We start from the raw sequence: 113,735 nt of genomic DNA on the forward strand, positions 1-113,735 counted from the left end.
TCATCATCGACGGCAATAAGTACCCGCTCTCCACCGTCCAGCGCGTGGAGTACACCCCCTATTCCCCCGCCGAGCTTCCGCCCGCGGCCTGAACTTAACCACCAACCCAACATCCCACCATGGCACTCATCGGCACCCTCACATCCGGCGTCAGCGCCCTTCGCACCTTCGGCAAGGGCCTCGAGGTGATCGGCAACAACATCGCCAACATCAACACCACCGGCTACAAGAGCTCCCAGGCGAGCTTCTCCGACAGCTTCAGCAACACGCTGCGCAATTCCTCGCCGTCCAGCGGCACCGCCTCCAGCCAGTCCGCCCTGCAGATCGGCACCGGCGTGCAGCTCTCGGGCATCACGACCAATTTCACTCAGGGCGCCCTCAACAGCACCGGCAACGTCACCGACCTCGGCATCTCCGGCAAGGGCTTCTTCATCGTGCGCGATGCCACCAGCGGCACGCAGTATGCCACCCGCGACGGCCAGTTCCGCGTGGATGACAATGGGTACCTCGTCACCGGCGGCGGCCAGCGCGTGCAGGGCCTCGTCGGCGGCACCGTCGACGACCTCCAGATCGGCGCGGCGCTGCCCGTCGGCGCCCAGCTCCAGGCCATCAGCTTCGACAGCCAGGGCAACCTCGTGGAGTCCTACTCCGATGGCACCTCCGCCGTGACCGGCCAGCTCCAGCTCCAGAACTTCAGCGACCTCTCCGCCCTCATGCGCGAGGGCAACAACCTCTTCACCGGCCTCTCCGCGGCCGGCCCGGTCGGCGGCGGCATCCTCGCCGGCGCCAACGACCCCGGCTCCGACGGCCTCGGCACCATCCAGGCCGGCGTGCTCGAGTCCTCCAACGTCGACCTCACCGACCAGTTCTCCCAGCTCATCACCACCCAGCGCAGCTTCCAGGCCGGCTCCCGCCTCATCACCGTGTCCGACACCGTGCTCGAGGATATCGTCAACCTGAAGCGCAGCTAAGCCCTAACCGCCCCGACCCATGGCCGCCAAAACCGATGCCAAGGAAGCGCCCGCCGCGCCGGAGAAATCCGGCACGGCGCCCGCCGAGTCCCCCAAGCCCGCCTCCGGTGGCGCCCTCAAGACCTGGCTCCCCGTCCTGCTCGCCGTGGTCGTGGCGCCCGCCGCTTGCTGGGCGGTCGCCGAGTTCGTCCTGCTCCCGCGCCTGCAGCAAAAGCTCACCGCCGTTGTCGCCCTGGGGCCCGAGGCCGCCGCCCACGCCCTGCCGGCGGAGGCCCACGGCGAGGCGAAGAAATCCGGGCATGGCGGCGGCAAGGAAGAGGCCGGCGGCGCCGGTGACACCTACGAGTTCACCAACGTCGTCGTGAACCTCTCGGGCACGATGGGCACGCGCTACCTCAAGACCAGCTTCGTCGTCACCGGCACCAAGCCCGGCACCGTCAAGGAAGCGTTCGAATCCAACAAGGCCCGGCTCACCGATGTCACCCTCGGCGTGCTTTCGTCCCTCAGCCTGGCCGACCTCGAGGAACCCGGCGCCAAGAACGTCCTCCGCGAGAAGCTCATCACCGCCTACAACCAGGCCCTCGGCGGCGCCGTGGCGGACCAGGTCTACTTCTCCGACTTCGTCATTCAATAACCCACCCCGCGACCCACCATGGCCGAGGATCCCAATAAAGCCGCCACCGACTTTCTCGACCAGTCCGAGATCGACAAGCTGCTTGCCCAGGGTGGCGCGGGCGATTCCGCGCTGGCGAAGCGCACGCTCATCCGGGCCGACGGCCGCCGCACCACCGGCACCGATGTCATCAAGGTCGAGCCCTACGACTTCCGCAACCCGGCCTTCCTCTCCGAGGTCGAGCTGCGCCGCCTGCGCCTCGTGCACGAGGACTTCATCCGCTACCTCAGCGCCCGGCTCTCGCTTTTTCTCCGCATGGAGTTCGGCCTCAAGATGGCCAAGCTCACCACGGTCAACTACGCCAAGTTCACCGAGTCGCTGCCCAGCCCGACCCATATCTGCCTCTTCAAGGCCGAACCGCTCACCGGCGTCAGCGTCCTCGACATCAACCCGCGCCTGGCCCTCACCATCGCCGACCGCCTCCTCGGCGGCCGCGGCCACTCCGTCAAGACCGAGCGCTACCTCACCGAGATCGAGGTCGCCCTGTTGGACGACGTCGTGCACATGATTCTCGAGGAGTGGTGCCACCAGTGGAAGAACGAGCAGGAACTCACCGCCCTGATCGTCGGCCATGAGAACAGCGGCCGCTTCCTCCAGACTTCCCCCAAGGACGCCGTCGTCCTCGCCATGACCCTCGAGGCCAGCTTCGGCGACTGTTCCGAGCAGATCCAGATCGGCGTGCCTTACTACACCATCGAGCCACTCGTCCGCAAGATGCAGGCCCGCCGCCAGAAGGACGCCAACATCACCACCACCGTCGCCAAGAAGGCCTCGTGGCAGGAGGCCTACTCCAGCATCCGCATGCCGGTCCGCGCGGAATGGGACACCTTCTCCGTCTCCCTCCGCGAGATCACCGACATGCGCGTCGGCGACGTCATCGAGATGCCCGCCGAGCAGATCCGCCAGACCAACATCCTCCTCAACGGCGTGCCCAAGTTTGTCGGCACCGCCGGCCTCGACGCCGAACGCGTCGTCGTCCAGCTCAACGCCAAGATCAGCCCCGACGGCACCACCGCCGTCTCCCCCCTTGCTCCCTCCTCCCATGGAAGAAAAAACCCTTGATATCGTCCTCGACGTGAAGGTCAAAGTGACCGTCCAGCTCGGCTCCTGCCTGCTGCCCATGCGTGACGTCCTCGAACTCACGCCCGGTTCCGTTGTGCAACTGACCCAGCAGGCCAGCGACCCCGTCGGGCTCTACGTCAACGACAAGCTTGTCGCCTACGGGGAGGTCGTCGTGGTCGAGGACCACTTCGGCATCAAGATCACCGAGCTCGTCGGTAGCGAAAGCCAGTCATGAGCCGGCGGTTCCCCGGCCTGCTCCTGGTGGTCCTCGCGCTCTCCGCCCCGGCGGTCCTCGCGCAGGAAGCCATCATCCACCCGCGTGGCACGACCTCCGTGGGTGCTCCGGCCCCGGCCCCCGCCGGTGGCCTTAATTCCCTTTTCCTCCTCGGTTCCGCCGCCGCGGCGGCCGGCGCCGGTTGGTGGCTCTGGCAGAAACGTCGCACCGGGGCCGCCGGTGGCGCGCCCGCCCGCCTCGCCATCGTCGAAAGCCGTCCCCTCGGCTCCCGGCAGTACCTCGTGGTCGCGGAGTACGAGGGCAAGAAATTCCTCCTCGGCGTCTGCCCCGGCAGCATCGAGATGCTCACCCCGCTGGACAGCCAGCCCCCGACCAAGTCGTGAGCACGCAACCTTCTCTTTTCACCGCGCTCAGACTGCTGGCCTTAGGGGTGGGGCTGGCCGTTTTCGGCCTGGGCGCGCTCCCCGCCACCGCCCAGGAAATCACGCCGACCCTGGCTGCGCCGGCCCTTCCGGTCGCCGCCCCCACGGCCCCGACCGCCGCCGACTCCCCCCTGCGCCTCAACATCAATTTGGAGGGCACGGACCGTCCGGCCGACCTCAGCGTCTCTGTCCAGCTGGTGCTGCTGATGACGCTCCTCTCGGTCGGGCCCTCGCTGGTGCTCCTGATGACCAGCTTCACCCGCATCGTGATCGTGCTCGGCTTCGTGCGCACCGCGCTCGGCGTCCCCAGCGCGCCATCAAACCAGATCATCATCGGTCTCTCGCTCTTCATGACCTTCTTCATCATGGGTCCGACTTTCGACCGGATGAACTCCGAGGCGCTGAAGCCTTTCCTCGCCAAGGAAATTACCAGCACCGAGGCCTTTGACCGCGGTTCGGCTCCGCTCCGCGATTTCATGCTCAAGCAGACTCGCACCGGCAACCTCGAGTACTTCCTCCAGCTCGGTGGCTACGGCCCCACCGCGGTGAAGGACCTGCCGATGCGCGTGGTGATTCCCTCCTTCGTGCTCAGCGAACTGCAATCCGCCTTCCAGATGGGCTTCCTGATCTTCCTGCCGTTTCTGGTCATCGATTTTCTGGTGGCCGCCGTGCTCATGTCCCTGGGCATGATGATGATGCCGCCCAACGTCGTTTCGCTGCCCTTCAAGCTGCTGCTTTTCGTCCTCGTCGACGGCTGGCGCCTCATCGTCCAGTCGCTCGTCCAGAGCTTTGCCTGACGTGGCCCCCCCCCGTCTGCGCTCCCAGCCAATCATTCACCTCCCGTTTCTTTCATGAATCCCGAAATCGCCATCGACCTGTTCAAGACCACCGTGATGTTCGCGCTCTACATCGTGGCGCCGTTCCTGATCACGGTGATGGTGGTGGGCCTGCTTTCGAGTCTCCTGCAGTCCGTGACGTCCCTGCAGGAACCGACCCTCACCTTTGCGCCCAAGCTGATCGCCCTGGCGGGCCTCGCCCTCGTGCTCACGCCGTGGCTGCTGCGCTCGATCTCCGAGTTCACGATCACCATCATCAACCGGATGCCCGGCCTGGCCCATTGAACCCCGCTGCGGGAGCCGCCGCGGAAAATCCGCCGTCACATGAAGGCAGTCGCGCCTTTCGCCTCAGCTAGGACCGTCCGTCCGTTGATCGTCCCTTCACCATCGGCATGACCACCGCCTACCTGTTCACCTTCCTGATGGTGTTCCTCCGCGGGCTGGGACTCGTTTTCCTGCTGCCCTCGCTGGGCAACGACCGGAGCATCCCGCCGATGATCAAGGTCGCCCTGGCGCTCTGCCTCACGATCCTCCTCGGCGGCCTCGTCCCCGAGGGGCGGCTGCCGGCTGATATCTGGGCGCTTGTGTTGGCCGGGGCGGGGGAGCTGGTCCTCGGCCTCGCCATGGGTTTCATGGTCCGCACGACCTTTGCCGCGGTCGAGATGGCCGCCCGCCTGATGTCCTCGGAAATCGGCCTCGCCGCCACCCCCGGCTTCGGGGCGCCGGAGCTGGCCTCCGAGCCCCTCGCCGCGTTCGTCATGGCGCTGTCGGTCCTCCTGTTCTTTTTGTTTGGCGCCCACCTCACTGTCCTGACCGCCTTTGCCCGCAGTTTTGATTTTGCGCCGCCCGGTCTGCCGATCATCGGCGCCGGGGCGGGGGAGCAGGTCATCGTCGCCACCGGTCGGGTGATCGAACTCGGCCTGCGCATCGCCGCCCCCTTCATCGCGCTGAACTTCCTGATCACCCTGGCGTTCTCCGTCCTGGGTCGCGCCGTGCAGCGCATGAACGTCTTTATCCTCAGCCTTTCCGTGAAGGTTTTCCTCGGCCTCGGCCTGCTCGCCACGTCCGGCTCGCTCATCGCCCGTTACCTCTACCTCGAGTTCGGCGAGATCCCCAGCCAGATGCTGCTGTTGGTGACGAAGTAGGCCTCCCCTTGCTGCTCCCGCCAGGTCACCGAGGCTCGCCCCTGGCTTCCTTGGAACGCGGACGACCCCGCCCAGGGCCCGGCGGCGCACGCTGGCACTCTCCCTCTGCCGCCGTCCTCTTCCCGGCAAATATTGCCGGAAAAAATCAGCGTTTTTTTGCTCAAGTTTGCCTGCAACCGGTCGCCGGATACTAAAAATTCTAAGTGTTGGAGCACAAGGGTTAGCGAGTGGTACGGATTCCTTGGCATCTGCGTTGCTATTTATCGGATCACACCGATGTCCGATACCGACCAAGACCAAAAAACCGAGCAGCCCACCGGCAAGCGCCTCAGCGAAGCCGCGGACAAGGGGCAGTTTGCGAAGAGTCAGGAACTGTCGGTGCTGTTCAGCCTGGCCGCGGCGCTGGGGGTGCTGGGTTTCACCACCAACACCACCGCCAGCAGCGTCGCCGAGTACACCGTCGGCGTGTTTTCCAGTTTCGCCCGGAGCCCCGTCGAGCTTACCACGGTGCCGGGCTACCTGCGTGACCTCATGCTCGTCGCGGGTGGCGGCCTCCTGCCGGTCCTCCTGGCCTGCGCCACCGCCGCCGCCCTCGTTGGCGGCATCCAAAGCGGTTTCCAGATGTCCCCGAAGGCCGTCGGCTTCAAGCCCGAGAGCCTCAACCCCGTCGCCGGTTTCCAGCGCATCTTCTCGAAGACCACGATGGTCCGGGCCGGGCTCGATCTGCTCAAGCTTATCGCCATCGGTTTCACCCTCTTCCTCGGCGCCCGCACCCTGCTGGGTGATCCGCTGTTCAGCGCGCCGGTCGAGGCCGCGTATCTCGGCACCTTCCTCAACAACGCCGCGCTCACCTTCTTCAGCCGCCTCCTGCTCTCTCTCGGCGTCATCGCCGCCCTCAGCTACGCCTGGGAGAAGTACAAGACCAACCAGGACCTCATGATGACCAAGCAGGAGGTCAAGGATGAGCACAAGAACCAGGAGGGCGACGCGCACGTCAAGGGCGCCATGCGCCGCATGGCCCGCCGCCTCATGCAGAAGCAGATGCTCGACTCCGTCGCCACCGCCGACGTCGTCGTCACCAACCCGACCCACTTCGCCGTCGTCCTCAAGTACGAGCGCGGCAAGGATAAGGCCCCCGTCGTCCTCGCCAAGGGCGAGAATCGCTTCGCCCAGCGCCTCAAGGCCCTCGCCGCCGAGCACGGCGTGCCGATGGTCGAGAACAAGCCCGTCGCCCGCCTGCTCTACGCCATGGGCGAGGTGGGGGAGGGCATCCCGCCCGATCTCTACCAGGCCGTGGCCGAGATCCTCGCGGTCGTCTACCGCACCCACCGTTACTACTTCCACCAGCTCAAGACCCGCCGGCTCGAGACCGCCGCCTGAGCCAACCAAGTAAGAATTAAGAAGTAAGAAGGAATAAATCCGAACCACCACCCAAGCCTCCGCTCCGCCACTGCTTAATTCTTCCTTCTTACTTCTTCCTTTCCCTCCCGTGCCCGTTTCCAGTTCCAACTCCATCACCCGCCTGCTGCAGCGCGCCGACCTGCTCTTCGCCTTCGGCCTGTTCGGGACGGTGCTGCTCCTGGTGCTGCCGGTGCCGCCGTTCATCATCGACGTGCTGCTGGCCCTCAACATCGGCATGTCGCTGCTCGTGCTGTTGGCCATCGTCTACGTGAAGGATCCGCCCGAGTTCTCCGGCTTCCCCGTGATGCTCCTCGGCCTCACGCTCTTCCGCCTCGCGCTTAACATCAGCTCCACCCGCCAGATCCTCGCCACCGGCTACGCGGGCGAGATCATCGAGTCCTTCGGTCACTTCGTCATCCAGGGCAACTACGTCGTCGGTGCGGTGGTGTTCATCATCCTGGTTTTGATCAACTTCGTCGTCATCACCAAGGGTGCCGGCCGCATCGCCGAGGTGAGCGCGCGTTTCACCCTCGATGCCCTCCCCGGCAAACAGATGGCCATCGATGCCGAGCTCAACGCCGGCATCATCGACGAGGTCACGGCCACCGCCCGCCGCCTCAAGGTGCAGAAAGAAGCCGACTTCTACGGCGCGATGGACGGCGCCTCCAAGTTCGTGCGCGGCGATGCCGTCGCCGGCATCCTGATCACCCTCGTCAACGTCCTCGGTGGCTTCGCCATCGGCGTGCTTCAGATGGGCCTGTCCCTCGGCGAGTCGCTCCAGAAGTTCACCCTCCTCTCGATCGGTGACGGTCTCGTCTCGCAGATCCCGGCCCTCATCATCTCCATCGGCGCCGGCCTCCTCGTCACCCGCGCCTCCGACAACAACAACATCGGTGCCCAGATCGCCGGCCAGATCGTCCGCTACCCGCGCGCCCTGAAGCTCGCCGCCGGGTGCATGGCCGTCTTCGGCCTCATGCCCGGCATGCCGCTCATCCCCTTCATGGGCCTCGCCGGCCTGGCCATGTTCGCCGCCCGCTCCTTCAAGGATACCGAGGGTGGGGAAGCAGAGCTGGCCCCCGTGGCCGCCAAGCCCGGTGCCAAGGGCACCGCCACCCCCGCCGGCAAGCCGGGTGAGGCGGGGACCACCGCGACCGCCGCCCCCGCCACCGAGGACGTCCGCAAGCTCACCGAGGTCGACACCTTCTCCATCGAGATCGGCTACGGCCTGCTCCCGCTCGCCGAGGTCCGCAACGGCGGCGACCTGCTCGCCCGCGTCACCGGCGTCCGCAAGACCCTCGCTCGCGAGAAGGGCATTGTCGTCCCGCCGGTCTCCGTGCGCGACAACCTCGAGCTTGAGGCCAATGACTACCGCTTCCTGCTCCGCGGCAAGCCGCTCGCCCGCGGAACCATCCTGCCCGGCCGCCTCCTCGCCATGAATGTCGCCGGCAGCACCATCAAGCTCCGCGGCCAGCCCACCCGCGAGCCCGTCTTCAACCTCGAGGCCACCTGGATCGACGAGGGCGAACGCAAGACCGCCGAGCTGAACAATTTCACCGTGGTGGATCCGTCGTCCGTCCTGATCACGCACCTTTCCGAGACCCTCAAGGCCAACTCCCACCTGCTGCTGGGCCGCCAGGATGTCTCCTCGCTCATCGACCACCTCAAGGGCTCGCATGCCGCGCTCGTCGCCGAGCTGCTGCCCGATCTCGTCAACCTCGGCATCATCCAGCGCGTCCTCCAGAACCTCCTGCGCGAGGGCATCGCGATCATCAACCTGCCCATCATCCTCGAGGGCATCGCCGACTTCGCCTCGCTCTCGAAGAATCCCGATGACCTCAGCGAACTCGTCCGCCGCCGCCTCGGCATCTACTTCGTCCCCGAGCTGGAATCCCGCCCCGGCGCGCTCCGCGCCATCACGCTGGATCCGCGCTTTGAGCAGGTGCTCGGCACCAAGGTCCACCGTTCCCCGACCGATGTCGGCCTCTCCCTCGACCCGGCGACCGGCCGTCACCTCATCGACCAGCTCAACCGCCACATCGCGACCCTCACCACCGCCGGCGCCGCCGCCGTCCTGGTCGTCTCCACCGAGAATCGCCTGCCCGTGAAACGCTTCCTCGAGCCGTCCTTCCCGCGTCTCACCGTGCTGGCCTACCAGGAGCTGCCGGCCTCCACCGAGATTGAGAACGCCGGCATCATCCCGCTCCCGCTCCACCTCCAGCGCCAGGAACCCGTGAAGGCCGCCGCCTAACGAACCCAAGTAAGAATTAAGAAGGAAGAAGGACGAAACTAAGCCACCCGAACCGGAAACCGACCCTTTCTTAATTCTTCCTTCTTACTTCTTCCTTTCTCCCCTCATGTCTTCCGCCACCCTCAACGCCGCCCCCGGAACTTGCTACAAGTTCACCGTGAACAACGCCCACGAGGCCGCCGCGGTCATCCGTGAGCGCCTCGGCGAGCACGCCCGCGTGCTTTCCGTGCGGCAGGTTGAACCCTCCGGCCTTCGGGGGCTCTGGGCCAACCCGAAGCTCGAGGTCATCGCTTCGCTCGATCAACCCGAGCCGGCCCCGGCAGCTTCGCCCGCCCGGCACCTGCTCGCGACCTCCGACGAGGCGGCCACCCCGGTCGCGGTCGCCAGCACCCCGACCGTGCTCCGCGCCGCCCCGCGCGCTTCCCGCATCGAACTCGCGCCCCTGCTGCGCCGTTCCGGTTTCTCCGAGGCCATCCTCGCTCGGCTCGAAAGCTCCCCGGCCTGGCCCTCCCTGCAGGAAATGCCCCTGCACCGCGCCCTCGTCGAAACCGGCCGCTACCTGCGCCGCGTCGCCGGCGCCCGCCGCGCCGTCGCGCCGCTCACTCGCGCCGCCTTCTTCGGTCCCGCCGGCACCGGGCGCACCACCGCCCTCTGCAAGTGGCTCGCCACCGAGGTCTCCCGCCGCGCCCGCACCGGCCACGTCGTGACCGCGGAGTTCGACCAGCCCGTCTCCCGCGGCGCCCTGCCGGTCCTCTGCGAGGCGCTCGGCATCCCGCTCGCGCACTTCCCGGCCTCCACCCGGCCCGCCACTCCCGGCGGCTTTGTCTACTTCGACCTGCCCGCGCTCTCCCTCCGCGATCCCGCCGCCAACGTCGCCCTCGCCGATTTTCTCTCTCGCGAGCAGATCACCGAGCGCGTCCTCGTGCTCAACGCCGCCTACGGCCACGCCGCCCTCCGCGCCGGTTATGCCCGCGGCCGCGAACTCGGCGCCACCCACGTCATCTTCACCCATCTCGACGAGCTCGCCCAGTGGGGTGGCCTCTGGGACTACCTCATCGACGGCGGCCTCGAGCCGCTCTTCCTCTCCACCGGCCCCGCCCTCACCGGCGACGGCGAGGACGACGTCTTCGACGCTCTCACCCGCCGCACCCTGCCCATCGTCGCCGACCCCGAGCCCGCGCCGGACGCCGACGACTCCACGGAGGACGCCGCATGAAATTCGTCTTCCTTTGCGGCGGGGCCCTCGGGTTCGGCGTCGGCCTGGTCACCAGCTGGCTCCTCGACCACGCGCCCGACCGCGTGCTCCTGGACGCCGCCGTCGGCTGCCTCGCCGGCGCCATGCTCTTCCGCTGGTTCTGGACCATCGTGCTCGCGGGTCTCCGCGACACCGTTCTCGCCCGCTATCACGCCTCTCTCGCCACCCCGGCTCCCGCCCCGACGGCTCCCGCCGCCAAGGCCAAGTAATCCCTTCCTCAACCCACACCTGAATCATGAAAACCGCTGCTGCTCTAAAAACCCAAGACGGCGGCATGGATGCCACCAAGCCCGCGACCGCCGCCTGGCGTGTCTATCAGGGCGTAACCACCGGCGCAATCGATGAAAAGGATTTGATCGTGCGCTTCCTCCCGCTAGTCCGCAATGTTGTGGACCGCATCAAGCTGACGCTGCCGCCGCACATCGATGCCGACGACCTCTACAGCGTGGGCGTCACCGGCCTGCTCGCCGCCGTCCGCAAATACAATCCCGAGCAGGGCAACACCTTCGCCGGCTACGCCGCCACCCGCATCCGGGGCGCCGTGCTCGACGAGCTCCGCCGCCTGGACTGGTGCCCGCGCCGCGCCCGGGCCCGGGCCCGCAAGCTCAAGGAATCCATCAACGACCTTGAGCAACGCCTCGGCCGCACCGCCACCGAGGACGAGATCTGCGAGGAAATGGGCGTCAGCCAGGCCGAATACCGCAAGTGGCTCGACGAATCCCGTCCCCTGACCTTCGTCGCCCTCGATTCCCACGCCGCCGGCGAGGAGTCGGAAGGCGCTTCCCTGCACGAGTTTCTGGCCGACGACAACGACGTCACCGGTCGCGAGACCCTCGAGAAGGAGGAGCTCCTCAAACTTCTCACTCAAAGGATGGCCGATCTGCCCGATATACCACGGAAGATACTTGCCATGTATTACTTCGAAAAAATGCGGCTCGCCGAAATCGCCGAGGTCTTCGGTCTCACCGAGTCCCGCATCTGCCAAATCCATTCCCAGACCATCCTGGGCCTGCGGTCCTACCTCGGTCGCGCCCGCAACAAATAGAGAAACCGTTTTTGCACCCTCCGTTCCCACTATCGCCTGACCACGACCGGGCGGGATCCCTGTATCCCGCCTCCGGGCGTTCCCGCAGCGGTTCCCGGCCGGCTTTTTTCACTCCCCTCCCACCATGCTGATCCTCATCGGGGTATTCATCGTCTTTGCCGCCACCATCGGCGGTTTCATGATGGCCGGGGGCCACCCGGGCGTACTGCTGCATTTGTCGGAATTCGTCGTGATTCTCGGCATCGCCCTGGGCGTGCTGGTCATCGCCACCCCGATGCACGTCATGATGGAGATCATCCACAAGACGAAGGACGCCCTGGCCGGCAAGACGCCGGTCAAAAAGGATTTCTTCGAGCTGCTCAAACTGCTCTACGAGCTGTTCATGACCGGCCGCCGCAACGGCCTCATCGCCCTCGAGGAACATGTGATGGACCCGTCCAAGAGCGCCCTCTTCCAACGATACCCGTCCGTCCTCGCCCACCACGAGCGCCTCCACTTCCTCATTAACGGCCTGAAACCCGTCATCGACGGCAAGATCAAGCCCGACCAGCTCGAGGACCTCATGGCCGCCGAGCTCAAGGCCAAGGAGCTGGAGATGGACCACCCGGTCCACGCCATGCAGATGATCGGCGACTCGCTGCCCGCCATCGGCATCGTCGCCGCCGTGCTCGGCATCATCAACACCATGTCCGCCATCGCCGAGGGCCCCGAGGTGGTCGGCGAGAAGGTCGCCGCCGCCCTCACCGGCACCCTGCTCGGCATCTTCGTCGCCTACGGCTTCGTCAATCCCCTCGCCGGCCGCATCCGCTCCAACAACGCGTCTGACATGCTTTGCTTCAATTGCATCATGCACGCCGTCGCCGGCTTCGCCAAGGGCCTCGCCCCGCTGACCGCCATCGAGGTCGCCCGCCGCTCGCTCGACGGCTCCGTCCAGCCCGGCGCCGACGAACTCGAGGCCGCCGTCAAGGGCCTGGGCACCGGCAAGTAACCCAAGAACCATGATGAAGTATCAAGTAACAAGGATCAGGACTGCTGTCTGCGCCTCCCGCGTCGGGATGGCTGCTGGGCTTTCCTGTCACTTCTCCTGACCATGGCCGGAGGAGGTGGAGCATGGAAAGTGGCTTTCGCGGACTTCATGACCGCGCTGATGGCGCTTTTCCTGGTGCTGTGGATCTCCGCCCAGGACAAAAAGATTCTCATCGCCACCTCCAAGTATTTCCAGAGCCCCTTCAGCTCCCCGATGGACGACCACTCGGGCATCATGCCCTTCAACAAGCAGAGCGACAGCAACAGCAGCCCCAAGGAATCCGAGGACTCCGCCGGCGAGGAAAAGCCCTCCAGCAAGGACAAGCAGATCGAGCTCAGCTTCCTCAACTCCGTCGCCGCCGATTTCTACCGCCTGCTCCACCTCGACCAGACGCTCGACCAGAAACCCATCGACGTCCAGGTCACCTCCGATGGTCTCCGCCTCACGCTCTTCGACCGGCCCAACCAGCCGCTGTTCAAAAACGACGGCGTGGAGTTCACGGAGTGGGGCATCCATCTGTTGCAGTCCATGGCCTGGCTGATCGACCGGCACCGCTTCCGGGTCACGATCGATGGTCACACCCGGGCGGGCCTCGTGCTGCCCCGGGAGGAATATACCGCGTGGGAACTCTCGTCCGATCGGGCCAACGCCGCCCGCCGTCTGCTCGTGTATTATGCGGTCGAGGCCGAACTGATCGAACGGGTCACCGGCTACGCTGCAACCGTGCCCCTCCCCAACGAGGACCCGGCTGCGGAGGCCAACCAGCGCATCACTCTCAGCCTCGCCCTCGGCCAGAAGGCCCGCGAGAAACTCAAGACCGCCGGCGCCACGACCCTTCCGGCGGCCCCGCCCGCCGGGCCGGCCCTCAAACCCGTGGCCGCCCTCGCTCACTGACCCGCCCCGCGGCCCTTTTTTCCATGAAGCCCTTTCTCTCCGGCAAGCGGACCCACGAAACCGCCCCGCTCCGTTCCCTGCATCTCCATGCCGCCAGCACACCCGTGCGTCCGGCCAACCCCGCGCCCGAGGGCCCGGTCGTCGAGGTCATCAAGGAGGGCGACAAGGTTGTCCGCATCCTCGTCACCTGCGCTTGCGGGGAGAAAATCGAGGTCGACTGCCTCTATCCCGTCGGCAGCTGAGCGCATAAAGCGTTGTCAGTATTCGGGCTGAGGTTGGTCCAGCGAACCGGGGGAAGCGCCCCCCTGGTGTGCGCTTGATGGATTAATTGGCTCACGCCCCGCCTCGTGTCCTTTTCCCGCCCTAGCGTTCTCCGTGCCCCTTTGCGCGAGGCAGGATGTCGGGCAGGCGAATCCTCGCTCAGGCAAGAATTGCCGGCCGAGGTCTGGCCCAGCCCCCAAGTGAAACGGGCCCGGATTTAGATATTTTTAAGTCATTATCCGTAAGAGGGTAGGGTGGGTGGCAAAGTCCTTGGCACCGACAGTGCTAAAGTCGGGTTCACATGAACATCGGGCTATACCAGAGTGCCGCCTCCCTTGCCGCTTTAGAGCGGTGGCAGGAGAATGTTTCCCAAAACATCACCTCGGCCCAGACCTCCGGTTACCGCAAGCGCACGATCCAGTTCAGTACGGAGAACGCGGGTGAGATCCGCCCCGACAACAACAGCAAGACCGGCGTCGATGCCGGCGTGCCCGCCATCTTCCCCCGGACTTCCGCCGGCATCAACTTCCTGTCCGGTGAGACGATGCCCACCCGCCGCGAACTCGACATCGCCATCCAAGGCGACGGCTTCTTCGAGGTCCAGATGCCCGACGGCGAGAAAGCCTACACCCGCAGCGGCGAGTTTCGCCTGCGCCCCGACCGCACCCTGGTCACCTCGGCCGGTCTGGAGGTCTTGAGCAACTCCGGCGACCCCTTTGTCCTCCTCCCCGGTGGCGGCCCCGTGGTCGTCAACCAGGACGGCACCCTCTTCCAGGGCAACACCGCCCTCGGCAAACTCTCGATCCAGCGTTTTGGCAACACCGCCGCCCTGATGCCGACTTCCGGCGGCATGTTCAAGGCCGGCCCCGGCGCCGCGATGGAAGAGGTGGAGGAACCCGACCTCATGCAGGGCTACCTCGAGCAGAGCAATGTCCAGCCCCTCCGCGAGATGGTCGACCTCGTCCTCATCTCCCGCGCCTACGAGGCCAACCAGAAGATGATCACCGCCATCGACCAGCAGATGGAGAAGGCCCTCCAGGCCCTCGGTTGAGCCGCCCCCCTTCCATGAATTCCCCATACAGACAGCCGCAATCACGACTGCATGGCCGCGCCCGGTATGGGGCCGGGCCGGCCCCAATTTCCCCGTCAGCGTTCCGCTCCTCCCTCCTATGAACCTCTCGCTCTACTCCGCGGCCACGGGCATGGAGGCCCAGCAGCTCAACCTCAACACGATCGCCAACAACCTGGCGAACGTGAACACCCCCGGCTTCAAGCGCAGCAAGATCGAGTTCCAGGATCTGCTCTACCAGAAGCCCCGCGCCTCGGGCTCCGACTCCGGCGGCGGCAACATCGTCCCCACCGGCATCGAGGTCGGCAACGGCGCGCGCGTCGCCGCCACCTCCAAGGTTTTCACCCAGGGCCAGCTCACCAACACCGGTGAGAACCTCGACGTCGCCCTCCAAGGCGACGGCTTCTTCGAGATCCAGCGCCCCGACGGCACGCTCGCTTACACCCGCGACGGCTCCTTCAAGATGAATGCCCAAGGCGCGGTCGTCACCATCGACGGTCTCCCCGTCCTCAGCGGCTTCCAGCCCATCCCCGCCGGCACCACCTCCATCTCTCTCTCCGAGGACGGCAACGTCACCCTCCAGTCCGCCGGCGGCAGCCAGACCTTCCGCCTCACGCTCACCCGCTTCTCCAATCCCGCCGGCCTGCGCTCGCTCGGCGGCAACATGTACGAGGAGACCGCCGCCTCCGGCACCCCCGAGACCGGCAATCCCGGCGAGGCCGGCTTCGCCCGCACCATCCAGGGCTACATCGAGGCCTCCAACGTTAACATCGTCGAGGAGATGGTGAACCTCATCGTCGCCCAGCGCGCCTACGAGGTGAATTCCAAGTCCATCCAAGCCTCCGACGAGATGCTCCAGAACGTCGCCAATCTCAAACGCTGACCGCCATGCGTCGCCTCCTTTTCCTGCTCACCCTCCTCCTGGCCGCCTCCGCCCGCGCGGACGCGCCGGTTTCGCCCGGCCCGCTTACCCAGGACGCCTTCGTCGGCGCGATCACCCGCGAGCTGGTTTCCCATTTCAACCTCGAGGGCGATCTCCAGCTTGAGCTGCTCCGCCCCTGGGCATCGCCGGCGTCATTGGCCCGCGACTGGCAGGTCGTCATCACCGAGTATCCTTCCGTCGCCACCGCGGCCATGCTCCTGCGCTGCCGCGTGCTGGCTGACGGCGAACCCTCGTCCGATCTCACCATCACCCTCCGCGCCGCGCTCTGGCGCGATGCCTGGTCCGCCCGCCAGCCGCTGGCCCACCAAGCCACCTTCGATCCCTCCCTGCTCGAGGTCCGCCGCGTCGACCTCTTCCGCGACCGCGACGCCCTCCCGGCCGCCGTCGGCGACGCCTCCTACTTGTTTGTCCGCGCCGTGCAGGCCGGCCGCATCGTCACCTGGCGCGACATCGCCCGCCGCCCCCTTGTCAAGAAGGGCGACATGGTCGAAGTCAGCGCCGCCGAGGGCAGCCTGGTCATCTCCATGAAAGCCCTCGCCCTCCAGAGCGGCGCCCAGGGCGAGGCCGTCACCCTCCGCAATCTCGAATCCCGCAAGGATTTTACCGCCTTTGTCATCGATGAAAACCGTGTCCAAGTCCGCTTCTAAGCACGCGGCTTGCGCCGCGCTCCTCCTCACCGCCGCGGTCACCGCGTCGGCCAGCTCGCTCTGGCCGGCCCAGAACACCCGCGGCATGCTCGCCGACCGCCGCGCCTCCCGCGTGGGCGACATCATCACCGTCGTCGTCTCTGAGATCGCCACCGCTTCCAGCAACCAGTCCAAGTCATCCAACCGCGACTCCAGCCTCGAGGACGCCATCGGCCAGTTCGTCTTCAGCCAGGCCGCCTCCGGCCTGCTCACCCACAAGGGCGAACTGCCCGCCACCAGCGCCACCGGCACGGCCAACTACAGCGGCGGCGGCCAGGTCAACAATTCCCAGACCCTGATCGCCCGCGCCGCCGTCCTCGTCACCGACGTCCTGCCCAACGGCAACCTCGTCATCGAGGGCGCCCGCCAGGTCTCCTTCTCCGGCGAGACCCAGTATGTCGTCCTCCACGGCCTCGTGCGCCCGGACGATGTCACCGCCGCCAACACCGTCCTTTCCAGCAACGTCGCCGACGCCCGCGTCGAGTTCCTCAGCGAGGGCAACCTCACCGATGCGCAGAAGCGCGGCTGGCTCGCCAAGGTCTACGAAAAGCTCCGCCCCTTTTAAATCCCTCCAGCTGTCATGACACGGATGTTGCCCAGACTGCTCTCCCTCGCCCTCGCGCTGCTCACCACCGGCGCGCTGCAGGCTTCGCGCGTGAAGGACCTGACCCTCATCGAGGGCGGGCGCGACAATCAGCTGGTCGGCTACGGCATCGTGGTCGGCCTCGCCGGTGACGGCGACAGCAACGCGGTCTCCACCCTCCGCGCCGTCTCCAACATCCTCTCCCGTCACGGCCTCAACGTCGACTCCACCGAAATCAAGGCCAAGAACGTCGCCGCCGTCATGCTCACGGCCGACATCGCCGCCTTCCTCAAGCCCGGCGCGCGCATCGATGTCACCGTTGCGGCCATGGGCGACGCCAAGTCCCTCCAGGGCGGCGTGCTCCTCCAGACCCCGCTCATCGGTGCCGACGGCCGCGTCTACGCCGTCGCCCAGGGCCCCGTCGCCATCGGCGGCTTCCTCGGCGGTGCCGGCGGTGCCGGCGGCGCCACCGTCCAGAAGAACCACCCGACCGTCGGCAGCATCAGCAACGGCGCCATCGTCGAGCGCGAGATCGCCGCCGAGTTCGTGACCGACAACACCCTCCGCCTTCTCCTGCACAACCCCGATTTCACCTCCGCCGCTCGCATGGCCGACGCTATCAACGACCGCTACCCGGGCTCCGCCCATGCCGTCGACGCCGCCACCATCAAGGTCGGCCTCCCCGCCGAATACGCGGGCCGCGACGTCGCCTTCCTCGCCGACCTCGGCACCGTCCAGGTCGAACCCGATACCCTCGCCCGCATCGTGATCAACGAGCGCACCGGCACCATCGTCGCCACCTCCACCGTCCGCCTCTCCCAGGTCGCCATCGCCCACGGCTCGCTGACGATCACCGTCACGTCGAACGTCGGCGTCAGCCAGCCCAATTCCTTCAGCCCGAACGGCCAGACCGTCGCCGTCCCCACCACCCAGACGGCCGTCAGCGAGGGCAAGGGCGGGTTCACCGTCCTCAACGAGTCCCCGAGCATCGAGCGCCTCGCCGCCGCCCTCAACTCCCTCGGCGTCTCCACCCGCGACATGATGGCCATCTTCCAGTCCCTCAAACGCTCCGGCGCCCTCCAGGCCGAACTGGTCATCAATTAAGAAGTAAGAAGGAAGAATTAATAAGTACCGAACCACCGAACCGAACCACCGCCTCCAAGAATTTCTTCCTTCTTACTTCATCCTTTCCTCCCATGTCCGCCGTCGCACCCATCAGCCCGAACACCGCCGCCGCCGCCGCCCTCGCGGGCAGCGGCAAGCCCGCCGCCCTCCGCGCCCTGCCGAAGAGCGAGCAGGTTCGCGCTGCGGCCGGGCAGTTCGAGGCGATCATCCTGCGCCAGCTGCTCTCCGACAGCGTCGGCAAGATCATGGGCGATGGTCCCGCCGGCAACATGTACGGTTTCATGCTCACCGACGTCATCGCCAGCAAGCTGAGCGAGGGTGGGGGGCTCGGTCTGTCCGGCATGCTCACGCAACAACTCTCGCCCCGCGCCTCCCTCGCCGAGGCCGACCCGACGGAGGATTCCAAATGAACGAAGCCTGGCCCATTATCGCGGAGTCCCTCCGCACCGAGATCGCCGGCTTCGGCGGCCTCCTCAACCTCTTCGAGCGGCAGCAGCAAAGCCTCTTCGCCCGCGACACCGAGGCCGTCCTCCACCTCAGCGGCGAGATCGAAGCCCATACCCGCGTCATGGCTGAGCACCGGGCCAACCGCGAGCAGATCGTCGGCGCATTTGCCCTGGCCCACCAGCAGCCCGCCACCGCCACCCTCCGCTCCCTGCTCTCCTTCATCCCCGCCGACGCGCGCCCGCTCCTCGAGGCCCTCATCGACGAGGTCAACGTGCTCATCCATCGCGTCCGCCGCCTCACCCGCCAGAACCACAGCCTCCTCGCCCGCACGGTCGAGACGCACCAGGAACTCCTCCGCACCCTCCGGCCCGACGCCTTCCTGCACACCTATTCCCCCTCCGGTCGCAAGAGCCTCACATCCAACGCCCGCACCGCCGGCACGTTGCAGGCCGCTGGCTGAACCAACCAAGTAAGAATTAAAAAGTAAGACGGATGAAAATCCGACCCACCGAACGAAACCCTTCCCCTCAGATTTCTTAATTCTTCCTTCCTCCTTCTTAATTTTCCTCCCATGTCCGGCCTATTCTCCACCCTCAATTCCAGCTCGATGGCGCTCGATGCGCACAGTCGTGCCATTGAGACCAGCGGCAAGAACCTGGCCAACGTCAACAACCCCAACTACGCCCGCCAGCGCGTGGTCTACGGCGACCGCGGCACGGTCGAGACCCCCGACGGCGTGCAGAGCCTCGGCCTCGAGGTGCTGGCCGTCCGCCAGCTCCGCGACATCCTCCTCGACCGCCAGCTCATGCGCGAGATCGGCCTCGGTGGCTCCCTCGACGCCGAGCAGCAGGCTCTCCAGCGCGCCCAGGCCGGCCTCGGCCAGAACATCGACGGCAGCTCCGCCCTCACCGGTTCCTCCACTGGCGGCCTCGCTGCCGGTCTCGATAATTTCTTCAACGCCTTCCAGAGCCTCGCCGCCCGGCCCACCGACATGGGCACGCGTCAGACGCTCCTCCAAAAGGCCGCCATCCTCACCGACTCCCTGCAGGAGGCCGACACCCGCCTGAGCCAGGTGCAGAGCGACATCGACGCCGGCATCGGCGCCGAGGTCAGCGAGGTGAACACCCTCCTCGACACCCTGGCGGGCCTCAACGCGCAGATCGCCCGCTTCGAGGTTTCCCGCCCTGGCATCGCCGTCGACCTCCGCGACCAGCGCCAGGCCCGCCTCGAGGAACTCGCGGCCATCCTGCCCGTCGAGGTGCGCGACATGGGCGACGGCCAGGTGCGCCTCGTCGCCAAGGACGCGGGCAACACCGACATCATCCTGCTCGAGGGGCCGACCGTGAACGGCACGATCGCCTTCAACGGGACCGCTATCACCGGCGGTTCCCCCGCCACGACCATCGCCCTCGGCTCCGGCTCCATCCACGGGGCGCTCGCCGCCCGCGACGGCGCGGTCCAGACCCTCCGCGACAACCTCGACCTGCTCGCCGAGCAACTCGTCACCTCGGTCAACGCCGCCTACAATCCCTCCGCCACCCCGGGCGCGGACTTCTTCGCCCCGGCCGGCACCACCGCCGCCACCATCGCGGTGCGCAGCGGCCTCACCGCCTCCAGCCTCGTCACCGGCACTGGCGCCGCGGGCGATAACACAATCGCGATCGCCGTGGCGGGCCTCGCGAACCAGACTTTCTCCACCGGCTCCGGCGATCTCATCGACGGCACCCTCGGCCAGTTCTATTCCCGCTCCGTCAGCGACCTCGGCCAGGCCCTCGCCACCGCCACCGCCCGCGCCGCCGACCAGGACAAGATCCAGCAGCTCGTCCGCAACCAGCGCGACACCGTCAGCGGCGTCTCCCTCGACGAGGAAATGGCCGACCTCGTGCGCTTCCAGCGCGCCTTCCAGGCCTCCTCCCGCGTCTTCTCCGTCGTCGACGAGCTTCTCGACACCATCGTCAACCGGCTCGGCTAACGCCCCCCATGAGAATCGCCTCCAACACCATCCAGGATAACATCGTCCGCCAGATCCAGTCGCTGGGCGTGCAGACGGCGAAGCTGCAGAACCAGGTGGCGTCCGGCCAGCGCATCACGCAGGCCGATGAGGATCCCGCGGCCGCCGGTCGCGTGCTCAACCAGCAGAGCGAACTCCGCCGTGTCGACCAGTTTGACCGCAACGCCACCCGTGCCCTCGAGATCAGCCAGGCCACGTTTGCCGGGCTCGGCGACGTGAAGGAGATCTCCACCCGCGCCGGCGAACTCGCCACCCTCGGCCGCTCCACCGCCGGCCCGGACGCCCTTCAGGCCTACTCCGCCGAGGTCAACCAACTCATCGAACAGCTGCTGCAGGTCGGCAACACCCGCCTCGGCAGCGATTACCTCTTCGCCGGGACCGCCGTCGACACCCCGCCGTTCTCCGTCACCCGCGACGGCGCCGGCAATGTCACCGCCGCCACCTACGACGGCGACAACGCGACCGCCAACATTCCCCTCTCCGAGGTCGCCAGCGTTTCCCCCTTCAGCAGCGGCGCGACCAACCAGTCCGTGCGCGACTTGCTCAACCAGCTGGTCGGCCTGCGCGACGCCTTCAACGCCAACGACAGCGCCGGCATCGCCACCGCCCAGGCCGCCCTCATCAACGGCGAGGACGACCTCGTCTCCGCCCTCGCCAACACCGGCGCCGTCCAGATGCGCATCGAGGTCAACCGCACCCAGCAGCAGGCTCGCGGCGACAGCCTCGTGAGCCTCGTCGCCGGCGAGACCAGCGCCGACCTGCCCGATACCATCGTGCGCTTGAACCAATCGCAGGTCGCCTACCAGGCCGCCCTCCAGTCCGCCGCCAGCATCATGAAAATTTCCCTCCTCGATTACATCCGCTGAGCTGCTGCTCCCTCTGCTTAACCTCCCACCCTGATACCCTTCCACCACCCGCCATGAAAGTCCTGCCTGACCTCCCGACCACCGCCGTGATGACCCCGCCGCCCGCCGCCAACAGCTTCGAGCTGCCCCAGGGCATCATCGGCTTCAAGGAATACACCCGCGCCGAGATCCTCTACGTCCCGGACCACCTCCCGTTCCTCTGGCTCAAGCTCCACCGCGCCGCCGATGCCGTGCACTTCATCGTCATCGAGCCCGCCGGACTCGTCCCCGGCTACGTGCCCGAGCTCTTCGATTCCGACGCCGAGGCCCTCGACCTGCGCAGCGCCTCCGAGGCCATGCTGCTCAATATCGTCACCCTCAAGAACCAGAACCCCCTCGACGCCGTCGTGAACCTGGTCGGCCCCATCGTGGTCAACCGCCGCACGCGGATCGCCCGCCAGCTCGTCATCTCCAACTACTCGCAATACAGCGCCCACTGGCCGCTGGTCGACGCCGCCACCACCCGCGCCACCGCCTGAGTCGCTCCGCCACACCCGGACCGACCTGCCACCCACCACCTAACCTTCTACGATCAGATTACTGGACCCAAGCCCGACGGATCCCAGCCCTGATCTTACTCAAATGCTCGTCTTATCCCGCAAGGCCAATGAGGCCATCATCATCGGTGATGGCATCGAGATCCGCATCAACCGCATCGAAGGCGACGTGGTCAAGATCGGCATCATCGCCCCCCGTGACGTGCCGATCTTCCGCAAGGAAGTGCACAGCGCCATCGTTGCCAGCAACCAGGCCGCCGCCCTGCCGCACTCCGCGCAGACCCTGCCCGCCCTGCCCAAAATTTCCCGGCCCAAGGATTTAGGACCGGTCTCACCCCCCATGGATGGCGTCAAACCTGCCGGTCGCCGCAATGGCGCGGCGGCATAAAACCACAGAACCCACGCCACCACCATGAGCGTCATCAATACCAACATCCAGGCCATCGCGGCTGCCCGCAACCTCAACGCCTCTCAGGAAATGCTCGGCCGCTCGCTGTCGCGCCTTTCCTCCGGCTCCAAGATCGTCAACCCGTCCGACGACGCCGCCGGCCTCGCCGTGTCCGAGAAATTGGACGCCCAAGGCCGCCGCGTCAAAGCGGCCATCACCAACGTCCAGAACGCCGTCTCCTATGTGCAGACGGCCGACGGCTTCATGTCCGGCATGACCAAGATCCTCTCGCGCATGAGCGAGCTCGCGATCCTGGCCAAGGACGTCACCAAGAACTCCACCGACATCGACCTCTACTCGCAGGAGTTCACCGCCCTGCAGGACCAGCTCCGCGCCACCATCGGCGGTTCCTCCGCCGACATCGGCGGTACGGCTGACATCTCCGCCCCGCTCGGTGCCTTCAACGGCATCTCGCTCTTCGGCTCGACCACCGGCGGCGGCCTCACCGTCACCATCGGCCAGGCCGTCGGCCAGGAGATGACCATCGGCGCCTCCGACCTGCGCACCGGCGACATGCTCGCCATCATTGACCAGGACGGCACCGGCGCCTACTCGCTCGGCCTGTCCGACACCAACGCCATTGAGGCCATCACCGACGCCATCCAGCACGTCGCCACCGAGCGCGCCTCCCTCGGCGCCTCGCAGTCCCGCCTCGAACTCGCCGCCACCACGCTGCAGGTCGAATTTGAGAACCTCAGCTCCGCCATCTCACGCATCCGCGACGTGGACGTGGCCGAGGAATCCACCCAGTTCGCGAAGTACAACATCCTCGTGCAGTCCGGCACCGCCATGCTCTCGCAGGCCAACCAGACCCCGCGCAGCGTGTTGCAGCTCCTCCAGCAGGGTTAATCCCTGACCTTTGATTCCCCGGCCGGACCTTCCCCCTAACCGGGCGGGTCCGGCCTTTTTTTGCCCGCTCCGCTCTCACCCTGGAGCGTGGGCGACCCCGCCCGCGATTACGTCCACCCACCCACCGCCCGCCCGACCCCACGGCGGGGTCGCTGTGACTCCATAACTGCCCACCGGCCCCATCTGACTCGGATGCCCGGGTGGAAACTCACCTCAGGGCTGGTTGGCCCGCCGCCCTCCTTAACCCGGCGCCGCCGACCCCGACACGCTCCGGTGCACCGCGTGCGCCAGTTCCTCGTTGGTGAACGGCTTGGATATCAGCGAGACGTAGCCCATCTGCTGCAGCATCTCGGGCGCGATGCGGGAATAGTAGCCGGACATAATGATCACGGGCAGGGAGGGCGCGAGGTTGCGGATCTCGGTCACCAGCTCCATGCCGTTCATGCCGGGCATGGTCTGGTCCGTCAGCAGCACGGCAAAATCCCCGATGCGGCCGCGGATCTCCTCCAGGCAGGCCGACGCCCGGTCGAAGGCAACCACCCGGTAGCCCGCGCGCTCAAGCGAGATCTGGGCAAAGCTGCGCACCAGATCCTCGTCATCCACGATCGCCACCAGTTCCCCGCGGCCCCGCGGCATGTCCGCGCTGGCGTTGCGCACCGGTGTTTCCTGCGCCTCCGCGACCGGCAGGAAAAAGGTGAAGGTCGTGCCCTGGCCGATCACGCTCTCGACGCTGATCGCTCCCTGGTGCGCCTGGATGATCCCGTGGACCATCGACAGCCCGAGTCCGGTGCCCTGGCCGACTTCCTTGGTCGTGAAGAAGGGATCGAAGATGCGCTTGCACGTCGTCTCGTCCATCCCATGCCCGCTGTCGCTGAAATCCAGCCGCACATACTGGCCGGGCGCGAGCTGGTTGAAGGATGAACTCTCCGCCACGGTCGCCGGCGAGAGCGTGATGCGCATCAGCCCGCCGGTCTGGTGCATGGCGTGCGCGGCATTGGAGCCGAGGTTCAGCAGCACCTGGTGGATCTGGCTGGCATCGGCCAGGACCGGTGCGCAATCGTCCGCCGCGCTGACCTCGATCCGGATGGTCGCCGGCACCGTCGCGCGCAGGAAGCGCCGGGCGTCCTCGACGATGGCTTTCAGCTCCACGGTCACCTTCTTGGCGCCGCTCTGCCGGCTGAAGGTGAGGATCTGGTCCACCAGTTCGCGGGCGCGCAGGCTGGCCTCGCGCGAGGCCTCGAGGTAGGGCCGCGATTCGTGATCCTCCGCCAGCCCGTCGAAGGCCAGGTCCTGGTAGCCGAGGATGCCCGTGAGGAGGTTGTTGAAGTCGTGGGCGATGCCGCCGGCCAGCGTGCCGAGTGTCTCCATCTTCTGGGCCTGGAACAGCTGGCTCTCCAGCTGGCGGCGCATCTCCTCCGCGTCGCGCCGGGCGGTGATGTCCTGGAAACCGCCGAAGAGACGCGTGACCCGGCCCAGCTGCGTCTCCGCCTGCCCGAGGATGCGGATCCACAGCGGGCGGCCGCGGGCGGTGGTGAAGGGGAGTTCCAGGTCGAAGGGCGTGCCATCCTCCCGCGCGCGCGCGAACGCCTCGTCCAGGACCGTGGCCGCCTCCGGGGAGAAGAAGGCCCGGATCGTTTCCGCCGTGGGCGTGAAGCCCAGGTCCACCTCATGGATGCGGTAGACTTCCGGCGCCCAGGTGAGCCGGCCGCTGGCCGTGTCCTCTTCCCACGCACCGATCTGCGCCAGCCGGTTGAGCTGCAGCGACAGCTGCTCGTTGTGCCGCAGCTTTTCCTCCAGCACCTTGCGGGTGGTGATGTCGGTCTGCGTGCCGACCAGGCGGAGCGGCTGGCCGTGGTCGTCCCGCGCCACCACCTTGCCGCGGTCGAGCATCCAGATCCAGTGACCGTCGCGGTGGCGCATCCGCAGCTCGCACTGGTAGTAGGGGCTCCGGCCCTCGAGGTGCTGCTGCATTGCGGCGTGGGCCACGGGCAGGTCCTCGGGGTGGACACGCGCGCTCCACTCCTCCGGCTGGGCGGCCAGCTGGGTGGGGTCCAGGCCCACCATCTCGGCGTACCGCTGGTCGCGGTACACCCGCTGGCGCTGCAGGTCCCAGTCCCACACGGCGTCGTTGTTGCTGGTCACGATCAGGCGCCAGCGCTCCTCGGAAATCCGCAGCTGCTCGCGCAGCTCGCGCGCGGCCGTCACATCCCGGTTCAACCCCACCAGCCGCCCCGGGGTGCCGTCGGGCTGCCGGATCAGGTAGCTGCGCATCTGCATGTACCGGGCGCTCCCGCCGGGCAGGATGATCCGGTACTCGGGCTCAAACTGGTCGCGCCGACCCGCGATGACTTCGTTCAGGTGATGCTGCACCTCGGGCCAGTCCTCCGGATGTACGCGCTGCCGCCAGGCCTCGATGCCGCCGGAGACATCGCTGCGCTCCAGGCCGTGCAGCTTGAGCAGGTGCTCGTCCCAGTACAGGCGGTCGGCCTTGAAATCGTATTCCCACACGCCGTAGCCCGCGGCGGTGATGACGAACTGCAGCCGCTCCGTCAGGCTGTCCATCTCCACCTCGCGTTCCTTCTCGCGCGTCTGGTCGCGGGCGAGGCCGACGACCCGGAGCAGCCGGCCCTCGGGGGAGAACTGGGGCTGCCCCTGGGCGCGCAGCTGCCGCACGTTGCCGTCGGGGCGCACGATGCGGTATTCGAAGATGAGGTTCTCCTCGGGCTCGAGCGCGTTCCAGTCGATCTGCCGGATGCGGGGCTGGTCGTCGGGGTGGATGCGGTTGAGCCAGTCCTCGTGCTTGCCGCTGAAGCCGGCCCCCTGCAGCCCGAAGATGGCCAGCATCGTGCCGTCCCACACCTGCTCCCCGGCGATCACGTCCCAGTCCCACACCCCGTAGCTGGAGCTGCGGAGGGCCAGCCGGTGGCGGTCGTTGAGCAGCTTGAGCTCGCGGGTGCGCATGGAGACTTCCTGCTGCAGCGAGGCGGCCTGGTGCTGCACCCGGTGGAGCAGGCGGTCGCGTTCCTGCTCCGTGCGGGTCTTGTCCTGGTCCAGCCGCTCGAGGCGGCGCAGCGAGAGCACGAGCACGGCCAGCAGCACAAAGGTGAAGGCCACGGTCGTGAACGCCAGCTGCTCGAGCCCGTCGGTCGGCGTGGCCGTCTCGACGCGGAGTTGCAGCAGGTAAAGCGCCGGCGGCAGGATGCCGGCCAGGATCAGCAGGCGGCGGCCGACCAGGCCGGTGGCGTTGTCGGCCTTGAGCGCCAGCACAAAGCCCGAGTTGAAATGGATCGTGACCAGCGCCAGGCCGAGGCACACGGCGCCCAGCGCGCCCAGTCCGGAGATGCCCGGGGCCGCGTCGGGGCTCACTGCCAGCCGGGTCATCAGGCTGAACAGGGCCAGGGCCAGGAGGATCGCCCCGAACAAGGCCGATGGGCTGAGCCAGATCCGCCGGGTGCGCTCTATCTGCAGGAGGCCCAGGCCGGCGAGGATCAGCATGGCGTTGTTGGTGACCCCCGGCTGGTGGACCACGCCCTGCGCCGCGCCGCCGGTCAACAGGCTGGCCGCGCCGCCCTGCCAGGCGGCCCCCAGGCCGAGGTACTCGCAAAAAAAGCCGCTCAGGCCGCCGAGCAGGATGAGCCCGCCCATGACATTGCTGGCGAGGGCGTGACCGGGTCGCTGCGTCCACTGCAGCAACAGCGCCGTGGCGGCCAGCACCAGGCCCAGCGCGTTGGCCGGCAGGAGCGGGGGCCAGTCGGCCCGCAACCGGGTCAGGCCCGCCAGGCCGGTCCACCAGCCGGCCAGCGCCAGCATCCCCGCCCCGAGGGCGAGCAGCGTGGCCGCCTGGCTGATGCGCCGCAGGATGTTTTCCGTGCGGTCGAGGGGCGGAAGGGAGGTGGTGGGCACCGGCATCGGTCGAAGCATCCATATCGGCACAACGCCTGGGAAAGTTAAACCCTATTTGTGGACCCGGACCGGCCAAGAAATGCGCTTAATTGCCGCGTGATTGTGACGAATCCAAGGCACGCAGCATGAAAACCAGAACCATCCTCATCCTCCTCTTCGTCACCCTCGGTCTCTGTCAGCTTCCCCTTCGTGCCGCCGATGGCATGGAGCCCCCGGTACCCGTGCGTACCGTGCCCCCCGTGTTTCCCGACGAACTGCGCCGCGCCGGCACCTCCGGCGTCGTGACCGTCAGCATCCTCATCGATGAAAAGGGCAACGTGCAGGAACCCAAGGTCATCAAGACCACCCACGAGGCCTTCTCCCAGCCGGCGATGGACGCGCTGTCCAAATGGAAGTTCAAGCCCGCCAAGCAGGCAGGCGAGGCCGTGGCGATGCGCGTGAACATCCCGATCCAGTTCAACAACAAGAGTTAATTCGGCTCCTGCTTTCCCGACCCCACCCCATGCAATTCAGCTCCCTCACCATCGGCCGGCGCATCGGTCTCGGCTTCTGTCTGATCCTGACCCTGCTTGCCGCCGTGGCCACGACGGCGTGGCTGGCCCTCGGCACCTCCGGGAAACGCCTCAACCAGTACGCGGGCAGCACTGAGGAGACCAACAAAGTCGCCGGGGTCGAGGCCGCGATGCTGGCGGTCAAACTCAGCGTCAACGAGTTCCTCGCCACCGGCTCGGAAACGAGCGCCGCCGCCTACCAGCAGGCCAAGACCGGCCTCGACGCCGCCATGGGCCACGCCCTCGAGTCGATCGCCGACCCGACCCGCACCGCCGCCCTCCGCGAGGCCGCCGCCTTGATCGCCAAGTATGACGCGTCGTTCCAGCGTGTCATCGCCACCACCAACCAGATGGCCACCGTGGTGCAGGACCGCCTGATCCCGCAGGGCCAGGGCATCGCCAAGGGCCTCGAGGAAATCCTCGCTGCCGCCCGCAACAACGGCGACATGAACGGTGCGTTCCAGGTCTCCACCGCCCTCAAGAGCTATTTCGAATCCAGCAGCAACGCGAACTCCTACCTCCTGACCTCACGGGCCGCCTACGCCGAGGCCGCCCAGGGCCAGATCAAGGCCGTCGCCGCCGCCGTCACCACCCTGCAAAACGACCAGGCCGAGCTCGTGAAGCTCGACGAAACCCTCAAGGACCCGGCCAAGGACGCGCTCCTCGTCGCCGCCGCCGCGGCCAGCGCCGGCTACGGCAAAAGCCTGGAGGAGATCATCGCCCTCAAGCAGCAGCGGACCACCATCCTCAAGGACGAACTCGACGTGATCGCGCCGCAGTTCACCGCCGCCCTTGGCCGCCTCCGCGAGGCCGTCACCCAGTTCCAGTCCCAGCTCGGCCAGTCCGGCCGCTCGGAGCAGACCCGCAGCGAGACCATCGTGCTCGGCTGCACCATCGGCGCCGGCCTCCTCGGCCTCGTCGTGGCCTGGTTCATCATCCGCGGCATCACCGTCCCCATCCTCAAGATCGCCAAGCAGCTCGCCCTCGAGTCGAGCCAGACCCACGCCGCCGCGCTGCAGGTTTCCTCCGCCAGCTCCTCCATGGCCGACGGCGCCAGCCGCCAGGCGGCTGCGCTCGAGGAGAGCAGCGCCTCCCTGCACGAGATGGCCAGCATGACCGCCCGCAATTCCGAGAGCGCCCAGTCCGCCAAGGGCCTCGCCGCCGAGGCCCGCACCGCCGCCGACGACGGCGCCCGCGACATGACCGCCATGCGCGACGCCATGACCGCGATCAAGTCGTCCAGCTCCGAGATTTCCAAGATCATCAAGACGATCGACGAGATCGCCTTCCAGACCAACATCCTCGCCCTCAATGCCGCCGTCGAGGCCGCCCGTGCCGGTGAGGCCGGCGCCGGTTTCGCGGTCGTCGCCGAGGAGGTTCGCAACCTCGCCCAGCGCAGCGCGCAGGCCGCCAAGGAGACCGCCGTCAAGATCGAGGACGCCTCCGCCAAGAGCGAGCAGGGCGCCACCATCAGCGGCCAGGTCGCCGGCAGCCTCGACCGGATCGTCGAGCGTATCCGCCAGCTCGACGAGATGGTCGGCGGCATCGCCCAGGCTTCCAGCGAGCAGAGCGAGGGCATTGGCCAGCTCAACCAGGCCGTCGCGGGTATGGACAAGATCACCCAATCCAATGCGGCCCTCGCGGAACAGTCCGCCAGCTCGGCCGACGAGATGAAGGCCCAGTCCGCGCAGGTGAAGAACGCCGTCGACGACCTGCTCCACATGGTCCAGGGCTTCGCCGACCAGCCGGCCACCGGGGCGATCGTCTCGCCCGCCCGGCCCGTCCGTCAGGAGCACGCTGCCGCCCCGGCCCCGGCCAAGACCAAGACTTCCGCCATCAAGACCCCCGTGCTCCCGTCCGCGCGTTCCTCCGCGCAGCCGGCGACCATGGAGTGGAACGACTGAGCCGCACCCTATAGCGGTGGTCCCGCCCGCGTTTGATCACGCTCTTGCCTTTGCGGACGTCTCCCGGCACTCGTGCCCCCCTGTGGCTGACTACCTGCCGGAATTCTTCACCCTCGCGCTCGCGCACGCCCTCGCCGTGGCCAGCCCGGGGCCAGACTTCGCCATTGTGCTCCGGCAAAGCCTCCACCACGGGCGCCGCACCGCGCTCTGGACCAGCGTCGGCATCGGCTGCGGGCTCTCGATCCACATCACCTATTGTCTGCTCGGGCTCGGCCTGTTTCTGAAAAACTCCCCGGCGGCGCTGCTCACGGTTCAGGCGCTCGGCGCCGCCTACCTCGCGTGGATCGGCCTGCAGGCACTGCAGGCCCGGCCGCGGTCCGGCGACATCGACCTGGCCGGCGGCCCCGCCGAACCCTCCGCCCGCGCTGCGTGGACCACCGGCTTCCTGGTGAACCTCCTCAACCCGAAGGCCGCGCTCTTCTTCATCGCGCTGTTCCCGCTCGCGGTGAGCGCCACCACGCCCCGGCTCGTGCAGGTTGGCTACGGTGTCTGGATGACGGTCACGACCGTGGCCTGGTTCAGCTTTGTATCGGTCGTGTTCGCCCGCGAAAGCGTGCGCCGCGCCTTCCTGCGCCACGGCCACTGGATCGACCGCGCCCTGGGCGTGGTCTTCCTGGGTTTCGCCGTGAGCCTCGCCCTGGCATCGCTGGGGTAGGGGGCGATGTAGAGCGGGATTTCCGAATCCCGCCTTGCTCGCCGGCGGCACTGCCTCGCCATCTACGCCAAGCCTTCGTCGGCGATGCCGCCCTACACCCCGATCACAAATGCCGGCTCGGGGGCGTGAAGAAATACCGGTCGCCCTTTCGGTACGGCATGTTGCCGTCGAAGCGTCCGGGCGCCTCCTCATAGACGAGCACCTGCGCGGCGCCGATCTCCGACGTGAAATACCCGAGGACCGTGAGCTGCTTCATCAACTTGAAGAAATGCGCCGGCGCGGCGGCGGCCTTGGCGGCCTGGTGCGCCCGCTGCTCGGCGTCGAGGGCGTTCAGCCGCGCGGTGCGCGCGGCGGGCGTTGCGACCAGGAAACCCTCGGCGCGCAACTGCGCGAGCCCGGCCGCGAAGGCGGCGTGATGGGCGTCGTCGTAACAGTCCGTGACCATCATCGCCATGAAGGCGCCGACGCCCGCCGCCTTGGCGCCGGGGGTCTCGGTCGCCGGGATGATCGTCTCGGCGATCTCATCGAGCAGGACGAGGTCGTCGGCCGTGAAGCCGGGGCGGGGGGCCTTGCTGGCGAGCGTGCCGCCGCGCAGCCAGGTGTCGCCGCCGATGAGCGCCCCGCCGAGCAGAACGCCAAGGCGCGCGAGCATTTCACGCCGGGAAAGGGTGGTGGGGTGCGTGACAGGATTCATCACAGGTTCTGTTTCTTGAGTTCATCCACCGCGAAGGCAGCGGCGCGGGCCGTGAGGGCCATGTAGGTGAGCGAGGGGTTCACGCAGGCGGCGGAGGTCATGCAGGCGCCGTCGGTCACAAAGACGTTGGGCGCGTCCCACACCTGGTTGTGGCCGTTGAGCACCGAGGTCTTCGGGTCGCGGCCCATGCGGGCGGTGCCCATCTCGTGGATGCCGCGGCCGAAGTTGTAGCCGGCGCTGGTCTTCTGGACCTGCTTCATGCCGGCGGCCTCGAGCATCTCGGCGGCGTCGTTTTGCATGTCCTTCCGCATCTTCCACTCGTTGTCCTGGATGGCGCAGTCCATCGCCAGGACCGGCAGACCCCACTTGTCCTTGGTCGAGTGGTCCAGGCTGATGCGGTTCTCGTGGTACGGCAGGGTCTCGCCGAAGCCGGTCATGCCAATGGTCCAGGGACCGGGCTCGCTGAGGGCTTCCTTGAGCGGGGCGCCGATGCCGAGTTCCGGCACCTCGCGTTCCCAGCCGAGTCGGCTGGCGGCGCCCTGGTAACCGAAGCCGCGGAGGTAGTCGCGCTTGTCGTCGAACAAATTTTGGTAGCGCGGAATGTAGAACCCGCCCGGGCGGCGGCCGGCCACGATGCGGTCCTGGTAACCCTCGGCGTAGCCAAAGGCGCCGACGCGGAAGTGATGGTCCATGGCGTTGTGCCCGAGTTCGCCGCTGCTGCTGCCCAGGCCGCCCGGCCAGATGTCCGTGGCCGAGTTCATCAGCACCCACGTGGAATTGAAGGCCGAGGCGCAGAGGAAGACGATCTTCGCCGTGAATTCCGTGACCTGGTGCGTCGCGGTGTCGAGCACCTCGACGCCGGTGGCGCGCTTGGCGTCCTTGTCGTAGAGCAGGCGGGAGACGAGGGAGTCGGGCCGCAGCGTGAGGTTGCCGGTGGCGACGGCCGCGGGGAGGGTGGCCGACTGCGTGCTGAAGTACGCGCCGAACGGGCAGCCGAGCCAGCACTTGTCGCGGAACTGGCAGTTGACGCGGCCCGCGTGGGGCACGCTGAGGTTGGCCAGGCGGCCCATGATGAGGCGGCGGCGGTCCTGGTAATGGGTCTTGATGCGGGCGGCCACGTCCTTCTCCACGCAGTTGAGATCGAAGGGCGGCAGAAACTTGCCATCGGGGAGCTGGGGCAGGCCCTCGAGCGAGCCGCTGATGCCGGCGAAGGACTCGACATGGTCATACCAGGGCGCGACATCGGCGTAGCGGAGGGGCCAGTCGACGGCGATGCCGTCCTCGGCGTTCGCTGCGAAGTCGAAATCGCTCCAGCGGTAGCTGTGGCGGCCCCAGAGGAGGGAGCGGCCGCCGACCTGGTAGCCGCGGAACCAGTCGAAGGGTTTGGTTTCGGTGTAGGGGCAGTCTTGCTCGTCGGCCCACCACTCGGCGTTGGCCTCGTGGAGGAGGTCGCGGTTGGAGATGGGGCGCTCGGCGATGAGCTCGCGGGATTTTTTGCCGCGGTGCGGGAGTTCCCACGGGGCCTTGAGGGCGCTGGGGTAGCCGGTGATGTGCTCGACGTTGGGGCCGCGTTCGAGGAGGAGGACCTTGAGGCCCTGTTCGGTGAGTTCCTTCGCCGCCCAGCCGCCGGAAATGCCGGAGCCGACGACGATGGCGTCATAGGAGTGCGTGGAAACTGCCATGGGGTGCCTTCCAGAGAGGTCAGGATTCCCCCGGAAGCAATCCCGGGTTTTCATGATGATACCGTGATCAGTCCTCCCCCCGACCCGCGCCATCTGTAGCGGCGGTCTATGACCGCCGACTCCGCTATCCTGTAGGGCAGGATTTCCAAATCCCGCCACGCCCGCCGGCGGCATGCGGAGATGTCGCCCTTCACAACCCCGCCAAACCCCAGAGTATTGCCGCAAAAAGTCACAAGTACCCGGCCGCGGATGAAGCCTTCAAGGCGACTATAGTCGCGCGGAAGATTTGCGAGTGCAGGACGAAAGCCTTTTGCGCCTCTTTGCGGCTAACCTTGCCTTGCTGTAGGGCGGGATTTCCAAATCCCGCCTCACGCCCCCGGCGGCATGGCATTCATGTGCAGCAGGCCCCAGCCGTGGCCGTCGGGATCGAGAAAGCTATGCGTGTACATGAAGCCGAAGTCCTCCGCCTTGTCGTAGGTTGAGCCGCCCGCCGCGAGGGCCTTGGTCACGAGATCGTCCACCTCCTGGCGGCTTTCGCAGGTGAGGGTAAAGAGGGCTTCCACCGCCTGGGACGTGTCACAGACGGCCTTGGGCGTGAACTGGCGGAACTTGGCGTGGGTCGAGAGCATGACGGACAGCGTCTCGCTGATGCTGACGCAGGCGGCCGTGTCGTCGCTGAACTGCGGGTTGGGCGTATAGCCCAGGGCTTGGTAGAAGGCCAGCGACTTGGGCAAATTGGCGACCGGAAGGTTGAGGAAGAGCTGTTTGTTCATGGGGGAGGGGAGGCGAATACACCCTCAACGAACGATCCCGCGGAGGGCGGACAGGGAGGGTGGAAATCTTCAGCGATCAGGCAAAATCGATGGATTAGAACGGGGTCTGGCTCGAGCTGCATTAGCGTTGGAGTACAAAAGAGTCAGGCTGCGGATAGTGATATCAGGGCTGGAATGCTCGCTTACTATCATGAACTGCCGTCCGACCCGACTGCCGGATCTGCTGATAGGTTTTTTCATGTGGCTATGGCCTGCATGATCGGGCCATCACGACGTCCCGCTGCCGATCCGCTCCGAGGGTGAAAATATGCTCACCGACCTCAGTGAAGCCGCACTTTCTGTAGAAGGCGATCGCCCGCGGATTTCGCTCCCAGACGCCTAGCCAGACTACGTCGATTTGACGGCGAATCATCTCGGCGATGCACGCCTGCATGAGGTCGTGAGCGATGCCCGCACCCTGCCACGCTTTCGAAACATAGAGCCGCTGAATTTCGCCAGGTGCTTCCGCCATGACACAGGTAGGAGCATGCCCCCAACGCAGTTGCGCGTAACCGACCAGCTCGTCCGCGTCCTTGCTGAGCAGCGTAATCATCCCCGGGTCGGCAATCTCTTCTGCTTGAATATCCTGGCTGTAACTTTTCGAACAATGCGCGTCCATGTTTGCACGGCTATTATCGGCTTCAAACGTGTCGCGAAAGGTTCTTTCGGCGAGATCCGCGAGTCGCTTGGCGTCGCGGATACTTGCTTTTTGGATTATGCGCATGGGCGGAGAGGGTCCATAGCCATTCGGCTGCTGATTCTGATGCAAGGTTTAGCACCACATGAGCGCCCGACGCCGAATATCTTCACCTACCTTGCCGCGGCCCAGCGTTCGAGGGCGGCGCGGAGGTCGGTTTCGCGGACGGGCTTGCTCACGTAGTCGTCCATGCCGGCGGCGAGGCACTTCTCCCGGTCGCCCTGCATGGCGTTCGCCGTCATCGCGATGATGTGGACGCGGGGCGCCGGCCGACCGGCGGCGGCGGTCGCCTGCTCGCGCTGGCGGATGGCCTGGGTGGCCTCGTAGCCGTCCATCTCGGGCATCTGGCAGTCCATGAAGATCAGGTCGTAGGGCACGGCCGCGACGGCCTGCACGGCCTCCAGGCCGCTGGCGACGGCATCGGCGCTGTGGCCGAGCTTCCGCAACTGGGCGAGGGCGACCTTCTGGTTCACGGTGTTGTCCTCCGCGAGCAGGATGCGGGACTTCGCGGGCGCGACATAATCGGGCGAGGCGGGACGCGGCAGCACGGGCTTGGCGGCGGCGGGCTCGGCGCGGGGCGCGCCCATCACGTCCACCAGGCAGTCAAAGAGGCGCGATTGCTTCACGGGTTTCACGAGGTAGGCGTCGATGCCCTGCGCGGCCAGTTCGGGCTTCGTCATGACGTGCCCCAGCGAGGTCAGCATGATCAGGTGCGTGCGGGCGAGCACCGGGTCGGCCTTGATGGCGTGGGCGAGCGTGAGGCCGTCCATGCCGGGCATCTGCATGTCGAGGAGCGCGGCGTCGTAGGGCTGGCCCGCGGCGGCGGCGGCGCGCAGGGTCACGAGCGCCTCGGCCCCGCTGGCGGCGCTACCCTGTTGCATCTTCCAGGAAACGATCTGGTGGTGCAGGATCTGCCGGTTGGTGTCGTTGTCATCCACCACTAGCACGCGCAGGTCGACCGGATCCCGGGTGGGAGCGGGGCGCGCGGCCGCGCCGGCGGGCTTGAGGAAGCGGGCGGTGAACCAGAAGGTCGCGCCGGCACCGGGCGTACTTTGCACGCCGATCTCGCCGTGCATGAGGGCGACGATCTGCTTGGCGATGGCGAGGCCGAGGCCCGTGCCGCCAAAGCGGCGCGTGGTCGAGGTGTCGGCCTGGGTGAAGGCCTGGAACAGCCGCGCCTGCACGTCGGCGGGGATGCCGATGCCGGTGTCCACGACGCTGAAGCGCAGGGCCACGTCCGTGGCGGTCTCCTGCTCGCGGACCACGCGGACGACCACCTCGCCGCGCTCGGTGAACTTGATGGCGTTGCCGATGAGGTTGACGAGGACCTGGCGCAGGCGGCCGGGATCGCCGATGAGCGTGGCGGTGAGCTCCGGCGGGATGGCGGTGAGCAGCTCGAGGTTCTTCCGCTGGGCGCGCTCGGCCAGCATGTCGAGCGTGCCCTCGATGGTGTCGACGAGGTCGAACTCGAGTTCCTCGAACACCAGCTTACCGGCCTCGATCTTGGAGAAGTCGAGGATGTCATTGATGACGGTGAGCAGGGTGTCGGCGCTGGTGCGGATGGTCTCGGCGAACTCGCGCTGCTGGGGGTCGAGCGGCGAGTCGAGGAGGAGGCCGCTCATGCCGATGACACCGTTCATCGGCGTGCGGATCTCGTGGCTCATGTTGGCCAGGAACTCGCTCTTCGCGCGGGTGGCGGCCTCGGCGGCGTCCTTGGCGTGGCGCAGGTCCTCCTCCGCCTGCTTGCTGGCGGTGGCGTCGCGGTCGATACCGATGGTGTATTCGCGGCCGTCGATCAGCACGAGGCTGGTGGAGTACTCGACGGTGATGATGGAGCCGTCCTTGCGCTTGTGCTGGGCGAAGCCGTGGCTGCGCTGGTTCGCGCGCAGGTCGGTGAGGTAGTCGTGGGCGGCGCGGTAGGCCCACGGGTGCGCCTCGATGATATCGATGGACTGGCCGACGAGTTCCTCGCGCGTGTACCCGTGGATCTCGCAGGCCATGGGGTTGCAGTCGACGATCCGGACCGGGACGTCGGGGTCGTGCGGATCGAAGAGCATGAGGCTGAGCGGGGCCTTTTCCCAGACGATGTGCAGCTGGGGCAGGGTGAGGTTGAGCGTCTTTTGGTGTTCGCTGAGTTCCAGCGCGGCCCGGCGCCAGACGCGCGTGGCGTAGATCACGTAACCAAGAGTGAGGGCGGTCACGAGCGCGCAGCCGGTGGCGAACCCGTGCAGGATCAGCTCGGGCGGCAGGTCGGGTTCGAGCCACACCCAGGCGATGGCCGCGGCCAGCGCCACCAGCGCGGCGGCGGGTAACGCCACGGGCAGCGCCAGCATGAAGCGGGAGCGCGGCAGGGCGGCTGGGGTGGGCTGGGTGGGGCGGGCCGGCATGGGCGTTGAAGCCTGCACCCCACACTGCCGGAGGAGCGGGCCTTGTAAAGCCCGGGGCTCGGGGAAGGGGATGGACCTGGCGCGGGGGAACGCGTGGTGGCGGAGGGTGCGCGTTGACAAACCGGCGCGGAGCGCAGATTCGACCGGGTAGAGTCGCTTCGAGCCTGTGCCTTCGGGGCAGGCTCTCCACCACAGCCCGAATCGCTTACGCGAAGACGGCGCCGCCGAGGAGCTGTTCGCCCCGGTAGAGGGCCATGATCTGGCCGGAGGCGAGGGCGCGCTGGGGCGTGGCGAAACGGATGCGGGCGGAGGCCGGCGGGATCGCGGTATCCGGCCCACCCGGGTCCGGCGTGAACGTGATGGCGACGCGCGGGTCGCGGTAGCGCACGCGGCACTCGATTTCCGCGGGGGCGGTGAGCGGGTCGCCGATGAAACTCAGGCTGTGCACGCGCGCCTCGCTCGTCCACAGGCCGGGGGCGGCCGGGCCGTCGAAGGCGACGAGCAGGGCGTGATCAGCGGCGCGTTTGCCGACGACGACGTAGGCCTCGTTGTCCGTGTTCGACGGGATGCGGATCCCGCGGCGCTGGCCGATGGTGTAGTAATGGAGGCCGCGGTGTTCGCCGAGGACCCGGCCGTCGGTGGCGCGGACGATCGGGCCGGGGTGGTCGGGGACGTAGGCGCGGAGGAAGTCGGCCATCTTCACCTCGCCGATGAAGCAGATGCCCTGGCTGTCCTTCTTGCGGGCGTTGGGCAGCCGGGCGTCCGCGGCCAGCTCACGCAGCGCGGGCTTGGCAAGGTGGCCGATGGGGAAGAGGGCGTCGCGCAGCTGCGCCTGGGCGAGGAGGGCGAGGAAGTAGGACTGGTCCTTGTTGGGGTCGAGGCCTTCGAGGAGGGCGAAGGTGGAAGGCGTTGCCCGCAACGCGTTCGGATCGGAAAGCGCGTTGGGGGCAACGCGCTCCACCCGGCGGGCGTAGTGGCCCGTGGCCACGGACGCGAAGCCCTCGGCCCGGGCATAGTTCAGGAACACGCCGAACTTCATCTCGCGGTTGCACATCACGTCCGGGTTCGGCGTGAGGCCGCGCTGGTAGCCGTCGAGCAGGTAGTCCACCACCAGCCGGCGGTAATCCTGCATCAGGTTGACCACGCGGAACTCGATCCCGATGGCCTCGGCGGTGGCGCGGGCATCTTCGATATCCTGCATCCACGGGCAGTGACCGAGGACGTTGTCCTCGTTGATCCAGTTCTTCATGTAGGCGCCGACGATGTCGTGGCCCTGCTGCTTGAGCAGGAGCGCGGCGACGGAGCTGTCGACTCCGCCGGACATGGCGACGAGGATGCGGGACATCCGTCCACAGAAACCATGAATGGGCCCGAATGAACACACATTTTGCAGGCAGCGGCGGATACAGCACAAGGCCCTGAAAAATTTCATTGGGAGCGGATGGCTCGGGCGTGGGAGGGGCTTTGCGCCCCGATAATTCGCGTTCGTCGCCGGGAAAGGCGGGACCCGGAGCCCCTGCCTTGATCCCATCCCCAAAGCACGGCCGGTGACTTTGCCGAGTTGTCCCAGCACGGCCCGCACGAGTCTAAGGAGAGCGCAAAGCGCACGCTTGCGGTGGCGTGGCATCTGCTAGAAAGTATCGAGACCAACGCCACTTGTGAACACCCGCGCCCCTTTCAACCTTGAGCTGGCCCATCGCATCGCGCGGGCGTGGCTGACCTCGACCTCGTCGGGCATCATTGAGATGGGGGCCGACTGGACGGCCGAGTCGCTGCCGCTGCTGACGCCGGGCGACAAGGCCTTTGAGTTTTCCGACCTGAGCCCGGCGGAGCCGTCGCTCTATGCCGACGAGGCCGCCTACTACGTGGACGATGCCGGCCAGGTGGTCTTCATGCTCGATCCCGCCGAGCACAGCTGGGTCAACTTCACGGAAATGCCCGTCTACGTGGCGGGTGATTTCAACGGCTGGCAGGCCGCGGTGGGGCAGCCGGACTGGTCGATGGTCTGGGGCGACCTGAACGGCCGTCGGGTGCTGCTCCTGCGCAAGCCGGCCGCGGGGCTCCTCACCGAACCGCCGGCGCAGTTCAAGTTTGTGACCGGGGACGGCCGCTGGCTGGACCTGCCGCGTGACGCCACCAACGTGGTGGCGGGGGAGGGCGGACGCACGAACCGCCTGCTCAAGCGCCACCGCACGGGCCGCAACCTGTTCCGTTTCACCACGGCCGAGCCGGTCCTCCTGAACCAGACCTACTCGGTGATCCTCGTGCGCGAGGGCCGGGAGCCGCCGAAGGTCCGGGTGCGGCTGGGCAAGTTTTTCCACGCGCTGCGCAGCGACCTGCCGCTGGGCGCACGGGTGAGTCGCGGCGAGACGACGTTCCGGCTTTTTGCCCCGCGCGCCAAGCACGTGCGGCTGTTCCTCTGCGAGAAACTCGAGGACCAGAACAAGGCCTTCGGCTACGAGCTCGACCGGCGCACGGAGGATCACGGCTGGTCCGGCGTGTGGGAGGCGCATCTCAACCGCAACCTGCACGGCTGGTATTACTGGTACTCGGTCAGCGGCCCGCACGATGTGTTCGGCCACTTCCACCCGACGCAGAAGATCCTCGATCCCTATGCGCTCGCCGCCGTCAGCCGGGACGGCCCCGGCATCGTGCTGGATCCCGCGTGGGTGGGCCGCGCCGACCGCTCCTTCGCCACCCCCGCGTGGCAGGACCTCGTGATGGTGGAGGGCCACGTGCGCGACCTCGCGGCGCACGCCCCGCTGCCGCTCACCGCCGACGAGCGCCTGGGTTTCACCGGGCTGACCAAGTGGGTGGAGAGCCCGGATTTCTACCTGAAGAAGCTGGGCGTGAACTGCGTGGAGCTGCAGCCCGTGCACCAGGCCGACAACACCGCCCGCGGCGAGTATTTCTGGGGCTACATGCCGGTGAGCTATTTCGCGCCGGCGGCGGATTACGGCTTGGATGGCGCCCACGCGTCCCAGGTGAAGGAATTGCAGGCACTGGTGGCGGCCTTCCACCGGCAGGGCATGGCGGTGGTGATCGACGTGGTCTACAACCACGTCGGCGTGCCGGCGCACCTGATGTTCATCGACAAGCTCTATTACTTCGAGGTGAACGACGAGGGCGTGCTGGCCAACTGGAGCGGCTGCGGCAACGACCTGCGCGCCCGTTCGGCCATGGCGACGCGCCTTATCATCGACAGCCTGGTACACCTGATCGAGGTCTACGGTGTGGACGGCTTCCGGTTCGACCTCGCCGAGTTGATCGGCGTGGACGTGCTGCGGGATATCGAGGCGGCGGTGAAGCGGGTGAAGCCCGACGTGATCCTGATCGCCGAGCCCTGGAGCTTCCGCGGCCACATCGCCGCCGCCCTGCGACCGACCGGCTACGCCTCGTGGAACGACAACTATCGGGACTTCGTCCGCGGCTACGTGCACGGCCGCGGCGCCGCCGACACACTCGAGTATTTCCTGAAGGGTTCGCCCTGGCACTTCGCCTACTGGCCCGCGCAGACGGTCAACTACACGGAGTCGCACGACGACAGCACATGGATCGACGTCATCACCGAGAATCCCGGCCACAACGGCCACCAGCCCACCCAGAACGACCGGCAGCGCACGCACCTGATGGCGGCGATCCTGTTTTCCTCCGTCGGCATCCCGCTGGTGTCGGCAGGGCAGGACTTCCTGCGCAGCAAGCACGGCGTGAACAACACCTACCTGCGCGGCGACCTGAACGCGCTGGACTACCGCCGCGCCGCCCGTTTCCCGGCGACGCACAAGTACTTTGCCGACTGGATCGCGTTCCGGCGTTCACCCCGCGGGCAGCTGATGCGGCTGTGGGCGCGGCCCTCGGAGGGCTATTTCCAGTGCTTTGGCCGCGCGGGTCACCCGGCGCTGATCGCGATCTACAATGCGGACGGGAGCCACGGGCCGCAGAAACTCATGTTCGCCATCAACCCCCACACCGACGACACCACGATGCCGATCGGGACTTTCACGGAGGCCGGCTGGCGGATGGTGGCCGACCATGAATGTTTTTACCCGGAGGGCACGGACGGACCGCTCCAGGTGGGCCCGGAGGGTGTGTATATCCCGGGTCTGGGCTGCAGCTTGTGGATCGCCGGCTAAGGGAGGGAAGTCACACCTAAGAGGCGGCCAAACGCAGGTATTTTCCTGGTATTTGGACCCTTGATCCTTGTCTCTTCCCGGCCATCCGGCCGGGTAGCTCTGTTTATTACGCAAATATTGGCCACTGCTGGGCGGATAACGGCACAATTTGAGCATCACTCTTGCCAAAGGCCGGGGCCCGCTCTTCATTGGCCTTTCTTACCGTCCACGTTCTCAACCCACACCTAATATGGCAGTCAAAGTAGCAATCAATGGTTTCGGCCGCATCGGCCGCCTCGTTTTCCGCGCGCTGGTCGAGCAGGGTCTGCTCGGCACCAAGCTCGATGTCGTCGCCGTCGGCGATATCGTCCCCGCCGACAACCTGGCCTACCTCCTCAAATACGACTCCACCCAGGGCAAGTTCCAGGGCACGGTCTCGTCCAAGAAGTCCTCCCCGGACAAGGCCGAGGACGATGTGCTCGTCGTGAACGGCAAGGACATCCTCGTCGTCAGCGCCAAGTCGCCCGCCGAGCTCCCGTGGGCCAAGCTGGGGGTCGATCTCGTGATCGAGTCCACCGGCCTCTTCACCGACGCCGAGAAGGCCAAGGGCCACATCACGGCCGGCGCCAAGAAGGTCATCATCTCCGCCCCGGCGAAGGGCGAGGACATCACCGTCGTGCTCGGCGTGAACGACGACAAGCTCGACTACGCGAAGCACAACATCATCTCCAACGCCTCCTGCACCACGAACTGCCTCGCGCCGGTCGTGCACGTGCTCCTCAAGGAAGGCTTCGGCATCGCCGAGGGTCTCATGACCACCGTGCACGCCTACACCGCCACGCAGAAGACCGTGGACGGCCCGTCCAAGAAGGACTGGAAGGGCGGCCGCACCGCCGCGCAGAACATCATCCCGTCCTCGACCGGCGCCGCGAAGGCCGTCGCGCTCGTGTGCCCCGAGGTGAAGGGCAAGCTCACCGGCATGGCCCTCCGCGTGCCCGTCCCGACCGTCTCGGTCGTCGACCTGACCTTCAAGACCACCAAGGACACCTCGCTCGCCGAGATCAAGGCCGCCCTCAAGAAGGCGTCCGAGACCTACCTCAGCGGCATCCTCGGCTACACCGAGGACGAGGTCGTCTCCTCCGACTTCATCCACGACAAGCGCTCGTCGATCTTCGACGCGGGCTCGTCCATCGAGCTCAACAAGAACTTCTTCAAGCTCATCAGCTGGTATGACAACGAGTGGGGTTATTCCAACCGCGTCGTCGAGCTGACCCAGAAGATCGCCGAGAAGCTGTAAGGCGGCGTCCCGCCGCCAGTAGCGAGCATCGAGGAGCGAGTAGCGAGCAGACCAAGCTCCTACTCGCTTTCTTTTTTATCCTGCTCGCTACCCGCTACTCACTACCCGCTACCTCCTCCTCCCCCCATGTCCAAATTCAAATCCATCCGCGACCTCGCCCTCGCCGGCCAGCGCGTGTTCATCCGCGTCGACTTCAACGTGCCGCAGGACAAGACCACCGGCGCGATCACCAACAACGCCCGCATCGCCGCCGCGCTGCCCACGATCAAGTACGCCCTCGAGCAGGGCGCCGCGGTCGTCCTCGCCAGCCACCTCGGCCGGCCGGACGGCAAGAAGATCGCCAAGTTCTCGCTGAAGCCCGTCGCGGTTGAGCTCGAGAAGCTCCTCGGCCGGCCCGTCACCTTCCTGGACGACTGCGTCGGCCCAGCCGTCGAGGCCGCCTGCGCCACGCTCGCGCCCGGCAGCGTGGTGCTGCTCGAGAACCTGCGCTTCCACATCGAGGAGGAGGGCAAGGTGAAGGAGAAGCAGGCCGACGGCACCGAGAAGTCGATCAAGGCCGACCCGGCCGCGGTCGCCGCCTTCCGCGCCTCGCTCTCGAAGCTCGCCGACGTCTACGTCAACGACGCCTTCGGCACCGCCCACCGCGCGCACAGCTCGATGGTCGGCGTGACCCTGCCGCTGAAGGCCGCCGGTTTCCTCATGGAAGCCGAGCTCAAGGCCTTCGCCAAGGTCATCGAGACCCCGGCCCGCCCGCTGCTCGCCATCCTCGGCGGCGCCAAGATCGCCGACAAGATTCCGCTCATCAACAACCTGATCGAGAAGGCCGATGAGATCATCATCGGCGGCGGCATGGCCTTCACCTTCAAGAAGGTCCTCACCGGCATGGAAATCGGCAATTCCCTCTTCGACGTCGAGGGCGCCAAGATCGTCCAGGAACTCGCGGACAAGGCGAAGGCCAAGGGCGTGAAGCTCACGTTCCCCGTCGACTTCATCATCGCCGACCGCTTCCCGGGCTCCCCCGCCGACATCGCGGCGGTGCAGACCGGCGTGGCGGATGACCAGGCCGGCATCCCCGCCGGCTGGATGGGCCTCGATTCCGGCCCGAAGTCACGCGAGCTCTTTGCGACCGTGATCGGCCGGGCGAAGACCATCATCTGGAACGGCCCCCCGGGCGTGTTTGAGGTCGAGAAGTTCGCCGAGGGCACGAAGGCCATGGCGGCGGCGTTTGCCGCGGCGACGGCCGCCGGCGCCATCACCGTGGTCGGCGGCGGCGACACCGCCACCGCGGCCAAGAAGGCCAAGATCATCGACCGCGTCACCCACTGCTCCACCGGCGGCGGCGCCAGCCTCGAACTCCTCGAGGGCAAGATCCTCCCGGGCGTGGCATTCCTAGAAACCTAATATCCATAGCAGCGAGTAGTGAGTAGCGAGTAGCGAGCATCTCGCGATTCCTACTGAATTTCTACTCGCTACCCACTACTCGCTACTCACTACTTCAAAAATCCCATGATCCGCAGAAAACTTATCGCTGGTAACTGGAAGATGAACAAGACGGCCGCCGACGGCGTCGCGCTCACCAAGGACATCGTGGCCGAGATCGGCCGCATCGGCTCCGTCGACGTCGTGCTTTGCCCGCCGTTCACCGCGCTCGAAAGCGTCGCCAAGGCCCTCGAGGGCCAGAGCATCAAGCTCGGCGCGCAGAACATGAACCCCGAGAAGGGCGGCGCCTTCACCGGCGAGGTCTCCGCCGAGATGCTCCGCGGGCTGTTCGTGTCCCACGTGATCCTCGGCCACAGCGAGCGCCGCACGTTCTTCGGCGACACCGACGCCTTCGTGAACAAGAAGGTCATCGCCGCGCTGGCCAACCAGCTGAAGCCCATCCTGTGCGTCGGCGAGACCCTCGCCGAGCGCGAGGCCGGCTCGACCCTCGCGGTCGTGCAGCGCCACGTGGAGCAGGGCCTGGCCGGCGTCACCGCCGAGCAGATGGCCGCGGTCATCATCGCCTACGAGCCCGTCTGGGCCATCGGCACCGGCAAGGTCGCCACCACGGCGCAGGCGCAGGAGGTCCATGCCTTCATCCGCGACTTGCTGACCAAGCTCTATGGCGCCCCCGTGGCCCAGAAGGTCCGCATCCTTTACGGCGGCTCGATGAAGCCGTCCAACGCCCCCGAGTTGCTCGCCGAGAAGGACATCGACGGCGGCCTGATCGGCGGCGCGGCGCTCGAGGCCCGGTCGTTCATCGACCTGGTCAAGGCGGCCGAAGCGGCCCACTGAGCCGGCGACCGCCCCGGGATCCCGTCCGGCTGATCCGGGCTTGCCGCCTTGTGGCCGGCCCGGCTTAGTGCCGTCGATGCGCCGTTCCGCAGGCCTCCACTGCCTCCTGCTCTGCGCCGTGTTCCTGGGTACCCAGGCCGGCGCGCAGGTGTTTGCCGAGCCCGACTGGGCGATCGAGGCGCGGTTTCCCGGTGCGCCGAAGTCGGATGGCATCCTGACGCCCTCGCCGCAGGGTGACGTGAAGGTGCGGCGCTTTTTCTGGGAGCAGGGCGGCCAGCATTTCCTGCTGGCCCGTTTTGAGTACCCGATGGCCATGCTGCCCGGGGAGGAGACCGGGCTGTACGACAAGTCCATCGGCGACCTGATGAAATCACGGCCCGGCCAGATGCGGGCGCGGGAGCCCTTCACGCTCGGGCCGTATTATGGCGAGCGGATCGTCGTCGCGCAGCGCCGCGAGCGCTCCCTGCGCGAGGTCCGTTTCCTGGCGGTCGCCTCCGTGCTCTACATGATGAGCGTCGAGTGGCCGGAGCAGGCCAAGGGCGAGGCCGCGGCCGCGCAGTTTTTCGACACCATCCGGGTGGCGGCCGCGTTTCAGAACGCCCGGGAGGTCGAGACGGCGGCCCGCTGGCGCGAACTGACCGCCGGTCATTTCACGCTGCGTTACGATGCCTCGCGCTGGTACCGCGACCCGTCGGATGCGGAGCCCGGCATCTTCAACCTGCTGCGCACCGACCAGCGGGCCGAGGCCCAGCTGATCGCCGAGCCGCATCCCGTGGAGGGTGGGGACATCGAGCAGGCAGTCCTCGCCACGGTGCGCGAGACCGCTGAGACCGTGAGCATCCGCCGGCGCGGCCGCAAGCTGCGCGGCGCGGCCGAGGTCACGGAATTGGAGTTCGCGGTCCGGGTGGACGGCGCCTCGTACATCAACCACGGTTATTTCTACAGCGGCCCCGAGGGGTCGGTCCAGTTGCGCGGCTGGTCGGAGGAGCAGGATTTTCGCGACGTGGCGGGCGATATCGACGAGCTGCTGGACGGGCTCGAGGTGCGGCGCGGGCGGTAGACCGACGCGGCGTCGGGGTGGAGCGGCTTGCCCCCAATACGCTGGTTCGGGTGGCGGCGCAACGCGTTGGGGGCAACGCGTTCCACCCGGGCTCCGCCGCTCAGGCGGGGCGTCGGAATTCCGCGAGCAGTTCCGCCACGGGCGCGTGCAACTCGGCGGGGTCGAGCGCGGCGGTGAGGCGGTTGATCAGGGCGATCGCAGACGCATCGGCGGGATGTTCCAAGGCCACGACCAGACTGGCGTAGAGCGCCATCTGCCGCGCGCCGGCGGCCAGATCGTCGCGGCCCTTCAGGTCGTAGAGCTCAGCGGTCTCGGCCAGCAGGCCGGCGTAGCTGAGGCACTTGTCGCGGGCGGCCGCGGGCGGCTCCAGGTGGCGCAGCGCCGTGATCTGGGCATCCAGGTCCAGGCGAAGAAACTCGGCCGGGGGCAGGGGGAGGAGTTTTTCCTGCAGGTGAAATGACAGCAGCAAGGCCTCCTCCAGCTCCCGGTCGGTGCGTTGGCTGGCCAGGCGCGCGATGAACTGGCGCAGCAGCGCGATCTGCCGCAGCACGTAATCCTGGCGCTGGATCGACATGCGTCAGCTGGTGCGACCGGTCAGCGACCCGACGAGCGCGGTGAGGAAGGTCTTGTCCCCGGGGAGCAACGCCAATGCGGCGAGAGCGGCGTCGGTGTGTTCCCGGGCCAGCTGGCGGGAGGTCTCGAGGCCGTGCAGTTTCACGTAGGTGGTCTTGCCGGCCTGGGCATCCTTGCCGGCGGTCTTGCCGAGCGTCGCGGTGTCGGCGGTGGCGTCGAGGATGTCGTCCACGATCTGGAAAGCCAGACCGAGGTGGCGGCCGGCGGTGCGCAGCCGGTCGAGCTGCGCGGGGGTGGCGCCGCCGCAGAGTCCGCCGGCGACGAGGCAGACGGTGAGCATGGCGGCGGTCTTGTTGAGATGGATGAACTCGAGGTCCGCGGCGGTGGCGTCGGCCTTCTGCTCGGCGAGCAGGTCCTCCATCTGGCCGCCGATGAGTTTCTCGCTGCCGGCGGCGTCGGCGATCTCGCGGGTGAGGGCGGCACACAAGGCCGGCGTGGCCGCGTAATGTTGTCCGACGAGCTGGAAGGCGAGGGTGAGGAGGGCGTCGCCGGCGAGGAGGGCGGTGGCCTCGTCGAACTGCCGGTGGGTCGTCGGCCGGCCGCGGCGGAGGTCGTCGTCGTCCATGCACGGCAGGTCATCGTGCACGAGGGAGTAAGTGTGGAGGCACTCGATCGCGACGGCGGCGGGCAGGGCGTCGGCGATCTCAGATTTGAAATTGGAGATTTGAGCTTCGGGTGCACCGGCGCGGGCAAACAGATCGGCGGTGGCCAGGGTGAGGATGGGCCGGAGGCGTTTGCCGCCGCCGAGCAGGGCGTAGCGCATGGCCTCGTGGAGGCGGGCGGGGCGGGTGGTGGCGGCGGGCACCAGCCGGTCGAGACCCTGTTCGGCCCGGACCCGGTAGGCGGGGAGTTGCGCGGCGAAATCCATGCAGGCGCAATTTCCGCCCGGGTGGGGTGGTTGGCAAATGGATTGTGAAGCGCGGGTTGCGGACGAGAACAGACTCGCCTTGCGGCCCGGCCCGCTTTCAATCATGGGTTTCCCGCGATGCCTACCTACGATTATGTCTGCGCCAAGTGCGGTCACGAGCTTGAGGTGTTCCAGTCCATGAAGGACGCGCCCCTGACCAAGTGCCCGGCCTGCAAGAAGGCCGGCTTGAAGCGTCAGGTCGGCGGTGGGGCCGGGTTGATTTTCAAGGGCACCGGATTCTACATCACGGACTACAAAAAGAAGTCCGGCGAGAAGAAGGAAACGGCCGCTCCCGCCCCCAAATCCGAAACCAAGCCGGCGCCTGCCGCGGCGAAATAATCCCCCCCCCCCATGGCTGACAAGAAAATCGAAAAAGCCCTCTACGGTCCCAGCACCACGGAAGTCGCGCTTGGCGCCGTGCTCGGTTTGGGCGCCGGCCTGCTGGCCGCGTGCGTATTTCTCGTGTTCAAGCCCGTCGCGCAGGTCCGCGAGGTGCCCAAGGAGCCCGTGCGGGGCACGGTCTATTACGTGCCGGGCGGGGATTCCAACGCCAAGAGCCGCCAGTGGACGGCCAAGCAGAAGCAGTTTCTCGCCGGGCAGACGGTCGAGGTGGTGGAGGACGAGCTCAACGCGTGGGCAGTCGGCGCCTTCGCCGCGGCCGCCCTGGAACCGGGCAAGCCCGGGGCCGCGCCCGCCGCCGACGGCGGCATCTTCCAGCCCGGCAAGCCCAATTTCAAAATTGCCGACGGCAAAATCCGGATCGGTTTCCCCTGCTTCATCAACTGGTACGGCCTGGGCCGGGAGGTCTTCGTCATCACCACCGGCAGCATCACGCGGACGGGCGATCGCTTCGGGTACGTGCCGGAAACCATCTACCTCGGGTCCTGCCCGATGCACCTGTTGCCGGCCGTGACCGGTCCGCTGGTTTCACACCTGCTGGGCAAGCAAAAGCTGCCCGATGAGCTGAAGTCGGCCTGGGCCAAGGTGGATGACGTGACCATCGAGGGCAACAAGCTCAAGCTCGTCATCCAGTGACCGTCCGTCGCCGAGCCTTTGGACGGCAGGCCCGCGCAGTCCGGTGGCAGGCGGGCGGGCGGCACGGCTGATCCAACGTGTCGAAGAGTCTGAAAAACATCAGCGTCGTCGCCTTCGCCACCGTGGTGTCGCGCGTGTTGGGGCTGGTGCGGGAGATCTTCATCGCGGCGGCCTTCGGCACGAGCGCGCTGAACTCCGCGTTCGTGTCTGCCTTCACGCTGCCGAACCTCTTCCGGCGGCTGCTCGGCGAGGGCGCGTTGACCGCGGCCTTCGTGCCGACGCTCACGCAGGAGCTGGAGCACCGGCAGCGGGCCGCGGCCTTCGCGCTGGTGAGCAAGGTCACGAGCTGGCTGCTCGTCGTGACGGTGGCCGTGGTGGCCCTCGCGATGTTGGCCAGCACCCAGGCCGGTGGGCTGCTCCGCGTCCTGGGCGACCTCGGGCCGGCGGCGGCGACGGCGCGTCGTTTTCTGTTGGCGGCGGACCTGGCCGTGATCCTGTTCCCATACATGATTTTTGTCTGCCTGGCGGCGGCCTTCAGCGCGGCCTGCCAGGTGCTCGGCCGCTTCAGCGAGCCGGCCCTGTCCCCGGTGTGGCTGAACCTCGCGATCCTCGCCGCCCTCGGCCTGGGGGGCGTCTGGGCCTGGGGGGACACGGCGCGGATGCACCTGTTGTGTGCCGGCGTGCTGGTCGGCGGATTTTTCCAGATGGCGGTGCCCGCCGGCGTGCTCTGGCGCGAGGGCTGGCGGCCGGTCTTCGACCTGCGGGTCGACGACCGGGTGCGGGAGATCACCCGGCTGATGGGGCCGACCGTCATCGGTTCGGCGATCTACCTGATCAACATCGCGGTCTCACGGCTCATCGGGCTGTCGTTGAACGACCAGGCCAACAGCGTGCTCAACCTGGCCACGCGGGTGATGGAGCTGCCGATCGGCGTGTTCACGATCGCGATCGCCACGGTGGTCTTCCCGCTGATCGCGCGGCACGCCGCCCGGGCCGACTGGGTGAGCTTGGGCGTGGATTACCACAAGGGCCTGCGGCTGGTGCTGCTGGTCAATATCCCGGCGGCGCTTGGTCTCGCGCTGCTCAGCGAGCCGGTCACGCGGTTGCTGTTCCAGCGGGGCGAGTTCACCGCCGGCGACACCGCGCTGATGACCCCGGTGCTGGCGGTGTATGCGTGCGGCCTGCCCTTCCTGTCGTTCACCACGGTGGCCCTGCGCGGGTTCTACGCGCTGAAGGACACGGTCACGCCGGTGCGGGCGGCGGGCCTGAGTTTCGTGGTGAACCTGGGGCTGAGCCTCCTGCTGATCCGTTGGTTCTCGACGGTCGGCCTGGCGTTGGCGGGCAACCTCGCCGTGCTGGTGCAGGCGTGGTACCTGCAGCGGCGGCTCGCGCTGCGGCTGCCTGGCCTGGGTTTCGGGCCCTTGCTGCCCAATCTCGGCAAGATCGTGGTCGCGAGCGTCCTGATGGGGGCGCTGGTGTGGGGCGGACAGCTCGCGGTGGCGGGTGCCGGTTTCGCCCCGCGGGTGCATGATCTCGTGGTCATCGCCGGCCTCATTCCGGTGGCGGCGGCGGCCTATGGCGGGTTGCTCTGGCTGATGCGAATCGAGGGGCGGGAGGAGCTGGCCCGGATCATCGACAAGCTGCGCGGCAAGGCCGCCCGCGAGTGATGGCTGACCCGGTGCCAGTCCAGCACAACGTCGGGGCGAGTCGCTACGAGGCGGCCGTGGAGGGATTTTTGTCCGTGTGCGAATATGAGCGGGACGGAGAGCGGCTGGTTTTCACCCACACGCTCGTGCCCCCGGAACTGCGGGGCCGGGGGATCGCGGAACAGTTGGTGCGGACCGCCCTGGCGGACGCACGGGCGGCGGGGCGCCGGGTGGTGCCGGCCTGTTCGTATGTCGCCCGGTTCATCGAGCGGCACCGGGAATTCCAGGATCTGGTGGATCGGGACTGAGGGAATCACGCGGCGCGGGTGGTACCGGGCCTCCGGACCGGTTTGATTGTCGCACGTTCGAGCAACCCGTCCGGAGGCCGGGTTCCACCCTTCGACATTCTCCCGGTTCAGCTCAGCTGACCGGGGTCAGGGCCGTGACGCGATCGAGCATGGCTTGCAGGACCAGGTGGGCGGCGCTGGCGGGCGGAATATGGGCGGTGTTGATCACGAGGTCGTAGGCGTGCGGGTCGTTGATGTCCTGGTCGAAGTTCGTCCGCACATGACGGGCGCGGGCCTGGTCGTTGTCCTGGATGAAATTCGCGGCCATTTCCCGGCCGGCGGCCTGCATGGCTTGGGCGCGGCGGATGCGGGTTTCCAGCGGCGCGATGAGCCGCACATGGATCCCGCCCGGGAGATCCCGGGTGATGAGATGAGCGGCGCGGCCCGAGAGGATGACGCGGCCGAGCTGGGCGAACTTGTGGATGGCTTCGGCCACGCGGTGTTCCAGTTCCCACAGCGGGGGGTGCAGGCCCACGATTTCGCCGATGAGGCCCTTGATCTCGGGGAGGCGGTCCTCCGGGAGGAACTCGGCGAGGTTTTCCGGCAGGTGGTGGTGGCTGAGGGCCTGGTGGATGAGATCCTTGTCGAGGAACATCCAGCTCCGGCCTTCCTCACCCAGTTGGGTGTTGAGGAGTGGCGCCAGGTGCTGGCCGAGGGTGGTGGCGCCGGCGCAGGTCTCGCGCGAGAGGGTCACAAACGGCGCGGGCGGCTGCCCGGGGTGCGTGGCGAAGGGCGAGCGGGAGGGCGTGAGGCGGGCGCGCAGGATGGTCAGCCCGTGATGCAGGTAGGGATGCGTTGTCATGGCGATGGGGGGTTGGGGGTAAGAACAAGTTGGCCTGACGGGTGCCCGGGGAACCGGGTTCCCTCACTGGGAAGCATACGCCTGGGACCGCCGGGGCGCCACGGGAATTCCTGCGCATGGGTTGCGGTTCGCGGTATGCGGGGGCCGCGAGGCGTGATTGGGGAATCGCGCTCTACAACAAGGCATCAAGCGGGTTGGCCGCGAAAAGGCGCAAAAAGGGTTTGGTCCGGCTAGCCCCGATCTTCCGCGCGCCTATAGGCGCCTTGAGAGCTGCACTCGCGGCCGGGTATTTGTGCCTTTTTGCGGCAATCCTCCGGGGCTTGGTATTGGCGGACCGGGGTGAGCGACCCCGGCTACAGGATTCCGAAAGGGCTCCGGGTCGGGGGTGAACGGCTGGATCCGGCCAACAAAAAACCCGTCACGGCGAACCGGGACGGGTTGGAAAGGGACGGGGAGGGACTCAGGCCTTCTGGACGAGGCCGGCCTTGATGGCCTTGACCGAGACCCACATGCGCTTGGTGCCGCCGTTGGGGAGCTTGACCTTGATCCACTGCAGGTTCGGGCGGAACTTGCGGGTCGTCATGCTGGTGACGTGCGTGCCGATGCCGCCGCTCTTCTTGGACTGACCCTTGCGGTTGATGATTTTGCCCATCGTGGGGCGTTTACCGGTGATTGCGCAAATTCGTGCCATGGTGTTTCTTGAGTTAAAGGGTCAGGAGTAAAGGACGGGCTTTCCCCTTAGCAAGGGTAAATTCGGTTTCCGGCCCGCGAAGTCGTTATTTTCGTAAAGCGTAGAGGGCCTGAAACTTCTGGCCCATGTTGGCGGGGTGCAGCAGTTGCATGACCATGCGTTTCCGGAGACTGAAACTGCCGGCCTCGGCTGCGGTGATCGCAGCGAGGGCCTTGGCGGCGTGATGCATGAAGAATGCCTCCTGGGAATCGACCCGGGATTCGCCGAAACCGGCGCGGACGAGGCCGTCCTCCAGCCAGTCCCAGCAAATATGGCCCGTGAGGTCCTGTTTGCCCGGGCGGGCGTAGATATCGTTGCCCATTTTCTGCCGGTGGTAGGTGCGGATGGTGCCGGAGGGGATGTGCTCGGCCAGTTCCTGCCAGAACTTGCCGTAGTCGAAGGCGAGGAAAAGGCCGCTCCATTTCTGGCCGATGATGCGCTCCAGCAGGGGCACGGTGCGCAGGGGGAGGTCGATGTAGTAGTTTTCCCGGTTCGGGGGCGGCAGGCGGTCGCCGAACGCGGCGAGTTCGGGCGTGAACTCCGGCAGCTCGACCTCGCGCAGGTGGCGGCCGTGGAGGACCACGCCCAGCTCGCGCCAGCGGCCCTCGCGGCAGACGACCCGGTGAAAGGGCTGGGCGTCGAACAGCTCGTTGGAAAATACCACGGCGCGCTCCGGCAGGGTGAAGGGCTGGCCGAGGGAGATGGTGCGGTAGGAGCGGAAGGGGTGGGGCAGGTCGCGGAGGATGCCGCCGCCGGGCTCGGCGCCGATCTCCACGAAGTCGAATTCCGCCGGCGTGGCGGGCTCGAGCAGGCGGACCGTCGCAGCCAAGACCAGTTCGCCGAAGACCGGGTTGAAGGAGGTGGCGGTGAAGAAGTCCGCCTTGTTGTCCCGGCCGACGCGTTTGAAATCCCGCGTATAGTAGCCCGCCGTCGGATGATACATCGCCAGCTCCATGTAACGGGCGAAGGACACGCCCGTGAGCGCCCCCGGTTCGGTGGAGAAGATTTCAAAAAAATCTGACGAGGAAGCCATTTGCCAAGGGAAGCATTTGTGCCCAGTGAAAGCCATGACTTTCCGGCCGGCGACCTTCCGCGGGTCGGAAACACCCTCCCTTCCCTTGTCCCCGCTCCTCCGCCGCTCCCTCCTCGTACTCCTCGCTGCCGGCGCCGGCTTCGGCCTGGCCCAGCTGGTCGGGCGGCAGGCCGGGGCCCCGAGCTGGTGGCCGGACCGCGAGCGCGATCGGCAGGTGCGCTATTTCAAGGAAGTCCTGCAGCTGGTGAAGGAAAACTATGTCGGGGACGCGCCGGCCGATTACGCCAGCCTGACCCGCGCCGCGCTGGACGGCATGGTGGGTCAGCTGGACCCGCATTCCGCCTTCCTGCCGGCCGAGGAATACCGCGAGACCGAGGACGAACTGGCCAACGCTTTCACGGGGGTGGGTATCCAGGTCGAGCAACGGGACGCGCACATCGTGATCATCGCGGCCATCCCCGGCACCCCGGCCGACCGGGCGGGGCTGCAGCGGGGCGACCGGCTGGTGAAGATCGACCAGCAGCCGCTCGTGAACCCGACCCTCGAGAGCACGGTCAGCCTCGTGCGGGGCGAGCCGGGCTCGCTCGTCACCCTCACGGTGTTCCGCCCCGCCCAGAACCGGCACATCGACTACCCGGTCCGGCGCGAGCGCATCCGGCTGGAGAGCGTGCGGCTGGCGGCGGTGCGGCCGGGCGGCATCGGTTACCTGCAGATCACCCAGTTCAGCGAGCGCACGGGCCGGGAATTCCGGACGGCGCTGGCGGGGCTCGAGCAAACGGGCATCCGGGCGCTGGTCATCGACCTGCGGGACAATCCCGGCGGCCTGCTGGATGCGGCCATCGACGTGTGCAGCGAGTTTTTCGATCAGGATGAACTCGTGGTCTACACCCAGGGCCGGGATGTGGACTCGCGGGAGAATTTTTATGCGGACAACGGCCATCCGCGCCGCACCTATCCGATCGCGATCCTGGTCAACGGCGGCAGCGCCAGTGCGGCGGAGATCGTGGCCGGGGCGATGCGCGACACGCGACGGGCGGTGATCGTCGGGGAGAAGACCTTCGGCAAGGGCTCGGTCCAGAGTGTGATCGAGCTCGATCAGGGCGAAGGGTTGCGGCTCACGACGGCGCGGTATTACACCCCGAGCGGCGTCACGATCCACGAGCAGGGCATCATGCCGCACGTGGAGCTGGAGGTGAGCGTGGAGGACGAGTCGCGGATCCGGCTGCAGCAGCTGCGGCCCGACCTCGCCGCCTCGCCCGAGGAGGATTTCAAACCCATCGGGGATGTCCAGCTGGCCGCCGCCGAGGAAGTGCTGGCTGGCGTGCTGGCCGCGGGAGGGAAATGATGAGGCCGGGCGAATTGATTTATTGGAGGCGGGGTGCCCTCACCCGGCATGGCTTTCGCTCCGGGCTTGATATCCTTCGGGGTGGGGGCACCCCGCCTCCATCGACCGAAATCTCATGATCCTCGCGCTTGAAAGTTCCTGTGATGAGACGGCGGTGGCGGTCTTTGACCCGACGGTCGGTCTGACGGGCGAGTGGGTGCACAGCCAGATCGCGTTGCACGAGGCTTACGGTGGCGTGGTGCCCGACCTGGCCAGCCGGGAGCATCTGGCTCATTTCGGTCCGTTGCTGCAGCGGGCGCTCGCCACGGTGCCGCCGGAGCAGGTGACGCGGATCGTGGTGACGCAGGGGCCGGGCCTGGCGGCCTGCCTCGCGATGGGCCTCGCCGCGGCGAAGAGCCTGGCGCTGGCGTGGCGCGTGCCGGTGGCGGGCGTGAATCACCTGCGGGCGCACGCCTTTTCGCCCTTCATCGGGTTGCACGCGGCGAACCCGGCCGCCTTCGATGACGAGTTGGCGAAGTTGCTGCCGCACCTCGGGCTGCTGGTGTCGGGAGGGAACACGGCGCTCTTCACCATCGACGAGACCCGGCGCATCACGCTGCTGGCCTCGACGATGGATGATGCCGCCGGCGAGGCGCTCGACAAGGGCGCCAAGCTGATGGGGCTGGGTTATCCCGGCGGGCCGCAGGTGGAGAAACTGGCGGCGGCGGGACGGACGGATGCGTTTCAATTTCCCAAGGCGGTGGCGCAGCGCTCCACGTTGGAATTCAGTTTCTCGGGGTTGAAGACGAGTCTGCGGTATCAGCTGGAGAAAATGCCGGCGGCGGAGATTGAGAGCCGGAAGGCGGATCTGTGTGCGAGTTACCAGGCGGCGGTGTTCGAGGCGTTGGTGCGCAAGGCGCGGCTGGCGCTCGAGCGGGGGGCTTATCGTTCCTTCGGTCTGTCGGGCGGCGTGGCAAACAACCGCACGCTGCAGGGGTTGCTGGAGCAGGTGGCCCAGGCGCAGAATGTGCCGTTCCTGCGGGCCCAGGCGAAGCACACCGGCGACAATGCCGGCATGATCGCCTTCGCGGCGTGGGCGGAACGCGAGGCGGGCGGCGTGGACGAGTCCGGGCTGGAGCTGGAAATCGCGCCAAGCCTGCCGCTGGCGAAGTAGGGCCGGTCTTTGACCGGCCTGGAGGGAGGCGAGGGTGGGGCCAGTCGGTGACCCTGCCCGCCTGGCCAAACCGGTTACTGGGCGGTCTGGCTCGCGAAGAAGGCCTTGGCTTCGCTGACGAGGCGGTTCGGGTCCTCGGCGAAGGCCTTGCTGTCGGTCTCGATGGCCATGACGCCGGACCAGCCGCTCTTTTTAATCTCAGCGAATAGGCCGGTGTAGTTGGCGGCGCCCTTGCCGATCTCGGTGTCGAGCGGGACTTTTTTCCCGTCGGCGGAGGTCTCCACGACCTTGTCCTTGAAATGGATGTCGAAGACTCGGTCGCCGTAGGCGCGGAACGTCTCGGCGGCGTCGAAGCCGGCGGCGGTGATCCAGCCGACATCAAGACATACGCCGATGCGGGCGTCGCGGGTGGCGAGGATCTGGCGGATGGTGGCGGGATCGCCGTAGACAGTGCCGGTGCCGTGGTTGTGGATGGCGAGCTTGATGTCGTATTCCTTCACGAGGGCCTCGAGGTTATCCCACTCAGCCTGGTCCTTCGGCTCCACCACGATGACGGCGATGCCCATGAGCTTGGCGAATTCGAACAATTTGCGGTTCTCCTCCTTGTCCTTCGAGGTGCCGGCGACGCCGAAGGTGTAGGCGGTGAGGCCATGCTGGTCGAGGATCGCCTTCTTGCGCAGGCTTTCCGCGGGGGAACCCTTGGGGTCGAGGTGGCTGCCGATGAGCTGGAGGCGGGTGATCCCGTGTTTCACGGCGAAGGCGACCACCTGGTCGAAATTCATGTTGCGGCAGGTCCAGGTCTGCAGCCCGAGGCTGGGACCGGTGGCCGGGGCCGCGGCCCGGCCGAAGGGCAGGGCGGCGCAGGCAATAAGGATCAGGGTGAGACGCAGGAGGGGTAGAGAGCGCATGAGGCCAGATTGGGTGGCCGCGTGAAAGGAGGCAAGGCCGGTCAGAGACCCGCCTGACCCAATTTCTCGCGGAGGTACGGCGCCGTGGGGCTGCGTTTCACCTTCAGCAGGCCGGCTAGCTCGCCTTGGTAGAGGATCTCGCCGCCGCGGGGGCCGCCGCCGGGACCGAGCTCGAGGATGTAGTCGGCCTCGGCGAGGAGGTCGAGGTGGTGCTCGATCACGACGACGGTGTGGCCCTGGTCCACCAGGTTGTGGAGGACCTTGATGAGCTTCTCGCAGTCGCTGAGGTGCAGGCCGATGGTCGGCTCCTCGAGGAGGTAGAGATTGCGGATGGTGATGTTGCGGGAGCGTTCCTGGTAGCTTTGCAGGCCCTTGGTCAGCTCGGTGACGAGCTTGAGTCGCTGAGCCTCGCCGCCGGAGAGCGTCGGGCTGCTCTGGCCGAGGGTCAGGTAACCAAGGCCGCAATCGATCATCAGCTGGCACACCTGCGAGAGCTGCGAGTGGAAGTCGAAGAACGCCGCGGCCTCGTCGAAGGTGAGTTGCAGGACCTGGCCGATGGTTTTGCCCTTCCAGGCGATGTCGGCCAGTTCGGGTCCGAAGCGGGAGCCACCGCAGGCATCGCAGGGCAGGTAGGAGTCGGCCATGAAGGCCATCTCGAGCTTGATGCGGCCGGCGCCGGAGCAGGTCTCGCAGCGGCCGCCGGCGGTGTTGAAGGAGAAGCGACCGGCGGTGTAGCCGCGCATCTTCGCCTCGGGCAGCGTGGCGAAGAACTGGCGGATGAGATCGAAGATGCCGAGGTAGGTGGCGGGCGTGGAGCGCGGGGTCTTGCCGATGGGGGCCTGGTCGACCTCGATGACGGATTTGAAGACGTTCGCGCCGGTCAGGGTGGCGAAGGGTTCCACGCTGGGTCGCGGGCGACCCCGCCCGCGGGCGGGCGTGCGCGGCGAGGTCGCCGCGCCTCCATCAGCATCAAATTTCGCGAGCTTCACGAATTCCTTGCCGGTGAGCTTGGCCTTGCGGTGCTTGATGGCGCAGGTGACGGCGGGGTGGAGGATGTCGCGGAAGAGCGTGGACTTGCCGGCGCCGCTCGGGCCGCAGGCCATGATCAGGCGGCCGGGCGGGAGGCGCAGGGACTGGTCCTGGAGGTTACGGTAATTGATGCTGGTGAGCGTCAGGGAATTTGAGATGTCAGATTTGAGATTTGAGAGGGGGCGATACGAGCCGCGGAGCGGGTGCTTGATCCCCTTCGCCAGGAAAAGACCGGTCAGGGAGGTGTCGCTGGCCTTGATTTCGGCGGGGGTGCCGTTGGCGAGGATGCTGCCGCCGTGGACGCCGGCGCCTGGGCCGAGGTCGATGATCCGGTCGGCGCGGGCCATGAGGACATCGTCGTGCTCGACGACGAGGAGCGTGTTGCCCTTGGCGCGGAGCGACTGGAGGGTGTCGATCAGGCGGTCGTTGTCGCGGGCATGGAGGCCGATCGAGGGTTCGTCGAGGACGTAGAGCACGCCGGAGAGGTTCGAGCCCAGCTGGGCGGCCAGGCGGATGCGCTGGGCCTCGCCGCCGGAGAGGGTCTCGGTCGGGCGTTCCAGCGAGAGGTAGTCGAGCCCGACGTGCCCAAGGAATTTCAGGCGTTCCTCGATCTGGGGCACGATGTCCTGCGTGATCAGCTTGGTGCGCGCATCGAGTTGGAGGCCGCGCAGGGTGGCGATCAGCTCGCCCGGGACGAGGCGGAGAAGCTCGGGCAGGGAGATCGTGGATTTGAAATTAGAGATTTCAGATTTGAGATTTGCGCGCAGCGGGAGCCGGACGGCACGGGCGATGCGATTCAGGCGCTCGCCATGGCAGGTGGGGCAGGCGGAACCGTGGGACGCCGGGTCATCGGGGTCGAACGCGCGGAGGGCGTCGGCGACCTCGTCGGACCGTTCGTCGTCCTCGTCGGGCTGTAGCATCCAGTCGTAGATACGGCCGTGGCCGCGGCAGGTCGGGCACCAGCCGCGCGGGGAATTGAAGGAGAACTGCTTCGGGTCGAGTTCGGGGAAGGACTCGCCGCTGGCGATGTCGGTGCGCGTGGTGGAGAACCAGCCGAGGACCGCGCCGGAGGGCAGGGCAATGAAGCAGGAGCCCTTGCCCAGCCGCAGGGCGGTGGCCAGTTGCTCATGCAGCCATTTGGGGTTGGCCGGATTTTTCAGGTCGGCAATCACGACCTCGATGTCGTGTTCCTTGTAGCGGTCGAGTTTCTGGAAGGTGTCGGTGCGGAGGAGGCGGCCGTCGGCGCGCATGAGCGCGTAGCCCTGTTTTTCGATCCACTTGGCGATGGGCTCGTGGTGGCCCTTGCGGCCGCGGACGAGCGGGGCGCAGAGATACAGATGCTTCGCTTTTTTGGCCGGCGGAGTGGCGAGGGTTTTGGTGAGCAGCGCGCGGAGCTGGCTGGGGGAGAGCGGGGTGACGGGTCGGCCGGACTCGGGGTGGTGCTGGACGCCGGCGCGGGCGTAGAGCAGGCGCAGGTATTGGGCGACCTCGGTGATGGTGGCGACGGTGGACTTGCGCGAGCCGCGGGTGATGCGCTGCTCGATGGCGACGGTCGGCGGGATGCCGGTGAGGCGGTCGATGTCGGGGCGCGGCAGTTGCTCGACGAACTGGCGCGCGTAAGGCGACATGGATTCCATGAAGCGGCGCTGGCCCTCGGCGAAGATGATGTCGAAGGCGAGGGTGGACTTGCCCGAGCCGGAGACGCCGGTGACGACGGAAAGCTGGCGGTGCGGAATCGAGACGGAGATGTTCTTCAGGTTGTTCTCGCGGGCACCGATGACGTTCAGTTCGCTGGTGTTCATCACCAAACCGGTGCGGTAGGGGGCCGGGTCCTCGGCGGCTTGCAAATCGAAGGCGGGGTTCGGCGACCCCGCCCTACAGTTCAGGGCATCCCGGAGGAAGGGGGAGGTGGCGGTGTCGGCTTGGGCGATGAGCTCGGGCGGGCCTTCGGCGACGATGCGGCCGCCGCCCGAACCGGCCTCGGGTCCGACCTCGAGGATCCAGTCGGCGGATTTCAGGACGTCGAGATTGTGTTCGATGACGATCACGCTGTGGCCGCGGTCGACGATGCGCTGGAGGACCTCGAGCAGGCGCTGCACGTCGTGGCGATGGAGGCCGGTGGTCGGCTCGTCGAGGAGGAGCAGGGCACCTCCTTGAATTTCAGATTTCAGATTCGAGAGTTGAGGATCGGCGCCGGTATAGTCGGAGAGGTAACGGACGAGCTTAAGGCGTTGGGATTCGCCGCCGGAGAGGGTGTTGAGCGGCTGGCCGAGGGGGAGGTAGCCGAGGCCGACGGCCTCGAGGGAGGCGAAGCGGGTGCGGATGCTTTCGAGGGCGGCGGGGGTGTCGCGAGCGATCTCGCTCCGATTCTGCGGCGCAAAGAAGGCAATGGCGTCGGTGATGGTGGTGCGGAGGAGGTCGTCGATGGATTTGCCGTGCCAGCGGATGGCGAGCACCTCGGGCTTGAAGCGGCGGCCCTCGCAGATCGGGCAGGGGACGAAGACGTCGGAGAGGAACTGCATCTCGACGCGTTCGCTGCCGAGGCCCTGGCAGTGGTCGCAGCGGCCCTCGCCGCTGTTGAACGAGAAGCTGGAGGCGCTGAAGCCGGCCTCCTGGGCGGCGGGGGTCTGCGCGTAGAGTTCGCGGATGAAATCCCAGGCTTCGCAGTAGAGGGCGGCGTTGGAACGCGGCGTGCGGCTGAGCGGCGACTGGTCGACGAGGACGATCTCGGGAAAGGCCTGGTCGCCGGTGATGGCCTCGATGCTGGCCGGATCCTCGGTCATCTGGTTCCGGTGGGCGAGCAGGCCCTGGTGGATGACGTGGTCGAGGAGGGTGGATTTGCCGGAGCCGGAGACGCCCGAGAGGCAGACCAGCCGCTGCAAGGGCAGGGAGAAAGTCAGGTTGCAGATGTTGTGCTTGGAGGCGTTGGTGAAGGTCAGCCAGGGAGCCGTTGATTTTGGCTTAACTCGCGGCCCAGCTGGAGCTGGGCCCTCCACGGGGCGGCGGTGGGCGGGGGTGGGGATGTCCTGGCGGCCGGAGAAGTAGGCGCCGGTGATGCTGGGGGCGGAGCGGAGCATCTGGGGGACGGTGCCCTGAAAGACGACCTCGCCGCCGCGGGCGCCGGGCTCGGGGCCGATCTCGATGACGTGGTCGGCGGCGCGGATCATGGCTTCATCGTGTTCGACCACGACGACCGTATTGCCGGTGTCGGTGAGTGTACGGATGATGCCGAGCAGGCGGTTGATGTCGCGCGGGTGGAGCCCGACCGAGGGCTCGTCGAGGACGAAGAGCGTGTCGACGAGCGAGGTGCCGAGGCAGGAGGTGAGGTTGACGCGCTGGACCTCGCCGCCGGAGAGGGTGCGCGAGCTGCGGTCGAGCGTGAGGTAGCCGAGGCCGACCTGCTCGAGGTAGCGGAGGCGGGTGACGATGGAATCGTAGGCGAGGTCGCGCTGGTGGTGGGTGGCCGCATTCTCGCGGGGTGGGGGCACCCCGCCTCCATGGGATTGGACGAGGGCGAGGAGCTGGCTGACGGGGAGCTGGTAGAGCTCGGGGAGGGTGTGGCCCTGCCATTTCCAGCAGAGGGACTCGGGCTGGAGGCGGGTGCCGTGGCAGTCGGGGCAGGGGTTGTACGAGCGGAAGCGCGAAAGGAAGACGCGCACGTGCATCTTGTAGGTCGTCTTCTCAAGATAGCGGAAGAAGCCCTTGAGGCCGTACCACAGCTTGGGCCAGTTCTTGGCCGGGTTGTCGCTGTCGTAACCGGGCGAACCTTCGATCACGAAGGTCTGTTGCTCCGGGGTGAGGCGGGCAAAGGGGACGTTGGTCGGGATGCCGAGTTTCTTCGTGAACTGGAGCAGGTCCTTCTTGGATTCGCCGTAGACCTCGCCTTCCCAGGCCTTGATGGCGCCCGCCTCGATCGAGAGGGAGTGGTCGGGGATGGCGAGGCGGTAGTCGATGTCGATGACGCGGCCGAAGCCGCGGCACTTCGGGCAGGCGCCGAGCGGGGAGTTGAAGGAGAAGAGCCCGGGCGAGGCGGGGCGGAAGGTGCGGCCGGTTTTCGGTGAATGCAGCCCGCGGGAGAAGTGGCCGGCGGGGGTGAATTGGAGATCTGAGATTTCCGATTTGAGAGGCGTTTCCCGTTGCGGCGTGCTCGCCGCCCGGGATGCGTCCGCAGAACTCGCGCGCCATTCGTCGCGATTCTGCGGCGCAAAAAGATGAACTTCGCCCTTGCCGAAATGGAGGGCGGTCTCGGTGGCCTCGAGGAAACGGGACTTGTTCTCGGCGGCGAGGCGGAGGCGGTCCTGGATCACGAACACGGCTGAGCTGCTGGAGTCCAGCGATTGAGATTTGGGGGCGGCCAGCAGGTCCTCGATCTTGTGCAGGGCCAGATCGGATTTGGGCTCGGGCTGTTGGGATGGGGCGTTGGCATGTCCCAGCAGTACGCGCGTGTAGCCCTGGCCTTTGAGGCTGGTGAGGATCTCAGGCCAGGTGAGGTTGTCGGGTTTGGTGATGCGGAAGCAGAGCAGGAGGGTCTCAGCCGCGTGGGCGGCAGAGGTCTTGGCCCAGATGGTGGCGGGGGAGTCGTCCTCGACGGGCTCGCCGGTCTCCGGGTCGAAGCAGCCGGCGACGTGGCTGAACCAGACTTTGAAGTAGTCGGTCAGCTCGGTCATCGTGCCGACGGTGGAGCGCGAGGTCTTGACCGTGTTGGTCTGGCTGATGGCGATGGAGGGGCGGATGTTCTCGACGGAGTCGACCTTGGGTTTGTCGAGGAGGTCGAGGAACTGGCGGGTGTAGGCGCTGAACGTCTCGACGTAGCGGCGCTGGCCCTCGGCGTGGAGGGTGTCGAAGACGAGGGAGGACTTGCCCGCACCACTCAGGCCGGTGACGACGACGTAGCGGCCGAGGGGGACGTCGAGGTCGAAGCCCTTGAGGTTGTTCTGGCGGACGCCGCGCAGGCGGATGGCTTCGGGGGCGGGAGCGGGGCGGGAGGCGGCGGGAGGCACAGCGATGAGAAAGGGCGGGATTCGGACGAAGGCAAATCAGCGTGGGCGGGCGGGTCGGACTGCTGACATAGGGATGTCAGGAAGTCGGAGAGCTGGTCGTGGAGGGTCCGTGTCCCTGCGGACCGGGATTGAGTCGTGGTCGCGAAGACGGCCCGCAGGGGCGCGGGCCCTCCAACAAGACACCTCACCCCTTGGTCAGTTCGCGGAAGAGGTTGAGGTGGGCCTGGACCTGGCGCTCGGGCACAAAGTTGGCCGAGGCGTGGCGGCGGCCGTGGTCGGCGAAGCGTTTGCGCAGGGCGGGTTCCCGGATGAGGCGGTCGAGGGCGGCGACGAAGGGGGCCTGGTCCTTGTTCTTGATCAGGATGCCGGACTTGTCGGGCACGAAGCACTCGCCCACGCCGACGATGTCGTAGGCGACGGCGGGCAGGCCGTGGAGCTGGGCCTCGATGAGGAAGTTCGAGAGGGACTCGCTCTGGGAGGCCAGCAGGGCCACATCGGCGGCGAGGTAGAGCGGGACCGGCTCGGGCTGGTAGCCGAGGAACTTGATGCGGCCGCCCAGGCCGAGGGCGTGGGCGAGCTGTTCGCATTTCTTGCGGGCGGGGCCGTCGCCGGCGAGCCAGAGCTGCCAGTCGAGGTAGCCGGGGAGGCGGGCGCAGAGCTCGATGAGTTCGCGCTGGTTCTTCTCGGGGCGGAACATCGCCACGTTGAGCAGGACGACGGTACTCGGGTTGGCGCCGTGGTAGCGGCGGAGGGCAAGGTTGCGGGCGGCGGACTCGTCGGTGAACCCGAGGACCGGGTTGTGGATGACGGTGATCTTGTGCGCGGGGATGTCGTGGTCCTCGTGGATGACGCGCTTGGCCACATGGCTGTTGGCGATGATGTGGCGGCAGAGGCGGAGGGAGCGCACGAAGAGCCAGGGCAGGAGCTTGCCGGTGCGCATGGTGCAGATCACGGCGGCGCGCGGCAGGCGGGCCTGGATGAAGCCGGCGTAGCAGTTGGCCATGCGGCCCATGCAGAGCACCAGGTCGGGGGCGGCCTCGGCGGCGGTGCTGAGCAGGCCGGGGGCGAACCAGTCGAGGCGGGTGTCGAAGGACTGGAGGGAGCGGAAGGCGAAAGGTTGCTGCTCGTCGTCGAGCTCAAGCACCCCGCGCGGGCGGAAGGTGAGGAGGGTGACCTCGTGGCCGGCCTTGGCGAAGGCCGAGGCCATGAAGACGGATTGGCGCTCGGTGCCGCCGCTGCGGAGATAGTCCTGGACGATGAGAATTTTCATTGCTCCGCGGGGGCCCGCGGCAAAAGTTTGCCCATCATTCAATGAACAACGCGTTCGTCAACCTGCTGATGCGGTGGCTGATCCTCGCCCTGGGGGTGCTGCTCAGCGCCCAGTTGCTGCCCGGCATCAGCTATGACAGCGGTTCGACCCTGGTGGCGGTCGTGCTGGTGCTGAGCCTTTTCAACGTCGTGCTCAAGCCGTTGCTGCTGCTCTTCACCCTGCCGTTCATCGTGCTGAGCCTGGGGCTCGGCATCTGGCTGATCAACGCGGTGTTGTTCTATTTTGTGGGCCGCCTGGTGGACGGATTTCATGTCGCCGGCTTTGGCTCGGCCCTGCTGGGCGCGCTGATCGTAAGCGTGACCAACCTGGTGATGAACCGCTTGCTGATGCCGCCGAAGCCGCCCGCGGGGCCGTCGGGCGGGGCGAAGCGGGATGATGTGATCGATATCTGAGTTGTAGGGCGACCCCGCCCTACAGCGGCCGGAGTTTCAATTTGACGCGCCCCCGCGCGGGGCGACTTTGCCCCCTCACACAATCCAACTATGTCAGACGCAATTTACGACTTGGTGATCATCGGCGGCGGTCCCGCCGGCTATGTGGCGGCGATCCGTGCCGGGCAGCTCGGCAAGAAGGTCGCGGTCATCGAGATGGAGCGCGCCGGCGGCACCTGCCTCAACTGGGGCTGCATCCCGACCAAGGCCCTGCTCAAGAGCGCCGAGCTCTACCGCTCCTTCCAGAAGGCGGACGCCTACGGCCTGAGCGCGACCGGGGTGTCGTTTGACTTCGCCAAGGTGGTCGAGCGTTCGCGCGGCGTCGCCGCGACGATGGCCAAGGGCGTCGAGTTCCTCTTCAAGAAGAACAAGGTCGACTACTTCGTCGGCAAGGGTTCGGTCGTGATGGCCGGCATGGTCGAGGTCACCGCCGGCGAGCACAAAGGGAAGTTCTTCAAGACCAAGAACATTTTGCTCTGCACGGGCCAGAAGCCGAAGCAGCTGCCCGGCCTGCCGGCGGACGGCGTGCGTGTGATGACCTCCCGCGAGGCGCTCGCCGCCAAGGCGCCGCCGAAGTCCATCGCCATCATCGGTGCCGGCGCCATCGGCGTGGAGTTTGCGTATTTCTTCAACGCCTTCGGCTCGAAGGTGACGCTCATCGAGATGCTGCCGCAGGTGCTCCCCGTCGAGGACGAGGAGGTCGCCAAGGTTCTCGAGCGCAGCTTCACCAAGCAGGGCATCGCGATCCACACCGGGACGAAGTGCGAAAACATCCGCTCCGGCGCCACGAGCGTGAAACTCGACCTGGTGAAGGACGGCACGAAGACCGAGCTCGAAGTCGAGACGATCCTCGTGGCCATCGGCATCACGGCCAACCTTGAGGGACTCGTTTCGCCGAAGGTGAAGCTCGAGCTCGACCGTGGCTTCGTGAAGGTGGACGCCACTTATCAGACCAGCACGCCCGGCATCTATGCCGCCGGCGATATCCAGGGCCCGCCGTGGCTCGCGCACGTGGCTTCGTTCCGCGCCGTGCAGGCCGTCGAGGGCATGTTCGGTCACGCCAAGCCGAAGCTGGTGGGCAATTTCCCGGGCTGCACCTACTGCCAGCCGCAGGTCGCCAGCACGGGCCTGACCGAGAAGCAGGCCAAGGAAAAGAAACTCGACTACAAGGTCGGCAAGTTCCCATTCACCGCCGTCGGCAAGGCCGTCGCGGCCGGCGACACCGAGGGCTTTGTGAAGGTCATCGCCGACGCCAAGACCGGCGAGATCCTCGGCGTGCACATCATCGGCAACGAGGCCACGGAGCTGATCGCCGAGTACGGTCTCGCGATGAGCCTCGAGGCGACGATCGACGAGATCCACGACTCGATCCACGCGCACCCGACGCTGTCGGAAGCGCTGGGCGAGGCGGCGCTCGCGACGCACGGCAAGGCGATCCATATCTAACGTCCGATCGAGCCTTCGCCACGAAGGCACGAAGACACGAAGGCCGGCGATACCGCCGGCATTTTGCTTGGGGTAGGGCCGGTCTTTGACCGGCCGCGGGGCGCGAAGGGGCCAGGCGGGGACTGGCCCTACTTGTTGCTCACCCGATCTTCTTCGCGGCGGCCTGGGCCTTGAGGCAGAGCTCGGCGGCTTTGAAGGCGTGGGCCTGGGTCATGGCTTTCTCGGTGCGATTGATGCAGTCGAGGATCAGCTCGCCGAAGAAGCGGAAGCCGACTTGGCCGTCCACGTTGATGTAGCGTTCGCCCTCCTGGTCGACGATGTAGACATTGTCGCCCTTCCTGTCGCGGCCGACGTCGACATATTTGCGGAGTTCGATGTAGCCCTTCTCGCCGAGGATGATGGTGCGGCCGTCGCCCCAGGTGCTGAGGCCCTTGGGGGTGAACCAGTCGACGCGGACGTAGTTCGTGGCACCGTTGTTGCCGAGCAGGTTGGCCTCGCCGAAATCGTCGAGCCCGGGCTGGTCGGGGTGGGCGTAGTTGGCGACGGCGGCGTGCTGGATGGTGGCGTCGGTGGCGCCGGTGTAGGTGAGGAACTGCTCGAACTGGTGCGAGCCGATGTCGCAGAGGATGCCGCCGTAACTCTCGCGGTCGTAGAACCAGTCGGGGCGGCCCGTGCCCTCGCGGTGCGGCCCGAGGCCGATGACCTGCAGCACGCGGCCGATGGCGCCCTGCTGGACGAGGTCGGTGGCGAACATAGCGGATTCCACGTGCAGGCGTTCGCTGTAGTAGACCATGAACTTCTTGCCGGTCGCGGCCGCCACTTTTTTGGCCTCGTCGAGTTGGGCGAGGGTCGTGAAGGGGGGCTTGTCGGTGAAGTAGTCTTTGCCCGCCTGCATGACCTTGCAGCCGATCGGGCCGCGGAATTTCGGAATCGCGGCGGTGGCGACGAGCTTCACCTCCGGGTCGGCGAGAATCTCGTCGAGCGAGGCGGCGACCTGGGTGCCGGGGTAGGCCTTGAGGAAGGCTTCAAGTTTCTTCGGGTCGGGCTCGTGGACCCACTTGAGCGTGCCGCCGGCCTCGATGAGGCCGTTGCACTGGCCGTTGATGTGGCCGTGGTCGAGGTGGGCGGCGGCGAAGACGAACTCGCCGGGTTTCACGACGGGGTTGGGTTTGCCCTTGGGGGCGTAGTTCATGCCGTCGGCTTTCTGGGTCATGGGCGCGGGGGTTTGGGCGGAGGCGGAGACGGCGACGGTGGCGGCACCGACGGCGAGGGTTTTCAGGAAATGGCGGCGGGGTTGGTCGGACATGGCAGGATGGGGTGAAGCGGGGCCGGGGCCAATGAGGAAGTCTGACGGGAGTTTGGCGAGGGGCCCGGGAGGTTGACTGTTCACTAGACGCCCGGGTGGTGGGCGGCGAGCTTGCCTGTTCGACAGGCTCAGGGCCTTGAGCAGGTCGAAAGGCTCGCGCCACGCCGGCGGCGGACTCGCGGGACCGGTTTAACGCCCGCGCATCGGATCAACCCGTCCGGAGGCCGGGTTCCACCTTTCGGCCTGTTCAGATTTCCGTCACCGCGGCCGCGGCCGGCTGGGCGTAGCCTTGCCAGCAGGCTTCCAGGAGGGCGGCGTCGGCGGGGCCGTCGGTCACGACGAAGCGGTAGCGCATGACATACGGCCGGCCGGGCTCGATGCGGAATTCGCCGAGTTGGGACGGGGCGAAACACACGAAGGGTTCGGTGGGGTGGAGGCGCAGCGGTTGCGGGGCGCGGAAATTGTCGGGATGGCCGAGGATGCCGAGGCCGGCGGTGGCACCGTCGATCCGGCCGCCGATGTGCACCCAGCGGGCGCGGCTGGTATTGCCCTTGATGCGGTCGGTCTCGCCCTCGGACGTGAGGAAGGTGGCCTGGTCCGCCCCGTTCCACTGGTCGTGTCCGCGGAAGCCCAAGCCGCCGTAGCGATACTCGGGCAGGATCAGCGGATCGGAGGTCGCGCAGGTTTGGGTGATCACGAGGTCGAAGATGCGCATCGGGACCTGGTCAGGCACATCATAGGTGGTCAGTTCCCAGGTCTCGTTCAACGCGGTCACCGGAGTGGGCGCGGAGAGGTCAACCTGACGCTGCTGCGCCACGAAGCCGCCGTGTACCGGTCCGCTCCAGGTGCGCGACAGGGCCACGAACTCTACCTTCCCGGTGAGGTCGCCCATGTTCCAGAAGTCGGGTTTTCGGCCTTGGAACTCGGTCTTGGTCCACGGGGCCCAGATGCCGTGGTGGTGGAGGTGATTGGCCGGGTAGCTGGCGGTGATCACGACCCCGCCGGGTGACCGGACGGGATGGATGTGGCCGCTACGCAGGAATTTCTTGGGTACCTTGTCGTTGGGCAGGGGTTCCTCGGCGGTCCAGTAGTCGAGGACCGGCACGCCCCGGACAAGGAGGTTTACCTGGCGGTCACTGGTCACGCTCTCGACGACTTTTGCCTCGGATGGAACCGCGGTGAGCGTGAACACGGGAGCTTGGCCCGCGGCCAGTCGCGGAAGGAGAAACCGGGCCGTCCCATCAGGATCGACCTGCAGCGCGGCGGTTGGGAGACCCTTCGAGTCCTGCAGCAGGCCTGTCCGCGGTGCCCCCGCGGGCAGAGGAAAGGACACCACCACGGCCACGCGGTCGACCTCGGCCGCAGGCACGGTGACTCGCCAGGCCGGTGAAGCCCAAGCGAGACCCGGCAACGCAACACACAGGGCAAGAAGGCGGGGGAGTGGGTGCATGGGCAGATTACTCCGGCAGGGGCTTGCCGCGGGTCTCGGGGGCGAACCAGATGAGCACGAGGCCGAAGACATAGATCAGGGAAATCACCGCGCCGGCCTGGGCGTAGCTGCCGTCGAAGGTTTGCATGAGCGCGCCCATCTGCAGCGCGCCGACAGCGGCGAGGATGCGGCCGGCGTTGAAGGAGAGGCCCTGGGCGGTGGCGCGCACGCGGGTCGGGAAGAGCTCCGGCAGGTAGAGCGGCATCCAGCCATAGAAAGCGGCGGTGACGGTGCCGACGACGAAGGTGAGCGTGAGGAAAGACGCGCCGTAGCTGTCGATCCCGCGGAAGAGCCAGGCGCAGGAAATCAGCGAAACGAGGCAGAGGAGGAAGTAGGCGGGGCGCCGGCCGAACTTGCCGCCCATCCACGCGCCGAGCAGACAGCCGAAGACCGAGCCGAGGGCGGACAGGAATTGCGTGTAGGCCTTGGCCTTGGGCAGGTCGGGGCCGGCCATCTTGTCGGCCCAGAGGGGCAGCCATTGCACGGAACCCCAGGTGCCGATCAGGGCGACCGAGGCGAGCAGGGTGGCGATCAGGAGCGGGCGGATCAGGGCCGGGCTGGAGAAGATTTCCTTCATCGGCTGCGTCGGCTTTGCGGCGGCGGCGTGCTGCCATTTTTCCGACTCCGGAACGAAGAGCCGCACAAAGAAGGTGAGGGCGGCCGGCAGGGCGCCGATGACCACGACGTAGCGCCAGGTCTCCTGGGTGACGGCGTAGAACATGCCGACCGTGGCGATGAGGGCGAAGCCGATGTTGGCGGCGGCGCCGATGATGCCGGCGAGCATCGGGCGGTTCTTCTCGGGCCAGACCTCCATGACAAGGGCCACGCCGAGGGCCCATTCGCCGCCCATGCCGAGGGCGGCGACGAAGCGCAGCGCGGCGAGGTGCCAGGGCTCCGCGGCGAAATACACGAGGCCGGTGAAGATCGAGTAACAGAGGATCGCCATGCTCATCGCGCGGACGCGGCCGACCTTGTCCCCGAGCCAGCCGAAGAGGAGGCCGCCGCCGGCGGCGCCGAGGAGGAAGGCGGCGGTCACCCAGCCCATCCAGTGGCCGACGAACTTGTCATCCATGATGCCGTGGTTGGCCTGCATCTGCTGGAGAGCCGGCCGGGCGATCAGGGGGAAGATGCCCATTTCGAGGCCGTCAAACATCCAGCCGAGGAAGGCCGCGAGGAGGACCATGCCGCGGCGTCCGGCGGTGGCGGGGGTGGAGGCGGGGGGAGGGGATGTGGGTTCGGTCATGGGGTAGGGGGGGCGTGGGGAGGGAAATTGTAGGGCGGGGTTCGGCGACCCCGCCCTACAGGGCTTTAGAATGCGTGATCATACTTTCACCGGCTGGCCGGATTTGGCGGATTCGTAGATCGCATGGACGAGGGCGACGGCGCGGCGGCCCTCGCGCGCGCCGATGGCGGGGGGGCGGTGCTCGCGGACGGCGGCGACCAGATCGGCGATCTGGCGGAGGTGGCCGGTGAGGGAAATGCCGCCGGGGGTGCCGGCGCCGGAGCCGAGCGCGGGGTCGCGTTTGGCCGCGCGGATGGCCTCATCGCCGGGCTCCGGTTGGACGAAATCCCACTGGGCGATGTGGTCGTCCTCGAGGCAGATCGAACCGTGCTCGCCGCAGAGTTCGATGCGGCGCGACCAGCCGGGCCAGAGGGCGGTGCTGGCCTCGATGGTGCCGAGGGCGCCGTCGGAAAACTGCAACGTGGCGACGGTGGTGTCGTCGGCCTGGATGCCGGTGTGGACGCGACGCGTGAAACGGCCCGAGACTTCGGTGGGCAGGCCGGCGAACCACTGGAGCAGGTCCACGCCGTGGATGGCCTGGTTCATGAGGGCGCCGCCGCCGTCGAGCTCCCAGGTGCCCTTCCAGGCGGTCTGGTAGTAGGCGGGGGTGCGGTGCCACTTGACATACGCGCTGGCGAGGACGAGCCGGCCGAGGCGTCTGGCCTCGACCGCGGCCTTGACCGTCTGGGCGCCGGCGCCGAAGCGGCCCTGGAAAATGGCCGCGACCTTCACGCCGTGTTGCTCCGCGGCGGCGATGATCTGGTCGCAACGGGCGGGAGTGATCTCGAGGGGTTTCTCGATGACGACATGGCGTCCGGCGCGGATGGCGGTGAGCGCGGGATCGAGGTGGGCGCCACTGGGGGTGGTGATGTTAAGGACGTGGATGTCGTCCCGGGCAACCATTTCCTCGACGGTGGCGGTGATGACAGGGATGCCGTGTTGGGCGGCGAAGGCGGCGCCGCGCTCGGGGGAGCGGCTGACGACGCCGACCAGTTTAGCGCCGGGGGTCTGGGCGATGGCCTGGGCGTGGTAGCCGGCGATCATGCCGGTGCCGATGACGGCGAAGCCGAGGGGGGAAGGCATCAGGAAAGGAAGAAGGAAGAATTAAGAAGGAGGAAGCAGGATTCTCCGCGGTGAATCTCAGGGCTTGGTCCGCCATTTGCCGTCTTTTTCGAGGGCATCCTTGACCCGGTGCTTGGTGAGTTTGCGGATGAGGGCCAGGGGGAGCGGTTGGTCGAAGGGGAAGCGCACGGTGGCGCCGGCGGTGTCGTGTTTGGCCAGTTCCTTCTTGAAGGCGCGGATGACCGGGGTGCCGGCGAAGAGGCTGACGTGATTTTTGAAGGCCCCGTAGATCATGAGAATGCGCTTATAGGAATGAGCGGGCATGCCCCACTTGAGGGATTCGACGGCGCCAGGCGCGGCGGTCCGGATGCATTTCCGCAATGCGCGGAGCTTCGGGCGGGCTTTCTTATCGGCGGCGGCGATGTATTCCGCGACGGTCTTCGGCTTGGCGAGGGCTTTGGGGGGAGCCATGGGGTCTGGTGGATATAGTCCCCGGGCGGTGAGCGTCAAACGCAGGGTTTGAGGCGGGCAGGGTCGGCGAAGTCAGCCTACCACCGACGCCCCCATCCCTTTGGAAAGGCTGGTGCGAATGCCGGGAGTCGAACCCGGATCAATAGCTTCGGAGGCTACTACACTATCCATTGTGCTACATTCGCAGGGAGCAGATGGGGAGCTTTCGCGGCTGGGGCCCAAGTTCAAGAAGGTTTTGTGAGCCGCCCGGCCGATTGGAACCACCAAGACCCCAAGGCACAGAGCAGTCGCTGCTTTCGGGTCGTCGTACCTCGGTGGCGAAATCGGGGGTTTCGGGGGTCGCCTGCAAGCAGGCTCCCACAAAGAAAAAGGCGGGATCAGGGATCCCGCCTTCGAGGGGAGGCGGGGTTGCTACGCCATCTCCGCAAAGCCTCCGTCGGAGACCCCGCCCTACAGGGGAGATGGCGCTTAGTGCGCCACGTGGACGACCTTGGTCATCGGCTGGCCGATTTCCTTGAGGAGGTCCTGGAACCAGGGCTGGGTGACGTCGAAGGCCTTGCCGCCCTTGATGCGGGGGAACTCGATGGCGCGGAGCTCGAGGCCGCGTTCCTCGTCGTGGCCGATGAGGCCCGAGACACCGGCGCGGGCGCACTCGATGGCCTTGAGGACGCAGGTGTCGATCAGCTTGAAATCCTCGGCGTTGGCCGGGGCGGAGCGGGCGAAATAGCCGCTCTTCTGCACGAGCACCTTCTCGGCGCCGAGCTTCTTGGCGAACTGCTCGGCGAACCACTTGCCGGGGTTGATGGTGTCGAGGCGGACATGGCCGAAGGCGTCGCGCGCGGGCTCCTGGCCGCTGGCGGTCAGCTCGGCGATGATCTCCTCGAGGCCGGCGCCCTCGCTGATGAAGATGTTGATATTGCCCTGGCTGTCCATGAGCGCCTTGAGGCGCTTGGCCTCGGCCTCGATGTCGAGGGCCATCTCGGGCACGTAGATCGCATGGACGGAGTAGCGGGACTTGGTGACGCCGAGGCCGGGGACCCAGGCCTGCTTGGCCAGGCTCTTCTGGTATTCGGAGGCGGTGGCGGCGGTGAGCCAGCCGCAGTTGCGGCCCATGACCTCGTGGACGATGAGCATGCGGCCGCTGGCGCCGAGCTCGGTCACGACGTTGGAGAAGAATTTCGCGCCCTGCTCGGCGGCGGTGACGGCGCCGAGGCTCTGGCGGATCGGGATGATGTCGTTGTCGATCGTCTTGGGCAGGCCGATGACCTTGAGGGCGTAGTTGTGCTTCTCGAGGTAGGCGGCGAGGTCGGCGGCCGTGGTGTTGGTGTCGTCGCCGCCGACGGTGTGGAGGATGTCGACGCCGTCCTTCTGGAGCTGCTCGGCGGCGACGGTGAGCGGGAGCTGGCCTTCCTTGACGAGGCCGCGCTTCACGGCGTCCTTGACGTTGGTGAGCTTGACGCGGCTGTTGCCGATGACGCTGCCGCCGTAGTTCTTGAGTCCGGCCGCCTGGGCGCGGACCTCGGGGGTCACGACGTAGCTCTGACCGAGGAGGAGGCCCTTGTAGCCGGAGCGGTAGCAGATGATGTCCCAGTCAGGGCATTGCTCCGTGTAATGGACGATGAGTTGCCCGACGGCGGCGCTGAGGCAGGGGGCGTGACCGCCGGCGGTGAGGATGGCGACTTTCTTCTTGGTGCTCATAGAGGGAAAAGTGAGCGGGAAACGTGCCACGGCCGGGCGGCCGGAGGCAACCGGGAATCTGTTTATGGCACGGAGTTGGCAAGAAATGCGATTGGCACGTTCGCAGATCGGGTGGGGTGGGCCTTAACGCCTCGACACGCGCGCCCTTGGAATCCCGTCGGGGTGTAAATTCACCCCATGCGGAGGGCGCACACAAGGTGCGCCCCGATACGGCGAGGCGGTTCAGGCGCGGTTCTGCGCGTGGGCCTTGACCGTGTTGGCCATGAGCATGGCGACGGTCATCGGGCCGACGCCGCCAGGGACAGGGGTGATCTTGGCGCAGAGCGGGGAGACGGTGGGAAAGTGGACGTCGCCGGTGAGGCGGTAGCCGGACTTCTTCGTGGCGTCGGGCACGCGGTTGACGCCGACGTCGATGACGACGGCGCCGGGCTTGACCATGTCGGCCGTGACGAACTCGGGTTTACCGATCGCGGCGATGAGCACGTCGGCCTGGCGGGTGAGGGCGGCGAGGTTGGCGGTCTGCGAGTGGCAGACGGTGACGGTGGCGTTGGCCCAGCTCTTGCGCTGCATGGCGAGGAGGGCGGCGGGTTTGCCGACGATGAGGCTGCGGCCGAGGACCACGACGTGTTTGCCGGAGAGGGAAACGCCGGAGCGCTGGAGGAGCTCCATGATGCCGGCGGGTGTGCAGGCGACGAAGCCGGTATCGTCCTCCTGCGCGAGCTTGCCGAGGTTCATGGTGTGGAAGCCGTCGACGTCCTTGTGCGCGGCGATGCGGCGGAAGACCTCGACCTCGTTGATGCCCTTCGGCAGCGGGGACTGGACGAGGATGCCGTCGACGCCCGGGTCGGCATTGAGCTGGTCGATCAGGGCGAAGAGCTCGGCCTGGGTGGTGGTGACGGGCGGGAAGATGAGGCGGCTCTCGATGCCGATGGTGGCGGAAGTCTGCTCCTTCTTTTTCACGTAGGAGACCGACGCGGGGTCCTCGCCGACGCGCACGAGGGCGAGGCAGGGGCGGCGGCCGGGCAGGGCGGCGACGCGGGTCTTCAGTTCGGCGACGATGTCAGCGGCGATCTTGTTGCCGTCGATGAGTTCCATGGGGTGAAAAAGGAAAAGGCCGGCCCGCGGGGCCGGCCGGGTTGGCGGGAGGATTATTTCAGCGAGAGGGACTCGGCGGAGATGACGAGGTCCTTGCCGTCGACGCTGTTGCGGATGGTGCCGGTGACGGAGACCGCGCGATCGAGGTAGGCCTCGATCTTGTCGGTGAGGAGGAGGCGCTTGGTGTCGACGTAGGCGAAGCGGCGGCCGGAGTTGTCGACGAGCTGGTACTCGTAGGCCGGGTTGGGATTCACGAAGGGGCGGCGGGCGAGCACGAGGCGGCCGGCGAAGAGGCGGGGCAGGTCCACGCTGTTACCGGTGACCTGGGCGGGGCGGCCGACGGCGGTGGAGGGGGCGACGGGCACGGCGGCGACGGGCACGGGCCGGACCTCGGGGGCGAGGTTGGCGGCGCCGGTGGCGACGAAACCCTGGAGTTTCTTGGTGAACTTGACCTGGACGTAGTCGCCGCCCGCGAGGCCGACGACTTCGGACTTGTCGCCTTCCTGGCCGACGGTGAGCACGGGGGCGTCTTTCTTGGGCGCGGTGAGGATGTTGCCGCCCTCGCGAACCTCAAGGCCCTTGGTGATATCGCGGTTGTGGGCGTAGCCCTCGAAGGAGCCGCTGAGCTCGACGCGGCGCCAGCCGGCGGGGGCGTCGCCGGTGTAGATGACGGTATTGCCGGCCTTGAGGCGCACGAGGACGTGCGACTTGGGGTCGGGCTGGAGGAAGACGGCGGCGTCGGACGGCAGGAGGTCGGCGGCGAGGAGGCGGACCGTGGCGGCGAGCAGGAGGAAGGGCAGGAATTTAGTTTTCATCGGTGTCAGGGGCCGGGCCGTCGCGGTGGGAAGGAGCGGGCACGGTGAACAGGGATTGGATTTCCTTGCTAGAAAGTTGTTTCACGCCGCGCAAAGGAATTCCTTTCAGGCGGAGGGAGCCGATCTGGTAGCGGCGGAGGCGGCGGACGTCGAACCCCAGGGCAGTGAAGAGCTGCCGGATCTCGCGCTTTTTGCCATGATGCATGTGCACGTCGAGCTCGGTGGAGGCGCGGTCGGCGCGGGGGTTGACGAGGTTGGCGCGCTCGACCTTGAGGTGTTCGCCCTCGATGTGGACGCCGCGGAGGAGCTGGCGGAGGCGGGCGTGGGGGAAGGGTTCCTCGAGGGAGACGTAGTAGCGCTTCACGACCAGGTTGGACGGGTGCATGAGCTTGTGCGCGAGGTCGCCGTCGGAGGTGAGGATGACGAGGCCCTCGCTGTCCTTGTCGAGGCGGCCGGCGCAGAAGAGGCGGAGGCGGGCCCACTCGCGGGGGAGGAGGTCGAAGATGGTGCGCTCCTCGTGCGGGTCGCTGTTGCTGCAGACGACGCCGCGGGGCTTGTGCATGACGAGGGCGAGCTTGGGCTGGCCCTGGGCGCGGAGGGCCTTGCCCCGGACGGTGACCTTGTCGGCCTCGGGGTCGACCTTCTGGCCCAGCTCGGCCTTCTGGCCGTTCACATAAACCTCGCCTGCGGTGATGAGGGTCTCGGCCGCCCGGCGCGAGCAGAGGCCGCTTTCGGCGATGAATTTTTGAATGCGAACGGGCTCCATGTAGGCCGGCTGCATGGCATGCGCCGCAGGACGGCGCAACGAGATTCACCCGGGAGAAACCGGGCTTGCGTTGGCCGGTCGGAGTGAAAGTAAGTCTCCCGCGCCCATGCATCTTTCCACGCCGCCCTCCAGCGCCTACACAAAGGACAATCCTTTGCCGGCGAAACTGCTCGAAAACCGCGTGCTGAACAAGGACGGCTCGGGCAAGGATACGCGGCACCTCGTGATCGACATCGCGGGCAGCGGGCTGACCTACCAGGTCGGTGATTCGCTGGGGATTTATCCCGCCAACCGCCCGCAGCTGGTCGATGAGGTCATCGAGCTGCTGGGGGCCACGGGGAACGAGCCGGTGCAGCCGGCCCGCGCGACCGCCGCCATCAGCCTGCGCGAGGCGTTGACGAGCAAGCTTTCGCTTAACGGGCCGACGAAGAAAATCCTCGAGACGCTCGCCCTGAAAGCCACCACGCCCAAGGAGAAGGGGCGGTTGGAGTCGCTGCTGGCGCCCGAGGCGGCGGAGTTGCGCGAGGCCTTTCTCGGCGAGCGGGAATACATCGACCTGCTGGAGGAGTTTCCCGGCATCCGGCTGACGCCCCAGGAGCTGGTCGACCACCTGCGCCGCCTGATGCCCCGGCTCTACTCCATTGCGTCATCGCCGTTGCGGCATCCCGGGGAGGTGCACCTGACCGTCGCACCCGTGCGTTATGAATCCAATGGCCGCCGGCGCTACGGGGTGTGCTCCACGTTCCTGGCGGACCGCGTGACGCGGCGGAAGACGCCGATCCCGGTGTTTGTCGCGACTTCGCACTTCAAGCTGCCGGAGGATCTCGCCCGGGATGTCATCATGGTGGGCCCGGGCACGGGCGTGGCGCCGTTCCGGGCCTTTATGCAGGAGCGGGTGGCGACGGCGGCCCGCGGGCGCAACTGGCTGTTCTTCGGCGACCAGCACCAGGCCACGGATTATCTTTATGGCGACGAGTGGAAGGCCCTGCTCGCGGAGGGGAAGATGGCGCGGGTCGACCTGGCCTTCTCGCGCGACCAGGCGCAGAAGATCTACGTGCAGGACCGCATGCGTGAGAACGCCGCGGAATTCTGGGCCTGGATCCAGGGAGGGGCCCACCTCTACGTGTGCGGCGACGCGCACCGGATGGCCAAGGACGTCGATCTCGTGCTGCACCAAATCATCGAGCAACAGGGCGGCCTGGAGCCCGCGGCCGCGGCGGAATACGTGAAGCAGATGAAGCGGGACAAGCGTTACCAGCGCGACGTGTATTGAGAGAGGGGTTTGGGGGCGGAACAGGTGCGAGCGAGGTTGCGCGCGACCTGGGGCGCGGGTCTGAGCGCGAGCAAGCTCGCGGCCCACAAGGGGGGCGGGGACGGCGGAAACTTCGCGCTTGCGGCGGGTGGGGGGAGTGCGTGCCATGAGCACCCTATCCCATCATGAGCCTCACCTATAACAATCGTGTGGCCCTTGTCACCGGCGCGGGCCGGGGCATCGGCAAGTCCATCGCCGAGTTGCTGGCCAAGAACGGCGTGAACGTCATCTGCGTGAGCAAGTCCGCCGACAGCTGTGGCGCGACGGCCGCGGCCATTGTCGCCGCGGGCGGCAAGGCCAAGGCGCTGGCGGTGGACGTGGCGGACGGCGCCGCGGTGGCGAAGGCGAGCGCCGACCTGCTCGCCGAGTACGGCCAGATCGACATCCTGGTGAACAACGCCGGCATCACGAAGGACGGCCTGCTGTTCCGCATGTCGGAAGACGACTGGAACTCGGTCATCGCGACGAATCTCACCAGTTGCTACCACTGGACGAAGTATATCGGCCGGTCCATGACGACGAAGCGCTGGGGCCGCATCGTGAACATCACCTCGGTGGTCGGCATCATGGGCAACGCCGGCCAGGCCAATTACTGCGCGGCCAAGGCCGGGCTCATCGGCTTCACCAAGTCCATCGCCAAGGAGTTCGCCGCGCGCGGGGTGACCTCGAACGCCGTCGCCCCGGGCTTCATCAAGACCGACATGACGGCCGCGCTGCCCCCCGAGGCGGCCGAGAAGATCACCTCAGTCATTCCGTTGAAGCGCCTGGGCGAGGCGGCCGACATTGCGCACATGACGGCCTTCCTCTGTGCCGAGGAAGCGGGCTACATTACCGGCCAAGTTTTTACCGTTGACGGCGGCATGGTGATGTGAACCCTCTTACCTAGCTAAATTTCATATCCCTTTACCAACATGGCCGACCAGAAAACCATCGAACAGCGCGTCAAAGAAATCATCGTTAACCAATTGAATGTTAACGAGGAGCAAATCACTCCCCAGGCTTCGTTCCTGGATGATCTGGGCGCCGACTCGCTCGACACCGTCGAGCTCATCATGGCCTTTGAAGAAGAGTTCAAGGACGAGATCAAGGGTGAGATCCCTGAGTCCGACGCCGAGAAGCTTCAGACCGTGGGCGATGTGACCGCCTACATCCAGCAGAAGGCTGGAAAGAACTAACGTTTTGGCTTTTGAACTGATCGCTCTACCGTCTGGCCATGTCCTGGCCCGGTAGGGCGTTTTTATTTTTCCACCTGAACCTTCGATGGAAACCGTATCCTCCAACCGTCGCGTCGTAGTCACCGGCATGGGCGTCATCACGTCGCTCGGCCACAATGTTGCTGATTTCTGGTCCGCGCTCCTCGCGGGCAAGTGCGGCGTGGACCGCGTGTCGCTCTTCGACGCGAAGGACTACAGCTGCCAGATTGGCGCCGAGGTCCGGGGCTTTGACCCCGCGACGCTGATGGACCCGAAGGAGGTCCGGCGCAACGACCGCTACACCCATTTCGGTTTCTGTGCGGCCAAGCAGGCCATCGCGGACTCGAAGCTCGACATGACCAAGGCCGATGCGGATCGCGTCGGCGTGATCATCGGCTCCGGCATCGGCGGCATGTGGACGATCGAGAACCAGCACAAGGTGCTGCTCGAGCGCGGCCCCCGCAAGGTGTCGCCCTTCATGATTCCCGCGCTGATCAGCAACATGTGCAGCGGCCTGGTGGCGATCGAGCTGGGGGCGCGCGGCCCGAATTTCGGCATCGTCAGTGCGTGCGCCACGGCCACGCACGCCATTGGTGAATCCTTCCGCATGGTGCGCAGCGGCGAGGCCGACGTGATGGTCTGCGGCGGCGCCGAGGCTGCGATCACGCCGCTCGCCTACGCCGGGTTCTGCTCGATGAAGGCGATGAGCACGAACAACGAGAATCCCCAGAAAGCCAGCCGCCCGTTCGACCTGAACCGCGACGGCTTCATCATGGGCGAGGGTGCCGGTGTGCTCGTCATCGAGAGCCTGGAGCACGCGCAGGCGCGCGGGGCGACGATCTATTGCGAACTGGCCGGTTATGCCGCCACGTGCGACGCCTTCCACATCACGCAGCCGGATCCCGAGGGCAAGGGCCTCTCGCAGGCGATGAGCCGCGCGTTGAAGGATGCCCAGGTCACGCCGGAACAGATCGACTACATCAACGCCCACGGCACCTCCACGCCCTACAACGACAAATTCGAGACGCTCGCGATCAAGAAGGTGTTCGGCGAGGCCGCGCGCAAGGTGATGATCAGCTCCACCAAGTCCATGACCGGCCATCTGCTGGGTGCCGCCGGCGGCATTGAGGCGGTCATCAGCGTGAAGACCATCCAGACCGGCGAGGTGGCGCCGACGATCAATTACGAGACGCCGGACCCGGACTGCGATCTCGACTACGTGCCGAACGTGAAGCGCAGCGCCCCGGTCAAGACGGTGCTGACCAACAATCTCGGCTTCGGCGGACAGAACGCCGCGCTCGTCTTTCGCCAGCTCTGAGACCGCGGCGGCGGGGGTGGACGGGAAAAATCAAAATTCCCCGTTGACGCGCCCGAAGCCCGGCCTTTTATCTCGCGCTCTTTGGTTTGGGGCAAGTTAGCTCAGTTGGTAGAGCAGAGGACTGAAAATCCTTGTGTCCTCGGTTCGATTCCGAGACTTGCCACCATCCTTCGCCGAGCTGGGCGAGGACGAAGGATGTCCTCCGAAGCTTCATCGCAGGAGGACGTTTAACAGGCGACTTGGCCCGAGTGGCTACGGATGGCACGGCCATCCTTGCTAGCGCGTCCGTGCGGTTCCCTTTTCGATTATGCGGATACTTATGCCAAATCCCCCATGGCTGACGCAGTCGGAGACCCCGCCCTACAAGCCAAAGTCAGTCGGTATCATCCCTGCGGCGTGCGGGCCCCGTCCGTGATCAGGACGATGCGCTCGGCGTTGAGAGCCATCATGTCGCCCGCCGAAAAGGTGATCAGCACGACCCCGTGCAGGGCCCGGGCGGTCCGGATGCCCTTGACGGAGGCGACCTTGTTGTCGCTCTGGAAGAAGACCACGAGGCTCTTGGGCGACATTTGCTGGATAGCCGCGGCATAGCCGGCGGCCAATTCGCTGGCGGGGGAGGCCACGGTGACGTTCGTGGTGGCCGGAATGGCCGGCGCGGTTTCGGGCAGGGCCGCGGGCAGGGCCGGGGCGAGCGTGGCCAGGAGCAGGAGCAGGCGGAGGGTTTTCATGGCTGGGGTCGACGGGTTGGGTGGGCGATGGGCCCCCGTTCAGACGCCAGCGTGACCGGCCGGTTCCTAGCGGGGAAACTTGAAATCGAAGGCCTGGATTTCCTCGACCATCCCGGGGAAGGATTCGTTGGCCAGCTTGCCGGCTACCACGGGGGTGACCTGGGCGGGCGAACGCAGCTTCAGGGTCTTGGAACTGATCACGACCTTGTACACCAGGTCCTTGGCCAGCTTGTTTTCCACCCGCAGCTTAAGGATCTTTTTCTCGGGATCGGGCTGGGCGGAGAAGATCACCTGCGCGCCGGCATCAGGCTGGGGGCTGACAGCCACGAGCTTCAGTTTTTTGCCGTCGACCTCGAAGCGGGCGTAAAGGGTGTCGCCGGGACGGATGACCAGTTCCTTCAATTTGTCGGCGGCCGAGGCAAACGGGCTGAGGACGGCGAGCAAGAGCAGGGCAAGGAGGTGGCGATTCATCGGAAAATAGGGGGTGGGGGACGACGTGATTTAGCGCTAAGGAGCAGCGTTAGGCAGCCGGGTTCAACTGAATAGTGCGGCGGCCCTGTGCCACCTCGTCTCATTTCCCGTTGACCAGAGCCCCGCCCGAGGCTTCATGGGGGGCATGGTGCCCAGTGTCCTGATTGTTGACGACGAAAAGCACACCCGGGAAGGCCTGCAACAGGCCCTGCAGGAGCATTATGACGTGTCGGTGGCCTCGAATGCCGACGAGGCCTTCAACCTGATGGATGCCCAGGAATTTGAGGTCATCGTGACCGACCTGCGGATGCCGGGCAAAAGCGGTCTCAAGGTGATCGACAAGGCGCTGGCCCTGGCCAACCGCCCGGCGGTGATCATGATGACGGCCTACGGCAGCATCGATTCGGCGGTCGAGGCCATGAAGCGCGGGGCCGTGGATTTTCTGACCAAACCGGTCCAGATCGAGCGCCTGGAGATCCTGATCCAGCGGGCGCTGAAGACCAAGACCCTCGAGGTCGAGGTCAAGCAGCTGCATGAGCGGCTCGACGAGAAATTCAACGTCGGGGCCATCGTCGGACACTCGCCGCGGCTGGCCGAGGTGATCGAGCGGGTGAAGCTGGTGGCCCCGTCCAAGGCGACGATCCTGATCGAGGGCGAGACCGGCACCGGCAAGGAACTGATCGCGCAGGCCCTCCACCAGGCGAGCCCGCGCGCGCGCGCGGCCTTCGTCCCGGTGCACTGCGCGGCGCTGCCGGCAACGCTGCTGGAGAGCGAGCTCTTCGGCCACGAGCGGGGCGCGTTCACCGGGGCGATCGAGCGCCGGGAGGGCCGCTTTGAGCTGGCCGACGGCGGCACGGTCTTCCTCGACGAGATCGGAGAGATCGGCCCGGAGATCCAGGTGAAGCTCCTGCGCTTCCTCGAGACCCGCAGCTTCGAGCGCATCGGCGGCACCAAGACCCTCAACGTCGACGTGCGCCTGGTGGCTGCGACCAACCGCAATCTCGAGCAGATGGTGAAGGAGGGGAAGTTCCGCGAGGATCTCTATTTCCGGCTCAACGTCGTGCGCATCACCACCCCCCCGCTGCGCGACCGCACGGAGGACATCCCGGTGCTGCTGGAGCATTTCATCAAGGTTTACTCAAAGGAGAACAACTACGAGCCCGTGACGGTCGAGCCCGGCGCGATGCGCCACCTGCAGGCCTACCCCTGGCCGGGCAACATCCGCGAGCTGCGCAACTTTGCCGAGAACGCGGTCGTGTTGCGCCGCGGCGGCAAACTGAGCGAATTCGACCTCGAGCCGAAGTTCCGCGGCGAGGTGGCCCCGCCGCCCGCGATGGTCACCCCCACGCCGGCCAACCCGTTTTCGGTGGAGGACAACGAAAAGCGCCTGCTGCGCGAGGCGTTGATGAAGGCCCGGGGCAACCGCACGCGGGCCGCCACGTTGCTCGGCATCAGCCGGCGCACGCTGCACCGCAAGATCGCGCAATGGCCTGAGCTGGACGTGATGGACCGCGGATGAAGGCGGGCAAACGCAACGGGTGGAACCTGACCTCCGGGCAGGTTTGCCGATCGGGCGTCGATCAGCCCGCGCGGAGCGCGGACTCCACCGCGGCGCCGCACCTCCCCCGGCCATGAAATCCGCGCAGGAACTGATCCATTGGCTGGAACAGGGCCGCGGGGCGCGCTGGGTCGCCCGCGCGGGGCTGGTGCTGGCGGGCCTGCTGCTGACTACCCTCTACACTTGGAAGCAATTCCACGGCATTCCCGATGAGCTGGCCATGCAACAGGCCGTGCTTGGGCGACAACTGGCGCGGGGGGAGGGCTTCACCACGCCGGTCAATTACCCGCAGACCTACGCGGTGCTCGCGGCCCGCGGGCAGAAATTTGACGAGGGAAAACCGTATCCCGACCTGCACCACGCACCGCTCTATGCGATCGTGCTGGCCGCGACCTTCACGCTCCTGCCCGATGCGGCCTGGGCGCACCGGCCGGTGCCCCCGGAAGGCTGGGCGCCCGACTATGTCGTGCTGGGGTTGAACGCGGTCCTGATGTGGGTGGCGGTGTGGCTCGTTTGGCGGCTGGCTGTCCGGTTGTATGACCGCCGCGCCGCCTGGCTGGCGGCGCTGGGCACGGTGCTCTCGGTGAGCCTGTGGGAACAGGTGGTCAGCTTGAGCGGGCTCACGGTTTTCCTTGTGGTGATCCTCGCGGTCTTCAATGGCCTCGCGGGGATCGAGGTGCGGCTCACGCAGTCGGCCGCCTGGTCGCGGGCGCTGGGCTGGCGGGTGGCGGCGCTGGGCGGGCTGGCGGCGCTGTTGTTTCTCACGGAATACTCCGGCGGCCTGGTGGCCGTGGTCCTGATCGGCTACCTGGCCTGGCGCCTGCCGGGGCGCGCCCGCTGGCCGGTGCTCGGGGTGTTTGCCGCGGCTTTCGCCCTGCTGGTGACGCCCTGGCTGGGTCGCAACCTCCTGGTCTCCGGCCATCCGCTCGGGCTGGCCTGGCAAAATCTGGCGCTCAAATCCGGTGATCCCACGGCCGAGCCCGCCACGCAGCGCCAACTCGCCGCCACCGAGCCGCCGGGCTTTGACCTGAACAAGCTGGGCAACAAGGGCCTGACCGGGCTCGAGCAAAATCTGCAGTCGCGCATCTGGTCGGGCGGCGGGATGCTGTTCACGGCCTTCTTCATCGCGGGGCTGGCGTATCAATTCCGGCACGGACCGATGAACCGTGTACGCTGGGTTTTTGCCGTGGTGTTGCTGGTGCTGCTGGCGGGACAGCCGTTCCTGAATTCCGGGGAGAGTCCGCGTCTGCCGGCCCACTACCTGGCGCCGCTCATCATCGTTTTTGGCAGTGGTTTTCTGCTGGTGCTGGTGGACAGCCAGCCGCGCCTGGCCTCGCACTGGCGCTGGGTGGCGGCGGCGCTATTGCTTCTGCAGGGCCTGCCGCTGTCGCGCGACTGCCTGGAACCGCGCAAGATCCATTTCCACTACCCGCCCTATTTCCCGAATCTGTTCATCGAGCTGCGAAAGGACATGCAGACGCGCTTCCTGCCCGGTACCGGCGTGGCCAGTGATGTGCCGGCCGGCACGGCTTGGTACGGCCAGTTGCGGGTCTGGGCCAAGCCGGAGCGGCTGCGTGATTTCTCGCAGATCATCGTCGAGCAGAATATCGGGGCCCTGCTGCTTACGCCGGTTACGCTGGACCGCCCGTTTTTCACCGAACTGGCGGCCCGCAAGGATGATAACATCAGCCTGACCGACACGGGCGGGTGGGGCGGGGTTTATGCCGGATTGGTCACGCGTCGGATGCCGGCGAATTTCCCGCTCAATCTGCCCCCGCAAAAACTGACGGAAAACATGGTGCTGCTGGTCAATCCGCAGACCCTCCTGCGACAGGGAAATTGATTTGCCACCGAGGGGGGGCTGCCCCTTAAGTCAGGCACACCTAAGACCTTGGCTTAATTATGAAAACCACGCTTCGCCTACTGCCAGCCGTTGTCCTTTTGCCTTCTTTTGCCCTGGCGGTCTATGCGCCCATTCCCGACCAGGAACAGGGCAAGGCCCTGACTTATCGCCTGGGTGCCGGCGTGTCGCACGACAGCAATATTTTCGGCGGCTCGACCGGCGAGATCGACAGCGTGGTTTATAATTTCACGGGTGAGATCTCCTACAACGGATCGATCAGCGACCAGACCTTCCTCTCTGCCTCCTACGAGCTCAGCAACGACCATGTGGTGGACCGTCCGGGCAAGCAGAACCTCACCAACCACCATCTCGAGGCGCGCGTGGCGCATTCCTTCGCGCAGGACACCAACATCGATCTGAGCGCGGCCTACGTCATCGCCAACAATCCGGAGTCCCTGCTCGCCGGCGTGCCGCTGAACACCGACCAGTCCTACAATCGCGGCCAGTTCGACGGCCGCTACACCACCAGCCTCAATGCCAAGACCGCGCTGGTCACCAAGTACCGGTTCGTCGACTACCGCTACGACAGCGCGACGCTCGCCACGGACCTCGACCGGTCCGAACATCTGCTGGGCCTGGAGGCCTCCTTCCAGCTCCTGCCCGAGACCAAACTCGTGGGCGAATACCGCTACCAGGACATCGGCTACGATTCCGCCGCGAGCCTCAAGAACAAGACCTCGAACTTCTTCATGGTCGGGTTTGAGCACAATCCCGGCAAACATCTCATGGTCTCCGGCCGGGCCGGTCTCGAGGACCGGAGCCGCGACTCCGGCGCCGACACCACCGCCCCCTACGTCGAGCTGAGCACGCGCTACAGCTACACCGAGGGCTCCTACCTCTCCGCCGGTTACATGCACACCATCGAGGAACCGTCCGATGTCACCCGCTTCACCGATACCCAGGTCAACCGCTACTTCGTCAACCTCCAGCACCAGCTGAGCGGCGCCTTCACCGCCTCGGCCTCCGTGACGTATGAGCCCTCGTCGCTCCAGGGCCGCCGCGGCGTGCAGGTCGACCTGGATGAGGACACGACCCGTCTCGGCCTGGCCCTCGCCTGGCGCCCGACCAAGAACTGGGCCCTGATCGGCTCCTACGATTACGATGATGTCAGCTCCGAGGACCCCAACCGCGGCCAGAACCGCGACCGGCTCGGGGTGAACGCTCGGTACACGTTCTGATCTCCGCCGCCGCGGACTCATGCCCACCCTCCCGTCCACCAAGGACAGCGCGACCCTCGGCGATTTCGTCGGTCTGCTGCGCCTGCGCAAGGGGCTCATCTTCCTGGTCCTCGGCCTCGTGCTGCTCACCACGCTGGGCGTCACCGCCCTGCTGCCCAAGTGGTATCTGTCCACGGCCAAGATCAGCGTGCAGAAGCCCGAGAGCGAGGTGAAGCTCTTCCAGGCGCAGAGCAACACCTACTACGACCCGTATTTCATCCAGGACCAGTTCCGGATCATCCAGGCGGAGAAGATCCTCTATCCCGTGATCGAGTCGCTCGGACTCAACGAGATTCTGGGCAAGCAGCTCAACGACGGCGTGGCCCTGCCCTCGGCGATCACCTACCGTTACCTCATCAGCAAGATGCTCCGCGTGGAGGCGCCCCGCGCCTCCTCCATCATCGAGATTGATGTCTACGCCCGCGACCAGCGTCTCGCCGCGGACATCGCGAACGCCATCGCCCGCGTCTACGCCGAGGACCGGATCACGCTCGCGACCTCCGACCAGCGCGAGGGCCTGGCCCAGCTGCGCAAGGAGCTCGACAAGCAGGAGCTCGCCGTCACCACCCAACGCGATCACGTGGAGAAGCTGCGCAAGGAGCTCGATATCGCCGGCGTGGATCTCAGCCAGCGGTACAGCGACATGGACATCGAGACGCTGCGCCAGATGCAGAACTCGCTCATCGCCCTCCGGGTCGACGCCATCGGCCGCAAGACCCGCTGGGAACGTTTCCGCAACATCCCGGCGGCCGACCGCCGCAACCTCGTCAATTCCGAGCTGATCCAGGACACCAACATCCAGAACCTGCTCCAGGCCTACCTCATCTCCGACCAGACCGTCACCCGGCTCATGGCCCGCCTGGGGGCGGCCCACCCGGATCTGATCGCGGCCATCGATAACAGCGCCAAGATCCAGCAGCAGCTCGACAGCCAGCTGCGGGGCTACGAGAGCTCGCTCGAGATGGCCTTCAAGGAGGCCGAGGCGCGCGTCACCGAGCTCGAGCGCCAGCTGGCGCAGGCCAAGGTTGACCAGATCCTCTCCGCCCGCGAGCGCATGCGGCCCTTCGAGGAGGCGACCGGCAAGCTCGACGACGAGCAGCGCCTCCTGACCACCCTCAAGCTGACGCTCCGGCAGCGGGAAATCGACTTCCAGGTGCCGAAGAAGACGATCGAGATTCTGAACACCGCCGAGCCCGCGCGTTTTGCCAGCCGACCCAACTGGCCCCTGAACATTCTGTTTGCCTGCGTCTTCGGTACCATCCTCGGGGTGGGGGCCGCGGTGCTGCTCGAGTACTTCGACACCAGCTTCCGCAACGTGGCCGATGTGGAGGGCAAGCTCAGCCTGCCTGTGCTCGGCGTGATCCCGCACATGGCCGAGGCCGGTGAGTTGCACGACCCCAGCTCCCCCGAAGGCGAGCCCTACCGGGTGCTGCAGACCAACCTGAACCTCGCGCTGACCGCCGGCAAAACCTCCGTGCTCGTCGTGCTGTCGTCCGGCCCCGGCGAGGGCAAGTCCACCACGTTGCGCCAGCTGGCCCTGTGCATGGCTGCCGCCGGTGAGAAGGTGCTGCTGATTGATTCCGACGTGCGTCGCCCGACGCAGCACAAACTCGCTGGCCTGTCGCGCGATCCCGGCCTGACCGACATCGTGCTCAACAAGGTGCCGTGGACCGCGGCGGTCGTGCGCGACAAGTCCGGCCTGATCGACTTCATCCCGGCCGGCGCGGCCGCCAACAACGTCACGCTCGGCCTGCTCTACGCCACCAAGCTCAAGGCGCTCGTGGAGGAGTTCCGTGGCCGCTACGACAAGGTGCTCTTCGATTCCCCGCCGATCATCGGCGTGAGTGATGCCTCGGTGCTGGCCAGCCTCGCCGACGGCATCGTCCTGCTGATCCAGCACCGGCGCAACCCCGAGAGCATGGTCCAGCGCGCCAAGCAGATCATCGACGGCCTGAAGGTGCCGGTGATCGGCGTGGTGCTCAACCAGGTGCCGACCGGCACGGGCGAGGACTACAGCTACTACACGAACAATTACTCCTATTACTCCCACGAAAAACCGGTCCCGGGAGCGGCCGGGGCCGCGGGACCAAACGAAGCCCGGGGCAGCGACCGCATCGAGATGCGGGAAACGCGTGAACCCGAGCGCAAGCGCTGACGGCGGTCGCGGAGGTTGGATTGACCTTGGCCCCCGGCCCGCATCCGGGCCGGCGGCCGCGCCTCCAGCCGGTTCCCGCAGCAATGCAAGCCCACGCGGGACGGGAGGTTAGGCCGTAGCCGGAGGGTGTCCGGGGACGCCTGATGGCGGGGTGGGGGAATTGCCCGCGGTGCCCGTGGATGGAGGCTTGTCAGTCTCCGCGCCACGCTACTAACTGGCCGGCTTAACCCGAACCATGGCCCAGATCACCAAGAGCTACGAACCGCAAGAGGTGGAGAAAAAATGGTATGCCGACTGGCTCCAGGCCGGCTGCTTCGCGGGCCGGGCCAACCCGGCCAAGGCCCCCTATACGATCATGATCCCGCCGCCCAATGTCACGGGCGTGCTGACGATGGGCCACGTGCTGAACAACACGTTGCAGGACATCCTCATTCGCCGCGCGCGGCTCGAAGGGTGCGAGGCGCTCTGGCTGCCGGGCACGGACCACGCGGGCATCGCCACGCAGACCGTGGTGGAGCGCGAACTCCGCAAGGAGAAGAAGCATCGCCGCGACCTCGGCCGCGAGAAGTTCCTCGAGAAGGTCTGGTCCTGGCGCGAGGACAAGGGCGGGATCATCCTCAAGCAGTTGCAGGCCCTCGGCGCCTCGGCCGACTGGAGCCGCACGCAGTTCACCATGGACCCGGCCTACTCGCAGGCCGTGCTCAAGGTGTTTGTCGACCTTTACGGGAAGGGCCAGATCTACCGCGGCAAGCGCATGGTCAACTGGTGCCCGGTCAGTCTCACCGCGCTCTCCGATGAGGAAGTGATCATGAAACCCGCGAAGGGTTTCCTCTACCAGGTGCGCTACGAACTGGTGGACCAGCCCGGCCGGTTCATCGAGGTCAAGACCACGCGCCCCGAGACGATCCCGGGCGACGTCGCCATCGCCGTGCATCCGGATGACCCGCGCTACACGGATATCATCGGCAAGAAAGTGCGCCGCCCCCTTGGGCCCACCGCCGAGATCCCGATCATCGCCGACGCCGCCGTGGACCAGGCCTTCGGTTCCGGCGCGCTCAAGATCACGCCCGCGCACGACAAGGTGGATTTCGAGGTCGGCCAGCGCCACAAGCTCGCGCCGATCGACGTGCTCACGCCCGACGCCAAGCTCAACGAGCTCGCCGGACCGGAACTGGCCGGGCTCGACCGTTTCGCCGGCCGCAAGAAGGCCGCCGAATTGCTCAAGGCGTCCGGCGCGCTGGTGCAGGAAGAGCCCTACGAAAACAACGTCGGCTATTCCGAGCGCGCCGACGTGCCGATCGAACCGCGGCTCACCTGGCAGTGGTGGCTCAAGTATCCGCGCATCGAGGAGGCCAAGACCGCGGTCCGCGACGGCCACATCAAGTTCTACCCCGAGCGCTGGTCCAAGGTTTACCTGCACTGGCTGGAGAACATCCAGGACTGGTGCATCAGCCGCCAGCTCTGGTGGGGCCATCGTATTCCCGTCTGGTACGCCAAGGGGCTCGACAAGGAGAAGCTCACCGAGGCCGACCTGGCCGACCCGAAAAAGGTCCACGTCTCGCTGGACGGCCCCGCCGACAAGGACAACTGGGTCCAGGAGGACGATGTGCTCGACACCTGGGCCTCGTCGTGGCTCTGGCCCTTCGCCACGCTGGGCTGGCCCGACCGCGGCGCGATGGACAAGGCCGGCTTCGACTATTTCTACCCGACCACCACGCTCGTCACCGGCCCAGACATCATCTTCTTCTGGGTCGCCCGCATGATCATGGCCGGGTTGGAATTTGTGCGGCCCGGCGAACCGCTCGAGCGGCGCATCCCCTTCAAGCATGTGTATTTCACCGGCATCATCCGCGACCAGCAGGGCCGCAAGATGTCGAAGTCGCTGGGCAACTCGCCCGACCCGCTCGACCTCATCGCCAAGTACGGCGCGGACGGCCTGCGTTTCGGCATCGTGTCCATCGCCCCGCAGGGCCAGGACATCCGCTTCCAGGAAGACCGCATTGAGGGCGGCAAGAACTTCTGCAACAAGCTCTGGAACGCCTGCCGCTTCCGCGAAATGAACGGCGAGATGGCCGACAACTCGTCTTGCGGCGCCATCCTCGCGCGCATCGAGCCGCCGAAGTTTGACGCGGACGACCACGCGATCCTGGACCGCCTGCTGGCCACGACCCGCGAGGTGGACCGCTGCTTCACGGAGTTCGAATTCAGCGCCGCCGTGCAGGCGCTCTACGGCTTTTTCTGGAACGATTTCTGCGACTGGTACGTGGAAGTCTCCAAGGCCAAGCTGCTGGATCCGGCCACGAAGGCGAACTGCCTCGCGATCCAGGACCTCGTTCTGCGCCAGACGCTGCTGCTGCTGCATCCCTTCATCCCGTTCATCACCGAGGAACTCTGGCACCTGCTGGGCTACGGCGCCCCGGGCACCTTCCTCGCCAAGGACACCCTGCTGGAGAACTGCTCGCAGATGGCCGCCCGCGGCCTGGCCATCGACGCGAAGGCCGCGGCCCAGGTCAGTACGCTCAAGGCGGTTTGCTCGCAGGTGCGCGCCTTCAAGGCCGAGCACGGCGAAGCCGCGAGCAAGACCTCGGAGTTCGTGGTCGAGGCCACCGACGCCCACTGGGCCGTGCTGGAGGCCAACCTGGCCAAGCTCAAGCGCATGATGGGCGCGGGCTCGATCACGCGCGGGGCGATGTCGCCCAATGCGCCGGCCATCGTGACCGCCTACGGCACCTGGAACCTCATCAAGCAGCTGAAGGGCGATCCTGCCGCCGAGAAGGTCCGGCTCACGAAAGAGATCGAAGCCATGGGCAAGCATATCGCCGGCACGCAGGCCCGGCTCAGCAACGAGGCCTTCGTCAGCAAGGCCCCGCCCGCGGTGCTGGAAGGCGCCCGGAAGCAGCTGGCCGACCAGCAGGCCAAGCAGGCCGAACTGGAACGGCTGCTGAAAGCCCTGGGGTAATCACCGGCTTGCCTGCGGCCTGAACCTTCGCCTATCTCTCTATCTCTCATGAAAAAAGCCCTGATCACCGGCATCACCGGACAAGATGGATCCTACCTGGCCGAGCTGCTGCTCGCCAAGGGCTACGAGGTCCATGGCATCATCCGCCGCGCCTCCACCTTCAACACGAGCCGGATCGACCACCTGTACCGTGATCCGCATATCAACGGGGTGAAGCTCATCCTGCACTATGGCGACCTGGCTGACTCCGTGCAAATGGTGAAGCTGCTCTACGACCTCCAGCCCGACGAGATCTACAACCTCGGGGCCCAGTCGCATGTGCGCGTCTCCTTCGACATCCCGGAGTACACCGGCGATGTGGTCGGTCTCGGCGCCGTGCGCATCCTCGAGGCCATCCGCGAGGCCGGACTGGTGAAGAAGTGCCGGTATTACCAGGCCTCCTCCTCCGAGATGTTCGGCAAGGTGCAGGAAGTGCCGCAGGTGGAGACCACGCCTTTCTGGCCGCGTTCGCCGTATGGCTGCGCCAAGATGTATGCGCACTGGCTCACGGTGAACTACCGCGAGAGCTACCACCTGCACGCCTCCAGCGGCATCCTCTTCAACCATGAGAGCCCGCGCCGCGGCGAGACCTTCGTCACCCGCAAGATCACCCGCGCGGCCACCCGCATCAAGCTGGGCCTGCAGGACAAGCTTTACATGGGCAACCTCGACGCCCAGCGCGACTGGGGCTACGCCAAGGAATACGTCGAGATGATGTGGGTCATGCTCCAGCAGGACCAGCCTGACGACTACGTGGTCGCGACCAACGAGACGCACACGGTCAAGGAGTTCATCCAGGAGACCTTCGGCCTGCTGAACCTCGATTGGGAGAAATACGTGAACTACGACGCCCGGTACGAGCGCCCCGCCGAGGTCGAGTTGCTCATCGGCAACCCCGCCAAGGCCAAGAAGCAGCTCGGCTGGGAGCCCAAGGTGAAGTTCAAGGAGCTCGTGAAAATCATGACCGAGTCCGACCTCGAACTCGCCAAGCGCGAGGCCCAGATCGCGAATCTGCCCAAACCGTGATGAAGCAGCGAGTAGTGAGTAGCGGGTAGCGAGCATTCTGGTTATCCGGGTCATTTGCTTTCTACTCACTACCCGCTACTCACTACCCGCTACTGATATGAGACTCTTCATCGCAGGACACAACGGCATGGTCGGGGGCGCGCTCGTGCGGCGCTTTGCCGCCGAGCCCGGCGTCACCCTCCTCCTGCGTACCCGGAAGGAGCTCGACCTGACCAACCAGGCGGCGGTCACGGCGTTCTACGCCGCGGAAAAACCCGATACCGTCATCATGGCCGCGGCCAAGGTCGGGGGCATCCACGCCAACAACACCTATCCGGCTGACTTCCTGTTCGACAACCTGGCGATCGCGGCGAACACCATCCACGGCGCCTATCAGGCCGGGGTAAAGCGCCTGCTGTTTCTCGGCAGCTCGTGCATCTACCCGAAGCTCGCCCCGCAGCCGATGCCGGAGAGCTGCCTGTTGACCGGTCCGCTCGAGCCGACCAACGAGGCCTACGCCATCGCCAAGATCGCCGGCCTCAAGCTCTGCGAGTATTACCGCAAGCAGCACGGGGTGCTCTACCACTCCGGCATGCCGACCAATCTGTACGGCCCGGGCGACAATTACCACCTGCAGAACTCGCACGTGTTGCCGGCCTTGATCCGCAAGTTCGACGAGGCCAAGGCCGCCGGTCGGCCCGAGGTCGTCGCCTGGGGCACCGGTTCGCCCAAGCGCGAGTTTCTCCACGTGGATGAACTGGCAGACGCCTGCGCCTTCCTGCTGCGGCAGACCAATCCGCCCGATCTGATCAACATCGGCACCGGCACGGATGTCACCATCAAGGAACTCACCGAGATCGTGGCCGACACCGTGGGCTTCCCGGGCCGGATCGTGTGGGATGCCACCAAGCCGGACGGCACCCCCCGCAAGCTGATGGACGTCTCGCGGCTGGCCGCGCTTGGTTGGACCGCCCGCATCGGGTTGCGGGAGGGCGTGCGCCGGGCCCACGCCAGCTACCAGGCGGAAAAAGCCGCCGGCACGCTGCGGCAGTAACCGGAAGGGCGGCGTTGACGGGCAGGGGAGTGGGCGCCAGTCTGCGGGCGTAGTCCGGCGATCCCGCCTGGACTCACGAATCGAACCCATGTCCACCTCTGATACACCTCCCGTCGTTGGCACATCCGAGGAGCGCACCGTCGCCATCCTCAGTTACATCACCATCATTGGTTTCATCGTCGCGATCGTGATGCACAGCAGCAAGAAGACGAAGCTCGGCGCCTACCACCTGCGGCAGATGCTGGGTCTGATCCTGACCGGTCTGGTCGGTGGCGTGGTGGGCGTGATCCCCTTCATCGGCTGGGTGGCGCTGCCCCTCATCTGGATCGGTTTGCTGGTCCTTTGGGTCATGGGCCTGCTCGCGGCGGTCAACGGCCAGGTCAAGCCCGTCCCCGTCCTTGGCGAGCAATACCAGAAGTGGTTTGGTAACGCCTTTGAGTGAGTCGGGCGCCCGGCCAAAATCCGCTTGCGGAGTCGGCCGGGCTGCCAAGGGTGGGGCTGTCCATGATCGCTCCCGAAACCTTTTCCCACCTCGACAACCTAAAGAAGCGTGCCGGCTACTTATGGAGGTTTCTTTGACGTCGAACAAAAGCAGCGCGAGATAGAGGCGATGGAGGCCCAGATGGGCGATCCGACCTTCTGGGACAACAACGAGCGCGCCCAGAAGCACATCGCCAAGCTGAACGGCCTGAAAAAGACCATCGGCGGTCTGGTGGGCTTCAACAAGCGGCTGGATGATGCCGCCGTCATGATCGAGCTGATCGAGATGGCCACCCCCGCCGAGCAGGAGGCCGCCGCGAAGGAACTCGACACGACCGTGACCGCGATGATCGAGGAACTCGACCTGATCGAGATCTCCTCCTTCCTCACCGGCCAGTTCGACCGCAATAACGCTATCTTCAGCATCCAGGCCGGCGCGGGCGGCACCGAATCCAACGACTGGGCCGACATCCTCTTCCGCATGTATTCCCGTTGGTGCGAGCGCCGCGGCTTCACGGTCGAGCTGATGGACGTCCAGCCGGGCGACCAGGCCGGCATCTCCAAGGCGACGATCCTGATCAAGGGCGAGAACGCCTACGGCTACGCCAAGGCCGAGCGCGGCGTGCACCGCCTCGTGCGCATCAGCCCCTTCGACTCCAACAAGCGCCGGCACACCTCCTTCTGCGCGGTGGACGTCGTCGCCGAGATCAACGAGGACATCCAGATCGAGATTCCCGAGTCCGAGATCCGGACCGATGTCTACCGTTCCTCCGGCAAGGGCGGCCAGGGCGTCAACACCACGGACTCCGCCGTGCGCCTCACGCACATTCCCACCGGCACCGTGGTCGTTTGCCAAAACGAACGTTCCCAGATCAAGAACCGCGCCAGCGCCCTGAACGTGCTCAAGGCGCGCCTGTATGAAAAGAAACTCGACGAGCAGCGCAGCGAGATGGAGAAATTCTACGGGGAAAAGGGCGAGATCGGCTTCGGCTCGCAGATCCGCAGCTATGTGCTCCAGCCCTACCAGATGGTGAAGGACCTGCGGACCGGCGTCAGCACCAGCGACACCCAGGGCGTGCTGGACGGCGATCTCGACCGCTTCATCACGGGCTGGCTGCGGGCCGGCTGCCCGCGCCACCGCAACAAGGACATCCAGATGGATGACTAAAGGCGGAGTCCAGCGGACGGCGGCGGCAGCGCAGGTTGTGTTTTGCGACCGGCCGAGTTCTGTCCTCCGTTTTCCGTAATCCGTCCTCCGTCCCCATGTCCGACCTCACGCACGAGCAGATCAAGACCGCGCTCAGCGGCCAGCCGCTGTTTGAGGACAAGACCTGGCAGCTGTCGCCCGCGGCGTGGCCGCTCACGCCGGAGCAGGTGCGCGAATTGGAACAGATCGGGGCCGCCTGCCTGGAATTCCACCAGGCGCTGGAGACGCTCTACCTGCGCGCGGTGGCCGGGAAGAATCTCCTGCGCAACAAGCCGCTGCTCGCCCCGTGGGTGGCCGACTACCTCGACCGCGGCAAGCCGGCCGACCTGGTGGCGCACGCGCGGGATCCGAAAAACCGGGGCGCCCTGCCCACCGTGCTGCGGCCCGACCTGCTGCTGACCGACGAGGGCTTTGCCCTGACCGAACTGGATTCTGTGCCGGGCGGCATCGGCCTCACGGCCTTTCTCAACCGGCTGTATGGCGGCGCCGACGATCCGGCGGTGCTCGGTCACGGCGACGCGATGGTGGAAAATTTCCACCAATCCCTCGCCGGGCTGCGACCGGACCTGCGCAATCCCCTGATCGCGATCCTCGTCAGCGACGAGGCTGCGACCTACCGGCCGGAGATGCAGTGGCTGGCCGAGCAGCAGCAGCGGCTCGGCCGCCGGGTATTCTGCATGCGACCCGAGGATGTCTTTCCGCTCGGGGGCGACCTGTGCTTCGATGTCGAGGGCACCCCGGAGAAAATCGATGTCATCTACCGGTTCTACGAGCTCTTCGACTGGCCCAATGTGCGGATCGGGCGCGAGATCCTCGAAGCCTGGCAGAGCGGGGCCGTCGCCCTGGCTCCCCCGATGCGTCCCTTTCAGGAGGAGAAGCTGGCCCTGGCGCTTTTCCACCACCACCTGTTGCGGGATTTTTGGGCCGAGACGCTCAGCGGCCGGGCCCGGCAGTTGTTGCAGAAACTCATCCCGCGTTCCTGGATCATGGATCCTGCGCCGCTGCCACCGGGCGCCGTGCTGGACGGCCCGGTCATCGGCGGCCGCCTGCCCAACGACTGGCGGGAGCTGGCCGCCGCCTCGCAGAAGGAGCGCGACCTGATCATCAAGATCAGCGGCTTCCATCCCACCGCCTGGGGGGCGCGCAGCGTCGTGCTGGGCAGCGATTGTTCCCGGGAGGAATGGCAGGCCGGCATCGAGCAGGCCCTCAGCCTGGCGTCCACGAACCTTCACCTCCTGCAGGAATACCGGAAGCCGAAGCGGATCATGCATCCGTTGTACGAGGCCGCCGGAGCCGGTCCGGCCGCGGCCGTGCCGAAGGCGGGCCGGCTGCGCCTGTGCCCCTATTATTTTGTCGTGGGCGGCCAGCCGCGTTTGTCCGGTGCCCTCGCCACCTTCTGCCCGCCGGACAAGAAAATCATCCACGGCATGACCGATGCAGCCTTGCTCCCGTGTAGGGTTTTCCCCTTAAACTGACCTGTGCGCATTTCCGCCCGGACAACTAGGCATATACCATCAGTGAGCGTGGGCCTGCTCCTCGGCCTGCTGTTGCTTCCCGGCGTAGCCCGGGCCCAGCCCGCCCCTGACCTGGCCACCCTGCGCACGCGGGCGACGGGTGGAGATCTGGAGGCCCAGAACGCCTTGGGCAATGCCCATACGAATGCCTTGCTCGGACTTTCCCGGGATTTTGCGGAGGCTTTCAAATGGTACCGGCAGGCGGGGGACAAGGGTTTTGCCCCGGCGCAGTTCAACCTCGGCCTCGCCTACGAACTGGGGCGCGGCGTGGCGGCGGACGAGCGGCAGGCCTTCAAGTATTACCTCATGTCGGCGGAGCAGGGTTTCGCGCCGGCGCAGTTCAATGTCGGCAACATGTACGCCTCCGGCCGGGGCATCGCGCAGGACCTGTTCGAGGCCAATCTTTGGTACAAGCAGGCGGCCGAGAACGGGCTCGTCGAGGCGCAGTTCAATCTCGGCCTGGTCTACGAGACGGGCCGGGGCGTGAAGAAGGATGATGGGCTCGCCGCCCGCTGGTATCGGACGGCCGCGGAACGCGGGTACCCCCGCGCCCAATACAATTACGCGCTGCTGCTCGAGGAAGGGCGGGGTGTGGCCAAGGATGCCGCCACCGCCGCCCTGCTTTACCGGGCGGCGGCGGAACAGGGTTTTGCCCCCGCGCAAGTCAACTACGGGGTGCTGCTCGCCGAAGGGCGGGACGGCATCAGTCGCGATCCGATCCAGGCCTACGTGTGGCTGAGCCGCGCCGTGCAAAATGGCGCCACCCCCGAGGCCCGGGATGCGTTGGCCGCCACCCTGACGCCGGAGCAACTGGCCGCGGCCCAGCAGGCCGGCGGTGCCCGGGTCGTCAGCGCCGCCCCGGTCGCCCTTCCCGCCGGCGCCCCGCCGGCCGCAACCGGCGGAGATGCGCGAGTCGGCGAGCTCAGCAGCGCCCTCGCGCAGGCCCGCGAGGCCAATTCCCGCCTGGCGGAGGCCAACCAGCGGCTCGAGGTGGAGAATGCCCGTCTGGCGGACGAGGTCGCGCGTGCAGGCGGTAGCAGCCCCTTGGTCGAACAACTCCGCGCCCAAAGCAGCCGTCTCGCCGAGCAGGTCCAAGCCCTCACCGCCGACAAGGAGGCGAGCGAGCGTCAGGCCGCGCTGCTGGCCGCCCAGGTCAAGGACGCCGAGCATGATCTCGCCCTCGCCCGGTCGGCCGGTTCGGCCACGGCGAGCCCGGTCCCGGCGGTGGACGTGGCCGCCTACGAAAGCCGCATCGCCACCCTCTCCGCCCGCCTGGAGGAGGCGACCTCCGAATTGAAGGCCCTCCAGACGGCCCATGCCGATCTCCTGGCGGCCAACCAGCAGCTGCAACGGGAGCGCGATACCCTGGCTTCGGCCCAACCGGCCAACGCCTCCCCCGCGGCCGCCACGGTGGATGCCAATGCCTTGGCCACGCTTCAGCGCGATAACGCCCGCCTTAATGAGGAGGTCAAACGGGCCACGGTGCAACTGCTCGCCCTCAACCGGCAGCTCCGGGCCCAGACCCGGGCCGGCGGCACCGCGGCCGAGCCGGCGCCTGATCTCACCGCTTTGAACACCCGGGTGCAGGCTGCCACCGAGGAAGCCGCCCGCCTGCAGGACGAAAACCGTCGCCTTGCCGGCCGGGTGGCCGAGCTTGAAAGCCAGCCCAAGCCGACCACCGACGACTCCCTCGCGCCCCAGCTGGCTCAAGCCCGCCAAGAGGCGATGGCCCTGAGTGAACGCATCACCGGATTGCTGGAGGAGAAAGCCGCCCTGGAAACCAAGGCAACGAGCTGGGAACAGAAAGCCACGGAGGCGCTGGCCGCCTCCCGCGGGGCCGGCGAAAACGAGGCCGCGCTCCGTCGCCAGCTGGAAGATCTCCAGGCCCGGCTGGTGGAGCAGGACCAAGCCCAGGCCCGGCACCTCCGGGACGTCGCGGCGCTGACGGCCGACAATCAGGCGCTGACCGAGCGGCTGGCGCGCGCCGAAACACAATTACGCCAGGCCGCCAGCCAGACGGTGTCCAATGATCAACTGACCAACCTCCAACAGGAACTCGCGGCGAGCCGGTCCCGGACTGAGGAGTTGGGGATGGAAAACCGCCGGCTGGCCGCGGCGCTGGCCGAGCAGGAACAGGGCGGGGCGGCGACGCGCGCCCGGATCGAGGCGCTGGAGCAGGAACTTGCCGCCGCCCGGACCACCGAGGTCGAGGCGGGGCCCGAACTCGACCGGTTGCGTACAGCGCTGGCTGCCGCGGACCGCCGGGCCGAAATCCTGGCCGCCGCCAACACGGATTTGCAGGGCCAGCTCAACCTCGCGCAGGGGGCGGCCGCGACGACCGACAGTCTCCGCCGTGAGCTGATTCAAGCCAACCAGGCCTTGGAGAAAAACGCGGCGACGACGGCCGAGTTGACCGCCGCCAACCAGCGGCTGGAAGGCGAGCTCGCGGCCGCAGCCCGACAGGGGGACGCGCAAGCCGCACTCCGCGACGAGTTGGCCCAAGCCCGGCAGGATCTTGCCGAACTCACCACGCTGCGCGAAAGCAACAGCCGACTCACCGCCGAGCTGGCCCGCACCACCGCCGCCCGCACCCCGGACGCGGCGTCGACCCGGGAGTTGGAGAATCTCACGACCGCGCTGGGGGACAGCCGGCGGGACCTGGCCTCCGCGCAGGCCCGGGTCGCCGACCTGGAGCAGGCCCTGGCCGAGGCGCTGACCGTGCGCACCCGCGGCACGGATGACCAGAATCGGGTCATGGCCGACCGCGACGAGGCCAACCGCACCGTGGAGAAACTCACCGCCGCGGTGACCGAGCTTACCGCCGAAAACCAGAAACTGGAGCAGGATCTCGACAACGCCCAGAAGTCCGTGGCCGCGGCCCTGGCTGCCCAGTCGCAGGCCGAGAGCGCCGCCAGCCCGGATGCCTATCAGATGGAGATCAGCACCCTCAACGCGCGCCTGAAGCAGTTGGAGACGCAGGTGGAGGAGGAGAGGAGCGGCGCAGCGCGTGAGATCACGACACTGGCCGCCCAGCTGCAGCGCACGCGCGAGACCAACCGCTCGCTCACCGAGGCCAACCGCGCGCTGTTGTCGGCGAAGGAGAGCGAGACTGCGGCGGATCGCGACGCGGTGGCCGGCCTGGAGGGCCGCGTGCGCGAGCTGACTGCGGCCAACGAGGAAATGCGCCGGCAGGCGGCGCAGCAGGTCGCGGAGCTCCGCGCCGCCACGGGCGAGCGCGACGGCCTGCGAGCCGAGCTGGCCGACGCCCGGCAGGTCGCCAAGGTCCTGCCCGGCCTCAGCGACGAGAAACTGGCCTTGCAGGAGCGCCTCGAGGCCGTGGGCGGCCAGCTGGTGACCCTCCAGCGCGACCATGAGGAATTGGAAAAGGTCCACGCGGAGCTGAACCAGCAATTACTGGCGAGCCAGCAGGTGGCAGAAAAGAGCGGGGCCGACCTGGCCGCGCTGCAGGCCCGCGTGGCCGCGGCGGAACAAGCCGATGCGAACCACACGGAGTCCGTGGCCGAGCTCACCCAGACCAACCAGCGGCTCGAGCAGGAACGCGAGGACATGCGCCGGCTCGTGGATTCGTACCGCGCCGACATCGCCCGCCTGACCCAATCAGTGCGGACCGCCGAGCAACTGCGGACCGAGGCGGAACGCGGCGGCCAGCAGAACGTCGATGCGCTGGCGGCACAGCTGGCGCAAGTGCGACGGGAGGTGGAGGCGGCCCGCAGCGGTCAGGCCCGCCTAACCGAGTCCTACGCCGCTCAGGAACGCGAACGGCAGGCGATTATCACCCAGTTGCGCACCGAGAACGGCGCCCTCGTGGCGCGACTCAACCAGGCCCAGGGCACGCTGGACCAGATCGCCGCGGCGGCCCGGCTCGGCACCCCGGCTTCCACCATTGCCGCAGGCGGGACCCCGCCCGTGCGCCCGCTGCCCGTCCCGGCTAACGAGGGGCGCACCCATACCGTGGCCGAGGGGGATTCGCTGTCCCGCATCAGCCTGCGGTACTATGGCACGCCGAACCGCTGGCAGGAAATCTTTCAGGCCAACCGCGATGTCCTGCAGGGCAGCAGTGCGCTCCGCGTCGGCATGCAGCTGCGGATCCCCTGATCCCAGGCAGGGCGGTCATGGACGGCCGCTCCGGTCGAAAAAAAGGCGCGCCGGGTGGCGCGCCTGGGAGAAGGGGAGAGGCTGGTCGCAGATTAGGCGAAGGCGGTCGTCTGCTCGGCCACCGGCACCAGGCTGGAGTTCTGCTTGGCCAGCAGGCTGAAGAAGTTGTCGCGGCGCTCGCGGGCCACCTTGACGTCCTTCGTGCCGAGGGAGCGGCGGATGCGCTCCTTGGTGAAGGGGGTCGGATAGACGGTGTAGTGGAGAAACCACGTCCCGTTGTTGTTCCACAGGTGGTGGTTGGGGTTCGCTTCGCTGATGCGAAGGGAGGCGAGGGTGAGGAGGGTTGACATGATGCGTGAGCGGTTAGCGGTTGTGGGTTAATCGTTCGCGCATCAGGGTTTTTCCGGAAAAAACGAAAGCCGCCTGAGGGCATCAGGCGGCTTTTCGCTTTTTTAGGAGGAGTTTTTTGTTAGAGGGTTTGACCCCTCTCACATCCGGGTGACTTGCGTCACTCGAAACCACCGTGATCACTCCTAGACCCGGTTGGCAGAACCGACCGCTTTCGGCCGATCCTTTCCTGATGCAAGGCGGAGCGTGCAAACTCCGGCGCGGCTGGCCAGAAAAATCTTTGATTCGCGACTGAAGTTATCAGGTTGGCCCCGCCAAATCGCTGCAAACGGTCATTTTATGCAAGTGGTGAGCTGGAAAAAATCTTTTCATGCCGCATTTGGGCTCGGCCAAGTGGATCAAAAATGATCCACTTGGGGCATGAAAGAGGACAAACTGAAGCGTTTTGAGACCACATCCACCGAATACCTGCGGGAAGAAGGCCTGTATGGGGATGTCGAGGCCAATGCCATGAAGCATGTGGTCGCCGCGGCGCTGACGCAGCGGATGGAACGCCTGGGCCTGACGGTTTCCGAGCTGGCGCGGGAGCTGGGGACCAGCCGGGCCGCGGTGAACCGGGTTTTCGATCCGTTGAACACCTCCCTGACCCTGACCACGCTGGCCCGGACGGCCGCCGCGCTGGGTTGCCGGGTGAAGATTGAGATCGTGCTGCCGCGCTGAGGGGCGCGGTTATTTTCCCGCCGCGTGGTCGTGCTCGCGGTGTTCCCGGAGGAGGTCGCGGCCGAAATCACCGGTGAAGTTACGCCACGTGGTGTGGATGTGGTTCGAGTCGTTCTGGATGTTGTCGTACTCGATGACGAAGTCCGGGCTGTGGATGCGGTAATAATGGGGCTGCCGCGGGGTCAGGCTCCCGGCCCAGGCGAAATGCACCTGATGCCAGCCCCGGTCCGCGATCCGCTGGAGCTCGGCGGTGGCGATCTCGGGGCGCAGGCGGCCGGCGTAGACGGCGACCAGGGCGCGCAAGTGTTCCTGCTGGGCGGGCGTCATCGAGGCGAAGGGCAGGCCGGTTGGGTGGGCGAGCTGTGCCTCGCGATCGTTGCCGGTGATGATGTCCGCCGGGGCGTGGTCGGCGATGAGTGCGACGGTCAGCTGCTCCGGGTCGAGGGACCGCACCAGGCTGCGGCCCAGGTCTTCCTCGGCCGCCAGCGCGCGCCGGCCCTGCTGGGCGTGCGTGATGCGCACCTCGGCCGGGTTGGAGCCGAAGAACATCGGGGTGACGGCGATCCGGGAGCCATCGGCGATCAGGATGTTGACCGAAAGGTGATGGCCCTCGAGCCGCCACCCCCAGGTGCCGTGGTCGTCGGGCACGCCAAAGACGGTGAAATAATAGAGCCCCCGATCGCGGCGGGTTGCTCCTTCCATGGCGAACAGCACGTCCTCCAGCGCGATGATGGCGTCGGTGGTCAGCAACCCGCGCTCGCTCAGGCCGGCGGCGACCAGCTGGCGGGCCAGTTGTTGTTGGGCGGGCGACATGCTTTTCAGCGGCAGACCGTGGCGGTCGCGGGGGACGAAGTGCCAGTTTTCCCGCTCCGCGTCCGCCAGCGGGTAGACCGCCTGCTGACGTTGCGGGAGGGCCAGCGAGTCGAGCCAGGCGCGGGCGGCGACGGCCATCTCCTGCGCCGGGGAGGGTTCGGAGTGGGCACGGGCGGCGGTGAGGCCCAGCAGCAGCAGGGCGGCGATCAGGGTGGGGCGGGGCATGGCGCACCGTGGCAGCCCGGGGCGGGCCGGGCAAGCGTGGGCTGGCGCTTCGCCTTGCCAACCGGCCCGACCACTGGCCGAGTAGGGGTATGAGCCACTCACCCCTTGGCCTCAGGCTGGTATTGGCCGGTCTTTGCTCTGGTTTGCTGGCGGTTTCGCTGGTGGCCCAGCGACCGCATTTTGCGCCGCAAGGCGACTACGCGTACGACCTCGGAGCCACCGAGACCAACGGGCGGACCGTCCAGCTGGACGCGACGGGCTTTGACTGGCCCGCTGATCTGGCTCCCGCCGACACCGTCTTTTTAGAAATATCGCTCACGGCAAGCCCGGGCCAGAACCCGGGGCTCAAGGCGGTGCGCGGTGCGCTGGCGGTCCGGCAGGTTTTCGAGGCCGAGACCCGGGGCCGCCGGTTTTTGGATGTGAGCCCGCTGGTGAAGGCCGAAGGGGGACGGGTCGCCCTGACTGGCACCGGGTTGACGTGGTCGCCCGGTCCGGCTCGCCTCTTCACCTATCGCAACGCCCCGCTGGCGGGTCGCCGGGTTCTGGTGCTGGCGCCGCATCCTGATGATGCCGAGATCGCGGCGTTCGGCGTCTACCGGCAGACGCAGGCCGATGTGATCACCGTGACCTCCGGGGATGCGGGCGGCGACAATTTCAAGGTGCTGTTCACCGAACCGGCGGAGCACTACCGGGTGAAAGGCTGGATCCGCACTTGGGACAGCATCAGCGTGCCCTTTTATGGCGGCGTGTATCCGGGCAAGGCGCGCAATCTCGGCTACTATGACGCCACGCTCAAGCGCCTGCAGGCTGCCCCGGCGGCCGTTGTGCCGCCCCTGCTGGCCGCGCTTGAGGATCCGGGTTATTACCGGAAGCTGAACGTCGATCCCGCCCTGCGGGACCGGCCATTTCACGGAACTTGGGAAGCCTTGGTGAATGACCTGGTGTGGGAACTGGAGCGGGTCCGGCCGGAAGTCATCGTCGCGCCGCATCCGCTGCTCGACAACCACGCCGACCATCAGTTCACCACCATCGCGCTGATCGACGCCCTGGCCCGCTGGCCGGGCGCCTGCGAGCTCTATCTCTACACCAATCACGCGTTGGAAAACGAGGCATGGCCCTTGGGTGACCGTGACGCCATGAGCGGCCTGCCGCCCACCAGCCACGGTGGGTTGTTCTTCCGACGGCTCTACTCCCATCCGCTTTCACCCTTCGAACAAAAGCTGAAGCTGGTCGCGTTGGAGGGCATGCACGACCTGCGGGCCTTCGACCTGCGCGACGGCACGCCGGTGAGCGAGAGCGATCGCGAGGCGTGGGCCGATTACGACTATTACCGCCGCGGCCCGCGGCCCAACGAGCTGTACTTCGTGGTCACGCGGGAGGAGGCGTTCCGTTTGCGCGACGCGTTCCTCGCCCCGCGGTGAGATTCCCGGCGTCCGGGGCTTGACCTGCCTGCGGGCTCTGCCGTGGTAGACGGCAACACGCACTATGCAGGGCATTGATTTCATCAAGGATCTCGCGGTCGTCATGATGGTGGCCGGCCTGGTCGGCTGGGCCTGCCACCGGGTGGGCCTGTCCGTGATCGTGGGTTTCCTGGCCGCCGGCATGGTCATCGGTCCGTTCACCCCGCCGTTCTCCCTCGTCACGGACGCAGGCCGCATCGAGACACTCGCGCAGGTGGGGTTGGTGTTCCTGATGTTCTCCATCGGCATGAAGCTCAGCCTGCGGAAACTGCGCCGCCTGGGCCTGCCCCTGGTCGTGGCCACGGCGGTGACCGCGTTGATCGTCTACAACCTTTCCCGGCTCGGCTCGCCGCTGCTGGGCTTCAGCGGCTCGACCGCGGTGTTTTTCGGGGCAATGCTGATCGTCTCGTCCTCAGCAATCATCAGCAAGGTGCTGCAGGAAACGGGCCTCACCCACGAGAAGGCCGGCCAGATGGCGATGGGCATCACCGTGCTGGAGGACGTGGTCGCGGTCATCACGCTGGCACTGCTCAACTCCGTCGTGCTGCTGGGCGGCATGGGTGAGGCGAAGGTCGGGGAGACGCTGGGGTTGCTGAGCGCCTTCGTGGCTCTGGCCGGCGTGATCGGCCTGCTGGCGGTGCCGTGGATCCTGCGCAAACTCAGCGAGACGGCGAGCGAAGAGCTGCAGACCCTGGTGGTGGCGGGCATGATGCTCGGCCTGGCGCTCACGGCGCAGGAGGCGGGTTATTCGCTGGCCATGGGCGCCTTCATCCTGGGTTCCATCATTGCCGAGACCCCGCAGCGCGCGCAGATCGACCGTGTTTTCGAAGGGGCGCGCGACATGTTCAGCGCCGTGTTCTTTGTCTCCATCGGCATGCAGATCGACGTGAAGCTGCTCGGCCAGTCCTGGCTGCTGGTGCTGGGGGCCTCGGCCCTGGCGCTGGTGGCTCGCCCGCTCGGCGGCACGGTGGCCATGCTGGTCACAGGGGTGAAGCTGCGCGATGCGGTTCGAGTCGGCCTCATCATCACGCCGATCGGCGAATTTTCCTTCATCATTGCCCAGCTCGGCGTGGCCGCGGGGGTGGTGCCGGCCAACTTCGGGGCGGTGGCGGTCGGCCTCTCGCTGGTCACGGCGATCGCCGCGCCGCTGCTGACGCGGCGCTCCGGTGACCTCAGCGAATGGGTCGCGGCCCGGCAGCCCGCGTGGCTGGAGGGCTGGCTGGGGTACTACGGCCGCCTGTTGGACCGGCTGTCCCAGATGCAGAAGCGGAGCGTGCTGTGGCAGCTGAGTCGCAAGCGCGTGATCCAGATCACGCTGGAGATACTCCTGGTGACGGGGTTGGTGGTCTTTTCCGAGCAGATGTTCGGCCTGGTGCGCGATTACCTGCCGGTGCACAGCCGGTTCCCCCGGGGCGCGGAGGTCATCTTCTGGAGTGTGTTGGTCCTGGTGGCACTGGCGCCGCTGGTGGCCATCTGGCGGAACACGTCGGCGATGGCCATGTTGATCGCGCAGGTGAGCACACAGGGGCACCCGAAGTCGGCCAAGCTGGCGCCCGTGGTGGAGACGGGCCTGAAGCTCGGCGCCGGGCTCCTGCTGCTACTCTGGCTGAATGCCATCCTGCCGGTCAGCGGCGTGGCGCGCTGGCTGCCGGCCCTGGTGTTGATCGTGATCTTGCTGGGCCTGCTGCTGATGCGGCGGCGGCTGATCTACTGGCACAGCATGCTGGAGGTCGAACTGCAGGAAATGCTGGAGCGCGGCGACCAGAAGTTCACCGGCACCACGGCGCCGTGGATGGCCCCGCACAGCGAGTGGCGCCTGGCCCTGACCGACTGTGTGCTGCCTGACATGGCGGATGCCCGCGGGCGCACGCTCGGCGAGCTGGCGCTGCGGACCAGGTTTGGCTGCACCGTGGCGGGGGTGGAGCGGCAGGGTGTCATGGTCGGCAATCCGGTTGGCGCCATGGTCCTGTATCCCCGCGACAAGGTGCTGCTGTTGGGCGATCCCGAGCAGGTGGCGGCGGGCAAGGAGTTTCTGCAGCGGGCCTCCGGGGCCCCCGTGGTGTCGAACTTTGACGAGGTGCGCATGGAGTCCGTGGAGCTGCCGCCGGGCAGCGGGCTGCACGACCGCACGCTCGCCGATATTGCGCTGGGCAAGGCGTTCGGCCTCCAAGTGGCGGGCATCAACCGCGCCGGTCGTCGCATCCTCAACCCGAGCGGAGAGGAAAAGCTCTACACCGGGGACGACGTGCTCGTCCTGGGCAGCCCGGACCAGATCGCGGCGTTCAAGGCGACGCTGCGGGGGTAGGGGTAATTATGCAGGGCCGGTCCCGCATCCGCGGGATCGCCTGGCGAGGGCGGTTGGGGCAACCGCCCCTACCGCATTTAATCAGGCCGGGGATTCCAACAAAAAAGCGCATCCTGTCGGATGCGCTTGGGAAACCAAAAACTTGCGCCGCCTCAGTTGTTGCCGGGCTTCGCGTCGGGCTTCTTCTCGTCCTTGGCCGGCTCGTCCTTGGCGGCGTTCTTGAATTCCTTGATAGACTGGCCGAGGCCCTTGGCGAGGCCGGGCAGCTTGGAGCCGCCGAAGAGGAGGAGCAGGATGATCAGGATGATGATCAGCTCGGGGCCACCGAGGCCCATGATGCCCACGACGGGGGAGAGGAAAGTTGTCATGACAAAGGGAAGGCTAGAGTGAGGGGAGGCCTAGTAAAGGGTGAAAGCGGCGCTCAGTTCTGGGGAAAGAGCGACTTCACGAGCGGGCCGCCCTGCTTGATGAACTGCGGCGGGATCGCCGGCGGCTTTTTGAGCAGGTTCTGCGGGTTGTCGATCTGCTCGGCGTCGAAGAAGCCGTGCAGCTGGCGGATGCGGGTCGGGTGGCGCATCTTGCGGAGCGCCTTGGCCTCGATCTGGCGGATGCGCTCGCGGGTGACCTTGAATTGTTTACCGACCTCCTCGAGCGTGCGGCTGTAGCCGTCGACGAGGCCGAAGCGCAGGGTGAGCACGCGGCGCTCGCGCTCGGTGAGCGAGTCGAGCACGTCCATGATCTTCTCACGCAGGAGCGAGAAGGCGGTCATGTCGTAGGGATTGTCCGCGGACTTGTCCTCGATGAAGTCGCCGAAGCTGGTGTCGTCGCCGTCGCCGACGGGGGACTGGAGCGAGATGGGCTGCTGCGCCATCTTCATGATCTGCTGCACGCGTTCGACGGGCAGGTTCATTTCCTCGGCGACCTCCTCGGGGGTCGGCTCGTGGCCGAATTCCTGGAGGAGCTGCTTCTGGACCTGCATCACCTTGTTCAGCGTCTCGATCATGTGGACCGGGATGCGGATGGTGCGGGCCTGGTCGGCGATGGAGCGGGTGATGGCCTGGCGGATCCACCAGGTGGCGTAGGTGGAGAACTTGTAGCCGCGGCGGTACTCGAACTTCTCGACGGCCTTCATCAGGCCCATGTTGCCCTCCTGGATGAGGTCGAGGAAGGAGAGGCCGCGGTTCGTGTACTTCTTGGCGATCGAGATGACGAGACGCAGGTTGGCCTCGACCATCTCGGTCTTGGCCTGGTGGGCCTCGCGGATGTGGCCGCGGGCGACCTTCAGGGTGTCCATCAGCGCCTGCGGGGCGATGCGGAGGTCGGCCTCGAGATGCTTGAGCTTCGTGTTGACCGCGCGGACGTCGATGGCGGCGTCCTTCTTGGACTTGGGGTGCTTGGCGCGGTGGAGGTCGCTGAAGCACTTCTCGACGTCGTGGAGCTTCGGGCGGAGCTCGAGGAGGAAGTCCTCGAAGACCTTCAGCTTGAAGTAGTATTTGACGTAGCAGGCGCGCAGGACGTTGTCGCGTTTCTTGAAGCGGATGAGGGCGTTCTTCTTCGCCTTCTCATCCTTGGCCTTCTGGGCGTCGGCCCAGGCCTCGGTGGCGATGGCGTCGTTGCTGCGGGTGGTCTCGACGAGCTTCTGGAGGTTCTTGAAGTAGACCTCGCGGCTCTCGATCTTCTTGTCGATGACGAGGCGGTCGAAGCGCTCGGTGCGGAGGAGGAGTTTCTCGCCGAGGTCGGAGAGGTGCTTGCCGACGGGCCCGAGGGCGAAGAGGGCGGCGAGGGCGTTGATCTCGGCGGTCTCGATGCGCTTGGAGATCTCGACTTCCTGCTCGCGGGTGAGCAGCGGGACCTGGCCCATCTGCTTGAGGTACATCCGGACCGGGTCGTCGAGGATGTCGTTGTTCGACGTGCGGGATTCTTCCTCCTCGGCCTCCTCCTGGCGTTGCTTGTAGTTGTCGACCTCCTGCGGATCGAGGATGTCGATCTCGAGGTTCTGAAGGACGGAGATGACGTTCTCGATGTCCTCGGGATTGTCGACGGACTCGGGGAGGGCCTCGTTGATGTCGGCGTAGGTGAGGTAGCCCTGCTCCTTGGAGAGGCGGATCAGGTAACGGATCTTGTCGTTGAGGTCGCCGGAAAGGTTCTCGAGGGCCTTCTCCTTGAATTCCTTGGTGGCGTCGGGCGTGACCGGGGCGGCGGCAGCCGCGGGGGCAGCGGGGCGGGCGGGTTCGACGTGGGCCTTGGCGTGGGCCGCGGGTTTGGGCGCCTCGGGAGCGTGGGGCTTGGCGTGAGCTTTGGCGGGGGCGTGTTCCTTCGCGGGTTTCTTCGCGGCGGGGGCGGCTGGCTTGGATTTGCTCGGCATAACGTAATTAAGGTATCCCTGATGGGCTACGGCGCAAAGGGGGCATCCTGACAACTCAGGAAGCCAAGGAGAGCTTCGGCGGATTGAGGAGCTGTCGGGTGATAGCGGCGCGTTGTTTCAAGAGGGACGGTAAGGTCGGGTCACCTATCGCGCCTTTCGAGGCTATTTCAAGTTCTATTTGTTGCTTCTTCGGCTCTAGGAACCGCTTCTGCAAGTGGCGCAGGCCTTCGTTGGCGATCTTGACCCAATCTTCCTCGCCGGGGGTCTGGAAAAGCAGGGTGGCGGCAAGTGACTTTTCTTCCTCACTCTCAAGGAGTTGGTCGAGAGTTTCCCGGCCCTGCCAGCCGTTGTGCAGCACCTCCGCGAGGAGCTTGTCGAGCAGCAGTCCGGCGGTGCCGGTGGTGTCGATCCATTCGTGGGCCAGATGGGTGCTCAGGTCATGCAGGAGCGCCTCGTTGTGGAGGCAGACGTAGAGCAGGTGTTCCTCGTAGCCTTTGGTGTGGGTCTCGCCGTGGGTTGACGGGGTCGGAGCGGCGGGGTCCTTGCCCCCGGTGTAACGGCGTTTTTCGAGGATCGCGACCTCGCTGCGGATGGCGTCGGGTTGCACGCCGAGGAGAAGCGAGACCTGTTGCAGGTAGTCGTCGCGGGCCACTTGGGTTTCAGCCTGGAGGGCGATTTCGACCATGCTGCGCACGGCCTGCATGCGCTCGTTGAAGGAGGCCTTGGTGGGTTCGGGCAGGAAGGCCTGGCGGGCGAAGGGCATGGCGGCGAGCGCGCCGCGGCGGACCTCGTCGTAGGCGGTGAGGCCTTTTTCCAGGAAGAGCAGGTCGGGATCGAGCTTGGCGGCGCCGGCGAGGGTGAGGAAGCGGACCTCCAGTCCGGCCTTGAGCGCCATGGGGAGAAAGCGGAGCGCGGCTTTCTGGCCGGCGCTGTCGCTGTCGAAGAAGCACTCGACCTGGGCGTGGTAGCGCTTGAGCAGGGCCAGCTGGCCCTCGGTGATCGAGGTGCCCTGCGGGGCGATGGCGGTCTTGAGACCCACGCTCCAGCAGCGCAGGGCGTCGAGCTGGCCTTCGACGAGGACGAAGGGGTGGCCCTCGCCGGCGTGGCTGCGGGCGCGGTCGAGGTTGAAGAGCAGGTTGCTCTTCGTGAAGATCGGCGTCTCGGGGGAGTTGACGTATTTCGCCTCGTGCGAGGCGTCGTCCTGCGGGGTGAGCGTGAGCTGGCGCGCGGTGAACGCCACGATGCGGCCCTGGTGGTCGCGAATGGGGATCATCAGCCGGCCGCGGAAGCGCGGCCGCATCACGCCGAGGGTGGGGATCGCGCCGTCGCGGATGAAGAACAGGCCGCACTGGCGCAGGGCGTCCTCGGAAAATTTCCGTTTCAGCATCACGGCGGCGAGGCCGGTGTCATCCACCGGGGCAAAACCGATCTTGAATTCCTCGGCGAGTTCCGGGGCGAACTTGCGGTTCTGGACCCAGTAATCGCGGATGAAGTCGCCATGCGGGGTGGGGGCGAGGAAGGCGTGCCGGTAGAAGTCCGCGGCCAGGTCGTGGATGTCGAAGATCTCCTGCCGCAGCGAGCGGGTTTCCTTCGACGGGCCGCCGGAGCCCTCCTCGTACTCGAGGGTGAAGCCCGAGCGCTGCGCGATGGCCTCGACCGCCTCGGTGAAGGGCAGGCCCTCGGTCTCCATGACGAAGTTGATCGCGTCGCCCGCCTTGCCGCAGCCGAAGCACTTGAAGAAGCCCTTGTCGGCCGAGACGTTGAACGAGGGGGTCTTTTCGGCGTGGAACGGGCACAGGCCCTTGAAACGTCCGCCGCCGGCCTTCTTAAGCGCCACGACCCGGATGACCACATCGTGGATGTTCACCCGGTTTTTCAGGTCACGGAGGCTGTTGGCTTTGATGACGGGCACGGGAGGAAAAGGGGACGATAACAGGCCGACTTTGTCCAGCGTGGTTCAAGGGACAATCGCGGACCGGGGCCTTTCGACCGGGCAGATTAAACTTTTATCCGCGGGTGGTGTCTGTCAGGTTGCGCGTCCGTGTCGCTTCCCGGCCGGCCGCCTTTTTTCATGCGCCTTCCCTTGTTCATATCCACCCTGTGTTCCGTCCTCCTGGCCGCGGTCGGTCTGACCGCCGCCGAGCCCGCCCCCGCTCCGGGGCTGGTCTGGGAGCACGGGCTGGGCGATTTCAGCGACGCCGCCTACCGGTACGCCGTCGAGCAGACGATGCAGGCCTACGAGCAGAACACCGGGAAGCCGCTGGTGCCGGGCGCCAAGCGCAAGGCCGGCATCAAGATCTACGCCGATTCCGGCCCGGGGCTCTCCACGCCGTTTGGCCTCGTGCGCGCCGTGATCGCCGCGCTGGAGAAGCGCGGGTTTGAGAAGCAGGACATCTTCCTCGTCGGCCTGAACCCGCTGCGGCTGCGCCTCACCGGTTTCCTGCCGTCGTATTCCACCGGCGTCGCGCCGTTCCCGGGGCATCCGGTGTTCGTGCTCGAGTCGGGCAAGTTCTACGATCCGGCCTGGTTCTACGACAGCCCGCTGCCGGCGCGCTTCGATGCGATCCTGACCGAGCAGGCGGCGAAGAACGCGGCCGGCGGCCGGGCCGAGACGACCGTCGAGGAGGACCGCAAGAGCTTCCTCGCCACGCCGCTGTTCCTCGACGCCGATTTCTGGATCAACCTGCCGGTCTACACCGACCATCCCGTGCTGGGCATCAACGGCGCGCTGGTGAACGCCACGCTGTGGAATGCGAGCAACACCTTCCGATTCTTCAAGAGTCCCGCGACCGCGCCCGCCGCGGTGGCCGAGATGGCCGCGATCCCCGAACTGCGCGAGACCTGGGCGCTGACCTTCGCCAGCCTGCAGCTCTACCAGTTCATCGGCGGACCCTTCTTCAACTCGCTGTACACCGTCTCGGAGCCGCGGATCCTCGCCAGCGCCGACCCGGTGCTGCTCGATTCCGTGATGCTGGCGCGGATCAACACCGCCCGCAAACGCGCCGGCTTTGACCCGATTTCGGAGGACGACGCCCGCGTGCTGGAGTTCGCCCGGCAGCTCGGCGTGGGTTCGACCGACGTGGAACATGCGACGGTGACGAAGGTGGAGTGAGAAACTGTAGGGCGGGGTCTCAGAACCCCGCCTTGGTTCGATCACCTTATCGCGTTCGAGGCGGGGTTGCTTCGCCATCTCCGCCAAGCCTCCGTCGGAGACCCACCCCTACAAGCTAACCCAGCGTCGCGCGCAGGGCGCGCGCCTCGGCGGCGAGTTCCCGGGCGGCGGCGAGCAGGTCGTCTGATCCGGCCAGAGATGCGGTGGTGGCGGCGGCGACGGGGGATGATTTTTCCTCGGGGTCGCCCAGACCGCTTTCGCGGAAGTGGCGCAAACGGGCGAGGATGAGGTCGCGGATCTCGTCCGGGTTGGTCACGCTGTGAAAGAGGCCGAGGTGCATGTCATCTCCCTTGCCGTGGTGTTCGTCCGAATCGCCCCCGCCGCCGCCGGCGGACTGCACCTTCACATCGGACAGACCCAGCACGCGTTGCAGCGGGCCCTGGGAGACGATGACCTGCTGGATGTTGGCGAAGCTCATGGTGGACTCGTTGATTTTCCAGACGCCGTGGCGGATGCGGAGGCTGCGGTCGGTGACCATGTACCAGCGCAGGTCGTAGTCCATGCGGGCGAGGAGGAACGTCACGGGCAGCTGCAGCACGTAGAAGACAATACCGCTGAGTTCAAAAAACCAGATCACGAGCATGGCGCCGGACGGCAGCCGCGACAGGAAGCCGATCATACCGTTACGCCAGGCATAAAACCCCTGCAGCGGGCCGACCTTGCGCTTGTTTTTGCGGATTTCCTGAAATTCCTTCCCGGCGGCGGTCGCTTCATCCTTCAAGCCGTGGACCACTGAGTTAACCGCCTGCTCCATGTTTTGCTTTTCCGGCGCCGGCGCCGGGGCGGTGGTCTTGGCTTGGGCGTTCTGCTGCCGCTTGTCCTCGACGCGGTCGCCGAGGTCCGAGAAAACCCCGAGCCAGAAGATGATGCCGGCGAGGGCGCCGGCTTGGGCCACGCCCCATTTCAGCAGGCGTAGATTGAGAAAGTTTTTGCCGGCGCGGAAAACGCGGAGCGAGGCCGGATCGCCGTGGGGCGGCTGGGGCTCGGGCGGGACGCGCAGCCAGCGGAGCAGCAGGAGGGTGGCTCGAGAATACATGGCGGTCAGGTCCGGCGGCGGGCGAGTTCCTCGCGCAGGGCGCGCAGCTCGGCGACGGTTTCACGCAGGGCGGCGGCGACATCACCGTTTCCGGCGCCGGCGTGGGTGGCGTTCGCGGGCGCCGGGGCGTGGTGCGGATCCTTCACGCCCCGCATCCGGGCGTAGAGGAAGTCGCGCAGGGCTTCGAATTCCTTCAGGCCCTCGATCGTCATCTCGGCCGAGCTGCTCCCGGAGGCGGTCTGCACGAGGATGCGGGCGATCCCGAGCCAGCGCTCGACGATGTTGGACTGGAGGTGGATGTCCTGGATGCGCGCGTAGTTCACGATGATCTCACGCCGGAAAAGGATGCCCCAGCTCATGGAGATGCCGTCATCGGTGAACTTGTAACGCATGGTGCGGTACCGGAAATAGTAGTAGGGACCGGCGATCACGAGCAGCGGCGGAAAGACGAGGCAGCTGAGCAGGTAGTATTTCAGGAGGACCTGGTCAGGGCGTTCGATGGCCTGGATTTGCCGGTCGAGGGCGGGGTCGGTCATGGCGGGAGAAAAGCCGGGGTCGCGGCGGGGCGCAAGCCCGCGGCCATTGCACGGCCCGGGTTGTTTTCCAGCGTGGGCCGCACCTGGCCAATCGGGTCGGCGACAGATAGACTCTACCGGGGCGGCTCGATCCGGCTCAGGGCGGAGCGCACGCGGGGCGTCACCGGCTGACCGGTGGCGGTGTCCACGATCCAAAACTCGCAGTAGCTGTTCTGGCCGAAGAGCTGGGCGTCGCTGGCGAAACGCACCTCGTAAGCCGCGGCGCTGACGGCCTCGATGGCAAGGTCGGCGTGCGCGGCGAAGACCCCGCGATTGAAGCCGAGGGACACGCGGTGGGGCCCGGCCGGGAGCGCAATCGGCGTGCTCCAACCCGGGCGACCGCCGGCCACGGCCACGCCATCCACGGCGACCACATAGACCGTGAAGTTGTCCAGCATCGTGCTGGTTTCCTCGGAACCGGTGATGCTCGCGGGCGGGAGGGGGACCACCACCGATGGCGGGGGCGGGGCGGGCAGGGTGACGGCAGCCGCGGTGGGAGCCCGCGTGGGTGCTGTCGCCGGCACCGAGTCGGCCATGGGGGCCGGGGCGGGGGCGGGCCCGCCCAGGGGCGCGGTTGTGGTGCAACCGGTGAGCGCGGCCAAGGCCAGGATCAGGCAGAAGCGGCCGGGGGAAACGCTCATGGAATTTGGTTCAGCAAAAAGCGCACGGGGGACGTGCGCTTGATCGGGGCCGGTTGGGGTCGGGCGCTCAGTTGGCGGTGACGGTCACCGCGATGCTGCTCTCGCCGACGCTGCTGCGGAAGAAGAGCGAACCGGTGCCGGGCTTGCCGCCCTGGATCGGGACGGTGACGTCGGTCCGGCCGGCCTCCACCATGACGACGGGCATCACGACGCTTTCGGGGACATCGGTGGTCACGTCGATCAGCAGGCCGCCGGCGGGGGCGGGCTGCGGGATGGTGAAGGTGACGGCCTGTTGTTCGCCGGGGCGCAGCACGACGGCGCTCGGGCTGACCTGGAAGCTGATCGCATCGACGCGGAAGCTGCCCACGTCGAGACCGACGCCGGCACCGCGAATGGTGAGCTTGTAGCTGCGGCCGGGGACGACGGCCGGGACGAAGAAGCTGAGCGAACTGGGCGACTCGAAAACCGTGCGGGTGGGGTTGTTGTCGAAATAGACGAGGTCCGCGGTGGTGAAGCCGGCGCCGAGGATGCTGACGCGGGAGCCGACGGGCGCGCGGGTGGCTTCGGGACGGATCACGTAGCGGCCCGCGATCTTGAGGTGTTGGAGCTCGGAATAGAGGTCCATGGTCTCGGCGCTGCCCTTGGTCTGGTAGTCACAGATGAAATAGTAGGAAGCCGTGGTGCGGCCGGCGGGCAGCTGGTAGTCGAATTCCCAGATGTCGATGCCCGCGGGGCTGCGGTTCATGGCGTAGGCCGAGCCGTCAATGATGATGCGGGGGCGGATGGTGGCGGTCTCGACCTGGCTGCTGGCGCGGAAGCTCGCCGTGATCGTGTAGATCTGGGACGGATTCTGCGGCACGGTGTCGGGCGTCAGGTTGGTGATCGTGAGATTGCAGCCGGCGACCAGAAACAGCATGAGGGCCGCGGCGAGGGCCGGGAAAATTCTGCTCGCTAGGAGGGA

The 113,735-nt window shown here is 66.8% G+C and carries 99 protein-coding genes and 2 tRNA genes (2 of these 101 only partly in view); 65 read left to right on the forward strand and 36 right to left on the reverse strand.

Going from position 1 to position 113,735, the window contains the following annotated elements; translation table 11 throughout:
* From Verru16B_RS10845 to Verru16B_RS10985, 29 genes are all read left to right on the forward strand, one after another.
* On the forward strand, positions 1-92 hold the end of the coding sequence (locus Verru16B_RS10845) for a flagellar hook capping FlgD N-terminal domain-containing protein (protein WP_069962302.1). It extends 373 nt beyond the left edge of the window; only the last 92 of its 465 coding nucleotides appear in the window; its start codon lies off the left edge, out of view; its stop codon occupies positions 90-92.
* Positions 93-119: 27 nt separating this feature from the next.
* Positions 120-971: a flagellar hook-basal body protein gene (locus Verru16B_RS10850; RefSeq protein WP_069962303.1), complete on the forward strand. Its 852-nt coding sequence runs from the start codon at positions 120-122 to the stop codon at positions 969-971.
* A 19-nt stretch (positions 972-990) separates the two neighbouring features.
* A complete protein-coding gene (locus Verru16B_RS10855) occupies positions 991-1,605 on the forward strand; it encodes a flagellar basal body-associated FliL family protein (RefSeq protein WP_069962304.1) in 615 nt (204 codons plus the stop codon).
* An 18-nt stretch (positions 1,606-1,623) separates the two neighbouring features.
* Complete coding sequence (locus tag Verru16B_RS10860; RefSeq protein ID WP_069962305.1) at positions 1,624-2,706, forward strand: flagellar motor switch protein FliM; 1,083 nt, start codon at positions 1,624-1,626, stop codon at positions 2,704-2,706.
* Positions 2,687-2,941, forward strand: coding sequence for a flagellar motor switch protein FliN (gene fliN, locus Verru16B_RS10865; protein ID WP_069962306.1), 255 nt, complete (start codon positions 2,687-2,689; stop codon positions 2,939-2,941). The genes Verru16B_RS10860 and fliN overlap by 20 nt, the downstream gene beginning before the upstream one ends.
* Positions 2,938-3,324 carry a flagellar biosynthetic protein FliO gene (locus Verru16B_RS10870; RefSeq protein ID WP_069962307.1) on the forward strand — a complete coding sequence of 129 codons (387 nt, stop codon included), beginning with the start codon at positions 2,938-2,940 and terminating at the stop codon, positions 3,322-3,324. Before fliN ends, Verru16B_RS10870 begins: the two co-directional genes overlap by 4 nt.
* Complete coding sequence (gene fliP / locus Verru16B_RS10875; RefSeq protein ID WP_237023391.1) at positions 3,321-4,160, forward strand: flagellar type III secretion system pore protein FliP; 840 nt, start codon at positions 3,321-3,323, stop codon at positions 4,158-4,160. Before Verru16B_RS10870 ends, fliP begins: the two co-directional genes overlap by 4 nt.
* Positions 4,161-4,214: 54 nt before the next feature.
* The gene (locus Verru16B_RS10880) at positions 4,215-4,484 is read left to right on the forward strand and encodes a flagellar biosynthetic protein FliQ (protein ID WP_069962308.1); all 270 of its coding nucleotides are present in this window, start codon (positions 4,215-4,217) and stop codon (positions 4,482-4,484) included.
* A gap of 107 nt (positions 4,485-4,591) precedes the next feature.
* On the forward strand, positions 4,592-5,344 hold the full coding sequence (locus Verru16B_RS10885; protein ID WP_069962309.1) for a flagellar biosynthetic protein FliR: 753 nt from the start codon (positions 4,592-4,594) through the stop codon (positions 5,342-5,344).
* Between the two features lie 276 nt (positions 5,345-5,620).
* A complete protein-coding gene (locus Verru16B_RS10890) occupies positions 5,621-6,724 on the forward strand; it encodes an EscU/YscU/HrcU family type III secretion system export apparatus switch protein (RefSeq protein WP_069962310.1) in 1,104 nt (367 codons plus the stop codon).
* A 109-nt stretch (positions 6,725-6,833) separates the two neighbouring features.
* Positions 6,834-8,993 (forward strand): flagellar biosynthesis protein FlhA, encoded by a 2,160-nt coding sequence (gene flhA / locus Verru16B_RS10895; protein WP_083270280.1) that lies wholly within the window; start codon positions 6,834-6,836, stop codon positions 8,991-8,993.
* 106 nt (positions 8,994-9,099) lie between these two features.
* On the forward strand, positions 9,100-10,209 hold the full coding sequence (locus Verru16B_RS10900; RefSeq protein WP_069962311.1) for a hypothetical protein: 1,110 nt from the start codon (positions 9,100-9,102) through the stop codon (positions 10,207-10,209).
* Positions 10,206-10,457: a hypothetical protein gene (locus Verru16B_RS10905; protein WP_069962312.1), complete on the forward strand. Its 252-nt coding sequence runs from the start codon at positions 10,206-10,208 to the stop codon at positions 10,455-10,457. Before Verru16B_RS10900 ends, Verru16B_RS10905 begins: the two co-directional genes overlap by 4 nt.
* 26 nt (positions 10,458-10,483) lie before the next feature.
* The gene (locus Verru16B_RS10910; RefSeq protein WP_069962313.1) at positions 10,484-11,293 is read left to right on the forward strand and encodes a sigma-70 family RNA polymerase sigma factor; all 810 of its coding nucleotides are present in this window, start codon (positions 10,484-10,486) and stop codon (positions 11,291-11,293) included.
* A gap of 124 nt (positions 11,294-11,417) precedes the next feature.
* Complete coding sequence (locus Verru16B_RS10915; RefSeq protein WP_069962314.1) at positions 11,418-12,281, forward strand: motility-associated protein; 864 nt, start codon at positions 11,418-11,420, stop codon at positions 12,279-12,281.
* A 102-nt stretch (positions 12,282-12,383) separates the two neighbouring features.
* On the forward strand, positions 12,384-13,214 hold the full coding sequence (locus tag Verru16B_RS10920; RefSeq protein ID WP_083270281.1) for a flagellar motor protein MotB: 831 nt from the start codon (positions 12,384-12,386) through the stop codon (positions 13,212-13,214).
* A gap of 23 nt (positions 13,215-13,237) precedes the next feature.
* Positions 13,238-13,456, forward strand: a complete 219-nt coding sequence (locus Verru16B_RS10925) for a hypothetical protein (RefSeq protein WP_069962316.1) — start codon at positions 13,238-13,240, stop codon at positions 13,454-13,456.
* 320 nt (positions 13,457-13,776) lie between these two features.
* Positions 13,777-14,526, forward strand: coding sequence for a flagellar hook-basal body protein (locus Verru16B_RS10930; protein WP_069962317.1), 750 nt, complete (start codon positions 13,777-13,779; stop codon positions 14,524-14,526).
* Between the two features lie 118 nt (positions 14,527-14,644).
* On the forward strand, positions 14,645-15,427 hold the full coding sequence (gene flgG / locus Verru16B_RS10935) for a flagellar basal-body rod protein FlgG (RefSeq protein WP_069962318.1): 783 nt from the start codon (positions 14,645-14,647) through the stop codon (positions 15,425-15,427).
* Positions 15,428-15,432: 5 nt separating this feature from the next.
* Positions 15,433-16,134, forward strand: coding sequence for a flagellar basal body P-ring formation chaperone FlgA (flgA, locus tag Verru16B_RS10940; RefSeq protein ID WP_069962319.1), 702 nt, complete (start codon positions 15,433-15,435; stop codon positions 16,132-16,134).
* The gene (locus Verru16B_RS10945) at positions 16,106-16,738 is read left to right on the forward strand and encodes a flagellar basal body L-ring protein FlgH (protein ID WP_069962320.1); all 633 of its coding nucleotides are present in this window, start codon (positions 16,106-16,108) and stop codon (positions 16,736-16,738) included. Before flgA ends, Verru16B_RS10945 begins: the two co-directional genes overlap by 29 nt.
* Positions 16,739-16,762: 24 nt before the next feature.
* Positions 16,763-17,860: a flagellar basal body P-ring protein FlgI gene (locus Verru16B_RS10950; RefSeq protein WP_237023392.1), complete on the forward strand. Its 1,098-nt coding sequence runs from the start codon at positions 16,763-16,765 to the stop codon at positions 17,858-17,860.
* 92 nt (positions 17,861-17,952) lie between these two features.
* Complete coding sequence (locus tag Verru16B_RS10955) at positions 17,953-18,291, forward strand: rod-binding protein (protein ID WP_069962322.1); 339 nt, start codon at positions 17,953-17,955, stop codon at positions 18,289-18,291.
* Positions 18,288-18,788: a flagellar protein FlgN gene (locus Verru16B_RS10960; protein WP_069962323.1), complete on the forward strand. Its 501-nt coding sequence runs from the start codon at positions 18,288-18,290 to the stop codon at positions 18,786-18,788. Before Verru16B_RS10955 ends, Verru16B_RS10960 begins: the two co-directional genes overlap by 4 nt.
* A gap of 111 nt (positions 18,789-18,899) precedes the next feature.
* Positions 18,900-20,300, forward strand: coding sequence for a flagellar hook-associated protein FlgK (flgK, locus tag Verru16B_RS10965; RefSeq protein WP_069962324.1), 1,401 nt, complete (start codon positions 18,900-18,902; stop codon positions 20,298-20,300).
* An 8-nt stretch (positions 20,301-20,308) separates the two neighbouring features.
* Entirely contained in the window at positions 20,309-21,205 is an 897-nt protein-coding gene (gene flgL, locus Verru16B_RS10970; protein ID WP_069962325.1) for a flagellar hook-associated protein FlgL, read from the forward strand.
* 53 nt (positions 21,206-21,258) lie between these two features.
* Positions 21,259-21,723, forward strand: a complete 465-nt coding sequence (gene fliW / locus Verru16B_RS10975) for a flagellar assembly protein FliW (protein ID WP_069962326.1) — start codon at positions 21,259-21,261, stop codon at positions 21,721-21,723.
* A gap of 103 nt (positions 21,724-21,826) precedes the next feature.
* Positions 21,827-22,129: a carbon storage regulator CsrA gene (csrA, locus tag Verru16B_RS10980; protein WP_083270282.1), complete on the forward strand. Its 303-nt coding sequence runs from the start codon at positions 21,827-21,829 to the stop codon at positions 22,127-22,129.
* A gap of 24 nt (positions 22,130-22,153) precedes the next feature.
* Complete coding sequence (locus Verru16B_RS10985; RefSeq protein ID WP_069962327.1) at positions 22,154-23,038, forward strand: flagellin; 885 nt, start codon at positions 22,154-22,156, stop codon at positions 23,036-23,038.
* 240 nt (positions 23,039-23,278) lie between these two features.
* Here Verru16B_RS10985 and Verru16B_RS10990 read toward each other — a convergent pair whose 3' ends face one another.
* Positions 23,279-26,941, reverse strand: a complete 3,663-nt coding sequence (locus Verru16B_RS10990; protein WP_169829288.1) for a hybrid sensor histidine kinase/response regulator — start codon at positions 26,939-26,941, stop codon at positions 23,279-23,281.
* 125 nt (positions 26,942-27,066) lie between these two features.
* On the opposite strand from Verru16B_RS10990, the gene Verru16B_RS10995 reads away from it, so the two are divergent.
* The 3 genes from Verru16B_RS10995 to Verru16B_RS11005 all read left to right on the forward strand — a co-directional run bounded on the left by Verru16B_RS10995 (position 27,067) and on the right by Verru16B_RS11005 (position 30,111).
* Positions 27,067-27,414, forward strand: coding sequence for an energy transducer TonB (locus Verru16B_RS10995; RefSeq protein ID WP_069962329.1), 348 nt, complete (start codon positions 27,067-27,069; stop codon positions 27,412-27,414).
* Positions 27,415-27,443: 29 nt separating this feature from the next.
* Positions 27,444-29,396, forward strand: a complete 1,953-nt coding sequence (locus Verru16B_RS19135; RefSeq protein WP_069962330.1) for a methyl-accepting chemotaxis protein — start codon at positions 27,444-27,446, stop codon at positions 29,394-29,396.
* Between the two features lie 82 nt (positions 29,397-29,478).
* Positions 29,479-30,111: a LysE family transporter gene (locus Verru16B_RS11005; RefSeq protein ID WP_069962331.1), complete on the forward strand. Its 633-nt coding sequence runs from the start codon at positions 29,479-29,481 to the stop codon at positions 30,109-30,111.
* 103 nt (positions 30,112-30,214) lie between these two features.
* Here the strand turns inward: Verru16B_RS11005 and Verru16B_RS11010 are convergent, their stop codons facing one another.
* The 6 genes from Verru16B_RS11010 to mnmA form a co-directional block, all read right to left on the reverse strand.
* On the reverse strand, positions 30,215-30,763 hold the full coding sequence (locus tag Verru16B_RS11010) for a gluconate 2-dehydrogenase subunit 3 family protein (RefSeq protein WP_218918779.1): 549 nt from the start codon (positions 30,761-30,763) through the stop codon (positions 30,215-30,217).
* Between the two features lie 41 nt (positions 30,764-30,804).
* Positions 30,805-32,487 carry an FAD-dependent oxidoreductase gene (locus tag Verru16B_RS11015; protein WP_069962333.1) on the reverse strand — a complete coding sequence of 561 codons (1,683 nt, stop codon included), beginning with the start codon at positions 32,485-32,487 and terminating at the stop codon, positions 30,805-30,807.
* A gap of 368 nt (positions 32,488-32,855) precedes the next feature.
* A complete protein-coding gene (locus Verru16B_RS11020; protein ID WP_069962334.1) occupies positions 32,856-33,260 on the reverse strand; it encodes a VOC family protein in 405 nt (134 codons plus the stop codon).
* A gap of 244 nt (positions 33,261-33,504) precedes the next feature.
* Positions 33,505-34,023, reverse strand: coding sequence for a GNAT family N-acetyltransferase (locus Verru16B_RS11025; protein ID WP_069962335.1), 519 nt, complete (start codon positions 34,021-34,023; stop codon positions 33,505-33,507).
* An 86-nt stretch (positions 34,024-34,109) separates the two neighbouring features.
* Positions 34,110-36,383, reverse strand: a complete 2,274-nt coding sequence (locus Verru16B_RS11030) for a PAS domain-containing hybrid sensor histidine kinase/response regulator (protein WP_069962336.1) — start codon at positions 36,381-36,383, stop codon at positions 34,110-34,112.
* Positions 36,384-36,588: 205 nt separating this feature from the next.
* Entirely contained in the window at positions 36,589-37,728 is a 1,140-nt protein-coding gene (gene mnmA, locus Verru16B_RS11035; protein ID WP_069962337.1) for a tRNA 2-thiouridine(34) synthase MnmA, read from the reverse strand.
* Between the two features lie 313 nt (positions 37,729-38,041).
* Between mnmA and Verru16B_RS11040 the strand changes: the two genes are divergently transcribed.
* From Verru16B_RS11040 to Verru16B_RS11060, 5 genes are all read left to right on the forward strand, one after another.
* Positions 38,042-40,516: an alpha-amylase family glycosyl hydrolase gene (locus Verru16B_RS11040; protein WP_237023393.1), complete on the forward strand. Its 2,475-nt coding sequence runs from the start codon at positions 38,042-38,044 to the stop codon at positions 40,514-40,516.
* 229 nt (positions 40,517-40,745) lie between these two features.
* Positions 40,746-41,792, forward strand: a complete 1,047-nt coding sequence (gene gap, locus Verru16B_RS11045; protein ID WP_069962338.1) for a type I glyceraldehyde-3-phosphate dehydrogenase — start codon at positions 40,746-40,748, stop codon at positions 41,790-41,792.
* Between the two features lie 126 nt (positions 41,793-41,918).
* Positions 41,919-43,193 carry a phosphoglycerate kinase gene (gene pgk / locus Verru16B_RS11050; RefSeq protein WP_069962339.1) on the forward strand — a complete coding sequence of 425 codons (1,275 nt, stop codon included), beginning with the start codon at positions 41,919-41,921 and terminating at the stop codon, positions 43,191-43,193.
* A 105-nt stretch (positions 43,194-43,298) separates the two neighbouring features.
* On the forward strand, positions 43,299-44,066 hold the full coding sequence (gene tpiA, locus Verru16B_RS11055; protein ID WP_069962340.1) for a triose-phosphate isomerase: 768 nt from the start codon (positions 43,299-43,301) through the stop codon (positions 44,064-44,066).
* A gap of 76 nt (positions 44,067-44,142) precedes the next feature.
* Complete coding sequence (locus Verru16B_RS11060) at positions 44,143-45,126, forward strand: hypothetical protein (RefSeq protein WP_069962341.1); 984 nt, start codon at positions 44,143-44,145, stop codon at positions 45,124-45,126.
* 100 nt (positions 45,127-45,226) lie between these two features.
* On the opposite strand, the gene Verru16B_RS11065 is transcribed toward Verru16B_RS11060, so the two are convergent.
* Complete coding sequence (locus Verru16B_RS11065; protein WP_069962342.1) at positions 45,227-45,700, reverse strand: hypothetical protein; 474 nt, start codon at positions 45,698-45,700, stop codon at positions 45,227-45,229.
* Between the two features lie 3 nt (positions 45,701-45,703).
* Positions 45,704-46,627, reverse strand: coding sequence for a polyprenyl synthetase family protein (locus tag Verru16B_RS11070; RefSeq protein ID WP_069962343.1), 924 nt, complete (start codon positions 46,625-46,627; stop codon positions 45,704-45,706).
* A gap of 117 nt (positions 46,628-46,744) precedes the next feature.
* On the opposite strand from Verru16B_RS11070, the gene Verru16B_RS11075 reads away from it, so the two are divergent.
* The 4 genes from Verru16B_RS11075 to Verru16B_RS11090 all read left to right on the forward strand — a co-directional run bounded on the left by Verru16B_RS11075 (position 46,745) and on the right by Verru16B_RS11090 (position 49,655).
* Positions 46,745-47,005 carry an FmdB family zinc ribbon protein gene (locus Verru16B_RS11075; protein ID WP_069962344.1) on the forward strand — a complete coding sequence of 87 codons (261 nt, stop codon included), beginning with the start codon at positions 46,745-46,747 and terminating at the stop codon, positions 47,003-47,005.
* Between the two features lie 12 nt (positions 47,006-47,017).
* Entirely contained in the window at positions 47,018-47,701 is a 684-nt protein-coding gene (locus Verru16B_RS11080) for a hypothetical protein (protein ID WP_069962345.1), read from the forward strand.
* Positions 47,702-47,778: 77 nt separating this feature from the next.
* The gene (gene murJ, locus Verru16B_RS11085; protein ID WP_069962346.1) at positions 47,779-49,368 is read left to right on the forward strand and encodes a murein biosynthesis integral membrane protein MurJ; all 1,590 of its coding nucleotides are present in this window, start codon (positions 47,779-47,781) and stop codon (positions 49,366-49,368) included.
* A complete protein-coding gene (locus Verru16B_RS11090) occupies positions 49,368-49,655 on the forward strand; it encodes a GNAT family N-acetyltransferase (protein WP_069962347.1) in 288 nt (95 codons plus the stop codon). Before murJ ends, Verru16B_RS11090 begins: the two co-directional genes overlap by 1 nt.
* Positions 49,656-49,767: 112 nt before the next feature.
* Here the strand turns inward: Verru16B_RS11090 and Verru16B_RS11095 are convergent, their stop codons facing one another.
* The 3 genes from Verru16B_RS11095 to Verru16B_RS11105 form a co-directional block, all read right to left on the reverse strand.
* Entirely contained in the window at positions 49,768-50,496 is a 729-nt protein-coding gene (locus Verru16B_RS11095) for a cytidylate kinase-like family protein (RefSeq protein WP_069962348.1), read from the reverse strand.
* Positions 50,497-50,956: 460 nt separating this feature from the next.
* Positions 50,957-51,187: a 50S ribosomal protein L28 gene (gene rpmB / locus Verru16B_RS11100; protein WP_069962349.1), complete on the reverse strand. Its 231-nt coding sequence runs from the start codon at positions 51,185-51,187 to the stop codon at positions 50,957-50,959.
* A gap of 85 nt (positions 51,188-51,272) precedes the next feature.
* Complete coding sequence (locus tag Verru16B_RS11105) at positions 51,273-52,259, reverse strand: SAM-dependent methyltransferase (protein ID WP_069962350.1); 987 nt, start codon at positions 52,257-52,259, stop codon at positions 51,273-51,275.
* An 85-nt stretch (positions 52,260-52,344) separates the two neighbouring features.
* On the opposite strand from Verru16B_RS11105, the gene Verru16B_RS11110 reads away from it, so the two are divergent.
* Positions 52,345-53,604, forward strand: coding sequence for a S41 family peptidase (locus tag Verru16B_RS11110; RefSeq protein WP_083270285.1), 1,260 nt, complete (start codon positions 52,345-52,347; stop codon positions 53,602-53,604).
* Between the two features lie 115 nt (positions 53,605-53,719).
* Positions 53,720-54,757: a tRNA (adenosine(37)-N6)-threonylcarbamoyltransferase complex transferase subunit TsaD gene (tsaD, locus tag Verru16B_RS11115; RefSeq protein WP_069962352.1), complete on the forward strand. Its 1,038-nt coding sequence runs from the start codon at positions 53,720-53,722 to the stop codon at positions 54,755-54,757.
* Between the two features lie 74 nt (positions 54,758-54,831).
* Here the strand turns inward: tsaD and Verru16B_RS11120 are convergent, their stop codons facing one another.
* The 3 genes from Verru16B_RS11120 to Verru16B_RS11130 all read right to left on the reverse strand — a co-directional run bounded on the left by Verru16B_RS11120 (position 54,832) and on the right by Verru16B_RS11130 (position 62,964).
* Entirely contained in the window at positions 54,832-55,665 is an 834-nt protein-coding gene (locus Verru16B_RS11120) for a sugar phosphate isomerase/epimerase family protein (RefSeq protein ID WP_069962353.1), read from the reverse strand.
* 41 nt (positions 55,666-55,706) lie between these two features.
* On the reverse strand, positions 55,707-61,694 hold the full coding sequence (gene uvrA, locus Verru16B_RS11125) for an excinuclease ABC subunit UvrA (protein WP_069962354.1): 5,988 nt from the start codon (positions 61,692-61,694) through the stop codon (positions 55,707-55,709).
* A 184-nt stretch (positions 61,695-61,878) separates the two neighbouring features.
* A complete protein-coding gene (locus Verru16B_RS11130) occupies positions 61,879-62,964 on the reverse strand; it encodes a glycosyltransferase (RefSeq protein WP_069962355.1) in 1,086 nt (361 codons plus the stop codon).
* A 41-nt stretch (positions 62,965-63,005) separates the two neighbouring features.
* Between Verru16B_RS11130 and Verru16B_RS11135 the strand changes: the two genes are divergently transcribed.
* Complete coding sequence (locus Verru16B_RS11135) at positions 63,006-63,416, forward strand: phage holin family protein (protein WP_069962356.1); 411 nt, start codon at positions 63,006-63,008, stop codon at positions 63,414-63,416.
* A 90-nt stretch (positions 63,417-63,506) separates the two neighbouring features.
* Entirely contained in the window at positions 63,507-64,901 is a 1,395-nt protein-coding gene (gene lpdA, locus Verru16B_RS11140; protein ID WP_069962357.1) for a dihydrolipoyl dehydrogenase, read from the forward strand.
* 139 nt (positions 64,902-65,040) lie between these two features.
* Here lpdA and Verru16B_RS11145 read toward each other — a convergent pair whose 3' ends face one another.
* The 10 genes from Verru16B_RS11145 to Verru16B_RS11190 form a co-directional block, all read right to left on the reverse strand.
* Positions 65,041-66,207: a Gfo/Idh/MocA family protein gene (locus Verru16B_RS11145; RefSeq protein WP_157772386.1), complete on the reverse strand. Its 1,167-nt coding sequence runs from the start codon at positions 66,205-66,207 to the stop codon at positions 65,041-65,043.
* Between the two features lie 247 nt (positions 66,208-66,454).
* Positions 66,455-67,657, reverse strand: coding sequence for a DUF6807 domain-containing protein (locus tag Verru16B_RS11150; protein WP_157772387.1), 1,203 nt, complete (start codon positions 67,655-67,657; stop codon positions 66,455-66,457).
* Between the two features lie 7 nt (positions 67,658-67,664).
* Positions 67,665-68,939, reverse strand: a complete 1,275-nt coding sequence (locus tag Verru16B_RS11155; RefSeq protein WP_069962359.1) for an MFS transporter — start codon at positions 68,937-68,939, stop codon at positions 67,665-67,667.
* Positions 68,940-69,017: 78 nt separating this feature from the next.
* Positions 69,018-70,061 (reverse strand): Gfo/Idh/MocA family protein, encoded by a 1,044-nt coding sequence (locus tag Verru16B_RS11160; protein ID WP_069962360.1) that lies wholly within the window; start codon positions 70,059-70,061, stop codon positions 69,018-69,020.
* A 57-nt stretch (positions 70,062-70,118) separates the two neighbouring features.
* Positions 70,119-70,511, reverse strand: a complete 393-nt coding sequence (locus Verru16B_RS11165; protein ID WP_069962361.1) for an iron chaperone — start codon at positions 70,509-70,511, stop codon at positions 70,119-70,121.
* Positions 70,512-70,621: 110 nt separating this feature from the next.
* Positions 70,622-70,696, reverse strand: a tRNA-Arg gene (locus Verru16B_RS11170).
* 283 nt (positions 70,697-70,979) lie between these two features.
* Positions 70,980-72,209, reverse strand: coding sequence for a pyrophosphate--fructose-6-phosphate 1-phosphotransferase (locus tag Verru16B_RS11175; protein ID WP_069962362.1), 1,230 nt, complete (start codon positions 72,207-72,209; stop codon positions 70,980-70,982).
* Between the two features lie 222 nt (positions 72,210-72,431).
* Complete coding sequence (gene folD, locus Verru16B_RS11180; RefSeq protein ID WP_069962363.1) at positions 72,432-73,304, reverse strand: bifunctional methylenetetrahydrofolate dehydrogenase/methenyltetrahydrofolate cyclohydrolase FolD; 873 nt, start codon at positions 73,302-73,304, stop codon at positions 72,432-72,434.
* 53 nt (positions 73,305-73,357) lie between these two features.
* Positions 73,358-74,119, reverse strand: coding sequence for an SH3 domain-containing protein (locus Verru16B_RS11185; RefSeq protein ID WP_069962364.1), 762 nt, complete (start codon positions 74,117-74,119; stop codon positions 73,358-73,360).
* Positions 74,109-74,924, reverse strand: coding sequence for a pseudouridine synthase (locus Verru16B_RS11190; RefSeq protein ID WP_237023396.1), 816 nt, complete (start codon positions 74,922-74,924; stop codon positions 74,109-74,111). The genes Verru16B_RS11185 and Verru16B_RS11190 overlap by 11 nt, the downstream gene beginning before the upstream one ends.
* Here Verru16B_RS11190 and Verru16B_RS11195 point away from each other — a divergent pair.
* From Verru16B_RS11195 to Verru16B_RS11215, 5 genes are all read left to right on the forward strand, one after another.
* Positions 74,899-76,158 carry a sulfite reductase subunit alpha gene (locus tag Verru16B_RS11195; protein ID WP_083270288.1) on the forward strand — a complete coding sequence of 420 codons (1,260 nt, stop codon included), beginning with the start codon at positions 74,899-74,901 and terminating at the stop codon, positions 76,156-76,158. The two genes, Verru16B_RS11190 and Verru16B_RS11195, sit on opposite strands and share 26 nt — an antisense overlap.
* Positions 76,159-76,322: 164 nt before the next feature.
* On the forward strand, positions 76,323-77,069 hold the full coding sequence (gene fabG, locus Verru16B_RS11200) for a 3-oxoacyl-[acyl-carrier-protein] reductase (RefSeq protein WP_069962366.1): 747 nt from the start codon (positions 76,323-76,325) through the stop codon (positions 77,067-77,069).
* Positions 77,070-77,108: 39 nt separating this feature from the next.
* Entirely contained in the window at positions 77,109-77,372 is a 264-nt protein-coding gene (locus Verru16B_RS11205; RefSeq protein WP_069962367.1) for an acyl carrier protein, read from the forward strand.
* Between the two features lie 85 nt (positions 77,373-77,457).
* Positions 77,458-78,708, forward strand: a complete 1,251-nt coding sequence (gene fabF, locus Verru16B_RS11210; RefSeq protein ID WP_069962368.1) for a beta-ketoacyl-ACP synthase II — start codon at positions 77,458-77,460, stop codon at positions 78,706-78,708.
* Positions 78,709-78,798: 90 nt separating this feature from the next.
* Positions 78,799-78,874, forward strand: a tRNA-Phe gene (locus tag Verru16B_RS11215).
* Positions 78,875-79,091: 217 nt separating this feature from the next.
* Here the strand turns inward: Verru16B_RS11215 and Verru16B_RS11220 are convergent.
* Both Verru16B_RS11220 and Verru16B_RS11225 read right to left on the reverse strand, forming a co-directional pair.
* Positions 79,092-79,436: a hypothetical protein gene (locus tag Verru16B_RS11220; RefSeq protein ID WP_069962369.1), complete on the reverse strand. Its 345-nt coding sequence runs from the start codon at positions 79,434-79,436 to the stop codon at positions 79,092-79,094.
* Positions 79,437-79,502: 66 nt separating this feature from the next.
* A complete protein-coding gene (locus Verru16B_RS11225) occupies positions 79,503-79,907 on the reverse strand; it encodes a hypothetical protein (protein WP_069962370.1) in 405 nt (134 codons plus the stop codon).
* Positions 79,908-80,052: 145 nt separating this feature from the next.
* Between Verru16B_RS11225 and Verru16B_RS11230 the strand changes: the two genes are divergently transcribed.
* The 11 genes from Verru16B_RS11230 (at position 80,053) to Verru16B_RS11280 (ending at position 99,114) form a co-directional block, all read left to right on the forward strand.
* Positions 80,053-81,426 (forward strand): sigma-54-dependent transcriptional regulator, encoded by a 1,374-nt coding sequence (locus Verru16B_RS11230; RefSeq protein WP_069962371.1) that lies wholly within the window; start codon positions 80,053-80,055, stop codon positions 81,424-81,426.
* A gap of 112 nt (positions 81,427-81,538) precedes the next feature.
* Positions 81,539-83,308: a glycosyltransferase family protein gene (locus Verru16B_RS11235; protein WP_069962372.1), complete on the forward strand. Its 1,770-nt coding sequence runs from the start codon at positions 81,539-81,541 to the stop codon at positions 83,306-83,308.
* Between the two features lie 59 nt (positions 83,309-83,367).
* Positions 83,368-84,546, forward strand: a complete 1,179-nt coding sequence (locus tag Verru16B_RS11240) for an outer membrane beta-barrel protein (protein WP_157772388.1) — start codon at positions 83,368-83,370, stop codon at positions 84,544-84,546.
* A gap of 19 nt (positions 84,547-84,565) precedes the next feature.
* The gene (locus Verru16B_RS11245; protein WP_069962374.1) at positions 84,566-86,740 is read left to right on the forward strand and encodes a GumC family protein; all 2,175 of its coding nucleotides are present in this window, start codon (positions 84,566-84,568) and stop codon (positions 86,738-86,740) included.
* A 235-nt stretch (positions 86,741-86,975) separates the two neighbouring features.
* Positions 86,976-89,699, forward strand: a complete 2,724-nt coding sequence (locus Verru16B_RS11250; protein WP_069962375.1) for a valine--tRNA ligase — start codon at positions 86,976-86,978, stop codon at positions 89,697-89,699.
* 48 nt (positions 89,700-89,747) lie between these two features.
* Positions 89,748-90,764 (forward strand): GDP-mannose 4,6-dehydratase, encoded by a 1,017-nt coding sequence (gene gmd / locus Verru16B_RS11255; RefSeq protein WP_069962376.1) that lies wholly within the window; start codon positions 89,748-89,750, stop codon positions 90,762-90,764.
* A gap of 97 nt (positions 90,765-90,861) precedes the next feature.
* Positions 90,862-91,797 (forward strand): GDP-L-fucose synthase family protein, encoded by a 936-nt coding sequence (locus Verru16B_RS11260; protein WP_069962377.1) that lies wholly within the window; start codon positions 90,862-90,864, stop codon positions 91,795-91,797.
* Between the two features lie 88 nt (positions 91,798-91,885).
* Positions 91,886-92,239 (forward strand): DUF4870 domain-containing protein, encoded by a 354-nt coding sequence (locus tag Verru16B_RS11265; RefSeq protein ID WP_069962378.1) that lies wholly within the window; start codon positions 91,886-91,888, stop codon positions 92,237-92,239.
* A gap of 62 nt (positions 92,240-92,301) precedes the next feature.
* A protein-coding gene (gene prfB / locus Verru16B_RS11270) for a peptide chain release factor 2 (RefSeq protein ID WP_169829289.1) occupies positions 92,302-93,445 on the forward strand; the annotation gives its coding sequence in 2 pieces (ribosomal slippage) (positions 92,302-92,373 and positions 92,375-93,445; 1,143 coding nt in all).
* A 95-nt stretch (positions 93,446-93,540) separates the two neighbouring features.
* Positions 93,541-94,959 carry a hypothetical protein gene (locus tag Verru16B_RS11275; protein ID WP_069962379.1) on the forward strand — a complete coding sequence of 473 codons (1,419 nt, stop codon included), beginning with the start codon at positions 93,541-93,543 and terminating at the stop codon, positions 94,957-94,959.
* 48 nt (positions 94,960-95,007) lie between these two features.
* Positions 95,008-99,114, forward strand: a complete 4,107-nt coding sequence (locus Verru16B_RS11280) for a LysM peptidoglycan-binding domain-containing protein (protein WP_169829290.1) — start codon at positions 95,008-95,010, stop codon at positions 99,112-99,114.
* Positions 99,115-99,206: 92 nt separating this feature from the next.
* Here Verru16B_RS11280 and Verru16B_RS11285 read toward each other — a convergent pair whose 3' ends face one another.
* A complete protein-coding gene (locus Verru16B_RS11285; protein ID WP_069962381.1) occupies positions 99,207-99,464 on the reverse strand; it encodes a hypothetical protein in 258 nt (85 codons plus the stop codon).
* Positions 99,465-99,882: 418 nt separating this feature from the next.
* Between Verru16B_RS11285 and Verru16B_RS11290 the strand changes: the two genes are divergently transcribed.
* On the forward strand, positions 99,883-100,182 hold the full coding sequence (locus Verru16B_RS11290) for a helix-turn-helix domain-containing protein (RefSeq protein ID WP_069962382.1): 300 nt from the start codon (positions 99,883-99,885) through the stop codon (positions 100,180-100,182).
* Positions 100,183-100,191: 9 nt separating this feature from the next.
* On the opposite strand, the gene Verru16B_RS11295 is transcribed toward Verru16B_RS11290, so the two are convergent.
* Positions 100,192-101,220 carry a DUF3500 domain-containing protein gene (locus tag Verru16B_RS11295; RefSeq protein WP_083270291.1) on the reverse strand — a complete coding sequence of 343 codons (1,029 nt, stop codon included), beginning with the start codon at positions 101,218-101,220 and terminating at the stop codon, positions 100,192-100,194.
* Between the two features lie 89 nt (positions 101,221-101,309).
* Between Verru16B_RS11295 and Verru16B_RS11300 the strand changes: the two genes are divergently transcribed.
* Entirely contained in the window at positions 101,310-102,641 is a 1,332-nt protein-coding gene (locus Verru16B_RS11300; RefSeq protein WP_083270292.1) for a PIG-L deacetylase family protein, read from the forward strand.
* A 64-nt stretch (positions 102,642-102,705) separates the two neighbouring features.
* The gene (locus tag Verru16B_RS11305; protein ID WP_069962384.1) at positions 102,706-104,985 is read left to right on the forward strand and encodes a cation:proton antiporter; all 2,280 of its coding nucleotides are present in this window, start codon (positions 102,706-102,708) and stop codon (positions 104,983-104,985) included.
* 152 nt (positions 104,986-105,137) lie between these two features.
* Here Verru16B_RS11305 and tatA read toward each other — a convergent pair whose 3' ends face one another.
* The 3 genes from tatA to dnaG are packed head-to-tail and all read right to left on the reverse strand — an operon-like array spanning position 105,138 to position 109,262.
* Entirely contained in the window at positions 105,138-105,353 is a 216-nt protein-coding gene (tatA, locus tag Verru16B_RS11310) for a twin-arginine translocase TatA/TatE family subunit (protein WP_069962385.1), read from the reverse strand.
* Between the two features lie 53 nt (positions 105,354-105,406).
* Positions 105,407-107,350, reverse strand: a complete 1,944-nt coding sequence (gene rpoD, locus Verru16B_RS19200; RefSeq protein ID WP_083270293.1) for an RNA polymerase sigma factor RpoD — start codon at positions 107,348-107,350, stop codon at positions 105,407-105,409.
* Positions 107,351-107,405: 55 nt separating this feature from the next.
* On the reverse strand, positions 107,406-109,262 hold the full coding sequence (gene dnaG, locus Verru16B_RS11320) for a DNA primase (protein ID WP_069962386.1): 1,857 nt from the start codon (positions 109,260-109,262) through the stop codon (positions 107,406-107,408).
* A gap of 159 nt (positions 109,263-109,421) precedes the next feature.
* Here dnaG and Verru16B_RS11325 point away from each other — a divergent pair, with 159 nt between their 5' ends.
* Positions 109,422-110,462, forward strand: coding sequence for a DUF362 domain-containing protein (locus Verru16B_RS11325; protein ID WP_069962387.1), 1,041 nt, complete (start codon positions 109,422-109,424; stop codon positions 110,460-110,462).
* Between the two features lie 115 nt (positions 110,463-110,577).
* Here Verru16B_RS11325 and Verru16B_RS11330 read toward each other — a convergent pair whose 3' ends face one another.
* The 4 genes from Verru16B_RS11330 to Verru16B_RS11345 all read right to left on the reverse strand — a co-directional run.
* Complete coding sequence (locus tag Verru16B_RS11330; protein ID WP_069962388.1) at positions 110,578-111,558, reverse strand: PH domain-containing protein; 981 nt, start codon at positions 111,556-111,558, stop codon at positions 110,578-110,580.
* A 5-nt stretch (positions 111,559-111,563) separates the two neighbouring features.
* Positions 111,564-112,094 carry a PH domain-containing protein gene (locus Verru16B_RS11335; RefSeq protein WP_069962389.1) on the reverse strand — a complete coding sequence of 177 codons (531 nt, stop codon included), beginning with the start codon at positions 112,092-112,094 and terminating at the stop codon, positions 111,564-111,566.
* Between the two features lie 113 nt (positions 112,095-112,207).
* A complete protein-coding gene (locus tag Verru16B_RS11340; protein ID WP_069962390.1) occupies positions 112,208-112,774 on the reverse strand; it encodes a hypothetical protein in 567 nt (188 codons plus the stop codon).
* Positions 112,775-112,841: 67 nt separating this feature from the next.
* Positions 112,842-113,735 carry the 3' portion of an IPT/TIG domain-containing protein gene (locus Verru16B_RS11345; protein ID WP_069962391.1) on the reverse strand. 15 nt of this gene lie beyond the right edge of the window, so only the last 894 of its 909 coding nucleotides appear in the window; its start codon lies beyond the right edge, outside the window; the stop codon is at positions 112,842-112,844.

The organism is Lacunisphaera limnophila (assembly GCF_001746835.1).
Classification (GTDB): domain Bacteria; phylum Verrucomicrobiota; class Verrucomicrobiia; order Opitutales; family Opitutaceae; genus Lacunisphaera; species Lacunisphaera limnophila.

Coding starts and splice junctions, on each gene's coding strand:
- Verru16B_RS10850 (WP_069962303.1), top strand. CDS start 120: ATGGCACTCATCGGCACCCTCACATCCGGCGTCAGCGCCCTTCGCACC.
- Verru16B_RS10855 (WP_069962304.1), top strand. CDS start 991: ATGGCCGCCAAAACCGATGCCAAGGAAGCGCCCGCCGCGCCGGAGAAA.
- Verru16B_RS10860 (WP_069962305.1), top strand. CDS start 1,624: ATGGCCGAGGATCCCAATAAAGCCGCCACCGACTTTCTCGACCAGTCC.
- fliN (WP_069962306.1), top strand. CDS start 2,687: ATGGAAGAAAAAACCCTTGATATCGTCCTCGACGTGAAGGTCAAAGTG.
- Verru16B_RS10870 (WP_069962307.1), top strand. CDS start 2,938: ATGAGCCGGCGGTTCCCCGGCCTGCTCCTGGTGGTCCTCGCGCTCTCC.
- Verru16B_RS10880 (WP_069962308.1), top strand. CDS start 4,215: ATGAATCCCGAAATCGCCATCGACCTGTTCAAGACCACCGTGATGTTC.
- Verru16B_RS10885 (WP_069962309.1), top strand. CDS start 4,592: ATGACCACCGCCTACCTGTTCACCTTCCTGATGGTGTTCCTCCGCGGG.
- Verru16B_RS10890 (WP_069962310.1), top strand. CDS start 5,621: ATGTCCGATACCGACCAAGACCAAAAAACCGAGCAGCCCACCGGCAAG.
- Verru16B_RS10900 (WP_069962311.1), top strand. CDS start 9,100: ATGTCTTCCGCCACCCTCAACGCCGCCCCCGGAACTTGCTACAAGTTC.
- Verru16B_RS10905 (WP_069962312.1), top strand. CDS start 10,206: ATGAAATTCGTCTTCCTTTGCGGCGGGGCCCTCGGGTTCGGCGTCGGC.
- Verru16B_RS10910 (WP_069962313.1), top strand. CDS start 10,484: ATGAAAACCGCTGCTGCTCTAAAAACCCAAGACGGCGGCATGGATGCC.
- Verru16B_RS10915 (WP_069962314.1), top strand. CDS start 11,418: ATGCTGATCCTCATCGGGGTATTCATCGTCTTTGCCGCCACCATCGGC.
- Verru16B_RS10920 (WP_083270281.1), top strand. CDS start 12,384: ATGGCCGGAGGAGGTGGAGCATGGAAAGTGGCTTTCGCGGACTTCATG.
- Verru16B_RS10925 (WP_069962316.1), top strand. CDS start 13,238: ATGAAGCCCTTTCTCTCCGGCAAGCGGACCCACGAAACCGCCCCGCTC.
- Verru16B_RS10930 (WP_069962317.1), top strand. CDS start 13,777: ATGAACATCGGGCTATACCAGAGTGCCGCCTCCCTTGCCGCTTTAGAG.
- flgG (WP_069962318.1), top strand. CDS start 14,645: ATGAACCTCTCGCTCTACTCCGCGGCCACGGGCATGGAGGCCCAGCAG.
- flgA (WP_069962319.1), top strand. CDS start 15,433: ATGCGTCGCCTCCTTTTCCTGCTCACCCTCCTCCTGGCCGCCTCCGCC.
- Verru16B_RS10945 (WP_069962320.1), top strand. CDS start 16,106: ATGAAAACCGTGTCCAAGTCCGCTTCTAAGCACGCGGCTTGCGCCGCG.
- Verru16B_RS10950 (WP_237023392.1), top strand. CDS start 16,763: ATGTTGCCCAGACTGCTCTCCCTCGCCCTCGCGCTGCTCACCACCGGC.
- Verru16B_RS10955 (WP_069962322.1), top strand. CDS start 17,953: ATGTCCGCCGTCGCACCCATCAGCCCGAACACCGCCGCCGCCGCCGCC.
- Verru16B_RS10960 (WP_069962323.1), top strand. CDS start 18,288: ATGAACGAAGCCTGGCCCATTATCGCGGAGTCCCTCCGCACCGAGATC.
- flgK (WP_069962324.1), top strand. CDS start 18,900: ATGTCCGGCCTATTCTCCACCCTCAATTCCAGCTCGATGGCGCTCGAT.
- flgL (WP_069962325.1), top strand. CDS start 20,309: ATGAGAATCGCCTCCAACACCATCCAGGATAACATCGTCCGCCAGATC.
- fliW (WP_069962326.1), top strand. CDS start 21,259: ATGAAAGTCCTGCCTGACCTCCCGACCACCGCCGTGATGACCCCGCCG.
- csrA (WP_083270282.1), top strand. CDS start 21,827: ATGCTCGTCTTATCCCGCAAGGCCAATGAGGCCATCATCATCGGTGAT.
- Verru16B_RS10985 (WP_069962327.1), top strand. CDS start 22,154: ATGAGCGTCATCAATACCAACATCCAGGCCATCGCGGCTGCCCGCAAC.
- Verru16B_RS10995 (WP_069962329.1), top strand. CDS start 27,067: ATGAAAACCAGAACCATCCTCATCCTCCTCTTCGTCACCCTCGGTCTC.
- Verru16B_RS19135 (WP_069962330.1), top strand. CDS start 27,444: ATGCAATTCAGCTCCCTCACCATCGGCCGGCGCATCGGTCTCGGCTTC.
- Verru16B_RS11010 (WP_218918779.1), bottom strand. CDS start 30,763: ATGCTCGCGCGCCTTGGCGTTCTGCTCGGCGGGGCGCTCATCGGCGGC.
- Verru16B_RS11015 (WP_069962333.1), bottom strand. CDS start 32,487: ATGGCAGTTTCCACGCACTCCTATGACGCCATCGTCGTCGGCTCCGGC.
- Verru16B_RS11020 (WP_069962334.1), bottom strand. CDS start 33,260: ATGAACAAACAGCTCTTCCTCAACCTTCCGGTCGCCAATTTGCCCAAG.
- Verru16B_RS11025 (WP_069962335.1), bottom strand. CDS start 34,023: ATGCGCATAATCCAAAAAGCAAGTATCCGCGACGCCAAGCGACTCGCG.
- Verru16B_RS11030 (WP_069962336.1), bottom strand. CDS start 36,383: ATGCCGGCCCGCCCCACCCAGCCCACCCCAGCCGCCCTGCCGCGCTCC.
- mnmA (WP_069962337.1), bottom strand. CDS start 37,728: ATGTCCCGCATCCTCGTCGCCATGTCCGGCGGAGTCGACAGCTCCGTC.
- gap (WP_069962338.1), top strand. CDS start 40,746: ATGGCAGTCAAAGTAGCAATCAATGGTTTCGGCCGCATCGGCCGCCTC.
- pgk (WP_069962339.1), top strand. CDS start 41,919: ATGTCCAAATTCAAATCCATCCGCGACCTCGCCCTCGCCGGCCAGCGC.
- tpiA (WP_069962340.1), top strand. CDS start 43,299: ATGATCCGCAGAAAACTTATCGCTGGTAACTGGAAGATGAACAAGACG.
- Verru16B_RS11060 (WP_069962341.1), top strand. CDS start 44,143: ATGCGCCGTTCCGCAGGCCTCCACTGCCTCCTGCTCTGCGCCGTGTTC.
- Verru16B_RS11065 (WP_069962342.1), bottom strand. CDS start 45,700: ATGTCGATCCAGCGCCAGGATTACGTGCTGCGGCAGATCGCGCTGCTG.
- Verru16B_RS11070 (WP_069962343.1), bottom strand. CDS start 46,627: ATGGATTTCGCCGCGCAACTCCCCGCCTACCGGGTCCGGGCCGAACAG.
- Verru16B_RS11075 (WP_069962344.1), top strand. CDS start 46,745: ATGCCTACCTACGATTATGTCTGCGCCAAGTGCGGTCACGAGCTTGAG.
- Verru16B_RS11080 (WP_069962345.1), top strand. CDS start 47,018: ATGGCTGACAAGAAAATCGAAAAAGCCCTCTACGGTCCCAGCACCACG.
- Verru16B_RS11090 (WP_069962347.1), top strand. CDS start 49,368: ATGGCTGACCCGGTGCCAGTCCAGCACAACGTCGGGGCGAGTCGCTAC.
- Verru16B_RS11095 (WP_069962348.1), bottom strand. CDS start 50,496: ATGACAACGCATCCCTACCTGCATCACGGGCTGACCATCCTGCGCGCC.
- rpmB (WP_069962349.1), bottom strand. CDS start 51,187: ATGGCACGAATTTGCGCAATCACCGGTAAACGCCCCACGATGGGCAAA.
- Verru16B_RS11105 (WP_069962350.1), bottom strand. CDS start 52,259: ATGGCTTCCTCGTCAGATTTTTTTGAAATCTTCTCCACCGAACCGGGG.
- tsaD (WP_069962352.1), top strand. CDS start 53,720: ATGATCCTCGCGCTTGAAAGTTCCTGTGATGAGACGGCGGTGGCGGTC.
- Verru16B_RS11120 (WP_069962353.1), bottom strand. CDS start 55,665: ATGCGCTCTCTACCCCTCCTGCGTCTCACCCTGATCCTTATTGCCTGC.
- Verru16B_RS11130 (WP_069962355.1), bottom strand. CDS start 62,964: ATGAAAATTCTCATCGTCCAGGACTATCTCCGCAGCGGCGGCACCGAG.
- Verru16B_RS11135 (WP_069962356.1), top strand. CDS start 63,006: ATGAACAACGCGTTCGTCAACCTGCTGATGCGGTGGCTGATCCTCGCC.
- lpdA (WP_069962357.1), top strand. CDS start 63,507: ATGTCAGACGCAATTTACGACTTGGTGATCATCGGCGGCGGTCCCGCC.
- Verru16B_RS11145 (WP_157772386.1), bottom strand. CDS start 66,207: ATGTCCGACCAACCCCGCCGCCATTTCCTGAAAACCCTCGCCGTCGGT.
- Verru16B_RS11150 (WP_157772387.1), bottom strand. CDS start 67,657: ATGCACCCACTCCCCCGCCTTCTTGCCCTGTGTGTTGCGTTGCCGGGT.
- Verru16B_RS11155 (WP_069962359.1), bottom strand. CDS start 68,939: ATGACCGAACCCACATCCCCTCCCCCCGCCTCCACCCCCGCCACCGCC.
- Verru16B_RS11160 (WP_069962360.1), bottom strand. CDS start 70,061: ATGCCTTCCCCCCTCGGCTTCGCCGTCATCGGCACCGGCATGATCGCC.
- Verru16B_RS11165 (WP_069962361.1), bottom strand. CDS start 70,511: ATGGCTCCCCCCAAAGCCCTCGCCAAGCCGAAGACCGTCGCGGAATAC.
- Verru16B_RS11175 (WP_069962362.1), bottom strand. CDS start 72,209: ATGAGCACCAAGAAGAAAGTCGCCATCCTCACCGCCGGCGGTCACGCC.
- folD (WP_069962363.1), bottom strand. CDS start 73,304: ATGGAACTCATCGACGGCAACAAGATCGCCGCTGACATCGTCGCCGAA.
- Verru16B_RS11185 (WP_069962364.1), bottom strand. CDS start 74,119: ATGAAAACTAAATTCCTGCCCTTCCTCCTGCTCGCCGCCACGGTCCGC.
- Verru16B_RS11195 (WP_083270288.1), top strand. CDS start 74,899: ATGGCATGCGCCGCAGGACGGCGCAACGAGATTCACCCGGGAGAAACC.
- fabG (WP_069962366.1), top strand. CDS start 76,323: ATGAGCCTCACCTATAACAATCGTGTGGCCCTTGTCACCGGCGCGGGC.
- Verru16B_RS11205 (WP_069962367.1), top strand. CDS start 77,109: ATGGCCGACCAGAAAACCATCGAACAGCGCGTCAAAGAAATCATCGTT.
- fabF (WP_069962368.1), top strand. CDS start 77,458: ATGGAAACCGTATCCTCCAACCGTCGCGTCGTAGTCACCGGCATGGGC.
- Verru16B_RS11220 (WP_069962369.1), bottom strand. CDS start 79,436: ATGAAAACCCTCCGCCTGCTCCTGCTCCTGGCCACGCTCGCCCCGGCC.
- Verru16B_RS11225 (WP_069962370.1), bottom strand. CDS start 79,907: ATGAATCGCCACCTCCTTGCCCTGCTCTTGCTCGCCGTCCTCAGCCCG.
- Verru16B_RS11230 (WP_069962371.1), top strand. CDS start 80,053: ATGGTGCCCAGTGTCCTGATTGTTGACGACGAAAAGCACACCCGGGAA.
- Verru16B_RS11235 (WP_069962372.1), top strand. CDS start 81,539: ATGAAATCCGCGCAGGAACTGATCCATTGGCTGGAACAGGGCCGCGGG.
- Verru16B_RS11240 (WP_157772388.1), top strand. CDS start 83,368: ATGAAAACCACGCTTCGCCTACTGCCAGCCGTTGTCCTTTTGCCTTCT.
- Verru16B_RS11245 (WP_069962374.1), top strand. CDS start 84,566: ATGCCCACCCTCCCGTCCACCAAGGACAGCGCGACCCTCGGCGATTTC.
- Verru16B_RS11250 (WP_069962375.1), top strand. CDS start 86,976: ATGGCCCAGATCACCAAGAGCTACGAACCGCAAGAGGTGGAGAAAAAA.
- gmd (WP_069962376.1), top strand. CDS start 89,748: ATGAAAAAAGCCCTGATCACCGGCATCACCGGACAAGATGGATCCTAC.
- Verru16B_RS11260 (WP_069962377.1), top strand. CDS start 90,862: ATGAGACTCTTCATCGCAGGACACAACGGCATGGTCGGGGGCGCGCTC.
- Verru16B_RS11265 (WP_069962378.1), top strand. CDS start 91,886: ATGTCCACCTCTGATACACCTCCCGTCGTTGGCACATCCGAGGAGCGC.
- Verru16B_RS11275 (WP_069962379.1), top strand. CDS start 93,541: ATGTCCGACCTCACGCACGAGCAGATCAAGACCGCGCTCAGCGGCCAG.
- Verru16B_RS11285 (WP_069962381.1), bottom strand. CDS start 99,464: ATGTCAACCCTCCTCACCCTCGCCTCCCTTCGCATCAGCGAAGCGAAC.
- Verru16B_RS11290 (WP_069962382.1), top strand. CDS start 99,883: ATGAAAGAGGACAAACTGAAGCGTTTTGAGACCACATCCACCGAATAC.
- Verru16B_RS11295 (WP_083270291.1), bottom strand. CDS start 101,220: ATGCCCCGCCCCACCCTGATCGCCGCCCTGCTGCTGCTGGGCCTCACC.
- Verru16B_RS11300 (WP_083270292.1), top strand. CDS start 101,310: ATGAGCCACTCACCCCTTGGCCTCAGGCTGGTATTGGCCGGTCTTTGC.
- Verru16B_RS11305 (WP_069962384.1), top strand. CDS start 102,706: ATGCAGGGCATTGATTTCATCAAGGATCTCGCGGTCGTCATGATGGTG.
- tatA (WP_069962385.1), bottom strand. CDS start 105,353: ATGACAACTTTCCTCTCCCCCGTCGTGGGCATCATGGGCCTCGGTGGC.
- rpoD (WP_083270293.1), bottom strand. CDS start 107,350: ATGCCGAGCAAATCCAAGCCAGCCGCCCCCGCCGCGAAGAAACCCGCG.
- Verru16B_RS11325 (WP_069962387.1), top strand. CDS start 109,422: ATGCGCCTTCCCTTGTTCATATCCACCCTGTGTTCCGTCCTCCTGGCC.
- Verru16B_RS11330 (WP_069962388.1), bottom strand. CDS start 111,558: ATGTATTCTCGAGCCACCCTCCTGCTGCTCCGCTGGCTGCGCGTCCCG.
- Verru16B_RS11335 (WP_069962389.1), bottom strand. CDS start 112,094: ATGACCGACCCCGCCCTCGACCGGCAAATCCAGGCCATCGAACGCCCT.
- Verru16B_RS11340 (WP_069962390.1), bottom strand. CDS start 112,774: ATGAGCGTTTCCCCCGGCCGCTTCTGCCTGATCCTGGCCTTGGCCGCG.